This window comes from Catenovulum sediminis (genome assembly GCF_007289895.1).
GTDB classification, from domain to species: domain Bacteria; phylum Pseudomonadota; class Gammaproteobacteria; order Enterobacterales; family Alteromonadaceae; genus Catenovulum; species Catenovulum sediminis.
In genome coordinates this window covers 461370-576712 of sequence record NZ_CP041661.1, presented here as the reverse complement: position 1 = coordinate 576712, position 115343 = coordinate 461370, and the positions used below count along the sequence as shown (strand labels likewise).

General features: G+C 40.9%; 51 protein-coding genes and 2 pseudogenes (1 of these 53 only partly in view). 31 read left to right on the top strand and 22 right to left on the bottom strand.

What is annotated here, in order from left to right:
- Positions 1-40 precede the first annotated feature (40 nt).
- Genes FNT16_RS19585 through FNT16_RS19575 form a run of 3 tightly spaced genes read right to left on the bottom strand, consistent with a single transcriptional unit; the run spans position 41 to position 2186 of the window.
- Complete coding sequence (locus FNT16_RS19585; RefSeq protein WP_143873692.1) at positions 41-472, bottom strand: nuclear transport factor 2 family protein; 432 nt, start codon at positions 470-472, stop codon at positions 41-43.
- A gap of 26 nt (positions 473-498) precedes the next feature.
- The gene (locus FNT16_RS19580) at positions 499-1542 is read right to left on the bottom strand and encodes a pyridoxamine 5'-phosphate oxidase family protein (protein ID WP_143873690.1); all 1044 of its coding nucleotides are present in this window, start codon (positions 1540-1542) and stop codon (positions 499-501) included.
- Positions 1543-1547: 5 nt separating this feature from the next.
- Entirely contained in the window at positions 1548-2186 is a 639-nt protein-coding gene (locus tag FNT16_RS19575; RefSeq protein WP_143873688.1) for a glutathione S-transferase, read from the bottom strand.
- A 193-nt stretch (positions 2187-2379) separates the two neighbouring features.
- Here FNT16_RS19575 and FNT16_RS19570 point away from each other — a divergent pair, with 193 nt between their 5' ends.
- Entirely contained in the window at positions 2380-3279 is a 900-nt protein-coding gene (locus FNT16_RS19570; protein ID WP_143873686.1) for a LysR family transcriptional regulator, read from the top strand.
- Here FNT16_RS19570 and FNT16_RS19565 read toward each other — a convergent pair.
- Positions 3276-3425, bottom strand: coding sequence for a helix-turn-helix domain-containing protein (locus tag FNT16_RS19565; protein WP_246072550.1), 150 nt, complete (start codon positions 3423-3425; stop codon positions 3276-3278). The two genes, FNT16_RS19570 and FNT16_RS19565, sit on opposite strands and share 4 nt — an antisense overlap.
- Before the next feature lie 25 nt (positions 3426-3450).
- Between FNT16_RS19565 and FNT16_RS19560 the strand changes: the two genes are divergently transcribed.
- The 4 genes from FNT16_RS19560 to FNT16_RS19545 all read left to right on the top strand — a co-directional run bounded on the left by FNT16_RS19560 (position 3451) and on the right by FNT16_RS19545 (position 5834).
- Positions 3451-3687, top strand: coding sequence for a carboxymuconolactone decarboxylase family protein (locus FNT16_RS19560; protein ID WP_143873685.1), 237 nt, complete (start codon positions 3451-3453; stop codon positions 3685-3687).
- 331 nt (positions 3688-4018) lie between these two features.
- A complete protein-coding gene (locus FNT16_RS19555; protein WP_143870009.1) occupies positions 4019-4312 on the top strand; it encodes a type II toxin-antitoxin system Phd/YefM family antitoxin in 294 nt (97 codons plus the stop codon).
- A complete protein-coding gene (locus tag FNT16_RS19550; RefSeq protein ID WP_246072548.1) occupies positions 4309-4719 on the top strand; it encodes a type II toxin-antitoxin system YafO family toxin in 411 nt (136 codons plus the stop codon). The genes FNT16_RS19555 and FNT16_RS19550 overlap by 4 nt, the downstream gene beginning before the upstream one ends.
- Positions 4720-5219: 500 nt before the next feature.
- Positions 5220-5834: an Abi family protein gene (locus tag FNT16_RS19545; protein WP_221935108.1), complete on the top strand. Its 615-nt coding sequence runs from the start codon at positions 5220-5222 to the stop codon at positions 5832-5834.
- Positions 5835-6303: 469 nt separating this feature from the next.
- Here the strand turns inward: FNT16_RS19545 and FNT16_RS19540 are convergent, their stop codons facing one another.
- Positions 6304-6885, bottom strand: coding sequence for a class I SAM-dependent methyltransferase (locus FNT16_RS19540; RefSeq protein ID WP_143873683.1), 582 nt, complete (start codon positions 6883-6885; stop codon positions 6304-6306).
- 143 nt (positions 6886-7028) lie between these two features.
- Complete coding sequence (locus tag FNT16_RS19535) at positions 7029-8708, bottom strand: sulfatase-like hydrolase/transferase (RefSeq protein WP_143873681.1); 1680 nt, start codon at positions 8706-8708, stop codon at positions 7029-7031.
- A gap of 365 nt (positions 8709-9073) precedes the next feature.
- On the opposite strand from FNT16_RS19535, the gene FNT16_RS19530 reads away from it, so the two are divergent.
- From FNT16_RS19530 to FNT16_RS19515, 4 genes are all read left to right on the top strand, one after another.
- Positions 9074-12289, top strand: a complete 3216-nt coding sequence (locus FNT16_RS19530; RefSeq protein ID WP_246072547.1) for an FG-GAP-like repeat-containing protein — start codon at positions 9074-9076, stop codon at positions 12287-12289.
- Positions 12290-12466: 177 nt separating this feature from the next.
- Positions 12467-13627 (top strand): cytochrome P450, encoded by a 1161-nt coding sequence (locus tag FNT16_RS19525; protein ID WP_143873679.1) that lies wholly within the window; start codon positions 12467-12469, stop codon positions 13625-13627.
- Between the two features lie 10 nt (positions 13628-13637).
- The gene (locus FNT16_RS19520; RefSeq protein WP_143873677.1) at positions 13638-13946 is read left to right on the top strand and encodes a 2Fe-2S iron-sulfur cluster-binding protein; all 309 of its coding nucleotides are present in this window, start codon (positions 13638-13640) and stop codon (positions 13944-13946) included.
- 64 nt (positions 13947-14010) lie between these two features.
- Complete coding sequence (locus FNT16_RS19515; RefSeq protein WP_143873675.1) at positions 14011-15270, top strand: NAD(P)/FAD-dependent oxidoreductase; 1260 nt, start codon at positions 14011-14013, stop codon at positions 15268-15270.
- A 116-nt stretch (positions 15271-15386) separates the two neighbouring features.
- On the opposite strand, the pseudogene FNT16_RS19510 reads toward FNT16_RS19515, so the two are convergent.
- Positions 15387-16231, bottom strand: a pseudogene (locus FNT16_RS19510) (bile acid:sodium symporter family protein).
- A gap of 543 nt (positions 16232-16774) precedes the next feature.
- Positions 16775-19207, bottom strand: a complete 2433-nt coding sequence (locus FNT16_RS19505; RefSeq protein ID WP_143873673.1) for a hypothetical protein — start codon at positions 19205-19207, stop codon at positions 16775-16777.
- A gap of 892 nt (positions 19208-20099) precedes the next feature.
- Between FNT16_RS19505 and FNT16_RS19500 the strand changes: the two genes are divergently transcribed.
- Positions 20100-22013 (top strand): methyl-accepting chemotaxis protein, encoded by a 1914-nt coding sequence (locus FNT16_RS19500; protein WP_185976773.1) that lies wholly within the window; start codon positions 20100-20102, stop codon positions 22011-22013.
- Positions 22014-22235: 222 nt separating this feature from the next.
- On the opposite strand, the gene FNT16_RS19495 is transcribed toward FNT16_RS19500, so the two are convergent.
- The 5 genes from FNT16_RS19495 to FNT16_RS19475 all read right to left on the bottom strand — a co-directional run bounded on the left by FNT16_RS19495 (position 22236) and on the right by FNT16_RS19475 (position 27409).
- Positions 22236-22997 carry a VIT1/CCC1 transporter family protein gene (locus FNT16_RS19495; RefSeq protein ID WP_143873669.1) on the bottom strand — a complete coding sequence of 254 codons (762 nt, stop codon included), beginning with the start codon at positions 22995-22997 and terminating at the stop codon, positions 22236-22238.
- A gap of 97 nt (positions 22998-23094) precedes the next feature.
- Positions 23095-24702 (bottom strand): hypothetical protein, encoded by a 1608-nt coding sequence (locus tag FNT16_RS19490; RefSeq protein ID WP_143873667.1) that lies wholly within the window; start codon positions 24700-24702, stop codon positions 23095-23097.
- A 2-nt stretch (positions 24703-24704) separates the two neighbouring features.
- Positions 24705-25355: an RNA polymerase sigma factor gene (locus tag FNT16_RS19485; RefSeq protein ID WP_143873665.1), complete on the bottom strand. Its 651-nt coding sequence runs from the start codon at positions 25353-25355 to the stop codon at positions 24705-24707.
- 114 nt (positions 25356-25469) lie between these two features.
- Positions 25470-26273, bottom strand: a complete 804-nt coding sequence (locus FNT16_RS19480; RefSeq protein ID WP_143873663.1) for an alpha/beta hydrolase — start codon at positions 26271-26273, stop codon at positions 25470-25472.
- The gene (locus FNT16_RS19475) at positions 26270-27409 is read right to left on the bottom strand and encodes a Zn-dependent alcohol dehydrogenase (RefSeq protein WP_143873661.1); all 1140 of its coding nucleotides are present in this window, start codon (positions 27407-27409) and stop codon (positions 26270-26272) included. The genes FNT16_RS19480 and FNT16_RS19475 overlap by 4 nt, the downstream gene beginning before the upstream one ends.
- A gap of 142 nt (positions 27410-27551) precedes the next feature.
- Between FNT16_RS19475 and FNT16_RS19470 the strand changes: the two genes are divergently transcribed.
- The gene (locus FNT16_RS19470; protein ID WP_143873659.1) at positions 27552-28415 is read left to right on the top strand and encodes an AraC family transcriptional regulator; all 864 of its coding nucleotides are present in this window, start codon (positions 27552-27554) and stop codon (positions 28413-28415) included.
- A gap of 76 nt (positions 28416-28491) precedes the next feature.
- Here the strand turns inward: FNT16_RS19470 and FNT16_RS19465 are convergent, their stop codons facing one another.
- Positions 28492-29232, bottom strand: a complete 741-nt coding sequence (locus FNT16_RS19465) for a FadR/GntR family transcriptional regulator (RefSeq protein WP_143873657.1) — start codon at positions 29230-29232, stop codon at positions 28492-28494.
- A gap of 257 nt (positions 29233-29489) precedes the next feature.
- Between FNT16_RS19465 and FNT16_RS19460 the strand changes: the two genes are divergently transcribed.
- The 7 genes from FNT16_RS19460 to FNT16_RS19430 all read left to right on the top strand — a co-directional run bounded on the left by FNT16_RS19460 (position 29490) and on the right by FNT16_RS19430 (position 35904).
- Positions 29490-29834, top strand: coding sequence for a cupin domain-containing protein (locus tag FNT16_RS19460; RefSeq protein WP_143873656.1), 345 nt, complete (start codon positions 29490-29492; stop codon positions 29832-29834).
- 57 nt (positions 29835-29891) lie between these two features.
- Positions 29892-30515 carry a bifunctional 4-hydroxy-2-oxoglutarate aldolase/2-dehydro-3-deoxy-phosphogluconate aldolase gene (gene eda, locus FNT16_RS19455; protein WP_143873654.1) on the top strand — a complete coding sequence of 208 codons (624 nt, stop codon included), beginning with the start codon at positions 29892-29894 and terminating at the stop codon, positions 30513-30515.
- A 123-nt stretch (positions 30516-30638) separates the two neighbouring features.
- Positions 30639-31412, top strand: a complete 774-nt coding sequence (tpiA, locus tag FNT16_RS19450) for a triose-phosphate isomerase (protein WP_143873653.1) — start codon at positions 30639-30641, stop codon at positions 31410-31412.
- 16 nt (positions 31413-31428) lie between these two features.
- Positions 31429-32532 (top strand): class II fructose-bisphosphate aldolase, encoded by a 1104-nt coding sequence (gene fbaA, locus FNT16_RS19445; RefSeq protein WP_143873651.1) that lies wholly within the window; start codon positions 31429-31431, stop codon positions 32530-32532.
- Positions 32532-33503 carry a class 1 fructose-bisphosphatase gene (locus FNT16_RS19440; protein WP_143873648.1) on the top strand — a complete coding sequence of 324 codons (972 nt, stop codon included), beginning with the start codon at positions 32532-32534 and terminating at the stop codon, positions 33501-33503. The genes fbaA and FNT16_RS19440 overlap by 1 nt, the downstream gene beginning before the upstream one ends.
- Before the next feature lie 57 nt (positions 33504-33560).
- Positions 33561-34667, top strand: coding sequence for an ABC transporter substrate-binding protein (locus FNT16_RS19435; RefSeq protein ID WP_143873645.1), 1107 nt, complete (start codon positions 33561-33563; stop codon positions 34665-34667).
- A gap of 31 nt (positions 34668-34698) precedes the next feature.
- Positions 34699-35904, top strand: coding sequence for an acetate/propionate family kinase (locus FNT16_RS19430; protein WP_185976772.1), 1206 nt, complete (start codon positions 34699-34701; stop codon positions 35902-35904).
- A gap of 158 nt (positions 35905-36062) precedes the next feature.
- Here FNT16_RS19430 and FNT16_RS19425 read toward each other — a convergent pair whose 3' ends face one another.
- The gene (locus tag FNT16_RS19425; RefSeq protein WP_143873639.1) at positions 36063-38606 is read right to left on the bottom strand and encodes a glycoside hydrolase family 2 TIM barrel-domain containing protein; all 2544 of its coding nucleotides are present in this window, start codon (positions 38604-38606) and stop codon (positions 36063-36065) included.
- A gap of 819 nt (positions 38607-39425) precedes the next feature.
- On the opposite strand from FNT16_RS19425, the gene FNT16_RS20925 reads away from it, so the two are divergent.
- Complete coding sequence (locus FNT16_RS20925; RefSeq protein ID WP_246072545.1) at positions 39426-39968, top strand: alcohol dehydrogenase catalytic domain-containing protein; 543 nt, start codon at positions 39426-39428, stop codon at positions 39966-39968.
- The gene (locus tag FNT16_RS20920) at positions 39914-40441 is read left to right on the top strand and encodes a zinc-binding dehydrogenase (protein WP_342779180.1); all 528 of its coding nucleotides are present in this window, start codon (positions 39914-39916) and stop codon (positions 40439-40441) included. The genes FNT16_RS20925 and FNT16_RS20920 overlap by 55 nt, the downstream gene beginning before the upstream one ends.
- 88 nt (positions 40442-40529) lie before the next feature.
- Here FNT16_RS20920 and FNT16_RS19415 read toward each other — a convergent pair whose 3' ends face one another.
- The 4 genes from FNT16_RS19415 to FNT16_RS19400 form a co-directional block, all read right to left on the bottom strand.
- Positions 40530-41303, bottom strand: coding sequence for an IclR family transcriptional regulator (locus tag FNT16_RS19415; protein WP_143873637.1), 774 nt, complete (start codon positions 41301-41303; stop codon positions 40530-40532).
- Between the two features lie 214 nt (positions 41304-41517).
- Positions 41518-42180: an HAD family hydrolase gene (locus FNT16_RS19410; RefSeq protein ID WP_143873633.1), complete on the bottom strand. Its 663-nt coding sequence runs from the start codon at positions 42178-42180 to the stop codon at positions 41518-41520.
- 127 nt (positions 42181-42307) lie between these two features.
- Complete coding sequence (locus FNT16_RS19405) at positions 42308-44362, bottom strand: methyl-accepting chemotaxis protein (RefSeq protein WP_143873630.1); 2055 nt, start codon at positions 44360-44362, stop codon at positions 42308-42310.
- A gap of 807 nt (positions 44363-45169) precedes the next feature.
- Positions 45170-45502 carry a calcium-binding protein gene (locus FNT16_RS19400; protein ID WP_143873628.1) on the bottom strand — a complete coding sequence of 111 codons (333 nt, stop codon included), beginning with the start codon at positions 45500-45502 and terminating at the stop codon, positions 45170-45172.
- Between the two features lie 5 nt (positions 45503-45507).
- Between FNT16_RS19400 and FNT16_RS19395 the strand changes: the two genes are divergently transcribed.
- The 3 genes and pseudogenes from FNT16_RS19395 (at position 45508) to FNT16_RS19380 (ending at position 47782) form a co-directional block, all read left to right on the top strand.
- Positions 45508-45786, top strand: a complete 279-nt coding sequence (locus tag FNT16_RS19395) for a hypothetical protein (RefSeq protein WP_143873626.1) — start codon at positions 45508-45510, stop codon at positions 45784-45786.
- A gap of 1 nt (position 45787) precedes the next feature.
- Entirely contained in the window at positions 45788-46165 is a 378-nt protein-coding gene (locus FNT16_RS19390) for a hypothetical protein (RefSeq protein WP_143873623.1), read from the top strand.
- Between the two features lie 480 nt (positions 46166-46645).
- Positions 46646-47782, top strand: a pseudogene (locus FNT16_RS19380) (ISAs1 family transposase).
- Between the two features lie 420 nt (positions 47783-48202).
- Here the strand turns inward: FNT16_RS19380 and FNT16_RS19375 are convergent.
- The 3 genes from FNT16_RS19375 to FNT16_RS19365 all read right to left on the bottom strand — a co-directional run bounded on the left by FNT16_RS19375 (position 48203) and on the right by FNT16_RS19365 (position 53539).
- On the bottom strand, positions 48203-49249 hold the full coding sequence (locus FNT16_RS19375) for a calcium-binding protein (RefSeq protein WP_425456714.1): 1047 nt from the start codon (positions 49247-49249) through the stop codon (positions 48203-48205).
- On the bottom strand, positions 49150-50046 hold the full coding sequence (locus tag FNT16_RS19370; protein ID WP_143873615.1) for a calcium-binding protein: 897 nt from the start codon (positions 50044-50046) through the stop codon (positions 49150-49152). The genes FNT16_RS19375 and FNT16_RS19370 overlap by 100 nt, the downstream gene beginning before the upstream one ends.
- 202 nt (positions 50047-50248) lie before the next feature.
- Positions 50249-53539 carry a calcium-binding protein gene (locus FNT16_RS19365; RefSeq protein WP_185976771.1) on the bottom strand — a complete coding sequence of 1097 codons (3291 nt, stop codon included), beginning with the start codon at positions 53537-53539 and terminating at the stop codon, positions 50249-50251.
- Positions 53540-53822: 283 nt separating this feature from the next.
- Here FNT16_RS19365 and FNT16_RS19360 point away from each other — a divergent pair, with 283 nt between their 5' ends.
- From FNT16_RS19360 to FNT16_RS19325, 8 genes are all read left to right on the top strand, one after another.
- Positions 53823-56177, top strand: coding sequence for an Ig-like domain-containing protein (locus FNT16_RS19360; RefSeq protein ID WP_143873611.1), 2355 nt, complete (start codon positions 53823-53825; stop codon positions 56175-56177).
- The gene (locus FNT16_RS19355; protein ID WP_342779179.1) at positions 56159-93322 is read left to right on the top strand and encodes an Ig-like domain-containing protein; all 37164 of its coding nucleotides are present in this window, start codon (positions 56159-56161) and stop codon (positions 93320-93322) included. Before FNT16_RS19360 ends, FNT16_RS19355 begins: the two co-directional genes overlap by 19 nt.
- A gap of 58 nt (positions 93323-93380) precedes the next feature.
- Positions 93381-94202, top strand: a complete 822-nt coding sequence (locus FNT16_RS19350; RefSeq protein ID WP_143873605.1) for a peptidylprolyl isomerase — start codon at positions 93381-93383, stop codon at positions 94200-94202.
- Positions 94202-95053, top strand: coding sequence for a peptidyl-prolyl cis-trans isomerase (locus tag FNT16_RS19345; protein WP_143873602.1), 852 nt, complete (start codon positions 94202-94204; stop codon positions 95051-95053). The genes FNT16_RS19350 and FNT16_RS19345 overlap by 1 nt, the downstream gene beginning before the upstream one ends.
- Positions 95054-95192: 139 nt before the next feature.
- On the top strand, positions 95193-105803 hold the full coding sequence (locus FNT16_RS20915; protein WP_185976770.1) for a thrombospondin type 3 repeat-containing protein: 10611 nt from the start codon (positions 95193-95195) through the stop codon (positions 105801-105803).
- Between the two features lie 6 nt (positions 105804-105809).
- The gene (locus tag FNT16_RS19335; protein ID WP_143873598.1) at positions 105810-112154 is read left to right on the top strand and encodes a hypothetical protein; all 6345 of its coding nucleotides are present in this window, start codon (positions 105810-105812) and stop codon (positions 112152-112154) included.
- A gap of 74 nt (positions 112155-112228) precedes the next feature.
- Entirely contained in the window at positions 112229-113560 is a 1332-nt protein-coding gene (locus tag FNT16_RS19330; RefSeq protein WP_143873596.1) for a YncE family protein, read from the top strand.
- 17 nt (positions 113561-113577) lie between these two features.
- Positions 113578-115343: the 5' end (the start) of a hypothetical protein gene (locus FNT16_RS19325; RefSeq protein WP_143873594.1), read on the top strand. It continues 3367 nt past the right edge of the window; 1766 of the gene's 5133 nt are visible here — the first part of the coding sequence; the start codon lies at positions 113578-113580; the stop codon falls past the right edge of the window.

Sequence of the window (115343 nt, the reverse complement as noted above, 5' to 3'; positions counted from 1 at the left end):
AATTTCATTAGATTGCTTTTAGGTTATAAAAGATCTTAGCTCAAGAAATTAATTCGCGCTCATTTTCTGCGATGGGTTGGTCGTTAATACTGGCGATCCGGGTTTGCATATAGCCGAGTTCGTCAAACTCCCACAATTCGTTACCGTGCGAGCGATACCAGTTACCGGCGTCATCATGCCATTCGTACGTAAAGGTTACTGCGATGCGGTTATCTGTGTAAGACCAGAGCGTTTTTTTAAGTTTGTAGTCGAGCTCTTTTTCCCATTTACGCGTTAAAAATGCTTGTATTTCTGCACGTCCTTTTAAAAATTCAGCCCGGTTGCGCCATACCGAATCAGGCGAATAGGCCATGCTGACTTTTTCAGGGTTTTTACCATTCCATGCATCTTCTGCAGCTTGCACTTTTTGCGCTGCCGTTTCTGCGGTAAAAGGTGGAAGGGGATGGCGTGGTTTGCGTATTTCAGTTGTCATCGTTTTGATTCCTATTGTTTTGATTACTATTGCTTTGATTCAGGTTGATTTAATTCTGATTGATTTAAATGAAAGGCTTGATCTGCTTGTTGCCAGGTTCCGGTGTTTTTTAAATTGGCTGAAAACTCAGCGTTTCCCCAGACAAAGGGTAAAAAATGAGCGGCCCACTCACCGTGCGTCATTTCAAAGTCTATAAATCTAAGGGCACCTTTGAAATATTTGAGTAGGGGATCATTTTCGATGATTTTGGCAAAACCGGTCAGCTGTAAAAGATGGCCGTGCTGATAATCAACAAAAGTTAAGCCGGCACATCCGTTTTGTTTGATATTGCCTAGCGTATTAAAAAACTGATTACCGGAAAAATCGGGAAAGCGAATTGTATTACCATCCACTTTTACAAAACCCGGTAAACCACCACGATGTGAGATATCAGCGCCATTGCTGACATGAGAGTTAGCGTTGTTGTGATAAAAACTCGCAATATAAAATGAATCAGCCTGCTCAATCAGGGCTCTATGCGATTCATCCAACTGTTTTATCTGTACTCTGCTTTTGTCATTTTGTGTTGTGCTGGCCGTAAACCCAAAGTGGCGCGCTCGAATATATTTAGGACAGTTGCCAAACGATTGTTTGACCGACAAGTGTATTGTATTGCCTGCCCACTGAGTAATTTGCGCGCTGAGCCTATTACGCCGTCTGCTTGCTGCTTCAATGCCCAGCAAACCGATTGTATCTTTGATAGATTCTTTAGATAACTTACTATCATTAAATGTGCTGTCAAGTTGAATGCTCAATTGCGTTTGGTTATGCACATCAATCAATTTGTTCTGTGTATTAAACACAATACTGGCCCAGGGCGCGTTTGTCTGATCGATAAAGCCTAACCAAACGAATGGAAGTTGGCTGAAAAAAATTTGGTGCTGCTCTGGCATAAAGGGGCGGATAAATTGATTGCCGACAGCTTCCATCTTTTCGCCAATATTTAGCTGTTGATGAAAGGCTTGTTCGCCAGAATGAAAAACAGAGCCCTTCGTGCTTCCGGCTAAATATTTATTTGATGCATGCGCCATGCTGATTACACCAAGGTTTGCGGTTGGTTTAAACCGACAGGCGTTGTAGGCATCGCAACAAAACCCGTTAATTGTTCAATCTGCGACAACCAGCGCAGTACATTGGGATACAGAGCTAAATCGATTCCACCTTCTGGTGCATGTGCGATATAACTATAATTGGCGATATCTGCAATGGTTGGGCAATCACCGACCAGCCAACTTTTGTTTATTAGATGTTTATCTAAGGTTGTCAGCACTGTTTGACTTATATTTTGCGCATCTGTGATGTTTACCGGCGCATTAAAAACGTTTTTGATTCTTGCTCTAGCCGGGCCATAGGCAACAGGACCTGCTGCGACCGATAAAAAACGTTGTATTTCGGCCATTAAAAATGGATCTTGTGGCAACCATTTGTGCGCTGGATCATAGGTGCTGGCTAAATACACTAAAATAGCATTAGAGTCTGCCACATAGCGACCTTGGTCTTCTAACACAGGTACCTGACCGAATATATTTTTGTTTATAAACTCAGGCTTTTTGTGCTCGCCGTTCGCTAAATCGAGCTGAATAAATTCGAATTTTAGTGACAACAAAGATAAAAATAACGAAACCCGATGTGAGTGACCGGACAATTCAAAACCATATAATTTTAGCTGACTCATTTTTGTACTCCGTAAAGTGTTAATGTGTTTATTGGCAAGGGCTATTGTTATTCTTGTTGAATAATTAATAAACACCGTTACTATTGAATTATTGTCAACGTACCGTGAACAATAGTGTGGCTTCTTATGGCTCTGATAATACAAGCCCCTGTTGTAGTGCTGGAATACGCAAAGTTAATGTGAGTACTAAAAAATGGATACTTTAGATGGCATGCGAGCGGTTATCGCTGTGGTTGAAACGGGCTCTTTTACCGCTGCCAGCGAGCGTTTAGCCATTTCAAAAGCTTTGGTTAGCAAATACATAGGTGAAATTGAAGCAAATTTAGGTGTGCGTTTGTTTAATCGTACAACCCGACGCATTTCATTAACTTCAACCGGGCAAAACTATTACGCGCACGCGCAGCAGATGTTAGAAATGTATGCCACCATGATGGATGATGTTAGTAAGGAGCAATCAAGCCCAAAAGGCGTTTTAAGAATTAGCGCCCCCGTCACCTTTGCTGACGTAAAACTATCACCGGTTATCGGCAAATTTTTATCGCAATATCCCGAATTGGCGGTAGAGCTAATCGCAACTAATCGCGCGATTGACATGGTAGAAGAGGGGATAGACGTTCGAATTCGCTTAGGGGCGGTAGAAGATTCAAATTTAATTGCCAAACGCATAAACCAATGTCCATTGATTGTTTGTGCTTCTGGAAATTACCTTAAAAAATTTGGCACACCCAAAACGCCAACTGAGTTAACACAGCACACCTGTTTGGTTGACCGTAATTTATCAATAGGTGATCAATGGCCGTTTACTGACAATAACGGGGTGCAACACAAAGTAAAAGTAAATTATCGATTTTCATCTAACAGCCCGCGCGCTTTAGCCGAAATGGCTGCGGCAGACGGTGGAATTGCTTTAATTACGCAAAATGTGACAGACGACTTTATAACATCGGGTAAATTAGTGCGATTGTTTGGCGACTATACCGTTGCCGAGTTTGGCTTGTATTTACTCTACCCACACCGAAAATATGTATCGCGAAAATTGCGCTGTTTTATTGAGTTTATGCAAACAGAATTTGGGGCAGGTTCATTTAGCTAAGGCTCATTTTTAATTTTGTTACGAAACTGGCCCGGTGTAATACCGATAACTTGTTTAAATTCATGTGTAAAATGCGACTGGTCGTAAAACCCGAGTTCACAGGCCAGATCTGCAATACTTATTGAGCTGTTGTTTGTTCTAAGCAATGCTCGGGCTTTAATGGTGCTTTAAATGCGGCAGAATTTTTTTAGCGCGCAAGAACGCGCAACATTAGCTTGGACAGAAGCCCTAACAAAGCTTACTCATGACGACAATATGGATAATTTAAGAACTCAAATGCAGCGCCATTTTAAAGACAAACAAATTGTCGATATTACGCTAGCTATTTGTAATATTGATAGCTGGAATCGTTTTGTCGCGGGTTTTGGAGCTGATGTGGGTAGTTACCAACCCGGACAATATAGCTAAGGTAAATGAAATGGCTCGCACTAAACGACAAGACTAGGGTCGTGAAACGAGCCAACTTTCTGGTGTTATTTAGTTACCAATCTACTGCAACCAGCCAAATGCTGACCCGTAGTGGTCTAATTTAAAATTATCCCTGCATATTTGTAAACCCGTGCCAGTTGTACTAGACCATCACAAACCGAGTTGGAAAAAAGTGCCAATTGCGGACATAGATACATAACTCATTTTTGCCCCATTTCGTGACAGCACACACTTTAATCAACTTGATTCTGTACAAATACGCAATGTTAATGTACAATATTAAGTACACAGAAAAGTACAAAGGTGTATTATGAAAACAAGTACAATCTATGCAGAAAAAGCAGTGTCATCAAGCGAAGCTAGAAAACATTTTAAAGATTGTTTATCAGGGGAGCCAGTTGTAGTTTTATCGAACAATGAGCCTGCTGGTTATATGATGAGCGCCACTTTTTTTGAAGGGCTAATGAAAGCTTTGGAGGGCAAAAATGCTGACTCTGTTTCATCATTTAGGCCAATGAGTGCTCGCTTAGAAGTCATTTCTCATCTGAATGCTCAAGCATTAACAGAGCTTGATGAAAGTATTTTGGATGAGTTTCAAGAGTGACTAAGTCATTAAATATTAGAGTTTTTAAGCATAAGATCTTAATTGATTCACTTACTGAAAGTGAGCTTCAATCTTTGACTAAAGACTTTAGACACTATAAAGAAACAGGTCAAAAACCAGATTTTTTTGGCCGAGATGAAGCTTATAATCATCCCGATACATTACCGATCTTGAAGTCAGAGGAAGTTAAGCACATTCACTTAGCTGCTAGTGATGCTCCGTTCTTAAGTTCTATCCAATTTTACCAAACGAGCGATAAGCACTTAGTGTATTGTCAAGGTTGGAATGACCTTAGTTGTTTTCTGTTAATCGCCATCCTTGCCCCTGACGCTCATGAGCAAGCTCGTAATCGAACTATCATGCATAACTTGGGTTTGATAGCTGAAAAATTTCGGCAGCAATTCTAAATCGCTTTTGTCCAGAAATGAGCTAGAGTGAACGTCTACTCCTCGCTCTGTGCGTTAATCCGCAAAGTGCCAATAGAGGGAGCTGACTTTTGAATTTTAAAAGCTGGCTGCCGGATCATAAGCACACACTTGGGTCACAGGGATACCATCTTTTCGTGTTAACCCAAGTCATGCCGAACTGGAAAGAAGTAAAAGCCAAGTTAGATGATATGGCGGAGATGTATTTGAATGGATGATTTTAATATTGTAATTGACGCCACTACCCAAATTAGCAATGTTAGTACTAACATAACCGCCACGCCTAGTACCCTTATGGGTGTCGCGCAACCTTGGCGGTTTTTCTTTATCTAAAGCATATGAAATGTGAGGCGTGAACGAGATTTATGCCACGAATACCTTACACAAAGCCACCGCTAACTTTCGCAGAACAAATCATCCGCCTTGAACAAAAAGGTATGTCTTTTCGCAATTAGGCTAAAGCTGAAACTCGTTTAGCCAGTATCAGTTATTATCGTTTAAGTGGTTATTGGTACCCTTTTCGCTTACGTGATGAGCAAAATCAGACAACCAATAAATTTGAGCCAGATACAAATTCTGTTGATGTAGTTTTTCTGTACGAAACAGATCGCAAACTTCGTTCTTTGATTTTGGATGCCATAGAAAGAGTTGAAATAGCAGTAAGAACACAATTTACTTACCATATCGGGCACAAATATTTAGCTTTCGGGCATACCGATAAAAATAATTTCCATCCAAAATTTAAGCACGCGGAATGGCTAAAAAAACTAGAAACGGAAGTGCTTAGATCGAGTGACGATTTCATTCGGCATTATAAATCAAAATATGCAGGGTTTCCGAAAATTCCAATTTGGATGCTAACTGAGGTTATGTCCTTGGGGGCTTTGTCTTTTGGATACAATGGACTGATAAATGATCAAAAATCAGGTATTGAAGACAAAAAAGCAGTCGCCCAACATTTTAACCTCCATCATAAGAAATTGGGGGACTGGCTACATACTTTAACGTATGTCAGAAATATTTGTGCTCACCATAGTCGGCTTTGGAACAGATTAAACCCGACAAAAATAAAGATAGCAATTGGTTACCGCCAATAACGCCTAGAAACGACAGAGTGTTTTATATTTTACTCATGCTTAGACATTTGTTGAACGCGACCGGTAATGGAAATGAGTGGGCACAACAAATAAATGAAGTACTAACACCAATATCTGAAGTTAAGAGATGGCGAGTTGCTATGGGGATGCCTGAAAATTGGAAAGCTCACCCTTTGTGGAAATAACAAATTTATTGGTTACATAAAGTATCTGTTAATTAAAGATCCACTTCTCGCTCAAAACCGCCACCTTAATGCCAGGCTCTGTTTCTATTAAATGACCACAAGAATTTAAGCCAATGTTGCTGCAAGTAAAAAGCGAACCCTATGAAAGTTGCAACTAGTGCTTTCGGCTAACCTGTTGCTGTACTAGATTAGAAAAAACTAATTGAACATCTAGAAAATCCGCATGTTCCAGCTTCAAAACTTTAACCCGTGCCAGTGTTAATAGACCATTTCATAGTCTTTTTTTATGAATATATTTCCCAAATTACAATGCCGTCGATGGCACTGGGAATAGTTCTATTTATCTTTAATCCAAGCTTACGTGCATACTCTGAAATTCCCCCGGCATTACGATATCGCCTAAACGCCCGGTAGTGGCCGGATATTATTTCATCGAACTCTATGCCGAGTTTAACTAGAAAAGATTTAGGTGTCGCGTAATCTGCTACCAATACCTTTTCGGACTTTTCAGCCATAATTCTCAAAACTGTGCAAGCTTCTTTTTCGTTCATTTCGTGCAGACATAAAGTGCTGGTAGCAATATTAAATTGAGGTAAATTTAGGCTTTTCGCATCATTGCTTTCAAAGGCTAAATTCGATATTTGGTTATCCTCACATTTACGATTAGCGAAGTTAATCATATCCGCATCTAGGTCTACACCAAATCCATAACTTAATTTATACGCTGCTTTAAATAGTAAGTCTCCGGTTCCACAACCAATATCTAGCACTGAAGACTCAGAGTCAATTAACTCGACCAGCTCGGCCCTAAGGCAGGACAATGCTTTATCAGCCAAATTGGCTTTGATCCAGACTTTAAGCTTCATACTGTTTTTGCAGCCATAGTAGAACGACACATTAGTGGGATGTCCCGCTAACTTTCGCAGAACAAATCACCCGCCTTGAACAAAAAGGTACGTCTTTTTATTCAAGGCTAGCATAAGCTACGTATTTGAAACACCCGTTAATATTAATACGGGTCTTTTGGTCTTATTTCTATGCGTTTTGCATATTCAACAATCTTGTTTTCGGCTTTCCATTTTTTGCACATTGCTTCTAGCTTTTTCACCAATTCAGTTTTTTTATCAACCAAGTTATTGGTTTCACCCGGATCGTTTTGTAAATCGTAAAGCTCGTGCACAATGCCAGGTTTAGCCAGTGTTTGCAGATACCAACCTGGCTCTATCAACAACTTCCAGCGGCCTTGGTAAATAACGCTCTGTTGGCCTTTGTCGTTAAAGAAAATCGCTTCAGGCGGTGCCATTTTTTTGCCTTTAAGGGTTTTTACAACACTTCTGCCATCTGGTTTTCTCGGGGTTTTATTTCTAAATTTTTCCGGAAATTGTATGTCTGTAATTTCTAATACAGTGGGCACTATATCACCCACCCAAACCACATCATCTGAAATGGTATTTGCCGGAATCACACCCGGCCAAGCTGCAATTGCGTGTGCGCGTGCTCCGCCTTCCCAAAGAAGCGCTTTTACCCCTTTATAGGGTGCGTTCATTAAATCGCCAATATGCGCGGCCGCGCCATTATCCGAAAAATACATTACCAGTGTATTTTCATACTCGCCACTGTCTTTTAGGCCTTGGATTAATTTGCCGACATTTTCATCTATTTTTTCCATCATTGCTGCGTGCAAAGCGGCTTGTAGGCGGAATTTTTCAATTTTTTCTTTCTCTTGTTTGGTCCACAAATAATTGTTATTCGCTCTTTCTACACCTTTTGGAAAAATTCCGGCGGCAACTAACCCTTTATGTCGGTCATCTGCAATTTTTTGTAAATCGCTGTAGCGTTTTAAATATTTCTGAACCAAATCTTCGGGCGCTTGTAATGGTTTATGCGGCGCGCGGTAGGCTGCATACATAAAGAATGGTTCGGTTTTTTTAGAAGCCTCGTGAATCATCTCTATTGCGCGATCGGTCATGCCGTCGGTTGCGTAAAATGTTTTACCTGATTTGCCGTGGCAGCCACCATAACGTTTTTTATTAAATGCATTGTTGGTGTAACAGTGCATTTTATAGTTGTAGTTATATTCTAGTTTTGCTTTTTGGTTGTCTTCAAAATAGTTGTGATTGTCACCGGGTGTAAAAAATAGATTGCCTTGCGCACCATGAAAAACAAAACTCTTCTGAAAACCACGTTGCGGTGGTAACGCTAAATAGTCTTGTTCCATTTCTTCTTCGGTCAGTTCCATGCCCGGGTGGGTTTTTTTCCAATAGTCGCTCATGCCTTTAGGGTTATTTTTGATATAACTGCCGCCTAAATGCCATTTACCTACCATTAACGTCTGATAGCCATTGCTGCCCAATATTTCAGATATTAGCGGTTGCTCGTAAGGCATGCGTCCGCGGTGTGCCGGAAACGGAAATTCCCGAACCCAGTCGCCTACAACACCACCACCAAAACCAACGTGCGCAGCATCCACACCCGTTAATAAACTGGCGCGTGTTGGGCTGCATCTTGCGTTGCTGTAAAAATGACTAAACCGCATACCTTGTTTAGCCAGTTGATCAAGATGAGGTGTGTCAATCTCACCGCCAAAACTACCTAAATCTGTATAACCGGCGTCATCTGATAAAATAATCAGTATGTTTGGTTTTGCATCGGCTGCGCTACTGCTAAATGAAATTAATGCAGTGAGCATTATAAATAATCTAATAATCAATTTTACACCCTCAATAATAATTATTGTCAAATGTCTACAATGTAAACAAAGTGTATATGAAAGATGGAAAAAAGTCATGGTTGATTTAAAAAGTTTTTGTGTTCGGCAGATGTAAATTGCTGACCAATTCTAGTGGTGAAAATACGTTAAGTTAGTTTAGAAAAAACATTCATTGTTAAGTGAATCTAATCTTTCTGGTTTAAAATTAGGTTTTCAATCTGTTACAGACTCACACTACAATTATTTTTGGTGGTTGTTTGTAAACAATTAATTGTACATTGAGTATTTATCTTAGTTTAGTAGACTGTCAAAAATTATAACGACTTATTATAACTACTAGGATAGTGACTTTGAACAGACTACAAAACGATATCAAAAGTGTAAAAACGCTTTGTTTGATGCTATTCGCATTAATCTCGCTCATCGCTTGTCAAAATGAAGCGTTGTTAAAACAACCGATAGAATTGAACATTAACGCGGCAACTAAAATACCCGTTATAGTGCAAGGATCGTTAACAAAAAAAGTCAGTGTTACGCTGGATAATCCAAAAAATTATGCCAATCTCAGCTTGTTTGCAGATGATACACTGTTATTAGACAGTCTGAATATCCCATCAAAAGGCGTACAAACGCTCAACTTTGTCATTGAGTTCCCACAATCAGGTGAAGTTGAACTTGCTTTATTAGCACAAAATGCAAACTTAACCATTCAGCAAATTAAATTTGAAGATATAAAAGATTTAACGCTTGCCAAGTTTACCGATGCTTCTACTCGTGTGGGTTTAGATAAAGTCAGTTCAATTAAATATGGTGGCCCAACCGTTGCGGATATTGATAATGACGGCGATTACGATTTTATCGTCAATAATCACAATCAGGAAAGCAGTAAACTATATTGGAACAATGGCGATGGAACGGTTAGCAAACATGATAAAAATTTAGCCAGATGGTTTATGCACGATTTGCATGGCACATCAGTGGCAGATTATGACAATGATGGTGATCTTGATTTAATTGTGACGCAAGGCGGTGGTAACGGTAAAAATCCATCTAAAGCTAATTTTTACCAAAATAATAATGGCACTTTTGTTTTAATGACAGGCGATGTTGGCATATTTAGAGGGGGGCGGGGCCGTGGTGCTAAATGGTCAGATATGGATCTGGATGGTGATTTAGACCTGTTATTATTTAACGAAACCAGCTTACATGGCGATAAACCACAGCACTTCTTTTATGAAAATTTAGGCAATGGCAAGTTTGAATTTAAAGAGGTGCAAGGTATTCAGGATGTTCACCCCTCACGCGTACTGCTAACTGATTTAAACAATGATTCAATCGATGATTTCATATTCTATAGCCCTTTGTCAGTCTGGTTGGGCAATGGCGATTTTACCTTTACTGAAGCGACAAATATGCTACCTAAAGAGATAGTGGCTGTGGGGCAAATTAAGGCGGTTGCGGATATAGATATTGATAATGATGGCGATCTCGATTTATACCTTGCTAGAAGTAAAGAGGTTGAAGATAAACGAAACGAATCCCCTTCTTTTGATTTTAACCCTTTAAAACAGCAGGTGTCGATTAAACCGAGTGGCATGAAGGGGGTGGATGAATTTGAATTTATAGCGGAAAAATCCATTCAGTTTTTTAATTTTGGTTATTTAGCGCGCGGCCCACAACGGGGTAAAGACTATCCAATATATTTAGGTAAAGATAAATTAAAACAAGATATTAAACCCGGCGAAAAACTCAATATACAAGCAAATAACGCGCAAGGTTGGCCGTCTGATATTTCAATAAATGGTGTTTATTTTGGTTATCTGGGGAGCGATAAATGGAAAGCCGCTTTAGTGCGAAACGGCGATATTTTCTGGCACTTCAAGTTCACGTTAGAAGGTGTTACCCAAGCAACACCGCACTTTGAACCCCAAAATCGCAATGGCTCAGATTATCTATTGCGCAACGACAGCGTTTCGCAACTCACGGCAGCACGTAAGCCTGCTAAAACAAGCCCATCTATTCATTTTACTGATGTATCCGCTAGCTGGAATATTCCTAAAGGGGCAAATTCTACGGGTGTAACAGTGGGCGATTTTAATAACGATAGTTATCAGGATTTATTTGTTTATCGTTGGGGCAATATACATGGCCGTTTATCAGACTATATGTTGTTAAATACCGGAAAAGGGCAGTTTGAAACTTTGACGCAGCATGGTGCAAATGATGTTGATGGGCCAGGATATGGTGATATGGGGCAGGCGTTCGATTTTGACGGCGATGGTGATATCGATTTATTAAATGGCAGTGAAGGTGGTGAATGGTACTTATATCTAAATGAAAATACGATTCAAGATTCACTTAAAAACTCATTTAAAAACAAGCGTAAGAGCATTGAAAATAACTTTGTGACAGTGCGGGTTGGTTATTCGCCGACTAAAAATATTGATCCAATTTCAGCCGTTGTAACGATAAAAGCGAAAGGCAAAACCTATCAAAAGAGAGTTGGATCAGCCGGCGCTATATTTTCGCAAAGCTTACTTAACATTGTACATTTTGGTTTAGGTCAAGCTGAGCATATTGATGAAATTAAAATTAGATGGCGAAATGGCGAAACCGTTACATTTAATGACAAAGCCGTTAATCAAAAGTACGACACGGATGCACTCGATCCTAAAACAATTAAATTGATACCTTCTAAACTTAATCTAAGAGAAGGCACGGATTATCAGTTGGATGTTGCAATGACACCGGCCAACTCAAAAAAAGTGTTGCAATGGCACTCAGATAATAACAATGTTGTCACTGTCGATTCACGGGGGCTCATAACCGCTGTTGGCAAAGCGGGTGAGTCGGCAAATATTAGCGTTACAAGCTCTGCTAACCAACTGGATGAAACAATGACAGTAACTTTGGAGCCTTGGTATCCGGTGGCTGCTAAATCAATTGATATAAAGACAGATAATTTGTCTTTAATTGTGGGTCAAAGTATTGATTTGCGTGCCAATGTTGAGCCTGTTTTGGCCGATAACAAAAATATTATCTGGCAAAGTCAAAATTCTGATATTGCGAGTGTTTCTAAAAGCGGTACTGTCACTGCGAACGCCGCTGGAAAAAGCCGTATTAAAGCGATTGTACAAGACAAACCAAATCTGACGGATGAAGTAGAAATAACCGTAGAGCCTTACATTGAGCCATACATAAAAATTCTTAACGAACAAGCCTTTGCCGATGCAAACTTAAAAGCAGGTGACAAGCTGACAATACAAGTGGCGTATCATGCAGGTTCTGGTAATAAGGTGATTTATTCAGATGAAGGGGGCGTTAGAGTTTGGTTACGGCATTTCAAATCTAAATGGATCCCGGTAAAAGATATCATAGTGGTAAATCAAAAAGCCTTAGGAACTGAATCCGGTGAGTTTGAAGCTGAAATATCCTTGGCGGATTTAAAACCGAATAAACGATTGCCAGATTCGCATATTTATCAAATTCGGGCTTCATTTACCGCAAGTGATGGAAAAATGCATGATGTAGTCATTTATCCACTTAATATTGTTGAATAAATTTATTCTAGACATTTCCCCGTAACGCCAAAAATATTTTGATAGAGCAAATATCTGATATTTTTGGCGGATCCTTCCGTATTTTTATTAGGCGTCTGGCAATATACTGTCAATATATTGTTAACAAATGGCAAGCATCATATATTTTGATTAAGCTGGCCTTAAGTGAGCAGAGTGATGAAAAGAAGCGAATTACCAGACCCGTTTGAACAAGCCCGTGTAGAAACTGGCTTCGGCGAGATGAACGACCAAAACGATCCTGTAACTATGTTGCTGCGCCTTAAAGACGTACGCAAAACTGCGCACAATTGGAAAACCTTCCAATCGGGTGCTGAGCCGGGCCGCATTGTTGTGCCATCAGAAGTGAATATTCGAGATACTCGGCAAATTCCTTTTGAGGTGGACCCGCCGATGCATGGTGAGTACCGTAAAGTGGTTGAGCCTTGGTTCAAACGCCCTCTAGAAGAAGCGTATCAAGCAAAACTTAAACAACAAATAAATGATATTGTTGATGAAGTATTAGCTAAAGATTCGGTTGAAGTGGTCAGCGATTTTTCATTGAAATTACAATCGCGGGCTTTAACCCTGTTATTAAATACGCCGTATGAAGAATCAGACGTGTGGATAGGTTGGGGCACGCATGTTTTTCGCAGCGAAGGTGTTGCGCTAGATGGTGACAAAGCCAATATTTTATACGATTACATAGACGCTGAAATTGACCGAGCAATTGAAAATCCGACAAATGATTTATATTCGGTCTTATTAAACAGTGAAGTAAATGGCAAAAAGCTGACAAAAGAAGAAGTAAAAGGTGTAATGATTCTAACTTTTGCGGGTGGTCGCGATACGGTGATTAACGCGGTAACGAATTCAATTGCTTATTTTGCAGATCATCCTGAATCGTTAAGCCGTTTGCAACAAGCGCCTGAAATTACCGGTAAAGCGGTTGAAGAGTTGATTCGTTATTTTTCACCATTAACCCACATGGGACGTGTTGTCACCGAAGATACTCAAGTATGTGAACATGCAGCGAAAGCCGATAGCCGCGTGTCTTTGTGTTGGGCGTCAGCTAACCGCGATGGTAATGTATTTGATAAACCAAACGAAGTTGTGTTGGATCGCAAAGTTAACCCTCACGTCGCGTTTGGCTTTAGCCACCACAATTGTTTAGGGGCAACTCATGCTCGTCAGATCATGCATATATTGCTGATGACATTGGCACAAAAAGTTAAATCAATTGAGATATTAGATGCTAAAGATAATGTCGAAGATTTAGATCAGTTTCAACGCAAAGTCGGTTTTGACAGTTTAACGGTTAAATTTAATCCAAGTATTTGAGAGGTTTAGCATGGCTAAAATTACATTTATTACAACAGACGAAGCGCAAATTACAGTAGAAGGCGATTCAGGTTCATTAATGGAACTGGCGGTTCAAAATAGTGTGCAGGGCATTGATGGCGATTGTGGTGGCGTATGTTCGTGCGCAACATGTCATGTTTACGTTGAGCCAGAGCATGTCGAGAAAACTGGTGAAGCCAGTGAGATTGAAAAAGATATGTTGGAACTGGATGACAACGCCAACGAATATAGCCGTTTATGCTGTCAGATAGAAATCAGTGATCAGCTTGATGGTGTCATTTTACGCGTAGCGCCTTAATTTGGCACCGGATAATCAAAGAACAAGCAAAAGACAATCAAATTAATAATGTATGGTGGTATTTATGTCTGATAGTTTAAACAATGATCAAACATGTGTCGTGATTGGTGCGAGCCATGCAGGGGTAAATTTTGCTTTTGCGCTTCGCAAAGCGGGTTGGCTCGGGCGGATCAAATTATATGATGTTGATCCCGTTTTACCTTATCACAGACCACCTTTATCAAAAGCCTATTTAACCAGCTCTGATGGTATCGAAAAAAATGCGCTTAAGCCGGCGCAAAGTTATGAAAAAGAGTCGATCGAACTTAACCTAGGTGTAGAAGTAGAATCTATTAACAGGGCAGACAAAAACATACTGTTAGCCGATGGCCAAACTCAGGCATATGACAAATTGGTAATTGCCAGCGGAGCGCGACCATTTATGCCGCCGGTTAAGGGCTTAGACACGGCCTCTCATTTATATCCGCTGAGAACGGCAGCCGATGTCAGTAATATTAAAGCGGCTTTTGAGCAAAGTGACAAGAAACGTGTTGTCGTGATCGGTGGCGGTTATATTGGTCTAGAAACAGCTGCATCGTTGAAAAAATTGGGAGCCAGTTGTGTCACTGTTTTAGAGCGGGAATCTCGCATATTAGCGCGCGTGACCGCACCTGAAATGTCTGCTTTTTTTGAAAAGCTGCATGCGAAAAACGGTGTAAATATACTGACCGGTAAAAATGTCAGCGAAATTATCACTGAACAATCAGTTAATCAGGTGGTTTGTGATGACGGTCAGATGTACGAAGCTGATTTAATTATTGTTGGTGTTGGTATTCGGGTAAATACCGAATTGGCGGCACAAGCTGGGCTTGAAATAGAGAATGGCATTAAAGTGGACCATTGTGCCCGCACGAACGATCCCGATATTTACGCAGTCGGGGATTGTAGTTTTCATCACAACCCGCATTACGAGCGTTTTATTCGTTTAGAGTCGGTACAAAATGCAGTTGATCAGGCAAAAGTGGCTGCAGCTTCTGTCTGTGGTAAAGAGATAACTTACGATACCATTCCATGGTTTTGGTCAGATCAGTACGACGTAAAATTACAAATGGTCGGTTTATCACAAGGTTATAATAATTTGGTTGTGCGGCAGGAAGGCGATGCGGATAACAAGTTTTCAGTCTGGTATTTTAACGATGACACTTTATTGTCAGTTGATGCAGTTAATAACGCTAAAGCATATGTGATTGGGACTAAATTTATCAAATCAGGTGACAAGTTAGATAAGCAAAAACTGGCTGATGCAAGCGTGGAGTTTAAACCTGCTAATTTGTTGAGTGTATAAAATTGCTTGTTTGTTGGTTTGTTGGTTTGTTGGTTTGTTTGATTGCTTGATTGTGCTGGGGTTGAATCATCAACCCCATTCACCTATAAATACGCCTTAAAGCGCAAACCCATCGATTAACGGTTTGGCACTTGTTTAAGTTGTTCTGCTTGCTCCTCAGATTGCTTGTCAGAATGCAGGCCAGCATCGGCACTTTTTCGCCAATGAGACGCTAAGATTGAACCGTTAATATTCATTACAGGGCCAAAGATTGCAGGAGCGATACCCATAGTGGCCACCCGGCCCATTTCAACTGCAATACCCGAAGCTAAACCGGAATTCTGCATACCGACTTCAAACGCAATAGCCCGCGCAGAAGCTTCATCCATCCGAATCAATTTAGCCACGCCATAACCCAATAAAAGGCCAAGCACATTCTGCAGAACAACTAATCCAATTAAAGTAAAACCTAATGTGATTAAATTATCTCGGCCTGCGGCTGTAATAACTGCGATAATCACAATAATGCCAATCATAGATAAACGTGGCATTAACTTATCAATTATCGGAAATTTACCATGTAAAAAATGGTTAAACAAAAGCCCAGCAACAACGGGTAAAATTACTATTTTTGTAATGCTCCAAAACATTGCAACCGCATCGATTGGAATATGTTGTCCGGCCAACCATGACATTAATAAGGGCGTCATAAAAGGTGCTAATAAAGTAGAAAAGGCCGTTAAGGATAAAGATAAAGCTAAATTTGCACCCGAGATGTAGGCCATAACATTAGATGCTAATCCGCCAGGTGAACAACCAACCAATATAATGCCAGCCGCAATTTCGGGGGTAAGCCCGACATCAGAGCTAACGACATACCTATAAAAGGCATAATGGTAAATTGGCAGATTAAACCAACCGCTATGTGTTTTGGCATTTTCGCAACACGAACAAAATCAGCAACGCCAACAGAGGTGCCCATGCCAAACATAATTATCATTAGTAGCGGAACAATTAACCCAGTTAATTTGTAATCACCAATTTGGCGAAATATATCCGGAAATATCAGCGCTAATGCAACTATCGCCAGTACCGACAGGGTAAATGCGGTATTTTTTAACATTGTTTTGCCCTCTTTATTTTTAAAAATGATGTCGGGCGTGTGTATTTTAATTATGTAACACGCCCTCATATTTTTTCGCCAGAGAGGTGGGATTTCCTATCGGTGTTCAACTAATTTTTAACGGGTTTTTAATTTTAAGGTAACTTTTTAGCCGGAATATTTCAAGCCAAGTGAAAAACACAAATGCTATTGTTTTGTTTATGGTGGGTATTAATATTGATGAGTTTCCAAGTTTTATATTTTATGGCTGGGATACGTCGTCTAACGAAAGCCCTAAAACTTGTTTGGCAATTTGATTAAGCTTGTTTTTCTCAGCGTGATTTAAGCAAAAAGTCAGTCGCATAAAATACGACTGACTGCTAATACTATTCTATTGCTATTTTAATGCTATTTTTGTTGGTCCTAATTTCTGTTTAATTCAACTGAAGTTGTAAACACTTGCATCACAGCTGAGCTGACATAACCACCGGCATCAGAGAATTCTACTGACACTGTGTTGTTTGCTTGTAGCAGATCATAAGAAACCGGAATTTCAATCACACCAAAAAAGTTCGGACGGCCGGTTTGGGTTTTACCTTGTTTTTGGTCATAACCTTTAACGTCGGTCGGTACGCTAACTGAAGTACCATTCACATTGACAACCGGAGTTAATGATTTTCCATGGTCGCGACCTATCCCTAATCTAAGCACCGCTTCACCATGATCATTAACTGTGACATCTTTAAATTCAAAGTTAATCGCTTGATTCGCATTAATCGCTTGATGGTAAGTCGTTGCATAATAGCGTTTTTCGGTGTTCGATTCTGCAATATTAATGTTGTCAGCATATTCAAGCGTCACTATCGTAGTTGCTTCAGCCGGCAAGGTTATTTTTTCAGGTATTTCAGTTAAGGTGTTTTCAATTAACTGAGTTTCAAATGCATCTGTATAGCTCAGCTCTTTATAGCTGATAGCATTTAACGTATTGCCTTCAACGCCTAATGTATTGAGTTTAACTTCAACATCTTCAAATTCTAGGTTGGTTAAAACGATATAAGCTTTATTACCTTCAACATAGCTATCGGTTAATACGTCAACTTCATTTGAATAACTATCAACTCGTGTTCCATTTACATCTGACCATAATTGATAAAACTTAACATGATCTGAATATACCCAAGTGTCATCATCTGATCCGTCGCGTTCTTTTTTCTGCACCATTAAGCGGCTTGAATAAGCGATGCTTTTTCCATTTACAGTGCGGCGGCCCCATTCAGCTTTCACCGGTATAAATGGAATCACTTTTAAAATATTATTCGGGCGTTCTAAAAACTGAGTATTCATGGTGGTGATAGACAAGACTTTTTCAGCGTCACGCTGAGGTGTCCAGTCTTCATTTAGCCGAGCGTGAACAGATGAGCCAACCTCTGATATTAAAATTGGTTTGACCTGACCAAATTTTAAGTACGTATAATGCTCTAGCATGTCCAAAGTCGCTTCTAAGTTGCTACCGCGACGATATCGTTCAGAGTTTTGGAAAGTTGGGAAATCGTATAAATGGATAGAGATAAAGTCCATATTTTCACCGGCCGTGTCGATAAATAATTTATCTCTTTCTTCCCAACGTTTAAAATTATCTTTATCAAAATCAGGAAAGGCAACCGTATATCCACCAATCATGATATCGTCATTTTTAGGATCTTTGCGTATTTCGGCGGCAACCGTATTGTGAAATTTAAATACTTTTAATGGCTCAACGTAATCTGCATCACCTTCACGATCTGTGGTTAAGTCATACAAAGGTTCGTTCATCACTTCAAAATAAACGGGTTTTTGTTGGCCCATATCGCTGTCATTTTGTGCAAAAAACTTAGATAAGTATTGCGACATATAGTGGCCAGTCGCCGTGCCGAAAGGCTCAGCGGCTGTATCGGATTGAGAAAAGGCCCAAGCTGGATCACCATTTACCGGATTTATTAACGTTCCTTCCGGCCAGTACGGGTGCTGCTGACCACCGACTATCATGTCCTGCATACGATCTTCGACTTTACGCGCATTTTCGTATTTAACACTGGTGTTATTATCGTAGATCCATTTTACATCGCCCGCGCGCTGACTGGCGGACGATTCATCAACAAATCCCGGTCGGGCCGCATCCTGAGAAACATTTCTTAAGTTCCAGCCGATTGAGCCAGTATCACGACCAAAATACACATCATAACCCTGCATAAAATCTAGCATTAAGTTATCACCTAATTCATTCGGCGCGTTTAAGCTATGTACATCATTTTGACCCCAGCCATTTTCTAAGTTGTACGCATGAATGTTAATGTATTTTTGACGATCAAGTGTGTCTATGCCATCAATCACATGTTTAGTATTTAAATTAACGTCAACTTGAACAACACCATCATCTACAATCGATTCTGCCAGCGTGGTTACCACAAATGTTTTGCTAACACCGCCGATTGAAACGGTTGCACTGCTTTGTGTTAAAAAATCAGCAGCGCTCTGTATCCTGATTTTTATCGTTTGACCATTTTCAATTTGGCCGGCCGCATTGGTATAATTACCATTGTTGATTGAATATTCACCGCCGGTTATTGTTACATTGGTCGGTGCGTCAATACCGCTAATCGTAATGGTGTCTGATTCTATTTGACTATTTAAAGTTACGTTTGTCTGTGCGGTAAAACTAAAAGTGTTTGGCGTTGTGTCTTTGACAGTTTCACCCGGTGAGTTTCCATCGTCTGTATTAACTGAACTACCACCGCCGCCACAGCCTGCCAGATTAAGCGTTGAAGCTATACATATTGAAGCTACACTCAGTATCAATTTATTATGAGATAAAAACATTTAACCGACCTTTTTTGTATCGTATATTAATAAAACCTTACGTTATGTTATATAATAATTTGTTAATTGTATACAATAGATTGAGCTTCGAGCTTCGAGCTTCGAGCTTCGAGCTTCGAGCTTCGAGCTTCGAGCTTCGAGCTTCGAGCTTCGAGCTTCGAGCTTCAAGTTATAAGTTTCAAGTTTCAAGTTATAAGAAAGTGTAGGTCGAGCCTTTAGGCCGACAACCCAGCAGCAATTCCATAATCTGCAGCTCTGAGCTACGAGCAGCAAGTTTCAAGTTATAAGTTATGCGTTATAAGTTTCAAGTTTCAAGTTTCAAGAAAGTGTAGGTCGAGCCTTTAGGCCGACAACCTAGCAGCAATTCAAGAATCGGCAGCTTTAAGCTACGAGCAGCAAGTTTCAAGTTATAAGTTATGCGTTATAAGTTTCAAGTTTCAAGTTTCAAGAAAGTGTAGGTCGAGCCTTTAGGCCGACAATCTAGCAGCATTCAATAATCGGCAGTTTTGAGTTACGAGCTTCGAGTTTCAAGTTTCAAGTTACAAGTTTTTGGTTTTAATGTAGGTCGAGCCTTTAGGCCGACAACCCAGCAGCAACTCAATAATTGGCAGCTCTAAACTCGATCATAAAACTGTCTTTCTGAAACTTGCTAGACAGGGTGGTTTGTACATTGAATCACCCTAATTTTAGACTACAATCATTAAATGGATTAAAAATAACCTGTTAGCACTGCGTTCGGTACTCAGCGTTGTTTTTGCACTTAGCTTCCAAGTTGTACTTGAAAATATAAGTGAAATTGAGCGAAGAGTGTTTCGTCTCTTAGCATGTTATTCATGGACAATATTTACCTACTGATAAATACATACCCTAAATAAAATTTGGAAATATGTGCATGATTCAACTTGGTTTTAGAAGAACTTTGGTACTGGTGGTTTCTATACTTGTACTTGCATCGCTATTAATCACGGTTTTGGTTTCTGATAGATTTTTTAGAACAAATACGTCAGCCGATCTCAAACGGACGATCTTAAATTCAGCCACCTATGAATCTATTCGGATTGCCGATCACGTTCAAAAAAGTGCTAAGAATGCTATTGGCGTTGCCAAACTTTATGAGCAATTTCAAGATAAGGTTAGGCTAAAGGAACTATTAAAAATAGCAGCAATTTCGGCATCAGTACACAAAGTCACTATCGGCTTTGCCGATGGCCGGTCGTATGCTTCAAAGCACGACGCTAATTTTCCAGGAGGGGTGGGCGATATCAAGCGTTATGATCCTCGCACTCGTTCGTGGTTTAAGTTTGGCCGCTCATTGACAGGGCTTGGTTTAAGCGATGTATTTTTTACCACCAAAAGTCAGGAACCGATGCTGGGTGCGCTTCATCCGATTGAAAATGGCGTTGTGTTGGTTGATGTACGATTAACACATATAAAAACGCTGCTTGAAGAAATGAAGGTGGTTGACGGTGCGGTAGGTGTTCTGATTGATGGGAAAGGGACCGTGCTTGAATCAACCGCAGACTTTATACCTGTGCGGGAAAACATCAACATCATAAATGTAACACAGCCGCTTGCTCCAACCATATTGGCAAGCGAAGACTCATTTAATTTAATTGATATTCAAGGCGAAGACTATGTACTTGTCTCTAAAAAGATTCATTTGGACGCTGGAGTCAGTTGGAACCTGCTAGTGGCTGTAGACAGTAAAACAGCTTTCGCACAGGTTAAATCTGCGGTCTGGAAGTTAAGACTGTTAGCCTTGGTGATTGGTTTAGTTTCTATCTTGGTACTGGTCATTGTATTAGCAAAACTCTATCGTCCAGTGCTTGATCTGAAAACTACCGTAGCGCAGTTAGCTGAGGGGGAAGGCGACCTTACAAGCCGCTTAAAAGTAAGATCGAATGATGATTTGGGTGATATTGCTCGGGGTATCAATCGGGTTATCGGCAACTTGCACTCGATGATAAGTGACGTTAAATCAGTGACCATTCAACTATCAAATGGGGTTAATGTGCTACGTGAACACGAAAAACAAACCTCAGATATATTGAAAAACCACTCTAAAGAAACAGAATTTGTAGTATCAGCTGTTGAACAACTTAGCTATACCGCTCAACAAGTATCTGAGCATGCTGATAATACTGTAAAGCATACGCGTGAGGCTGATACACTCGCAGATACATCTAAAAATAACATACAAAGTGCTCAGGATAACTTACAAAATCTCGTTCGAGAAGTAGAGCAGACAACCAATAATATCACCGCGATGAATAATGAAACGCAAGATATCGCATCGATATTGGGTGTAATTGGGGGAATTGCCGAACAAACCAATTTATTAGCATTAAATGCAGCCATTGAAGCTGCAAGAGCGGGTGAACAAGGGCGTGGATTTGCTGTCGTAGCGGACGAAGTGCGTGCTTTGGCCAGCAAAACACAGCACAGCACGAAAGAAATTGAAGAAGCCCTGCAGGCATTGAAAGATAGAGCCAGCTCTGTTGTTGTCGCCATTGAACGTACTGGCGACGCGAGCCAATATGCAGTGAGCGAAGCTCAATTAGTCGCAGATAACTTAAGTGATTTAATCAATTTTGTCAGCTTAATTAACGAGTTAAACGTACAGATTTCCAGCTCTGCTGGTGAACAAAACACGGTAATAAGTGAAATAAATAAGAATATGACACATATTCACCAAATGGTTGATGAACTTAATGAAAAAGGCGATCGTATGCGCAATGAAACGGCGAGTATCGAAACACTAAATACTAAATTGGTGAGTCTTGTGAGCAAGTTTAAACTGTCATAGGTTGTTCTTCTTTGAGTCCGGTCTGTTTGAACCAGATTTTATTTTCATTCTCTATTTTCTATTCTTAATAGAAAAACAAAAAAACAAAAAAACAAAAAAACAGAAAAACAGCAAAGAATGCTACCCTTCTTGGTCAAATAATTAATAGAAAGAAGAGCGAAATTTTGGACAACTTGTTGGTTTTACGAAAAGGCATAGTTTTAATGATTGTGAAGAATTGCGTTAACTGCCAGCGATATTAAACACCTCACGTAAAAAATAAGCGGTAAAATAGGCCAGTGCGGCAGCGGTTCCACCGGTGAGTAGTGTACGTAATCCAGACAGCAGTAACGGTTTGGCCAATGCTAGACTTTTTAGCATTCCAATGACAAAAAACATAATACCTGCTAAAAATGCGCTCATGATAAATTGTTGGTTCATTGTGAGAGAAGATCCTAAATAGGGCAGAAGTGGCACTGCACCTACGGCAATAAAGGATAAAAATGTGACACTGGCTGAAATTATGGGGCTTTTGCTGTTTTTGCAAAGTCCGTGTTCTTCCGCGAGCATAATCTCAAGCCATACTTCTTTATTTGTTGTAATTTTATCTACGACTTTTTCTAATAACTCGCCTTCAAACCCTTTAGCGCGATATATTTGTCTTATTTCTTCACGCTCACCGTCCGGCACTTCTTGTATGTGTTGCTCTTCTGATTTTATGACACTTTCTAAATATTCCGATTCAGCTTTGCTCGATTCATAGTTGCTGATAGCCATACTAAACCCATCGGCGAAAAGGTTTGCAAACCCGAGGATCACAGCGACAGATGAAGGAAAGCCAGCGCCGACAGAGCCAGAAACTACGGCAAACGTGGTGATACAACCATCGATACCGCCTAATACCGCATCTGAGATGTTTTCTCGTTTTGGGCCCTGAGATAATCTTTTGTGGATCATCTCAGGTTGGTGATCTTTAATCAGATCTTGTTGATGTGAGTCTTTCATCCTGATCTCATGAAAGCTTTTCACTTAATATTAGTATATGTTTACTACTCGGCGCCAGTTTTACTGAGGCTGCTTGTTTATGCGCAAAGCTTGTATTTTACTCGATTTCTGAAAACTCAAAGTTATCTACATGAAAGATAGCTTTCGTATTGACGTGAAAACCGATTTCAAAATAGCTTTTTTTGACAATTTCCGCGCCTGGGATTTCTACTCTGATTTTTATTAATCCACTTTCAGCAATTTCTTGATGAGTTGTCGAGTAACTGTGTGGCGCCCAGCCCGGAACTGCCGTTTGCCATCCACTGGGAATATTGTGTACGGCTGAATAGTCGCCGCGTTTTAGCCTTAGATCATAAGAAAATAAATAGCTTTTTGCTGCATCAAATTGAATACCTGCAAATGCATATTGATTCAATTTGATTGCTAGCGGGCCTAGGAAAGTATCTACATATAGGCCATATTCCCCAGTAATTGCAGCTTCTGAGGTGGTTTTTACTTGTGCGTAATTGTCGTAGCCAGTCGCAATTTTTTCAACGATAAACGAACCATATTGTCCGCTCTCAAGATCTGGGTTGCGCCCCGTTAATAAGTTTTTATTATTTACGACTGATTTTAGCTGTACATTGTCTATATAAAATTCTTCACCAGGTCGGTTAAATGCGATTTCTAATTGGGTGTTGCTTGCTGGCCAGTTTTCACCGTAAATATATTTTTCAAAGTGGATCCAGCGACCGGCGGAATGGTCGTTTAACCATGGCCCGTAAGCTGTTGTTAAATATCCTTTTTTATGATTTGCTAGGCGAGCATATACACCAGCTGGATTCGTATTTTCGTTTAGTCTAAAAATATCAAAGCTTAATTTAAACAGCTTTGAGTTTTGCATAAAGCCTTGAGGTAAATTTAGCGGAGACATTATCAAGTAAGCTGGCCCAGCTTGGGTGTTTATATATAAACCATTTTGTCCGCTGTTTGCTGCTTCGGGTCTGACTTCAATAAAACCTACTGAATTGTGATTAAGTTTCCAAGGTGCAACTTCTCCAGTTTCAAAATCTGCATTTAATCCGGCCAGTAAATCAATTTCTTTTGGCGGTTCTGCTTGTGTGATAGATGCGGTTAAGGGGATTGAACTAGGATTATCCTTAGATAATTTTTTATCGCTGTTTTTGTCGGTGTGGGTAGGAAAGAGATTTGAGGTGTCTGCAGTTGCTTGTTTATCAGCCTGTTTGAATTTATCTACTGAATGACCAAATTCGGAATTATTGTTGTTTAAGTTGTTACCGATAGTTGCAAGCTCGATAGGATTCTGGACATCATAACCACTGTTGCGCTGCGTTAAAAAGAGCCCAAAAAATGTAACAATCAGTATTACTGCAGTTGCCAGTAACGCGTTTCTCACATAATGTTTATCGTTTGCGGCTTCGTTAGTGTGTTTTATTTGCTGGATGGTTTTTAGTTTTTTTTCTACCTTTTTCGCAAAATCATCCTGCTCAGTATGTGTTAGGCGTAATTCGATCTCTTTTTGAAATACTTTCGCATCCGTCATTTGATATTTGGCGATCAATAACCGCTCAATTATTTTATGCTGCGCGAGGTGAGTTAGCACATCGCCATTATTCTCTGTGCGTTTGTTCAAACCCTCTACATCGGTTTTCTCGGATAGATAATCAGCCAGTAATTTTTCGTCGTGTTTGTTGAGCTTGCTCACCTTTATACCTCTTCGGATAGTTTTTGGTTGATGCATTCGCGCAACTTGTCCCGCATACGATGCAGACGCATGGTGATAGTAGAATGTCTGGTTTGATATATTTGTGTTAAATCAGCCACGCTGTAACCTTCACTATAATATTGTTTAATCAGTTTTTTCGCGTTTTCATTCAAAGCTTCAGTACAACTATTTAAAGCATTTACCAAAATATTTTCATCTTGTCTTTCGAGTTGTTCGTCTATTTGGCGTTCAATTTTAGTTGCAATGAGTTGTTCAATATCATTCGCATCACCGGCAGCGATGTGCGAAACCTTTCGTCTGTGATTTTTGAGCAAATTAAGCGCGATAGCTTTGAACCAATATTTAATTGGACGTTCGGGGCTAAATTCCTCAATTCGGCGAAATGCGACAATAAAAGTTTCTTGTGCTAAGTCTTCGGCCTCGTGGATTTCATCTAAGCGTGCCGCTAAACAAATTCTTATTTCCCGTTCGTGATTTTTAACCAGCTGAGTAAAAGCTGAGATATCCTTTTGCTGTGCTTTTTTAATTAGTTTTAGCTCTTGAATATCCAAAAATTCGACTCCGATGATTAACTTTGTGATGATTAATTGTGTAATGGTGAATTTTATTCGGCTAAACAAGCCTTTATTCATTCTAGTATGTCGCAGGATTGACGAAATGACACATCGCAAATTAATATTTTATCAATCTTTACAAAATGAATGCCCACTTCCCTAAAAAGTAAAGTTAAGCGGGCATTAAACAGGCTAATATCGGCTTTCTATTTCATTAAAAAAGCGAAAGGTTTTTTGTACGTGCACGTGCCAATATTCCCAGCTGTGACCACCTTCAAATACTTCAAATTGGTGGGGTATTTTTGCCGCGTTCATTTTATCGATTAACTTAAGGTTACTTTGATACAACTCATCATCTAGGCCACAATCTAGTCGCAGTGGCGGTAATTTAGTTTGCTGCTTTTCCATCCAGTACAACAGATTAGATTCATCGTTATTGGTACACTGATACGCGGTTAAATCGGTGTCGACAAAATATTTTAAATCCGCCAATTCGGTAATAGACGAGTGAGCTGAAATTGCACTGAATTTATCTGGGTATTTTGCGCCTAATCTCAGTGCTCCGTAACCACCCATTGACAATCCGCTAATATAAACTCGGCTTTGTTCAGTCACTTGTTCTAGTGTTTGGATGCTGGCCTCGATTACATCGTCAACAATCCAGCTTTCATAGTCACCATGATTATGAGTGGGTAAATAACCACTGCCATCGAATAAACCGCCATCTGACGGCATGACCAGAATAAAATCTTGGATGCCAAATTCAGCTTTGACTTTTTTGTAAGCTAGATCTACCCCTCCTAAATTCAACCATACCCAATGGTTACCATAAACGCCATGCAATAACACTATTATGGGTAAATCGTTTCCCCTTGCATGGGTGTTGTAATAACTTACGTCGTGTCTGCGGTTTAGGTGTGACGAATGTATCGTCACAATTTGCGTATTGTCGGGCGTGAATTTTGGGTTGGAAACTTCAAGCCTTAAGATACTCATGCATTTTCTCCGTTGTTTTGCGCATCTTCGCTATCAATAATAACAACGCCTTTGGCAATACGCCCATTTAACATATCGTCAAAACCTTGAGCCAGCGTTTCTAATGTGTATGTTTTGGTCACTAATTCATTTAGTTTAAGTTTTCCTGATTCAAACAAAGACAAAATGCGTGGAAAGTCTCGCTCTGGGTTGCATTGTCCGTAGAGTGGGTTGATATAGATTTTATCCCATTCAAATAATTCACAATCAAAATCGATTCGTTGTTCAATGCCACTTGCCTGCACGGCAACACCCGCACTGCGAATTAATTTAAGGGGAGCCGAGCCCAGTGCAGGTATCGCTGTACATTCAAAAGCATAATCTGCGGCACGTCCACCATTTAACGCTTTAACATCTTCTAATACTTGAACAAAGTCGATATCTTCTTTAGCTGCTATTACACCGTGGGTTGCGCCAAATTGTTTTGCTTGTTGAATGCGACTTTCACTGATATCAATGGCAATTACTTTAGCGGCGCCTGATATCGCGGCGCCTTGAATCACGTTTAAACCAACGCCACCACAGCCAATGACACAAACAGTCGAGCCGGCTTTTACATTGGCAGCATTAACGGCTGAACCCCAACCTGTCATTACACCACAACCTACAATTGACGCGGCTGGGAATGAAATATCTACATCTGTTTTTACAACAGCTGCTTCTTTAACAACCGTATATTCAGACATAGTTCCTAGGTGAAACGAACGTTCTAAAGGTGCATTTTCATGTGTGCAAGCTGCTGGGTGGGCATGACCGGATAAATCGCAGCCACAGACAGGTGAATGATTTTCGCAGATATGTACATTGCCTTCTAAACACTGAAAGCATTTTCCGCAGGGTATCGCCCAATTTAAGATGACTTTGTCGCCCACTTGAACTTTTGTTACGCCTTCGCCGATTGCTGTTACGATACCTGCACCTTCATGCCCGACGATAAATGATTTATTCCAGTTTTGAATAGAGTCCCAATCGGTGTGGCAGATACCAGAGGCTTTAATTTTTACTTGTACTTCGCCGGCGTGTGGTTGGCCCACTTCGACTGTGGTCAATTCAAATTGACCTTGGCCGTTAGATATAATTGCACGTGATTGCAACATGGTTATCCCCAAATATAAACTTACAAAAATAACATTTAACCATGTTGAATGATTGTAATCTGACATTTTGTCAGCGATAAATATCAAAATATTGTCATTCTACTCACTTAATTGTAATCTGATAAAAAGCAGTGAGGGCGATATGAGTAAGAGCAAAGTTTATTGTGAACCGTTTTGTATTCAGAAGGGGTATAGTTTTGAGATCCATCACGTCAGTTATCAGGCTGATGATCCTTACTCTTGTTTTATGCATTTTCATCAAGTGCATGAAATCATCGTGTTTGAAAAAATTGACGGAACCTATTTTTATAGTCAGGGTCAGTCTCAGTTAAAAGACCAAGATATTGTTTTTATACCTAGTTTAGAAACACATGATTTTGAACTGACAGCAGATGCTAAATCTTGGTATATTATTCAGTTTTTGCCCGAATTTTTAAGCCAACAAGCTCTACCAGAGTTGGACTCTTTTTTCCAACAAGGTATGCATTTAAGAATGGATACGAGTCAATTGGAGTCTTTTTCAATTCAGGTTAAGTGGTTGTTAGATAGTTACCAGCAAGATCCGTACAGCGAAAAAAGTTTAACGATTCTGAAGCTTATATTAATTTGGTTGGCTGAACATGCAGATCCGGTAAAACCGCCCCAACTTACCACGGTACAAAAAAGTGCAAATTATCAACGACTACAACCGGTTATGAATTTGTTTCGACATCAAGCTGCGGTTGAATTGCCGTTAGATGAAGCAGCAAGCTTGTGCCATTTATCGCCTTCTTATTTTTCACGTTTGTTTAAAAGTGTCTTTAGGTGCAATTTTTCTGAATATGCAAATCAGCACAAGTTGTACAGTGCTGCTCGGTTACTCAGCCAATCTAATATGTCGATTACAGATATTGCGTTTGAGTTAAACTTTTCGAGCCCCTCACACTTTATTTCGCTGTTTAAAAAGCAATTTGGCTTAACACCTAAAAAGTATAAAACTGAAATGGAATCACGTATTCGGGCGTAACAAAGTTGCCATGTGAAAACATGGCAAAATGTAGCTTATGCGGTGGGATTGTCTAATAATTTTAACGGTTTAATGCTTAGTTGGCTCTGCTGACCACATGGTCTAAAGAATACAAACCGCGTGTTTGTGAAGTTTGCTTTTTAATCTGTTCTAAAGCCTTTTCTTCACTTTTGTCAAACAAAGCATTTATTAAGCGTTGGAAATGTTTATGCATTGCGGTGCGCGCAGCTGCAGTATCTCGCTTTTTCAACGCGTTTAATATTTCTCTATGCTCTTGTAGCCTTTTAGTATGGCTTTGACTACATATATCTTTGTATGCTTCCGCTACATCAGAGTTTGTTGTTCGAACTTTCCATAGTCCTTGAATTGCAGAAAGCACCGCATTATTTTTAGTCGCTTTGGCAATGATTAAATGAAAATCGCGGTCAGCTTTTTCAACATCCTGACCCATTTCCATTTGTGACATGGTTTTTTCTAAAGCGGCTATTTGTTCATCCGTAATTGCAAACGCTGCCAATGCTGCGGCTTCACCTTCAAACAGAGCGCGTGCTTGTGTTAATTCAAATGCACTGATTTTGTGTTCTGTCGCTGAGTCTTCTTTTTGCTCTAAGACATAAACACCTGAACCTGTTTTAACTTCTACTCTGCCTCTAACTTCCAATGCGATAATCGCTTCGCGAATGGTTGGCCGACTTACATTATAAGTCTCAACAAACTCTCGCTCTGGTGGCAAACGCGCACCCGCTGTAAATTCACCAGAATTAATTCGAGCTTCTATTTTCTCGACAATACTCCAAAACATTCGTTTATTTTTCATACTGAACTACCTAGACATCTTAAAAAGTTAAAACGTTAAACCCACCGTTAAACCTGATTCTACCCTTTATTTTGCAAGACATAAAGCAAGTTGTCTTACAAATTGGTAATAAATTTATTGTTAACAAAACCTGTATTACAATAAGTGTTTTGTGTGTGTTATTTGTAAGTCACTAGTTGCAATTAGTGTTTGACAATTAATTGGCTTATTGGTTAGACTTGGTTGTCAGTCAGTTTTAGCCAGCAAAAGAGGTTTAAGTGAACGAGAGTAATAACTTTGTGTTTTCGGAAGATGTCTCTATAGAAGACTTAGGCCAAGGGGTTACACGCCAAATTTTGGGTTACAACGAAGAATTAATGGTTGTAAAAGTTTGGTTTGACACAGGTGCGGAAGGTTATGTACATAGTCACCCCCATTCACAGGTCACTTACGTTGAATCTGGTGAGTTTGATGTCAACGTGGGTGGTGAAATTAAACAACTTAAAGCTGGGGATAGTTTTTATATTCCACCTTATGTTGAGCATGGCGCAGTGTGCAAGCGTGCTGGTATTTTACTCGATACTTTTAGCCCGGTAAGGGAAGATTTTCTTAAGCAGTCATAAGCGAAAGTATTATAGATAAAAAATGAGGCGCATGCCTCTTATATAGGTTGATCACAAATGCCAAGATTTTCAGATTTAATGGGAAAACAAAAAGTTTTACCAATTATTCAAACAGACAGTGAAGAGCAGGGTGTACAAATAGCTAAGGCTATGGTGGCCGGTGGCGTACGCGTTGTTGAAGTGGTTTTACGTACTCCAGCTTCGCTGGCGGCATTAAGCGCAATTAAACAACAAGTACCTGAGTTGATTGTTGGTGCGGGCACAATATTAGATGCTGAAACTTTAGATAAAGCACTCGCCGCGGGGGCAGATTTTATTATTACCCCAGCTATAACCCCTAAGTTATTGGTGGCCTTAGAAAGTTGCCCTGTCCCTGTGATCCCTGGTGTGTCAAACACTGCAGATATCGCTTTAGCTTATGAAGCAGGGTATCGTGAAATGAAATTATTTCCAGCTGTGTTGTGCGGCGGGTTAGCATTTTTAAAAGCCGTTAGTAGCGTTTTTCAGGATGTTAAATTCTGTCCGACTGGGGGCGTTAAAGCGGATAATTTACAAGATTTTCTTGCGCTTGATAATGTTGCTGCAGTTGGTGGTACTTGGCTTGCGGATAAAAACTGGGTTTCTAATGGTTCTTGGGAGCAGATTACTCAAGCTTGTCTGGCTGCAAATCAGGCTGCATAAAATCATAAGTTTGATTTAACCCGTTTGGAAGGTTCCAGAAGTGCCTAAAGTGACAAGGATGTCACTTTATGTTCACTACATAAATGCTTTAAACACGATACTAAAAAAATATAGGTAAAACATATGCACGCTAGAAGACCTATCATAATTGCCAATTGGAAATTGAACGGTGGCATAGACTTGATGTGTAGCTCAGTCGCTTCGTTTATCCGCAAACATTATGAAGCTGAAATTGTTGTTTGCCCGCCTTATATCTATATCCGTGACATGCTTAATTTTTTACAGCACTCGGAAATTCGGATTGGTAGTCAAAATGTCAGTAAATTTGAATCAGGTGCTTATACCGGAGAAACTTCAGCGCAAATGCTTAAAGAAGCCGGCTGTAAGTTCTGCTTGATAGGTCATTCAGAAAGACGAGCTATGTTTAGGGAAAACAATGCCAGTTGTCAGATTAAGGTGGAACGCGCGTTGGCGCATAATCTTACGCCTGTTTTATGTATCGGGGAAAATCAGGAAGAACGCGAAAATCAAATCACTAAAGATGTTTTGACCCGTCAATTAACTGAAGGCTTAGAAGGAATCGACCTTACCGATAAAAATATCTGTATTGCCTACGAGCCGGTTTGGGCTATTGGTACGGGTAAAGCGGCATCTCCGGAAATTGCGCAAGAAGTGCATCAGTTTATTCGTCACGAGCTAGCGGCTTTATACGGTGAAGAATGCGCTCAAGGTATTCGTCTTTTATATGGTGGCAGTGTAAATAAAACCAATGCCAAACAATTGCTTACTCAAGAAGATATAGATGGCTTGTTAGTCGGCGGTGCAAGCTTAGACCCAGAACATTTTCTAGACATCTGCCAACAAGCAACAATTCAAGCGGAAGCTCAATTAGCATAAAACAGGAGTGCTACACATGAAGACATACAATGATGCTGCAATTAAACAAAAAATAGCCTCAGGTGGCGTGATGACAGGCGATGCTGTCAGTGCATTATTTGAACATGCTAAAGAAAATGAATTTGCCTATCCTGCGGTAAATGTAGTTGGTACGAATTCAGTAAATGCGACATTGGAAGCAGCTAAAAAAGCAAATTCACCGGTTATTATTCAGTTTTCTAATGGTGGTGCTGGCTTTTTTATTGGTAAAGGTGCGGGTTTAAGTTCAATAGATGCGGCGATAGCCGGTGGCGTAGCGGGTGCTCATTATGTTCGTCAGGCCGCTACAACCTATGGTGTACCTGTTATATTGCATACTGATCATGCTGCGAAAAAATTGTTGCCTTGGATTGATGGATTGTTAGATGCTGGCGAAGCCTATTTTGAGCAGACGGGAGAGCCGCTGTTCAGCTCACACATGCTTGATCTTTCAGAAGAACCGTTGCAAGAGAATATCGAAATTTGTGCTGAGTATTTAAAACGTATGAGCAAAATGGGTATGACACTTGAAATTGAATTAGGTTGTACTGGCGGTGAAGAAGACGGTGTCGACAATACTGATATTGATAGTTCTGCGCTTTATACTCAACCTGAAGATGTAGCTTATGCATATGAAGTTTTAAGTAAAATCAGCGATAAATTCACGATTGCAGCTTCTTTTGGTAACGTCCACGGTGTTTATAAGCCCGGTAATGTCAAACTAACGCCTGAAATTTTGAAAAATTCACAGAAATTTGTAAGTGAAAAATTTGAGTTACCCCACAACAGTTTAGATTTTGTATTTCACGGTGGATCAGGCTCTGACTTAAAAGATATTCGTGATGCTATTTCATATGGCGTTATCAAAATGAATATAGACACAGATACGCAATGGGCAAGCTGGGACGGTGTGAAAGAATATTATCAAGCCAACGAAGGGTATTTACAAACTCAAATTGGTAATCCAGACGGTGATGATAAACCTAATAAAAAATTCTACGACCCTCGTGTTTGGTTACGCAAAGCAGAGGAGAGCATGTCAAGCCGATTAGCAACTACGTTTGCTGATTTAAACTGTGTTAATAGAATCGAGAAAAGCTAATGCAAAGATTAATTCCAACCTTAAGAAGTGATCAGGTGGATCTGGAATTACTCATGTTGATCCGCACTGTGTTAGCTGGCTGTAAAGAAATTTCTTTTCGCGTGAGTCAAGGCGCTCTAGGTGGTGTTTTAGGCTCAACGTTGGATGAGAACATTCAGGGCGAGCAGCAAAAAAAGTTAGATGTTATCGCCAATCAGTTACTTAAAAGTATGTTGCTCAATGATACCAATGTACGTGCGATTGCATCAGAGGAAGAAGATTCAATTGTCGCAGCACATGAAGATGGTAAATATCTGGTTGCATTTGATCCGCTAGATGGCTCATCCAATATCGATATTAACGGCCAAATTGGGACTATTTTTACGATATTGCCCGCTATCAAAGAATTGTCTGCGGATGATCCTAAGCAGTTCGAACAAAGTGGGCGCAATCAGTTGGCTGCAGGCTATGTTTTGTATGGCCCGTCAACCATGTTGGTGCTGACGACCGGCTCAAAAACCCGATGCTTCACGTTAGATAGAACTCATGGTGGGTTCTTGTTAACGAACGATGAAGTCCGTGTTCCGTTACAGACGCAAGAATTTTCTATTAATATGGCCAATTCTCGTTTCTGGTTTGAACCTACAAAATTTTATATTAACGATTTGTTGCAAGGTGAGTCTGGTATACGTAAAAAGCGTTTTAACATGCGCTGGAATGCTGCAATGGTGGGTGATATTCACCGTGTTCTTACCCGTGGTGGTATTTTCCTCTACCCTGAAGATAAACGTGACCCTGCAAAACCGGCCAAATTACGCCTGTTGTATGAAGCAATGCCCATGGCGATGTTAGTTGAAAATGCCGGTGGTAAAGCGTCAACTGGGCTACAAGATATATTGGACATTACACCAGACGGATTACATCAACGTGTACCTGTCATTATGGGAAGCTCAGATGAGGTAGAACGCTGCTGTTACTACTATACTGACTAAATCAATTTCGCTTGTAGAGTGTGTATGCTCAGGGATGAGCCTTTTTTGAGGTGAATTATGGTTAGTCGACTTTTATTGCTGGTTTTACTTGTTTTTAGTGAAAGTGTGTTAGCCAAACGTATCGCTTGGTTGGCACCAATGAAGCTCTCAGCTTCTGGACAAGTCGACTATTCTGAAGGAAACCAGTTTTGGCGATTAACCCATGCATTTATTGAAGATGCCGCGCAAGACTTAGAAATTGATTTAGATATTTATATGTATAACCGCAATCGTTTCGAAATGTTACGGTTGGCTGAAGAAATCGCTAAACACCCGCAACCATACGATGCAGTTTTATTTTATAATTTTCAAAATAAAGGGGTAGAAATACTCGATATTTTTGAAGCAGCGAAAATACCCGTGTTCACCTTTATAACCAATTTTGAAATTTCAGATTCGAATTTAGCCCCTAGGCGTTCACACAAATATTGGATTGGGCAAATGGTGACCGATGATATTGCTGCCGGAAGCTTATTAGCTGATGCATTAATCCAAGAAGCAGACGAACGCTACAACAAAGATAAATTCGCTGTTGTCGCAATCGGTGGAGAATATGGCCATTCAGCAAATGTTGATAGACAAAAAGGCTTAACAGATCAGATTAATATAAAGCAATCTAAGGCTTACTTACAACAGTATTTATCTGGTTCGTGGAAACGCAGTCGCGCAGAACGCTTATATCCTGCGCTAAAAAATAGATACCGTGAAATGGATATCGTCTGGTGTGCGAATGATGAACTGGCGTTAGGTGTCATGGATGCCTTGAAAGCAAACGAAACAGCTTTAATTGGTGGTATTGATTGGGATTTGGAGGCGTTAAAACAAATTCAACAAGGCCGCTTATACGCCAGTGTTGGTGGTCACTTTTTACATGGTGGCTTTTCGTTGGTATTAATTCACGATTATTTAGCGGGTCGGGATTTTAACAGCTTTGGAAATTACACGTTTAAAGAGTCATTGATACTACTGACGCAAAACGACAGTGAAACGATTGGCAAGTTACTTGAGCAATTTGCAAACAAGACGATTTATCAGGCGGTTGACTTTAAAAACTATTCACTTTTACAGGCGACTGCCAACAGTGATTATAACTTTTCCATTAAACACGCTTTAAAACTTAAATAACCGTTAGACGTAATTAATTAGGAGGCGGTCGGTGCCTAACCAGAATGTGCTTGTTATTAATTGTGGAAGTGCTTCACTTCGATTTTCAGTTTTTGCAAATGGCTGTGGCGAACCGCTTATTTGTGGAAATGCTGAAAATCTCGAGAAAGAAAAAGCATATATAAAATGGAAGGTTACGTTGCAAAATGAACCAGTCATTGTGCATAAAGAGCAAATGGCCGGAGCAGATCATAAAAAAATTCTAAACACGATTTTCGCGCTATTAAATAGCTATGGTTTTTTAGAAAAGTTATCCCTGATTGGGCACAAAGTCACTCATGGCGGAGAGCATTTCTCAAAACCTGTAGTATTAAACGACAAAATTATAAAAACGCTGAATCAAATTAGTAATCTTGCGCCATTACACAATCCGGCAAATATTACTGGTATTAAATTAGCTCGTAAAAATTTGCCTAATGTGATGCAAGTAGCCGTATTTGATACAGGCTTTCACCAAAGCATGCCAGCGCACGCGTATTTATATGGTTTGCCGGTTAAATATCACACTGAATATGGTGTGAGACGTTATGGGTTTCATGGTATTAGCCATCAATATGCGAGTGAAAAAGCAGCAGAATTTTTAGGTCTACAAAATGAACACGGCATAATCTCGGTGCATTTAGACCATGGGTCTAGTGTTTGCGCGATAAACAACGGGCGCTCTGTTGATACTTCAATGGGGTTTACGCCACTTGAAGGTTTGGTTATGGGGACGCGATGTGGGGATATTGATGCCAGTATCGTCGATTATTTAAACTTAAAAATAGGCATGCCTGTTGCGGATATTACGCGCTTACTAAACAAAGGATGCGGACTGCTTGGCTTATCCGGTATCAGTGATGATATTCGAGTTTTAGTCGATCATGCACACAAAGGTAATGCAGACGCCCAATTGGCAATTGAAATTTTTTGTTATCGGGTTGCTAAATACATCACTTCTTATATTGCTAGCATAGAGCGATTAGATGCGATTGTTTTTACAGGGAAAATTGGCGAAAGTGAAAATCTAATACGCGACAAAATTATATCTCGATTGGCAGTACTTGGAATCAAAGTAAATACACAAGAAAACACCAAGCGAGGCGACAAAATTAGACTTTTGTCTAGTGATTCTCAAGCGAGCCGTTGTCAGCTAGTACTCGTCCCGGTTGCTGAAGAGCTACAGATAGCAAAACAATGCAAAATGCTGGTTAGTTAAACGCATTGTGTTTCAAGAATAGTGCAGCCAGTAGAAACAGAAGTTGCCTGCTTCAACTTTCAACTGGCGTAACAACTTAGGTTGTTACAGCGCTTGGACCCAACCTGACTGGGTTGGGTCCACCTTTCAAATTACACCTTGCAATTTGAAAGGTATAATTAGTTTTCTACTAAAATGTTGATTTGTTTCAATAGCTGACCATTTGATTTTATCTGTACCACTCCATTACCTGCTTTTATTCCCTTAACAATAGCCAATGCCCTACCGTTTCGGGTGGGTAAGCTATTTGTTTTGAAGCTGGCAAAATTATTTGGACGACCATTGTCCATTCCCACTAACTGTAAATGAGGTGAAACTTCCAGCGTGATTTTAGCTTCCTGATGTTTTACGGCAATATCGTTGCTGTCATACAGTTGTATATCAAGATGGCTAACTTGATTAGACTTTGCTATCAGTTTTTTCCTGTCGGTGTTTACTTTTGCATGACTATAAGTTTGTGCTGTTGTTATTTCGTCTGAAGCTCGGCAATCGCCTAAACCCTTGGCTGTAAGCTGACCTGTTTTATACGGTACTAACCATTTATAAATTCTATCTGGATGATGAGTTAATTGCTGCCGGCCATATGAATGGCCATTTAAAAATAGCTCAACAGATTTACAATTGCTATATACTTCTACCGCTATCTGCTGGCCTGGTTGGTAGTTCCAATGGTCGTTTACATCATGCCAAAACCATACTCTTGTTTGCCAGCCATTTGGTTTTTTTTCTACTAACTGACCATCTTTAGACTCTTTGTACAATGAATTTTCAAGCGTTTGCGTTGTTAGGTGTATATGTGGCGCTTGATTCCATAATGACTTAAACATATGAAAGCTTGGGTTTGCAAAGCCGGCTAGATCTAATAAACCACTATTAACTGCTTTTCTGGGCCATTGGTTATGTGACTCACCTAAATAGTCGATACCTGTCCATAAAAATGTACCCGCTACAAACTCTCGCTCTATCACTGCTTTCCATTCATGCCATTGAGGTACATTTTCGTGTCCCATCAACATTTTTCCGGGGAATAAAGTATGGCCATAATCATAAATTACTCGGCGGTAACTGTAACCAATGACGTCTAAAGCATCGGTATAACCAGAAATATGGCTAACGGAGGGTAAGATTAAGTTTGCTGTTACGGGTCTGGTGGTATCCATTTCTTTGACCCATTTTGATAACTTGTTAGCTGTTTTTGCTAACACATATTTACCTTCCTTACTTTCATGAAATCTCTGATAGATTTCCTCCGGCGAAATGAAAGGCGGATTATAAAAATAGTTACCCGCTGCATTCATATCAAAATAGCCGGTTGCCGCTTTGTATCTTGGATATGTCCATTCAATTTCGTTACCGATGCTCCACATGATAATAGACGGATGATTTCTGTCGCGTAGTATCGACGTTTTCAAATCTTGTTCGGCATGAGTTTGGAAGTAATCTGCATAACCTCGGCTGATATAGTCATCGTGTCTTTCTTCTTGATTCAGTCTTTTATCTTTAGGATTATCCCACTCATCGAAAATCTCAGCCTGCACTAAAAAACCCATTTTGTCACACAGATCGAGAAATGCCTTTGAGGCAGGGTTGTGCGCTGTACGAATTGCGTTTACGCCAGCTTGTTTTAGCTTTGTTAAACGTCGTATCCAGACATCGTCTGGCACCGCTGCGCCAACTAAACCTGCGTCATGATGCAGGTTTACACCCTTTATTAATGTATGTTGACCATTTAAGAAAAAACCTTTTTCTGGATCAAATTGAAGCGTGCGAAAGCCGACGGAATTGCTGTTTTTAGAAATTTCTACACCATCTTGTACTATCGAAACTTCTAGTTTGTACAGATAGGGCGTATTAGGCGACCACAACTTTGTGTTTTGTAGAGACAAAAGCTGATTTTGGGTATCAGTGGTTGCCGCATTGGTTGATGAATGGGTTTGCTCCACTGCGACTAGAGTTCCATCTTTATCTAATAATCTTGCGATGAGCTGATAATTTTGTTTTTTGTTTGATGTGTTTTTAATTGTAGTTTGAATGCTAACGGTTGAATTTTTATCTGTTACTGTCGGTGTTGTGATATACGTACCCCAAACCGGAATGTGTAACTTTCGCACTTGATGTAAAGTGACATCTCTATAAATACCAGAACCTGTATACCAACGACTATCAATGTATCGGCTACGATCCACTTTGATTGCGATATTATTATTTTGCCCTTTGGGCTTTAAGTAGGGCGTTAAATCTATATTAAATGGCTTGTATCCATTTATTTCTGAATGTAGTTGTACACCATTTACCCAGATAACTGAATGATTATAAATTCCGTCGAAATTCAGTATGTAATTAAACTGATTTAAACTGTTTGGCGTTTTGAAATTTTTGCGATACCAACCGATACCACCCGGTAAATAAGCGGTTGCTCCATCTAGAGCCTTATCAAATGGTAATTCAATTGACCAGTCGTGAGGTAAATCAACATCTTCCCATGTGGTTGTTAGGATGGAAGGTTTGTATAATTCGTCGCTATCAGACAACGCGAATTTCCAACCTTGATTAAAGTTTCCATCTTTGGCTTCAATCTGTACTTGTTGAGCGTATCGATTTTCTTGTGGTAGCTGAGCGCAACTCGCTAACAACAAGATTGATACGAAAGTAATAAACTTCATAATATAGACTGTATATTGTTGACAATGTGTTAAGGCTACTTAATTTTTTTTAACAGGTCAATTATATTTATTTGTCTTTATAAGCAGCTAAATTCAATCCTCTAAATTTGTCAGCCATTGATCGCATTTTAATGTTTATGTATTTCATTAATTATTAAGTAATAATTGCATGCGATTGAATAAATTTATATATAAATATTGAAAAGGTGGCTTTATGTGTGTATGTTTAACCTGTAGTAAGTGTTGTGTTACTCGAATTATCAACCGGACGTTGATTCTAATCGAGTGTATATCTTCATATATAAGATATACTTTGCGTACAGGCATTGGTTTATACAGTTTGGCATCTGCTGTAGGCTAATGTTTGTATGCTTTTTTATTTTTTACACTAATATTTTATGATTGTGGTATTTGCGCTAATCTTTTTGAGTTTTTTGGAAGGTTATCGATTAGGTTAATTTACAAAGACAAGTATCTGTGTGTATATAAAATTAACTTATCTATTCTCAAATTTGAATTCTGATGTTTAGTGTTGTTTGAGTACTTTGTTTTTCTTTCTGTCGGGAAAGAGAAAACGAACGAAAACGAATGAAAAAGAATTAGTAATAGAAACTTAAATTTCTTATCTATATTAATTTATCTGTTTCAATAATTTTTCCTTATTGAGTGTTTGAAATTCACTCATTAATGGCACGAAAGGGAAAACGATTAACCCTCTCTGTGGTGACGTAGATTTTTATAAGGACGTTTACTTAAGGGAAATCATCACGAGTTTTTTGTTGTAAATAATTGGAAGGATCCTTTTTAAGGTAGTCTGATATGATGAAATCAATTGTATGTACGGAGCCAGGAAAGCTAGTTTCTCAGTCCGTTGATATGCCAACGCGCAAAAAAGGAGAGGTGTTGGTTAAAATAAAAGCGATAGGGATATGTGGCACCGATATTCACGCCTATGGCGGTAATCAACCTTATTTTAATTATCCACGCGTATTGGGTCATGAACTTTCTGGGACAGTAGTAGAGGGTGATGAAAACTGTGATTTAAAGCTGGGCCAGTCAGTTTATATTATTCCTTATATTAGCTGTTCAGAATGCTACGCGTGCCGAATCGGTAAACCTAATTGTTGTAGTAACATAGAAGTTATTGGGGTGCATCGTGATGGTGGCATGTGCGAATATATATCCGTTCCTGAATCAGCGGTGGTTGCAACTGATGGTTTAGCGTTTCATGAGATGGCGCTTATAGAATGTTTTGCGATTGGCGCACATGCTGTAAAAAGAGCTCGTGTGAGTTCAGCTGATACCGTATTGGTACTCGGGCAGGGCCAATCGGAATTGGCGCTCTTCAGTTTGCTAAGGTAGCCGGTGCTAAAGTAATTGTTTCAGAGTTATGTGAAGAAAAACTTCATTTTTGCCAGCGTGAGTTAAATTTAGATGGTGCGGTGAATGCGAAAGGCGACATACAGGCTGAGTTGGCGCATTTGACAAACAATGAGTTTCCATCCGTTATAATTGATTGCACGGGGAATGTTAAAGCAATGGAATCGTCATTTTATAATTTGGCACATGGCGGGACAATTGTGTTTGTTAGTATCGTCAAATCGGATATTCAATTCAATGATCCAGAGTTTCATAAGAGAGAAACTACATTAATGGGCAGCCGTAACGCAACCAAAGATGATTTTGAGCAGGTTGTAGATTGTTTAAAAAATGGACTAGTGAAAGGGGAGGCAATTGTCACCCACAGAGCTAAATTTGACGATATGGTTGAAGTGTTCCCCAACTGGGCTAAAGCCGATAGTGGCGTCATCAAAGCGGTGGTCGAGTTCGACTAACCCGTAAGTCAATTACCAAGCTAAATAATAAAAAACCACTTTGAATAAAGTGGTTTTTTATAGATATTTAAAACATTAAAAATCAGAACTAAAGAGGCTTCGCAATTCCATAAGTGATTGCATCTGAGATATTCTTCGCTGCTTCTTTTAACATTGCTAAAGTATCATTGATACTCACTTCTTCAGGTTTGCGTTGTATGTAAGGCACACTTAATGTTGCTATCGCTCTATCGCCATCCATTATCGGCATTGATAAGTCTGTTACGCCGGTAACGAAGGGGCTAGGGGACATTACATGTCCTTGTTTTAAGACCTTCTTGCAATCAGCAACAAACTCTTTGATCTCTGCGTCGCTATGATGCTTTTGCAGCATTTTTATCGTTCGCTCTTTGGCAGAGTCTGGTTGAAATGTATATAGGACTCGGCCTGATGCTGTTTCAATTATCGGTTTTCGGTAGCCTACACGCACTGAGTAAGAAATAGTGCTAGGGGCTTCAATTCGACTGATAACGACAATTTGTTCGTTTGATTCCACCGCTATATGACAAGACATAGTCGTTTTGTCGGCCAGTGCTCTCATGATTGGTATAGCGTATTCCAACAAATCTTTAATCGGTTCTTGTTCACTGCCTAGCTGAAGTAATTTTCGTGTTACGCGATAGCCTTCATGTTCTTCATCTTTACTGATAAAACCGCGCTGCTCTAATACCAATAACATTCGATAGATTTCAGCACTTGAACGACCAAGTCGGTCGGCAATTGTTGCTGTGTTTAACGGGAATGAATCTTTAGATAATAACTCTAAGATATCAATACCTTTTTCTAGCGCGGGCGCTGAATATTTTTTAGTTTTTTCTTCCATTGATCAATCACCGTTTTTAAATCACATATAATATAGATATTCGTATATTTGAATATTACATCTTTTTGTATTACTTGAAAATTAAAAAATTCGACAATCTAATGCTTATCTAATTCAAATAATTGCCTAGCTCACTAGGCTTTTATGTTTTTGTATTTATCGCATGTTTTCGCAGTTAATATTGATCAAAAATATTGATCACTCATATTGGCAACTAATTGATATGGTTTAATGTGAAATCTGCCTCATTAAAACTGTCTAAAAGGTGCCAACATTTTTTTTGGAGTTTTTTATTGATTTCAAGGTAATCGGGTATTGCTATCACGTTGCAACCAGCTTCAAGAGCTGCTTGCACCCCCGCATTAGAGTCTTCAAACACTAATATATTATCGGGCGAAATATTTAACCGTTGTGCCGCCAGAAAATAGCATTCGGGGCTCGGTTTAGCATTTTCGACATCATCTCCAGTAACAAAAACTTCGAAGTGTCTTAAAAAATCTGTGCCTGTAAAACTCAATATTGCAGCGTCGCGAGCACTTGAGGTAACAAGACCTAATGGGACGCCGGTTTGTCTGGCTTTATCAAAAAATGAGATGAAGCCAGGTTTAACAGGTATGCCACGCCGTTTTTGCTCATCTATAAAAGCACGGTTGTGGCGCATGAAATCGTCAAGCGGAAAATCAGTACCAAATTCCTTTTGTGCTAAGCGATAACACTCATTGGCTCTGATACCGACGTATTTATCGTAATCCTTCGCGCTGAATGGCACATTAAAGGCCTTGGCGCTCTCAATCCAAGATTCGCAGTATATTTTTTCACTATCAAAGATTGTGCCGTCTTTATCAAATAATATGGCTTGAATGCGAGGGGTGTTCATGACTTATATACCTCTGTTAGAACCGCGCTGTCCTTATGTGTATGCAGCTTAACGCTTATGCTTCTACAAAGTAAATAGCCAGTCAAAAATCATATGTGACTGGCTTGTTTAAATTTAAAAGCGGGTACTAATGTTTAAGTACAAATTCACTGATATGGTGATTGAGTCTTTGTCCGGTTTCTTCTAATTGGTTAGAGGTTTGAGTGGTATCTACAGTAATGGTTGTAATTTTGTCTGCATCGTCTTTTATAGCGATGATACGCTCGTTTATTTCATTTGATACGCTGGTTTGTTCTTCTGCTGCCGTTGCAATTTGAACTGCCATTTGCATTATTTTATCCAGTTCAGATTTCATAACATTAAATGCTTCTGCATTTTCAACGACTAATTCAACCGCTTTGCTCCCTTCTTCTTGCAATTGCGCCATATTGTTTGTGGCGGCCTGAGCGCCTTTTTGCAAAGCTTCAATCTGTTGTCTGATTTGTTCGGTGGACTCTTGTGTTCTGCTGGCTAGGCTTCTAACTTCGTCAGCCACAACAGCAAAACCGCGTCCTAATTCACCAGCTCTTGCTGCTTCAATTGCTGCATTCAGTGCCAGTAGGTTAGTTTGTTCAGCAATACCTTGAATAACATTTAGAACATTGCCAATTAAAGTACTTTCTTCGTTGAGCTGGTTGACAACATTGCTGGTGTTACCAAGCTCTATTGTTAAATTTTCCATTGTTTTTTGGCTAATGGCTGCATTTTTGGCACTGTTTACTGAAATTTCATGTGCGGTTTGTACAGCGTCCGAGGTCGAGGTCGCCATATTTGCAACTTCTGAAATGGTAGCAGTCATTTCATTTATAGCGACAGAAATACTGTCGGTCGCTCTTAATTGGCTATCAGATAAAGTGCTAGATTGAGACATGGATTGTGCAACTTGTTTAGTGCGCTGCCCAATAATTTTAGCTTCGTTGTCTACTCCTCGTAAAGTTGTATTAAAGCTATCTAACAGACTATTGAAAGCATAACTTAACTCTGCGAGTTCATCTTTTCCTGCTTCATCAAGGCGAACAGACATATCTTTATTTGTCGCAAGATCTTTACATGAACGAACCACGGTTTTTAGGGGGTTAGTGATACTTGACGCAATGACAAATGAAACCATAGATAACAGAACAAGTACGGCAATAAGTAAGCCGATAGTTTGGTAGACCAAAAATTGAGCGTCCTCAACCAGTTGATTTTTTGTTTCAACCAGTTCTTCTAGAACTATGTGAGTTGTAGAGTGAAATACTTCGAATACTTTACTGGTTATCTGATCCCAATCTAAATTTTGATCTATAACAACTTGCTTGTTCACTGTTTTGTAAATATCACTTCTTGCCTGCAAGGCAATCTTTTCAGCTGTTTTATAGTGTTCGTTGTTTAACATTTTCTGATATGCGGTTTGCGCTTTAGGTGATGCAAAATTTGAAAATAACTGCAAGTCATTCTGCGTTTTAGTCGCACTTCGAAATATTTCGCCAAAGATATAAACATCTAATACGCCGTTCATCGCCGCCGATACAAAGCTGTTATGAAAGGAGTACTCAACGTTTGCCGATACGAGGTTGTAATATGCGTTAGACATTTTCCCTAGTTCTTCGTTTTGGGTTGCGATAACAACAATTTCAGAAAGCGATAAAACTAAACGGCGAATTAAAAACGTCATCTCATACATAGTGTGTAAGTCGCGGCCTAATTCATTGTTAGATGCTTTTAAAATATGAACTTTTTGATCAACAGCTTCACGAATATATTTGGTTGTCTCAATGACATTTTTTAGTTGTTTTATCTGGCCATATAACACTGGGAACTGAGTTAAATTGTCGTCCTGTTGTTGTACAAACGTTAAGTACTCTTGTTGGTTTTTAACGGCGTTTTTGCGAACCGCTTGTACTTTTTTACGGTAAAAATTTGATTTATCCGGAGCGCTGTCAATGTATAGCCGGCTATAAAATGCTTCTTGTAGGGTTAAAGAGATATAAGGATAAGCTACATTTGCGTAATCTAATACGACATTTAATTCCTGTATTTTGTCTTTTTGTTCAAATGCTTTACTCAGCCTTTCAACAGACAAAGCTAATATTACAATAAGTGGAATAAGCACCAGTGCAATAATGCGCGTTTTAATTTTCACTTGGTTTAGCAACTGCATATATAGTTAACCTACTGAAATAACTAAACTTCTGTTGGATAAACTATAGTACAGAAGCGGTTTTTATGAAGTTTTTGTTAAAAATTATTCGCAGAATATACTGTATCTGGTTATATTTCTCAATATAATGTTTACATTGTACAATGTGTGGTGTGTTGAAAATCGTTAAAGTTGAGTTGTGGTTTTAAGTCGGCATTTAAAAGGTAAAAACGAAATAGGATATATCAATAGTTTGTTAATATCCGATAATGATGATTATGTTAAATATGGTGTTTTGAGATGCACCTGGGTTTTTATCATGGACGTGCGAGGAAGTAAATTTGTCAATTATCGGGAAACAAATTAGTCCACTATTTTTAACTGGAATAGATCTGCAAGAAAATAAATCAATTACGGATATTTTTCGGTAATGGGTGAACCCCTCTCGATTTGCCACTTTCAGAGCGTTTTTCGTGCTGCTTTGTATATAGTGCGAATCGTTAGTTACCTTAGCTCTTATCATTTATACATCAAGGCGAGTAAAACAGTAATTTCAGGCGCTACAAACACTGTGTACTCAAGAAAAAATGGGAGCGGACGCGAGATAAAGTAACCAATAACGGTTTTTTAGCCGTTATTGGTGAAATTCATCGAACCAAGCGAGTTCCAATCTAATTGACGATAATTCAACCACATATTTAGAAAGGGGATTTAGGTTTAGTTTGAAGACGGTCTAAAATGATCGCTTACTTTTATAGTATGGCTAAATCCTCAGCTTGTTCAGCCAATTGGCGTTTTAATATAGCAACTTCGCTGCAATGGATCAGATCACTTGTGCCCTGTGTTTAATTGCTTGGTTATGTCAGCGTAAGTCCAAGTAAGATTTTCTGATTCGAATACAAGCCACTCAAAACGATAAGTTACTGACTCATTTAGGAAATATCGTTCGAATAATATTTGGTCATCAGTGTTGTTTATTTTTAGGATAAGGTCATTGCCGATATGCTCAAACGAGATGTCATCCGGTGAAATGGGGCTTAGTAGAGTAACCTTATGCGTATCATAGAGGTAATGGTTCCGTTGGATATTAATGGTATCTTGACCATCACCTAAGCCGAATAGGATATTATCTTGTCCGAAACGGTATTTATGGTTATGCATTAGATGTGTATGCGAACTACACAAAACAAGAAGGCGGTGGTTTTCTCGGCGTTGATGGTTTAGCTAGAAAAGCAGCGTACGCAATATCTGGCACACCAGAAGAATGGGCAGAAAAGACTGTTTTAGATGTGGTGCGCAAAATTAAATTAGAATTAGGTGGCTCTGTCCAATTTGTCGAGGGTTATCCAAAAATCAACTCAACACCATGGCAGGATTCTGGCGAAATTTTTAACGCTGACGGCCTATTAGCACCAGCGCCGCTTGCGGCAAACTCAGGGAATTAGCATGATTAAAAAATTAACTATCATAGCATTATCTACAATGGCTGTTGCATGCGGTGGGCCGAGTGAATCTTATATTGAATCCGCGTTAAATAAACAATTGGCCAGCGTTAGAACTATGCTAATTGCGACAGGTACAAAAATTGATTCGTGTCCAGACACTAAAGATGGACTCGCGGCGCTAAATATTAGCAAACGGGAGACGTGCTTCGTTTTAAATTCTAGTTTTGCAGATGTTGATATTGAAAAATGCATCGAAAAAGGCACAGCCTATTCGTGCAAAATTTCTATGACCATAGCCTCAAAATTTTACGGTGACACAGTGTCAACTCTAGAGGGGATGTTTGAAGAAACGGCCGGTGGCTGGAAAGAGGTTAAGTAATCGTAGTTTTACCTGATATAGACCCGTGTTATCGGGTCTAATTTTTATTAATTATTCCAGTTTATCAAGCAGTGATACTATTTAGCTACCTACTTTGTAGGCGGAACCTCTCTTAGCTCCCATCTACTTCAATAACAAGTGGTCTTACTTAGCACAAAAATAAAACACTCTAGCGTGTTTTATCCCAGGTAACTGTGTATATCATGTTGTGACGTCACGACATGTGAAGCTGAGTGAGTAATGTTATTTTGCCTTTGTAGGTGAATCCCTGTGATACCTAACTGTTATGGGCCATTTACATACGCAGTAAACTTATCTCCAACCATGATGGTCTCTTCTGGGTTAGACGCAGCCGCCAGCAAAGCTGACAGATATATTTGTTGCTGCGGTTTATAAAAACACGGCAAGATCATTATAAATTGAACTTAATGAACAAGTAGCGATCAGATCAAGGCATAATAACAACCTTGGGATCCAAAAATGAGCGCAACTTTTCTGACACACTTTGATTCAATCACAGATCCTCGCATCGACCGCTGTAAAAAACATAACCTACTCGATATTCTATTGCTATCAATCAGCGCAGTCCTTTCAGGCGCTGAGGGTTGGGAAGATATTGAAGACTTTGGTCACTTAAAACTTGAATGGCTTAAAAAGTACGGTTCATTCAAAGCAGGCATACCAAAACATGACACCATTGCGCGTGTCATTTGCCGATTAAAAGCCAATGAAATAGAAAACGCATTCCAATCGTGGATATCATCCCTCATTAAAGTAACAGGAGCGGATATCATTGCTGTAGATGGAAAAACAGCACGACGCTCATTTACCACAAATGACCGAAAAACTGCGCTACATACGGTTAGCGCTTGGAGTTGCCAACATCAGTTAGTGTTAGGTCAAACAGCAGTTGATACAAAAACGAATGAAATCACCGCCATTCCAGATTTATTAACGATGTTAGATATTGAAAACAGCATTGTCACGCTTGATGCTATGGGATGCCAAGCAGAGATAGCCCAGCAAATTATCCATCAAAAAGCGGACTATATTTTAGCCTTAAAGGGGAACCATTCGGGTATGCAGCGCGAGCTAGAAGCCTGGTGGCATAAAAGCGTTCGTGAAGGGTTGAGTGTAGAAAAACATAGTACATACACAGAAGTTGACACTGGACATGGACGCATTGAAACCAGAGTATGCCAACAGCTACTGATTGATAAAAAGTGGTTAGATAAAGAATACCAATGGTCAGGGCTGAGTAGCATCATCCAAGTGACGGCAACAATACATGAAAAATCGACCGGAAAAGAAACGAGTGAAACGCGTTGGTACATAAGCTCTTTAGGATTAGATGCAGAGTAAGCTCTCAATGCCGTTCGAAGTCATTGGCAAGTTGACAGTATGCACTGGATGCTTGATATGACGTTTAGGGAAGATGAATCAAGGATACGTAAAAAACAAGGGCCACTGGTATTTAACGTAATGCGAAAAATAGCGATGGCGTTATTCAAGCAAGACACAACGAAGTCAGCGAGCATGGCAAGGAAAAAGAAAATGGCTGGGCTAGACGATAATTATCGCTCAACCCTGTTAGAGTCAGGGATTAAAATGCGCTAGCCGTGTTTATAAAAACCACAATCACATGAAAAAACTACTGAATCAAATAAATCTGCTATACTGGTAACGTGTCGTTATATAGCTCAACGCTATCAATATCAGTATGTAATTCTTTTTCAATTTCCAAACTATCGTGTCGGTTGTGAAGACCAATGGATTCTGCGTATTCCGCGAGTGAAGAGAAGTTTTGAGTCAAAGATAAGCTCAGCGTCTGGCGTCAATTTATAGCTTTTCCGCTTCGTATTCACTTGGAGAAGGGTTTTGAATCGTTGGTTAACTGCACTAACGTACCGAAAAGATCGAATATAACTGTTTTAACCATTTTCCATTAATTGGCGATTCAAGAAATAGTGATATTGATATACCAAGTTTTGAGTTGCGAGTGGACCCTCAAAAAAACAGCATTGTTTTTGTTACTAATTATTCTGCGATTTTTAAGTTGAGAGTGGTTTCATTCCACTGCGTTCCGTCAAAAAAAGATATACGTTGGAATCTATGGTAACTACTCTCATCTTTGAAAAAGTTGGGAAGGGTTATGGTATCGGAATAGCCATGAAATTTAATAGTAAGTTGATCACCAGTTCGCTCGAAATCGATACTGGATGGCGTGATCCCCTCTTTAAGTTTTAATGTGTTGTATCGATTGGTGTTTGAATATTCAACATACCAAGTGTCATGTCCGTCACCAATTCCAAAAGTATATGTATCACGACCGTCATTAGTGTAAATAATATCATTGCCAGCGCCACCATCAATATAGTCGTTGCCGCTTAACCCGTGAATAATATCGTCACCATCAAGGCCATATATGGTGTCACCACGGTTGTTAAAACCTTGTATTACATCATCGTCGTTTGAGCCCGTGAAGACATGCATGAGAATGTCATTTTCATCCCATTCAGTTCCGTCAAAAAAAGATATGCGTTGGAATCTATGGTAACTACTCTCATCTTTGAAAAAGTTGGGAAGGGTTATGGTATCGGAATAGCCATGAAATTTAATAGTAAGTTGATCACCAGTTCGCTCGAAATCGATACTGGATGGCGTGATCCCCTCTTTAAGTTTTAATGTGTTGTATCGATTGGTGTTTGAATATTCAACATACCAAGTGTCATGTCCGTCACCAATTCCAAAAGTATATGTATCACGACCGTCATTAGTGTAAATAATATCATTGCCAGCGCCACCGTCCAGTGTATCGTCGCCATCGCCACCGAATAAAGTGTCGTTGCCATCCCCTCCATGTAGAGCATCACTACCACTTAACCCTTCTAAGGTGTCATTACCACCTAAGCCTAGCATGGTATCACCGCGAGAAGATATTCCGACGAAGTGATTGTCAGCACTATCGCCAGTGAACAGAGCCCCTAAAATAGCGTCGTCATCCCACGTTGTGCCATTTTCAAATTCAAAACGACGAATACGATAGCGCCAATCTGAATCTTTAAAGAAATCGACGACGGTAATGGAGTCAGTACTGTTAGCAAATGTGATAATAAAATTATTGCTAATGCTATATCTTGCTCAGTGATACCAGCTTTAAAACGTAATGTTTTCGAGTAGTGCTGAGGCCAGTATGTATAGACATGCCAAGTATCTTGACCATCACCGATCCCGAATAGGAAAGTATCGGAATGCTCACCTGAATGGATAGTGTCGTTACCGGCACCACCGTCTAGGGTATCATTCCCGTCGCCACCATATACCAGATCATGACCTTGAGTCCCAGTTAAAACATTATTGGAACTATCACCGTTTATAATTTCGCCTATATTTCCTTCATCTATTTGGAGATCATAAAAGGCATCAAATCGATCCGGATCATATTCTTCAACAGCGATATAATAATCGCCGGGGTGAAGGATTTGCTGAATTGAAAAGTGATCTTGGTTTTCACTAAAACTTGAATAGATAAGTTGGCAACTAGTGTTATAGAGTTTTCCTATTGTGTTAGCTTCGCCCGTTGTGGCTAATTCTACAAATTGAGTTTGGTTAAGAGTAAACTTGAAGAAGTCTTTATCACCTGCAAATCGGATATCTTCGTTAGCAAAAATATAGTTTAGAGGGATCTCTCTAGCGCTATTACAGTCATTCCCTATATCGCATTGAGGGTGCTGCACGCTTGTTAAACCAGTTGATTGGCCTCCGGTGTTGAGGTGAATAACCGGAATACCATTTATTTTTCCTTCGTAAAACAACTCCGCTTTCGGGTGTTCAATAAACCATTCGTGCTTGGCAATAGCGATAAATATATCGTCAGGCACGACAGCCAGGCTTTTTGATTTTGTTACTGGGTACCAAAGGTAATCTAAAGTGTCTTCGCAGTTTGATTGTTCAAGACTTGCGATTTGAAGTCCAGAACCATTGGTATGCCAGCTTTTGGCTAACCAAACTTCTCTTGCTACTAAGCTTTAAGTAAATAGCAAGACCAAAGTTAAGGCTATAAATAAATTTTTTTTCATTATTTTACAACATGCTTTTTATTGTTTCGTAAGTCCATTGCGTGCTATCAATTGCAAATTCAATCCATTCGAGTCGGTGGTACCAAGCTTCATACAAGAAATAGTCGGTGATGATGACTTGGTCAGTAGTGTTATTGATAGTTAGATATAAATCTTCACCATTTTTAGATAAAGACACCATATCGGGTGTGATGTTGTTCCCGAATAATAATTTAGGCTTGTATGAAGAGCTATTATTACGGCGAACAGAAAGGGTGTCTTGTCCATCACCTAGGTCGAAATGAACAACTGAGCTTCCGTTAATTAGAGAGATGGTATCATTGCCCAAGCCACCATATATTTGGTCATTGCCATTAGTTTGATTAATGATATCGTCACTTGCACCTGCATATACAGTATCATTACCACCACCCGGATAAATGGTGTCATTTCCGTTACCCGCATCAATGAAATCGTTGGCACCTTTAGTATTAATGACGTCATTGCCATCAAGTGCGATAAAGTTATCCGCGATAGAATCAAAGCCAGTGAGAGTATCGTCGCCATTCGATGCAGGGTTCAACAAGGCAGACATATTTTGCCAATCCCACAGAGTTCCATCAGAAGCAAATTCAATCCATTCGAGTCGGTGGTACCAAGCTTCATACAAGAAATAGTCGGTGATGATGACTTGGTCAGTAGTGTTATTGATAGTTAGATATAAATCTTCACCATTTTTAGATAAAGACACCATATCGGGTGTGATGTTGTTCCCGAATAATAATTTAGGCTTGTATGAAGAGCTATTATTACGGCGAACAGAAAGGGTATCTTGTCCATCACCTAGGTCGAAATGAACAACTGAGCTTCCGTTAATTAGAGAGATGGTATCATTGCCCAAGCCACCATATATTTGGTCATTGCCATTAGTTTGATTAATGATATCGTCACCTGCACCTGCGTATATGACGTCATTGCCAGTTTTAGGCGAAATGGTGTCATTACCCTCACCAGCATAGATAGTTTCAGATAAAGAATTGAAACCAGTGAGAATGTCATCACCATTAGTTCCAGTATTTAAGATGCTGGCAACACGAGGCCAATCCCACAGAGTTCCGTCAGAAGCAAATTCAATCCATTCGAGTCGGTGGTACCAAGCTTCATACAAGAAATAGTCGGTGATGATGACTTGGTCAGTAGTGTTATTGATAGTTAGATATAAATCTTCACCATTTTTAGATAAAGACACCATATCGGGTGTGATGTTGTTCCCGAATAATAATTTAGGCTTGTATGAAGAGCTATTATTACGGCGAACAGAAAGGGTGTCTTGTCCATCACCTAGGTCGAAATGAACAACTGAGCTTCCGTTAATTAGAGAGATGGTATCATTGCCCAAGCCACCATATATTTGGTCATTGCCATTAGTTTGATTAATGATATCGTCACTTGCACCTGCATATACAGTATCATTACCACCACCCGGATAAATGGTGTCATTTCCGTTACCCGCATCAATGAAATCGTTGGCACCTTTAGTATTAATGACGTCATTGCCATCAAGTGCGATAAAGTTATCCGCGATAGAATCAAAGCCAGTGAGAGTATCGTCGCCATTCGATGCAGGGTTCAACAAGGCAGACATATTTTGCCAATCCCACAGAGTTCCATCAGAAGCAAATTCAATCCATTCGAGTCGGTGGTACCAAGCTTCATACAAGAAATAGTCGGTGATGATGACTTGGTCAGTAGTGTTATTGATAGTTAGATATAAATCTTCACCATTTTTAGATAAAGACACCATATCGGGTGTGATGTTGTTCCCGAATAATAATTTAGGCTTGTATGAAGAGCTATTATTACGGCGAACAGAAAGGGTGTCTTGTCCATCACCTAGGTCGAAATGAACAACTGAGCTTCCGTTAATTAGAGAGATGGTATCATTGCCCAAGCCACCATATATTTGGTCATTGCCATTAGTTTGATTAATGATATCGTCACTTGCACCTGCATATACAGTATCATTACCACCACCCGGATAAATGGTGTCATTTCCGTTACCCGCATCAATGAAATCGTTGGCACCTTTAGTATTAATGACGTCATTGCCATCAAGTGCGATAAAGTTATCCGCGATAGAATCAAAGCCAGTGAGAGTATCGTCGCCATTCGATGCAGGGTTCAACAAGGCAGACATATTTTGCCAATCCCACAGAGTTCCATCAGAAGCAAATTCAATCCATTCGAGTCGGTGGTACCAAGCTTCATACAAGAAATAGTCGGTGATGATGACTTGGTCAGTAGTGTTATTGATAGTTAGATATAAATCTTCACCATTTTTAGATAAAGACACCATATCGGGTGTGATGTTGTTCCCGAATAATAATTTAGGCTTGTATGAAGAGCTATTATTACGGCGAACAGAAAGGGTGTCTTGTCCATCACCTAGGTCGAAATGAACAACTGAGCTTCCGTTAATTAGAGAGATGGTATCATTGCCCAAGCCACCATATATTTGGTCATTGCCCGAAGTTTGATTAATCACATCACCAAAATCCGTCCCAACAATGGTTTGATTTCCAGAAGTATCATTGAAAACCTTGGCATTTGCACCCGATACAAAATGCAAATCATAGTAATCACCAAAATGCTTATTATCTTGATCTTGCAATTGAATATAGTAATTACCGGGTTGCAGAATACGTTCAATATTAAAGTTATTGGTTTGGTCAAAACCTTGGCTGACTTGAATAGATTGGCAACTGGAGTTTAAAAGGGTACCAATTACATTTGCTTCACCTGTTGAGTAGAGCTCGATAGTTTTAAGCTCTTCAACGGTAAATTTAAATACGTCTTTATCACCAGCGTAGCGGATGTCTTCGTTGGTAAAAACGTAATCAAGTGGTACTTGCCTTGCGGTGTTGCATGAGTCACCAATATCACATTGAGGATGTTGAACACTTGTCAAACCGTTTGTATGACCGCCAATGTCTAACTGAATTACAGGAATGCCGTTTTTTTTACCCTCGTAATATAATTTTGCGTTAGGGTGGTCAACAAACCATTCGTGGCTGGCTATGGCAACAAATATGTCTGGTGGTATATCAGAATGGCTTAAACTTTTTGATACCGTGACCTGATACCAGAGGTAATCTACAGTATCTTCACAACTGGATAGACTTAATTTTGCCGTTTGAATATTTGTTGAATTTGCTTTGTTTTGCCATTGCTCTGCTAACCATACTTCCCTTGCTTGAGTTAGCGGCGCAAAAAACATAAGTAAAATAAATATTGACGCTTTTATGTTTAAAAACATATTTCTATATCTTCCCTGAACCCACAAGTAATAACTGGTGAATATTCTTAAATTAAATTTAGGTACATAATTTTTATTCAAGGATTTTACCATTAGTAAATAAACTACTTATATTTTTTAGTTATACACCATGTGAAAATAATTAACGTCATTAGTGAGGGTTTTTCAATAATCCATAATAATGCCCTTGTTTTTGGCGTTATAAAATAGTTTAATTACTCGCGTAACTCACGCCTTAGATACAACGGATGTATTATCCCCCAAATAAATAGACTTATTTAGAATGAAATTTACCTTTTTAAAAGCAGCTGTCGTTGCCTGTGGTGCTTTGCCCTTAGCTTTTGCTTGGAGCGTTAATAAAGATATTCGTGTTAATGGAAGCTTAGTAACGGCGTCACAGCAGCAAAGTTACTATTTAGTTATCGACCAATGCTCGCAAATTACACAAATTGCAACGCAAAAAAATTTGGGCTTCAGCGACGCAGAGTTGTCTGACTTAGTTCACATCGATAAAGATACTTGTCAATTTAAGTTTACTCAAGAAGATGAGTACAAATGGCAGCCAGCTGTTAAGTTGACTTACGCGGATGGTATTGTTGAGCAGGTGACTGAATCTTTTAGTTGGGAGCAAACAGCACCAGAGATCAGTATTCAGTCAATAGACTTAGTTGAAGTAGCAGGGGAGCAAGGGGTTGTTATTTCAATTACTGCGTCAGATAACACTGATTTAACCCGTCTGTCAGCTAATGTGTTAGGGCTTAAAGCATCTGATTTAAAATCTGTTGGTGGTGTTATTGATGACGCCAAGCAAACTGCATTTATTCAAGAGCAAGAATTGTCTCAATATCCGCAATACGATGGGCAACCTGAGTACTCTTTCTTTTTTCCATTCAGTCAAAATTTAAGTCAGGCGGAGTTTGCAGCTAATGGGCTGCTGGTTTTAACTGTTAGCGCGGAAGATGCAAGCGGCAATATTAATAGTTATTCAGATGTAAGGTTAGCTGGCGATAACATTTCTGAAAAGGTTCTTGGCTTTTCAGTGTCACCACAAAACATCACGATTACTGATCTTCTACAGTCGGTTAGTATTTTACCTGAAGTGGAATTTGAATTTAGAGGTGCAACTTTATTACCCGGTGCTGGAAATGGAGTTACTTACTCATCAAGCCAACCTGATTTGGTAGATGTAACCACTGCTGGTGTGGTTTATGCCAAACGGGATGCACAAGGCGAAACGGCTGAAATTTACGTGGATTATCCAGGCCAAGTCCAACAAGTAATCTCGATTCAAGTCAATTCCGCAAGGCAGTTAACTGGGTTTGCATTTAGTAGCGACAACAGTTTATCTAACCTTAGTTTATCGCAACTAAATCAAGATTTTACGTTACCTGAAATTTACGCTGTTTTTGATGATGGCAGTATTAATCAAATCTCCAATCAGTTTGATATTTCAATTAGTTTACCTTCACAAGCCAATGGTTTACTCAGTTTATCGCAGGATGGCGCCAGTATTCGTGCGCTTCAACCAGTAGCTGAAAATTTAGCTCAACCGCTGATAGTGACTTGGTTAGATAACCCAGCCATCAATGGTCAATTGATGATCAGTGCGAAGGATGCATTGCCCAATGTGACTTTGTCAGCCGCTAATCAAGTGGTTATTAATAATGACTTGTTGGTTAGTGCACAAGTATCTGATGATGTTGATATTGAGTATGTAGAGTTCTATCTTCACGGACAGTTGGTAAACAAGGATAGCAAAGCACCTTATCAGTTGAGTTTACCTGTCGCGCCAGAATGGCTAGGTACCGAGTTAGCTATAACAGCCATTGCTTACGACAGTCGTTATCAACAAGGATTTTCTAATACTATTAAAGCTGTTGTACAGAATAAAAAATCGATTAATGTGCCCGAATATTTGTTTGAAAAGCCTGTTAATAGCCAACGCATAGTGGAACAAAGTGCCAGTGCGTTGCAAATAAGTGTATTGCTCGGTGATAAAAAAAGTGTCAAAAATTTGAAGTCGGGTGTATCGGCAGTTGAATTTTTTATTGATGACGCATCAGTAGGTAAAGTTCGTGTTCCTTTAGTGGACATTCGTAAAGAACAAACTTTACAAGGTGAACAAGAACTTGTTTACGAGACTTGGATGCTGGACTGGGTTGCACCAGATATCAGTTTAAGGGAAACCAGTGCAACTATCTACGCTCATGTTTATGTTGGCAACGAGTTTCAAAAATCGGAAACAAGGTTGATTAAACTCGTTGAGAACCAATCACCAGTTGCGACGATATTATCGCCAGTGCAAGGTAACGATGTGGTTGCGGGCCAAACCTTGAGTGTTAAAGCGACAATTGCGGATGATACTTTGTTTCTTGGTACCAATGTGCAGTTGTTAGTTAATGGCAGCAAACTGCAAGAACAAGATATTTTAGACCCCAGCAAACATACATCTGATTTGTTTGCACAAAGCGAGCACATAGAATTCGAATTGCCTGTATTAGCTGAATCGGTGGGTAGTAGTTTAGATATTCAATTAATCGTTACTGATATTAATAACCAGCGGGTTAATTCTGAACCTATTAAAGTTGTGGTTGCCAATGACCAACCCCAACAGCGGCCATCTCACATCCGACTGTAGGATCGCAATTTATTGGTGGTCAAGCGGTCGAAATTAGAGCTTCTGCAACAGACGACGTTTTAGTTTCTAAAGTCGAGTTTTATTTGAACGGCGCATTGCTAAGTAGCGATAGTTCGGTTCCGTATCGCGCAGTTTTTGAAGCGCCTACTGTGACTAGCGTTACGCAACAATACGAAGTATCTGCTGTTGTTTACGATAACCAAAACCAATCAGCTACCTCACAAGTAGTTACCTTTACAGTTGGTAAAGATGCTCAACCACCCGTTGTTAATTTAGTTTCACCAGTTATCAATGGAAATTTTGGTGAATCCGCAGTTGCAAAGGTGACTGAAGGTAGCAGTCAGCTATTAAAAATTGCTGGCTATGACAATGTCAAAGCGAAAAGTTATATTGTTTCTGGCGTTCGTTATAACGGTGGTCAAGTTGAAATTACTGGAGATAGCAATGACCAAGTCACTGAACAAGTGTTTGCCTTACAGCAAGTTCCCAACGGGCTTAACGCGTACTCTGCGTATATGCGTTTTGTTGCACCAATTTTTGAAGGTAAAAATGGTGAGTCACTCGATCTTTACCCTATTACTATCGAAGTAAAAGATGCGGTTGGTAATGCTAGCGTTCAATCCGTTTACATAGGTGTTACAGCAGACGCTATTCCCGAAATAAAAGATGTTCAGCTTGACAAAACAAGCTACTTTATTACTGACACGGCTAATTTAGATGTTTTCGCTAGCGATGATGTTGAAATTAATGCATTTGAAATTGAAGTCCTGCAAGGTGAGCAATCACTGTGGCAAGCAAGACAAGATGAGTCAACAGGGTTAATCCCTGGGATCAATGGCAAAGCAAGTTTTGCGATTAATCTATCTGATTTTAACTTAGCTAATGCTAGTACTGTGTTGGCGATAAAAGCCACTGCCTTTGATAGCTCTAATCGTGCCTCTAAAGTCTATGAGTTGGTGCTACCTTTAATTGCCGATCAAACAGCGCCAATTGTTTCAATTAACTCGCCACAATTGGGAACAACACTATACCGCAATCTTACTCAATCTTTCGATTTCGTGGCAAAAGACAATAGTGCTATTGCCAATATTCAATTTACCGTTGGCGAACAGAAATTCGATTTTGATCCTCAGGGTGCTAACCAATATACAGGGCAGTTTAGCTACTTGCTGCCTGATAATGCATCTAATTTAACAGTATCAGCTGTTATCACCGACAGCCACGGCAATCAGTCTTCACCTAGTTGGCGATTTGACGTTGCTCAAAATACACCGCCGCAAGTTGATTTCGTGTTACCTGCTGCTGGTAGTCGCTACTTCGAAGGTGAGCAATTTTACGTGGCGATTAAAGTGCTTGACGATGAGCAAGCCATTGATGGAATTACGTTGGATTTTGTCGACGGCGACAGTCAAACTTTCGCAGCCAATATATCGTCAAGTCAAGTGCAACAGGCGTTAGATGCAGGTAAACCTGTGTCAGTTGCCTTAACCATGCCAAGTTCTAGCAGTGAAACAATCCAGTTAAGCGCTAAAGCCAATGACAACTTAGGCCAAGAAGGCCAAGCCCTATTAAATCTGCAAGTATTACAAGATACTAAAGCTCCTAAACTCAGTGTGACTGAACCGATAGCACCTATTCAGGTTAGTGTAAATCAGGACTTTACTGTTTCTGGGACTGCTATTGATGATGTTGTTGTTGATGAGATCCTTGTGCAGATCTTGTTAGAAAATGATTCAGTCGTTGATTTACCTTGGAAGACAATCACGCGTGATGATAGGCAAGAAGAAATTGAAGTTGCTAACCCACTTAGCCTTGGTGGCATTGCTGTCTCGCGGCAGTTTGTATCAGACTTTAATGGGACACTTGATTTAGATTTTGCCAGTTGGCAGCAATATATCGGCCAATCGCTTACTTTACGTATTTTAGCAAATGACGAAGGGGTTAATTCTAGTACACCAATTTTTATTAAACTTGAATTATTAGCCGATGAACAAGCGCCTGTCATCGATCTAGTTTCGCCTAGTGTAACGAAACTGACGGAACGTCAAGAAATAGCTTTTGTCGCAGTAGTTAAAGATAACTTATCCTTAGCGACTGCTAGCATTCGTTTGCTAGATGGTGAACAAGAACTTATGTCTTGGCAACAAGACAATATAGACAGTGCCAGTATTCAGCCCGCAAAAGAACAAGTCACATTTGATTTATCTGCACTCGGCACGATAGATAGTAACGGCCATGAGTTAACCTTAAAGGTTTTAGCAAGTGACATTTTTGGTAATCAATCCAGCCTTGAACAAACATATACTGTTTTACCAGACCAAACTCCAAATATAGCAATATTTAACACAGAACCTGCGGCCCCAATTATTGGCCAGCCACTGCTGGTTCAAGCACAAATATCAGACGATTATGCGCCAAGTAAAGAGCCAGTATTAGTTTGGCCCTTTGTTTCGACTTTTTCAGATGAAGTATTAGCCACTAAGGTTGATAGCCGTATTTCTGACAACCAGGTTGCCACATCATTAACGCTTAAAAACCCAGTTAATGCGGATTTAAGCGTGACGTTAGGAACCAATCCATTGTTTTCGGCGTCTAGCGATACATTGGCGTTACATTCTATCAAAGCTTCTAAGCAACTTGAGTTATTACAACTGTTGGTAGCGCCAGGGGTGACTTTTGAATACGAGATCACCAAAGCGACGGATAATGTCTGTCCAACACAAGTCACTACTTGGAGAGAAAGTTCTGCTGAATTAGATCTTAATACGGTATCTGCTGATGCTTCTTGGCTTGAGATCCAACCTATTTGGTTAAGCGCGACTGGCAACGAACCCATTTATTTATCCAAGATCCGCATAGATAAAAACAAACAAAATGTTGCTGAATATATAGGTGAACAAAACCGCCAGAGTGTTAATAAGCACAGTTGGTTAATTAGCGTTGAGTTTGATTTTGTTGATAGCAGGAGTAATACAGGCAATAAAACTTCGTGGATTGCATATCCAACCTATACCTTTGTTTCTTCAAATACCAAGGACACTCGGGTTAACGAGCAGTTTAATCTGTTAATTCCAACCCAACATATTGCTAAGCCGAGTAGCTTAAATATTAGTTTATTGGGCTACGATAGGAATGTTGCTGTTCAAGACGCAGCCAATGGCATGGATTCTTATTCGTTTAATCTAATAAATGACACCGAGCTTCCGCAAATAAGCTGGCTGCAACCTGTTGCTGATGCCATTTTGCGTCCCGGTCAAAAAATAGCGTTAAAAACCAATGTTGAGGATAATTCCAACAATATCAAACAAGTAGATTTCTTGTTTGAAGGGGAGTTGATTGCACAATATTCGCCTGCTCTGAATCAAGCTCATGCTGAAATTTTATATGAAACACCTGATGATTTAGTTGTTGGGCACGTTGCCGAATTTAGTGTTATTGCGGTTGATACCCAAGGTAACTCAAATAGCCAGACATTACGATTGGCGACCGATGTTAATCAAGCACCGATACTTGAACTCAACCAGTTTAAGTCACATCGCGAAATTACAGACAAAGCCAGATTAGAATATGGCGAGTTTTGGGTAAGAAACGGTGGCGAGATCTCTCTTAACTTAACGGCTATCGATGATACAGGAATTGACCAATATGCGTTTTACAGGATTGAAACAGATGGCTCTAAGACGCTAATCACTAGCAATAGTTGGTCAAGAGCGTGTCATCAGAAATATGTGTTAAACCAACCCTTCGTTTTAAACACTGTATTTGAACAAAATGAGCCGACAGAATATTTAATTGAATTAACTGACAACATAGGTCAAAAAACGGTTAGGCAAATACTCGTTAATCCACTGCAAAATGTTTCGCCAAGTATAAAAATAACCAGTCCGACTGAGCAACAAATGGTTGTTGCTGGTACTTTCAATATGGTAGCGACTGCCGTTATGGTTGACGACTTAACATTGGATTTAGACAAAATCCAAATCTTGGTTGATGGTATTCCAGCCGATTTAAAATCAGCAGGTGTCACACCGTCAACAAGCGCTAAAAAACAAGCTTTAGATAAAATATATGATGATCTGAAAAAGCGTTACGGACTACATATCGCAGAAGATCTTGTAGTTGCAAAGCAAGGTGATATCCGGACGAAATCTTGGTTACTGTCCATCCCTGATACGGTCATACGAGCGAATCAAGACGTTGAACTGGTTGTAAAAATAGAGGATGAAGACCAAGCGATAGGCTCTGACACCATTTCCTTCATAGGTGCTGCCGATATAATAGTCCCTGAAATTGAGATTGTTAATCCCGAAATTGGTTACTTAACAACTGAAGGTTCAAATTTACAATTCGCGGTTCGCGGTTTAGATAATGTTAAAGTCAGTCAGATTGATGCTAAATATACCTTTGTCGCTCGTGACAACGGTCAATACTATGTCGCTGATTTAACGCCTGAAGTGACTTTCTCTTACACAAGTATTCCGGCTCAAGATACCAATCCTGTCACGACACAAAGTATTGAATCTCCGTTGTTTAAACAATTAGTGTCGATTCCTAAGCTGCAAGAGCTTAAAGAGCAGTATTTCTCGCAAACCTTAAGCGAAAATGCCGAATTATTTTTAAGGTTAGAGGCAAAAGCACTAGATGCAGCAGGTAACCAATCGCTAAAAGATCCGACGCATGGGGTGATTGGTTTTACCCAACGTGACATCAAGCTGAAATTAGACGAGCGACCAGTTATTGACGTAAAAGAACCTGTTGCCGGGGCAAGTATTGTTGAACAAAGCAAATTGGCAGTTAATGTCACCGCATTTGATGACATAGGGATTAGCTATGTTGAACTGAATGTCACCAATGATGTTGGACAATCTGTTTACCAGTTCAAGCAATATGCTGCACCGTTTAGTTTCCTATTTGATGTGCCTGCAATTGATGAAGATACGCAAAACTTAACCCTTACCGTGACTGCTTTAGATACCTATGGTGAAGAAACTGGTATCTTGGATGGTCATCAGGTATCAGAATCATTTACACTTAATTTGGTGCGAGACGAGCCGCCTATTGTCGAAATCGCTTCTCCAAACAACCATGATGCCTTCTTAGAAGGTGAAAACATCTTAGTACAGTTAAATGCCATTGATGATATCGGTATTAGCAGCACAACTTTGTATGTTGAAGGCTTGGTAACTGGTGATGTGCAATTGGTTGATCAACGTGCACCTTTTGAATTCTTACTGCCTATTCCTTATGGGCAAAGTGGCACACCGATCCGTTTATCGGCTGACACGGTCGAAACACGTTTTGTTGGCGTGGCTCAGACTGCACAGAGTGCAGTTATCGAAATAAATATTGATAAAGATATTGAACCACCAACGTTGACAGTAAGGCAACCAGTTGCGGCTGCACAAATTGCTGAACAATCCAGCTTGGGTTACCAACTTGAAGTTTTAGACAATGTTGATGTTGCTAGCGTTCAGGTTCGATTGTTCGTGGATAAAGACAATAACAACGATTTTGTAGAATCAGAGGTTTTTCACAGCCGAAATTTAACGAGCGCGCCTTGGTATGGTTCGATAGATCTGCAAACAATTGATAGTTATGTATCTAATCTTTCTGAAACTGAACTCTCTGCAATTGAGAACGGTTTAAATTTACGCTTTGAGGCCACAGCATTTGATGGTGCAGGCAATAAAACCGTGGCCTATGTATCAGCAACGTTAATCGCTAACCAACCACCAGAAATAAGTGGCATCTCAGTATTAGATAAACGTGGCTTTAGTATTGGAAGCGACCAAGTTACCGTTGGTAGAGATATTACCTTGGCAATTAATGCAGTCGACCCTGAAAAGGGAGTACGACAAGTTAATCTTTACCGAGCCATTAATCCTGCATCAGATCAAGACTTTAAGCTGATTGGTTCAAGCAGTAATGCGCCATTCCAGTTCGCACAATCGACAACTGAATTTACTGTTGGTGAAAAGCTAGTTTACAAACCCGTTGCTATTGATATTGATGGTTACGAATCGACACTGCAAGATTCTATTAGCCAAGAAATCACACTGGTCGCTGATATGGCACCGAGTGTAGATATCATTAAGCCATTCAATGATGAGTCATTTATTATCGCAGGGCAAAGTTTTGAAGTATTGGCTGAAACCCAAGACGACTTAGGATACGAAGGTATAGACAGAGTAGAGTTTTGGGTAAACGATGTATTGTACACCAGTGTTAATCAGTCACTATCTGATTTAACAGGTAGCGCAGCGCAGTTTAATGTATTCCGTGCTGAAATTCTGCCGCCAGAAAACGTCGATGGTTTAGTCATAGTTGCCGTAGCCTATGATGTTTTGGGGCAGTCTGCATCTAGCCAACCTATTCGAATCGGTCAATTACAAGATACTGTCCAGCCAGAAATAGTGGCGGTAGAGCCTATTGATGGAGAAATATTAACCGCAGGCGAAGCTGTGTCTCCTTTGGTCGTGGTACGTGATATTGGCTCTGAACAAGATAGGCAAGTATTTCAAACCTACCGTCGTGAATATCAAGATTCAAACGAGCATTGGGTTACGTTAGCCGAGCTTGAAATCGAGCTATTAAAGCAAAGCCAATTGCCAACTTTGTATCAAACTGAACAGCAAACCTATCGTCATGCCTATTTGGGCAGTATGGCCGACGGCAATATCTTGCAACGCAGTTTTAAACGTAATGAAAGGGTTAAGGTGATTACTCGTGTCGTTACCGCGCAGCACACGGTCGAACATGAAACTTACTATGAAGTTGGATTAACGTTAGCGGAGCAGGTTTACTTGCAGCCAACGGCTGCAGATACCGGTACAAATAAAGCGGTTTATCAAACAACGTTGCAGCAGTTTAGCCAAATTGATAACCAGCAAAGTTTGGTAGCGGCTTGGTCTACGGCTCCTGTTTTACAAAGTGCGGGTATCTTGCCAAATCCAAGCAATCCGAATGAAGTGCTAAATGCGCCAGAATATACAGGGCTTTGGCTTGCCGATTATTTTGATTCTAGCTTACCTCCTCAAAATGCAGAGCGAGCTGTTTATTCAACACTGGTCAATGGTGCCGCTGAGATCTTCCGCGGAACGATTGTCGATTTAGATAGCGATGCCCAATTTGTATTAGCGGCTAAGTCGGGCGTGACATGCTTTGCCAGGTGTGATGACAATCCAACAGCAATCGATTTTGTTGCAGAGCTTGAAAGTGAAATCGCAGAGTTTAGCGAAACAGGTGCAACCTACTATGACGAACTCGGTGCTGAATTACTTATTTTTGGCAGACAAAATGGTGATGAGCAATTCGGTATTCCATATTTGTTGCAAGGTCGGATTAACTTGCCTTATGACGAAGTCTACGCAGTTGAAAAAGTTGGACACCTTGCCCTAGTTGCTAACGGTAGTGGCGGCGTTCAGGTTATCAATATCGAAGATCCGCAGATCCCATATCATGTTGATTTTATTAAACCGGATGGTTACGTACGCGACGTTAAAGTTTATCAAGGTTTTGCGATTATCGCTTCATCATGGGATGGCGTTGCAATTGCTGATTTACAACTACCAGGTTTCCCTATTATTGCCAAAGTGGACACGGCAGGGATAGCGAATCGTTTAGTCGTTGATGGTAACATGGTATACGTGACAGATACCCTTGTAGATGGCAATAGCAATGTATTTCACGTTATTAATATTGCAGACCCGTATCAACCTAAGCTGATTAGAACCATAGAAACGGATGTAGACAGGCAAGATCTGCAATCGATTGGTGGTTATGCAATCAAAGCGCTAGGGCAGCAAGTTTGGGTCAGCGCTTGGCGTCATGACCAAGAAGCGAACAAGGCCGAAAATGTTGTTAGCTTGTATAATCTAGCAGCGGATACCACTCAAGATATCAGTGTGCCACTTGTCGTTAATAGACCTATTGCTGCAAATGACGTTGTGGTTAATCAAATCGATTTTGCTGCGGGTAAAATTCAATTGGCAGCGGGTAAAAAAGGTATTGCGTCTGTCAACTTACCGCAATTGAGTGTTCTTGGTCATCAACCTCAGCAATCACAAACCCAAGTATCAACTCAATTATCAACAATAGAAATCGAGCTTTCCGGTTACCTTGATAGCAGTATCGATTTAAGTTCATATGTTCGGGTTAATTTAGGTCATGCTGCGCTAGGACAAGATATTACCGAAGATTTTACCCTGACTGTGATACCGCTTGAGGGTGATGTTGTTGGTCGAAAATTACAGTTAACCCCAAGCACTGAGTTATTCGAAAACCAGTCGTACCATGTCACGCTTGAACAAGGTTTGCCGCAATTTTCTGGTTATCCGTTAGCGGCTGACTATACCCTAAGCTTTTATACGCAATCTGTTGCTGGGGAAATAGAGCCAAAAATCATCGGAGTTCAGCCCAGTAAAGGCGATGTTAAAGGTGGTACTGAGTTAATTATTCAAGGTAAAAACTTGTCTGCGGATTCTAAGGTTTGGTTAGCAGGACAAGAGCTCACCGTCTTAAACTTTATTGCCGCACAAGATTCTGATGATTTTGATCGCTTGTTTGTCGAAACATTACCTAGTTACGCGGGCTCTGCTTCATTGATTGTTAAGGAACCTAGTGGCTTGCAAGATGAGTTAGTCGGTGCTTTTACCTATGTTGATGAATTGCGCATTAGTTTTGTTACACCTGCCGTGGTTAACGTCAATCAAACCGGTGTGGATGATAGGGTCGATGTTATCGGCTATGGGTTTAGCCCAGATATGCAAATTACTCTGTTGCAAGCTAATAAACCTGAAACCGCTATAACGTTAAGCGCAGATAATGATTCGGTTGATTTATATTCTTCTGAACGTTTTAGTCTATCCTTACCCGATTTCGGAGAACAGTACAGAGGGTTTGCTGATCTACAAGTATCAGATTCACGCGGTCGAGTTGCCTGGTTACCAAATGCTATTTTCTACGGTCAGTTATCAAACGATAAAACTATTGATACCCGCAGCCCGCTAGAACAAGCAGATATTAGCCGCATGTTAGATGGTGACGGCTCTTTGTACGCAGAATTAGACAAACTTCCACCGGGAAAAATTACCGATTTACAAGTCGACCATGAGCTGAATCTTATCTATGTTCTTGGTCAAGGGATCTTAAAGTTAAAGTCTGAGCTGCAGCCGTCTTCTATCACCGAAGTGACGGATTTTGAAAATTATTATGCACCTGGCTGGCTTGCGGTTGTTCGTTATCAAGATGAGTTAGTCGATCAAGCCGCGACTATGCATGGCTTAGGTTATTATGACTTGCCGCAAGACGTCGATCCAATTGCCATAACAATGAGTGATGAACACATATACGTTAGTGCACAAGGTAAGCATTTCTCATTTATCGATACTCAATATGAAGACGCTGCACATCTATTTGTATTTGAACGAATTCAGTCGTTACCCAGTCAAGAAAATGAGCAAGAAACCAGAAGCTTGGTTTATTCAACTACCTTGGCGCAACCGCAAGCCCCAAGCAAGTTATTAGTCACTGATAAGTTATTGATTGCGTCTAGTGAAGATTCAGGGATCAATCTATATATTCGAGATGGTAATCGCGTATCTGCGCTTAAAACCATTGCAACCTTAGCCACGGCTGATCAGCAAGTTAAGTTTAACGTTATTGATATGGCCGTTGTGGATCAGCGTTTAATTTTTACCGCGGATTCTAGTGAAGGCGCTCAGCTGGGTCGATTTAGTTTAGACCTTAGACTACCGCATTTACCTATTACTAAAATTGACAATATAAGTGGCCAATTTGCGGTTAATGACAATTTAAATATTAGTCATCATTCGGCTTCGATTTTAACAAAGGATATTTGGTCTCACAACCAGCCGAACGAGGCTGGAGTTATTGATACATTCGGTTTTTCTGTTCCGGGGCGTTTAGTCACTATAAACAGTCTAGCCAATACCGCGACACAAACTAGATTAGTGCTAGGTAATGAAACTCAACCGCAAGTGGCATACATCTCAGTATTTGATACTGAAAACCATGATGTTCTGCGCATGGCTGATATGTATGAATTGTTTGAGTGCCAGAGCCGGGATTGCCTAGTTGCTCAGTCTCGATTGAGTCAAGATGGCCTGATTGTTTCTGCTTGGAATAGCGATAAGAACCACTCTCATTTATCCATAACAGATACTTTGCTTAATGACTTAGTGGCAGTACAACCTGCGATTGACTCTAAGTTCGACCCAGCGACTAATATTGTCTTACAGTTTGCTCAAGCTGTTAAAGTTCCTGAAGGTCAAACTGTGCAAGAGTTTGTCGAGACTTATATCCAGTTTGTGCACTTAGATGGTTCTGAAACAGGTGTCCCTGTTACTTTTGATTTCAACCTGCTAGACAACAAAATCGAATTAATACCTGATACCGGGTTATTGGCGAACACTCAGTACCAAATACGTTTAAGTTCAGAGCCGTTAAGCCGTCGTACTCTTGGTTTAGTTAATCAAACGATAAACTTTATTACCGCGAATGCATCAGGTACTCCACCAGAAATTATTGAAGTACAAACCAAGGGGATTTCGATTTATGGTGGCGAATTAAAAGTATTGGTTAAAAATGGTGAGCAAGCAAGGTTTGAGGTGGCTACAGGTAACGCCACGGTAACGGCTGAAGAAAGAGTTAGCGATGGCACTCTTTATACAATACAGATTCCTGCTAGCTTGGCGGGTGCTTCATATATCAAAGTTGTAAACAGCAACGGTATGTCTGATTCATTACTTGGGGCTTTTGTTTATATCGAACCTCTGGTGTTATTGGATATTGATGTTACTTCGGGCAGTTTAGCTGGAGGTCAAAAAATACGGATCAACGGCCGTGGTTTCACCCCAGGTGCACAAAATATAGAAGTAAGATTTGGTGACGTTCTAGCAACCGATTACAAAGTTATCGATAACCAAACACTAGAAGTCACTGCGCCTGCCAATCGTATTGGTCAAGTTGATATATCGGTTAACTACATAGGTGGCAACCGCCTGACACTCAATAACGCATTTACTTATCAACAACCGAGTCAAGCCAACATAAGTGGGCAAGGGATAGTACGAGATACTTGGCTTGATCCTACTGGTAGCTACTTATTCGTCGCGGCAAGTGAGTTTGGGGTTTATGTTTATAATATCGATGGTTCGAGCTTCGTTAATAATGCACAAAATCCTCTAACACCAGCTGACTTATTAGAAACCATTGATATAGATGGTGACGGTGTTGAAGATCGTCTTGTTTCACATATTGAATTGCCACAAGGGTGGCAGGCAACTTCGATCCAAGGCTATTTTGAACGTAGTGCTGATAAAGTCTTTATTACCGCCAATCAAATCGATTCGGCAGGTAGCTCGCAAGCCAGTAAGCTATTTATATACGCTTTTGATGAGTTGCAACCGTCTCGAACTCACTTGGTGGCAGATTATCCTCTAATCGGTACATCAGCAACCTCTGTTATTGCTGATAACCATAAAGTGCTAGTCGCAAACGGAGAGCAAGGTATTGTCGTCGTAGATGGTTACTTGCACAGTAAACTATACCAAGTTGACCAATTGACCTTACCTAACCAGCATTTCGCTCTAGACATTGTTGAACATGAATTGCCTCACACCAGTTCAGTTTATTATGTTGCATCTGGTGATTACGATTTTGTGCAACAACTCGTTTCAACAGACGATGTTAATTCGGGTGGTATTTATGTTGTATCAAACAATGCTGTGGATGGCTTTAATACCATAGCTAGCATACCTTATCCAGCGTCAAAACTTGCCATTGAGGGGAATTATTTATTCGCGGCGGCTGGCGAGTTAGGTTTACTGATTATTGATGTCAGCCAGCCTCATGAGCCTCGATTACTCACTCGAATCGACACTTTAGGCGCAATCCATGATGTTGCCATACAAGGTAATTTGCTTTACGTCGCATTGGGTGACAAAGGTGTGGCAGCAATAGATGTTACCAGACCTAGTCAACCATTAGTTTTAGAGAGCTTGCAAGCGCAACAAGGCTACGCAACAACGCAAATTATCAGTACACCATACTCAATTATTGGTTCTGGTTATACCGTTCTAGAAGGTAAATCGTTAAATCGCGTTTCGACATACAATGATGTTGCGCTTAAAGTGCATGCGGTAGAACCGAGTTCAAATGTTGTGTTTGCTGATGATGATGCTGGCGCTATTAGAGTTAGATTTAATAAAGACATCGCCCAATACAGTGATAACCAAGACAAGTTTGTTTTAACCCACAATGGTCAACTTGTTAACTCACGAGTTGAATTGGTTGGTAACGATGCCATCGTGTATCCACTGCCTAGCCAGTCAATCGATGATGGATCATCATTGCAGCTGGATATCCTACAAGGTGTTAAATCAGTTAAACCTGTTACCGACGGTTATATTACTTTATATGAATTACAACAAGGGCAAGCACATAGTTTTACTTGGTTAAATACGCAGGTTGAGCAATCCGAGTTGCAAATTGGTCAAGTGTTACCACGACGTATGTTAGTCGCTAGCTCGCAGCAATTTACCGTCGGTGTTGTGGGTTTACCGGCGCAATATGATAGTTTGAAAGTATATGTAGGAGGAGTACAGGCTTCTATTATCGAAGTCCGTCAAGATCAAGATAACGAACGAGTCGCCTTGATGGATGCTGAGGTTAACCATATTAGTCAGCCGGGTTTATACAAAGTCACCGTTGAAGTAGAGTTTTCTGGAGCTAGTAAACTTGCGGAACTCAATGGTGCCTTTATCGTCGATGAGGCTCTTGCCATTGAACGGTTGCAGCCGAGCTGGACGCAAGCGAATGGCGGTGAGTGGATCACCTTGTCAGGTACAGGGTTTGAGCCAGGTAACACGGTCATGCCGGGTATCAACATTTCTGTTGGCTCAACGCCAGTAACGGATATCAAAGTAGAGTCGAACAATACATTACGCTTTGTTGCTCCAAGATCATTACCGGGGAAATACAGTTTAGTTGTCGGTAATCGCTACGGTGATGAAGTAACCAGCAATGTCATCCAACTTGGCTATGGCTTGCGTAAGTTTAGTCATGTCAAAGGCGAAAATGTTAACCCAGTCGATATATGGGTTGATCAAGACTCGGGGGTAGCTATTTCCTCGTCTGGTTATTTTGTAGATGGTCATAATACGCAGTTAATAGACTCGGTTAACTTCGTTGAAAAACTCTTGGCCGTTAGTTACAACCTACAGGATATTACTCGCCCTGTGATGGTTGGTGGCGCTAGTTCTTTACCTTCTGACCCTGCAAAAATCTCCGAAGTTGTTGAAACCAATAGAGTAAGACAAATAACGGCTAAACAAATATTGGGTGATCCGTTAACGGATCAAGAACAGAGTCATTTAACCTCCAGTAATGACTATTCTTATACTTTTGCGGTTGATTCTATTCAATTGCAAGCAACAACTGAGCTAGAAGAAGATGTGCTTCGCAAACGTTTGTATGTCAGTTCAGGCGCAGGTGGTATTGCAAAACTTAACTTGGACGAGCAGCGCGGACTGCAAGTGATTAATCAAGAAAATGTCGGAGGTTTAGTATCAGGCTTTGTTGTTGAAGATGACTTGTTGCTGACGGCTACCTATGGCTCTTCAGCGGTAATACCCAAGTTGCCATGTGAATTTAATATTGATTCTGGCAGTTTAGGTAATACGGTTGCAATAAATTACTCTTATCCGACGGATCCGGTTCAATTACCTTCGAGCTATAAAACGAATGGCTCAGCGGTTAGCTTTATCAATGCTAATGGGCAATTAGTCTCTGGTGGTGTTGCTGGCGGTGTTACGTGGAAAAAAGGGACTCTCTGCCCGGAACGTAATACTGCAGAACAAGTTCAAGGGACAGTAGATACACAACACAATTTAGTTATTCAATCTTTAACAGATCCAAGCTTGCTACGTGAGATCCCATTTGCAGCCAATATTTATGATGCTGTGCAGTATGGTCAACATCTAATCACAGCTCATGGCGAAGCAGGCGTGGCTATATTCCCTGTCGAGCAGGCTGATAGCAAAACTTGGTTGCAAATTAATTCTGATATTCAGTCAGCGCCATTTAGCGCGGTCAAATTGAGCTTATACGCAAATTTATTAATTGTTTCAGGTGACCACGGCGGTTTTGCGGTATACGACTTAATTAATTTAAGTGAACCAGAACTTGTAAGTGCAGGCAACACTGAAAAAACGCTAGCAACGGATATATTTAAGCAAGGTTTGCTATTGGCTAGCCGCAAACAAGGTGTGACGAGCATGGAGCTGCCAGGGGCTGTCGTGCTTGATTTTAATGTTAGCCAGTTAGGAACATTAAGCCAAAGCCAACCATTGAAATTCCGCTTCAATCAATTTGTCGAATTGGATTCAGTGCAACTGACATTGCTTGATACTGCTGGTAATGCGGTTGACTTTACTTTGTCACCACTTGATAGCAATGGCACAAGTGCTAGTCAGTTTACGTTAACCGTTAATTCAGCTCTCGAACAAAGTGCTGAACAATTATTGTCACTACGAATTGCCGATGTCAGAACAGTAGCTGGCACGGGTTTATGGCGAGCGGTACAACATGAATTTTATTTAAGTCAGGAAATTCAACCGCAAATTGCGCAAGTTGACAATGGAATTGTCCACCATGGCCATGAACATAATATTGATATTTTGGGTAGCGGGTTTACCTCAGATAGCGAAGTTTATTTTGGGCCATATTTAGTTGAGAGTATTTTTGTTGATGAAACGCACTTACAAGTGAATTCTAAGACGCTTGAGTTATTACCTTTGGCGCTTGGTCATCAAGTAAGCATTTCGGTTTACAATGGTTCTCTGCAGGATATCTATCTTGGCGGTGTGGTTTATTTAGCAAATAGTCTTAATGCTAAGTTAAGTCTCTCGCGTACTTCAGGCAATATGCAAGGTGGCTATAAAATCACTATTAATGCCGATTCTCCAGTTATTGCACCGGGTAGCAAAATAATGTTGCGCGATGCTTTAGGCAACGAACTGGTTACGCAATTAGCCGATGCTGGTAGTAGCAACCGAGACCTAAAGGATGACGTAGTTACTCCGCAGTTATTTGAATTTATTGCGCCAGCGGTCGAAGTTCCGGGTATTTACCAAGTCGCGTTATTAATGGCTGGGCAAGAGGTTTCAGTTGGTGAATTCAGCTATACCCTTCCAGCTGGCGAAAGCATTGATTTACCGAACTATCCACCCATGCAAATTGGCGCATTAGCTAATGTTGATGATTTACTTTATGTTGGCGTAAAAGGTGGAAAAGTCTCAGACTCTAACCCTTATCTTATGGAATCTGGGATTGAAGTTTACGATCTTTCTATTCAAGAGCAACCTATTCGTTTAGCTCAACTCAGCCTATCAGAGCCAGTATATCAATTAGCCGTTGTTGACTCATTAGCCTTCGTCGCTAATGGTGCTAATGGCTTAACTGTGGTTGATGTTGGTCAAACTGAGCAGCCATTTATTGTTAAGTATTTACCAATCGCTGGCTACAAAACTGTAGACTTGACGCTGGATCAATCTAAAGGCGTTTTGGCCTCGTTATCAATTAGTGATCTTGGTGACGGCTTCATTCGTTTCTTTGACATTGGCGATCCAGAATTTGATCAGCCACTCGGTTATCAAACAATACAATTTAGCCAAGGTACATTAGCGGGTCAACCTCAATCAATGTCTTGGTTTGAAGGTGCGTTATACGTTGTGTTTGCACAAGAGGGTAAGCAAAAACTCGCCGTATTTGAGCAACTGGAACAGTCAAATTTCGAACCAACAATATTTGATTTAGGTGAAGATAGCGCAAGTGGCTTAACGCGTTTACAAGTTGTTGCAGGACAAATTACAGTAGGTGATAACGACGGCCTAACTATGTACCAATATGTTGAAGGTCAAGGCTATAATAGATATTACTGGCAACAAGCGGAGGATGCTTCGGTATTAGCAGATGTTCAAGGTAATATTTTAACTTCGGATGGCGATGGCGTGGTATTCTTGCCAGCTAGCCAGTTAGCCATAACTCACGTAACGCCAGCAACTGGCGAAAATTTAGCGCAGCAAGAAGTCATATCGATTCGATTGAATAGCAGAATTAATACTCAGCCAGAGCATTTGCAACGAGTTATTGAATTATCGACCAATGGTCAACCACTGCAACCGGATGACTATACTATCGCAGCGACTAATTTTATTTCTGGTGCCGAATTATTGATTGAAATTCACCAAGGTGTTGATATCTCAAATGGTGTTTCGTTAAGTGTTGATGGCGACTTACAAAGTGTAAATGGCAACACATTAGCGCTAACTTACAATCGACATTTCAACTATATCGATGAAACGCGTCCGCAAATTACTCGGGTTGCGCGTCAAGTAAGTGGTCAAGGCACTCTTACGGACTCTGGACATTATTTCCATGCAGATGGAACTGAGCTTGCCAAATTATATGGGCTTGGATTTGGCACTGATGCGCAAGCTATTCAAATTACCGTAGGGGACATACAGGTTGATGGCAGTGATATCGCTCAGGTTACTGATAGCGAGATAACGTTCAAATTCCCACAATGGGTTTCGGCTAATGTAGTTGCCCCATTAACTGTTGAAATCAATAAAGCTGGTTTGTCTGCCAAAAAAGTTGGCGCTGCGCTAATTATGCCGCAACTGGCGTTACAAGATATGAATCCACCAACTGGTCCTCCACAAGGCGGTAATCAAATTACGCTCAACGGTTATGGATTTACCCCTAACACGCAAATTTTCATCAATAACAAACCCGTAAACCACTATCAGTCGGAATCTAGTTGGTTAGCGAACATTACCGCTCCATCTGGTCAATTTGGTTATGGGGATATCACAGCCGTTAATCCGCAATTCCCTGATGAAGTCGCGACGCTAAAAGATTACTTCTATGCAGGTAGAGAGTTAGCAAGTGTCGATGTAGCAGGTGAAGAGCAATCACCGCTATCTAATATTGTTGCCGATGACCAATTACTTTATTTGCTAAGTGGTGGTGGTTATCAGGTATTTGATAACCAGGGAGAGGTAGTCTCAGAATTAACCTCTAACAATGCTATGTTAATGGTGGCGGATGTAAGTAACCCTGTTGCGCCAATCGTTATAAATAAAGAAACTGCAGCTGAAACTAAACCTTACCATTTCAAAACTAGTTTAGCGCCGAGTGGATTTACTCATTCGGTTAAGACTGAGCAGTTCTTATACGCGGCAGGTAGTAATACGTTAACTCAATTTGATTTGACCTTGTCAGCCGAGCCAAGCCTGCATCGTACCTATCAAATGACTGCGCCTATTACCGGGTTGGCAAGTGATGGTAGGCTTATTTTTGTAGCGACCGAAGATGACGTATCTGTTTTCCGTTTAGATGAAAAGTTAGAACTTGAGCGTATTAAACAGCTAACTAGCCAAGAACTGGGTGCGGCGATTGATCTAATCAAAATAGCTGAAGATAAATTGTGGTTAGTACAAAACCAAATTAATCAACTACAAGCCATTGAATTGGTGACAGGTTTATACCAGATTGAGAGTAGTATTAAGTTGACAGATCAATTTGGCTTTAGCTACACGGCTGATGATTTAATTATTCACGGTGATTTAGCTCTTATCTCAACTGGCTCGCAGGCGACTGTTGAATTGTTCGATAGTGCGGCGCAATCTGAAAATGCGCATCTAGCCAGTTTGAACTTGTCTTATCTTATTCGACAAGGCGATATTTACGCAGGCAAGATGCTCCGCAGCGGGCAAACACTGTATGTCGCCGCTGGGCATGGCGACTTACAACTGTTTGATATATCTGGTTGGTTAAACCAGAACTATCGAAGCAGACCAAAGTTAGTTCATTATTTTTCGGTGACTGGTGCGGTTAATGATGTTGCAATTGGCCCAGGTGTTATCTATGCGGCAACGTCTTACGCTCAAAATAGCCGTGGTGAAGCGATAGAAAGCCCTGTGCAGCAAGGTCAAAGTTATGCGCGTTTGGGTGGTGGTTTAAATACAATTGAAAATGACAGATTAGATATCATTGAGCAAACGCCAGATGTTGGCGGGGTATTATCCCAAGGTCAATATATCGCCCTAAGCTTTAACCGCATCTTAAATCAAAATCAGTTCCAACAATCGGCACACCAGCTATTTAAACTGACCTTGGATGACCTTCCTGTGGCTGGTACATGGCAGCATAAGCTAAGCCAGTGGGGCAGCGAAGTATACTTCGTACCAGCGCAACCACTAGAAGATAAAAAGCGCTACTTACTAATCGTTAGCCAATTAGTGGCAGATTTAAACGGAGTGAAGCTGGGCGCTGATTACCGCAGTTATATAATCAACCAAAACAGCCAAGCGCTGTCGATTGATAGAGTAGAACCGCAGCAAGCCAGTTGGCGCGGTGGCGAAACCATCAGTCTATTTGGTCAAGGATTCAGCGCAGATACTCGTGTGCAATTAGGTCAGCAAGTATTTGCGAATGACCAATTTACCTTGGTCAGTGACAGTGAAATTCAGCTAACCATTCCAGCATTAGATACCTCGCCAACTGAGAATTTATTAGTTGGCCTACGAATCAGTCAAGATTGGTTATCTGCGCAATTACCTGCTTCTTTTACTTATATTGCTGATCCAAGTATTGAACAGATTGGTGAATATACAGATAACCGATTAGTTGATGCTGATAAGTCATTACACCTAGGGCAGTACAACCGTATTGGGATTCGCGGTGCTGGGTTAAGCAATATCACTCAGGTTTGGATCAATGATGTTTTAGCAAGTGACGTCAAATTAGTTGATGAGCAAACCTTGAGTGTTGCCATCCCTGATAACATGGTTGGTTCACTGCGAATTTCAGTGTCTAATAATGCCAATCGATTAGATCAAGTGATCGATGAAACACTGTTTGTTTATTTGCCAGTTAACGAATATAGCCGTTCTGGTGTAACTGATATGGCGCGAGTAGGGGACATTGTCGTGAGTGCAATTGGCGCTGATATCTACTTACAATCGACTCTAGCCGATAGCTCACCAGTGTTATTAAGTCGTACAACACTTCCGTCTACTATCAAAAATATAGCGCTTGATAAGCGTTATATTGCAGCTCAACTACAAAATGGTAACGTCGTTTTACTGGACTATATAAATCCTTATGCCCTAGAAACGATTCATCAAATTTACAACCAAGCGCAACTGGATTTCAGCAATTTAGCGATAGACAGCGGCGTGTTGTTTGCACAAGTTAATTCCAGTTTATATCAGGCTAATACCAACAGCCCTAACTGGCAGTTAGCTTTAGACAATGTCGAACAATGGCAACTTTTCGATGGTGAGTTAGTTTTGGTGTCTGGTACTGAAATCGTAGTGTTAGATGCTGGGATCATTACCAACGAAAAAGCGCGTTTTGACAGTCAGCAAAATATAGAACAGCTGGTTGTAAATGCCGACAATCTATTATTGGTGGGCGATGATAGCTTGGCGTTATGGCAACGCAATGGCAGCTACTTTGCCCCTAGCTACGAATTACAAGGTCAAACGAGTTTTGTTAAAGAAGGCATTTGGCAGCTAAGCGGAGAATTAGCCGCACTATTTAGTGAAGGTCAGATCCAGCTATTCGATTTAGATGCGTCTGCAGGCCAATTAGATATTAATGAGCTACTGACTTTGGATGCCGATGCTGTTCGTATAGATCAGTTGGCAAAAACCAGTTTACGAGGCAGTTATCTAGATTGGTTGCAATCGGGCAAGCTCTATCATCAAGCATTACCATTGCCTAATATGTGGCGCGATAAACGTCGTGATATCTATACCGAATATGTTTCGTTAGCTTTCAATATTGCTGGACAGAATCTAGCTTGGCGCAATGTTGAACTAAACGTCGAGAGTAATGGGATAGAGCATCAGGGCTTTAGCCAAATTAATGGTCGCCAACTAGCCTTTACTCCACTTGAAAGCTGGGTATTAGATAGCCGTGTAACGAATCACTTATTTAATCAGCCAGTCCAGAGTATAGATGGCGCACAAGTGCAATTTGACCAAAGCGTTAGTCAGCAAGTCGCCAATATTCTGCCAACAGAAGATGCGTATTTAGAAAAGTTGACACCTAACTACACTATCACTGGGCGGGCAACTGACTTTAGTTTAGCTGGTGTTAACCTGCACTTACTCGAATCTATTCAAATTGGTAATCAGACCTTTAACCAAGCAGATTTTGAAGTAGACAGTAGCGGCCAAGTGATACGTTTCAGTCATGCGTTTAGCGATGCCGCGTTACTGAGTGTTGAAGCTAGCTACGTAAATAAACAAGTAGCTTTACCAGCAGCATTACAGGTTGATCAGGCATTAGCCATTAGTGCTATTCATTCTGATAACAGTGTTGCCGATGACAGATTAAGCGATAGTGGTGGTAATAGAATTACAGTAGCCGGTGAAGGACTTAAAGGACAACTGGGTGTTCATCTAGTGTTGGCTGATGGCAGCCAGCCTTTATCTAATACTAATAAAGTTAATTATGAATTAAGCGCTGGCCAGCTTAGTTTTATGGCACCAGCCGCCATACCTGGATTTGAATATCGCGTTGTTATCACCAAACCATCAACGCAAGAACAACAGTCATCTTCTACGACACTGCTTGGAGTTGATGATACTAAGCCAAGATTCGTTTCATCGCAGGCGCTTAGCTACTTTAAACCGCTAACTTTAACCTTTAACGAAAATGTATCTGTTAGTGATTTTGCGGTTATCAAATCCAAGCAGGATTATTCGGTTGCGCCAGAGGAGGATATTTCTGCACGCTTTACACTTAACGTTATAGATAACCAAGTTAGCTTGGCGCTTAAACCAAACCAAGTACTTGAGCATAACGCAGTTTACACCGCGCATTTGCAGGGCATTGCCGATTTAGCTGGCAATCAAGTTTTAAACCATAGTCAGGCTTTGGTTGATGGCAATTGGCAAAGTGCGTTTATAGCAGAAGATAGGTTAGCACCAAGAAATACACAACTGACCAGCCAAGGTGAAGCTCTATCGCTATCGGTGTCACTAACAAGAGGTCGTAGCTATAGCTTTGAGTTAAGTGCTGAAGACAACTATCAGGCACAACTGATTCATAAATATAGAGTGTCTACCGATGGCGGCGTTAGTTTTGGTAACGAGCTATCAGCAACACAAGGCCGTTTTGAATTAAGAATTCTAGAAGCGTTTGCACCGCAATTAGTGGTAAGAAGTAAAACCATCGATGGCAACGGTAATTTCTCCGAAGCAAGCTTTAACGCCAGTATTGTCGATCCTAACATTGAAATTTCAGCAGTGAGCACAACGCCACTCGAAGTCGAAGAGTTAACGGCTTCTCAAGTGAAGTTTGAATTTACCGGAGACACTGACTTAATTAATAGCGCCGATATCAGAATCAACCAAAGTTGGTATCACGCAGATTTGCATCATCAAGGTCTAGGAAATGCTTATGCTCAAGTTCAGCATTTAAACGGCAGTATCCCGCTTGATGGTCAAGGTAATAAGCCCGATACCTATCAACAACCTGTCGAAATCCAAGCTTTCTTTGGCTATACCGGGGTTAAAGTTATTGAAGATAGCTTTACTTTATACAAAGACAAAACGCCACCAACGATTAGTCTAATCTCGCCGCAGGATGGTGATAGGATCCCGCTTAATGAAGAAACTGAACTACTATTCCAAACTTTTGATAAGTACGGCATAGATAAAGTCGAAGTCTCATTCGATGCAGGAGCTACCTATATTGAAAGTGACTTTGTTAATTCACATTCTCTTGAGCCGACTTCTACTGATCCTGTTTCGGTATTTGCCCGAGCTATTGATACCAACGGCAATATTAGTTCAGTTGAGCAGGTTACATTACAGCCATTTGATGCTGCCCTCGGCGAGCCAGAAGTAAGGCTAATTCATCCAGCTAATGGCTCTGTATGGCGTGAAAAACAGCCATTAGAAATCGAAGTGCTGTTGCGTAATCTCGACAATGCCCAGCTTAATATTTTGGTAGGCGGCGATCCGGATCACGTCAACAATCAAACCATTAACCTCGAACGCACTGCAGATTTACCGGAGCGCTTTAAGCAAGGCATCCAATTACCAGCGACTGGGCAAGATCTTGTCTTGTTGCTAGAGCTTTCGCATCAAGGCCTAATCGACCGCAAGTTTATTAATGTTCTGGCCGATGACAGCGTTGAGCAACAAGTTGAGTTAGTCACTTCACCTTCAAGTCAGGTTTTACAAGGCACTAGTGTTTTAGTTGCAGCCAAGTTGCCTGAGGATATGCCAGACTTTGCAGAAGATTCAGAGCTTAAGGTTATAGATGGTGAAAACAGTGTTGAATCCACTCGAAAACTGGATGGCAAGTCATGGGTTTACAGCACAAATTACGATAGTGGTAGTCTGACGATTGAAAGCCGCTTGCGTGATGTGTCTGGTAACGAAAAACTGCAATCTACATCAATCGAGAAATTAGCGTTCTTAGACGAACAACAGCATATCGAACTGCAAATAGACGATAAGTTGCAAGTAATTGATTTCCTTGCAGCAATACCGGGTCAGCAACAATTTGTGGCTGGTATCAATCAATTGCAGGGCGGATTGCAAATTCGCTTAGGTGCAACCAGCTTAATTGAGCAAAACCAAGGTTCTGTTCTGCAATTGGCGGTTAATGGTCAAGGCATATGGGCGGTTATCGACGAAAACGGTAATCAAGATTTATTACGTTGGGATCTAAACGGTTCTGCGATAAGCCAGCAACGTTTATTCGGCGATGTTAAGTTAATCTCGGACAACTATGTAGTTGTGCAATTGGCCGACAAACTACAAGTTTGGATGGTCGATAGCAATGCGTTAGTTCCGCTTAAGCTGATGACTTTAGATAGTCAGTTAGTTGACTTAGTCGAACTAGCTGATGATCTTTGGTTACTCACTGAATTCAGCTTACAACGAATTGGTACTGATTTAAGTTCACTGGAAGCCCAAGTCGTAGCAACTTGGGAAGCCAAGCCGGGTGCGTATAAGCTAGCCATTAATGAAACGCAAATAGAGCAGTGGACTAAGTCAGCTGTTTATCCATTTGTAGTCAGCAGCGCTGATTTAATTGAGCTTGATGTAATAGCGACAGACCATGAATTATTATCCGTCGACCGTTTAGCTGATGTTGAAGCTAAGCAAATCGTCTCCGCTGACTATGGCGCTTTATGGCGTTTATCAAATAGCAATCAAACACTTGGTTACTTGCAAGGTATTGAAAAACTCAGTGCCAATAGTCAGTTTGCTTGGTTTACCGATGGTCAAAGCATTTGGCGTCAACAATGGTCGGCTCGTTCATTGGATGTCCCAGTTATCACAACTGAGGAATTACCTCATTATCTGCAGATAGAGGTGTCTGATCCGCAAGCGCAAGTTTGGTTTGAAGATAATAATGGCCAATTACTACCAAGCAAAAAGCAAAGAGTGGCAGACAAAGTTGTTTATCTGGTTGCTCGTAGCCATTTTGCCCATGGTGTGATCGTAAAAGTGCAACAGCGAGGCGGCGCTATCGTTGAACAGACGTTGAGCTTAAATGACAGCCCATATGCTAATGTACTAACGCAACAGCCAACCGATAAACATTATGCTAGCGACGCCTTGTTACCTAGCAAAGTTGAGTTATCGAATGATGCTCGAATCAATAGTTATCAGGTAAGTCATTCTGGATTAAACCAAGCTTTTGTCAGCCAAGGTGGTGATCTGGCCGGTTGGATTAGGTTGTCAAATCAGGCCAATCAAACCACAGAAATCGAGCTAAACGGAGGAGATTATAGCGCGGCAATAACAACTGCGGCAATCGAACCCGAGCAAGGTCAGATCAAGTTACTTGCACCAGCCAATAACAGTCGCTTTACAGAAGGTGATTGGCTCGATGCGCAATTCCAAGTTAACGGCTATGACACAAATGAATTCGCCTTTGTTGAAGTCGCGTTATTAGATTTCAATCGCAATGTTGTGAGTAATTGGGTGGTAAACCAACAACTAGGTAGCGTTTCATTCCGTCTTTCGGCTGTGTCAGAAAGCGATGCTTATTATTTGCGCACTCGCGCATACCGATTAGATGATTATGCCTTTGTTGAAGATGAAGTGGGTATTCGCGTATTACCACAGCAAAGCAAAATTGCTTATCAAGTGAATGGAATTCCAGGCAGTATATTTGTTGATTCAAATCTTAATATTGAAGTCCAAGAGATAGGTTCTCAACAAATTAAGAGCGCCGATATTCAAGTATTTGCTGCCGATGGAACCCTAATCGCTAGCGACTTATTCCGTTTGAAAATGCAAGTGCCGAGTACTGACAAACTTACGGTTGAGATAAACTTAGATGACGGTCTAGGCAACGTTGAGCAATATCGTGCAGATATTTTGGTGTTGTCGCCATGGACGTTACAAGAAGCGAAGAGTAACACCGATTTCAGCGTGCTGCTAGATGCTAGTGATGACGTCTACTTCTTTAGAGAAGCAGAGCTAGTTAATCAAGATGGTGATGTTCTGCATAGCTTTGATGCGGATGTTACTGCGGTTACCTTCTTGCATGACAGATTATTGGTTGCCCTACAGGGGATTGGTCTGCGCTTTTTTGAGATTGTTGCCAATCAAAACACTAACCGCAAAGGGTTAAGGTTCTTGGGTGAACACAAGGTTGATGAGCAAATCAATCAGATCGCCCATTATGGTGAAACCGTTTTAGCCTACACCCAAGGTGGCTCGATACTGAATTACAAAGTTTCGGGTAATGCTTTGGTGTTTGATAGTGTTAAAGCATACAGCGCTTTGATTGCTTTAAGCGCTATTGAAGATGGCTTTAACTTGGTATTACAAAATCAAGTTGTCAAATTGAATAGCCAAGGCCAAAGAGTTTCTTCACACAATCTCAATAATTTAGCAGCTAGCATAGAGCTTGATACTGGTTTATGGTTAATAGACAAACGTGGTCATTTGCTCAATTTAAACAATGGCCGTCTGAGCTCACACGATCTCAATGTTAATGCACATGGCTTGTTAAGTTACAGCCATTACTTAATTGCATTAGATAAAATTAATAACCAATTAACCGTTATTGATATTGATAATCCGCGTAACCCACGCGTGGTATCTGTGAATGAAGCGGTACTAGGTGACCGGTTAACTCAAGGAAAAATTATCGCTGGTCGCTTGTACTTGCCTACAGCAACAGATCTGGATTTAGATATATCTGCTCGCTTACCAAATAGTCTGTATCGTACAGCTCAAGTTAAAGGCAATGCGGTGGATGTCGCCATGCATCAAGGCCGCGTGCTAACCGCGTTTGAAGCTTATGGCGCGGTATTGCAAACTGAGTTGCCATTTAGCAGTAGTCAAACTGTATTACCGGGTGAATATGCTGGCATAGTGAGTAAAACCTCGGTGCAGCCAACACAATACTTGTCTTACTACAATCAAGCAAATGATACGTTAACCTTACTTGCTGAAAATCAGTCGCTAGATAAGCAAGTGCTAAACCATTATCAAGCAAGGTTTTATAACGATATCGATCTTTATTGGTTGGATAACAAGATCAAGTTTAAGCAAGCTAGTGTCCAAAGTGAAATTGAACTAGACGCAGGTGAACAACTGGCGCAAGTTTATCAATGGCGTGACAAATATGTAGCAGTTAGTCGCCACAAGGTTTATCTGATCTCAACGGGTGAATTGCCGATAGATGAGTTCAATTTACAGATTAATTTGCTGTTTGCATCTGATGAACCAATAGAGCAATTAACCCTAGCCAATGATTATTTAGTGATGGCTGTTGCCAACAATTTAATTCGCTACGACTTAAATCAAAATACCAGCTCATCAATAGCTTACACAGATCAGCTAATTGATCTTCAGTACGCTCAGGGCAGTATTTGGTTTAGCACACTTAATGACCTTAACCGGGTAGAGTTAGACAGCTGGGCGGTTTCAGAAAAGCTATACACTGCAACCGCTCCGATCAAAGGTTTGTCGGTTGATAATAGTCATGTTGCTTTAGCCCTTGGTTTGCAAGGTACTGAAATGGTCTCTATTCCACACGCTAGCTTAAGCGCAAGTTCCGCACTAGCTGTGCCAGTTGATGTGCAAAATTTACAACCGGGTGAATGGATTAAACTGGGTGTGGCATCACCAGAAAATATTCAATCGGTTAGTTATTTTATTAACGAACAGCTGGTGGCGAGATCAAATAGCTATCCGTTTACAGTGAATGTGCAACTGCCTGCCGAGTTAAAGAATGGTAGATGGTTTGACATTAAAGCGCAGTTTAGCAATTTACATGGCGAAGCCAATCAAACGTCTGTTGTGCGAGGCTATCTACGAGGTGATGCATTGCCAGCCAACGACTTTAGCGTTGACTTACAAATGGCAGCACTAAGTTACATGCCAAAGCCGCATCATATGCAGGCGTTTGTTTACAACAGCGCAGAAGCGATTAAACAAGTCGAGTTCTATATTGCCAGCGATGCTAATGGCCCTTATGAACTGATGCGCAAGCACTATGGCCCTGAATATATAGTGACTAAAGCAGTTGAACCGAATGATCCTAATACTTGGGTTAAAGTGCGAGCTGTTGATATTTATGGTAATTATGCTGAATCATCACCGCAGAAATTTACCCGCGTTAATGACTTATTCCCGCCGCAATTGTCTATACAGCCACAAAATCAAGTGCTGTTGGGCTCCACTGCGACAATGTCTGTCTTGCCAGAGAGTGGTGAGTTGAGTTTGCAATTCAGTGTGCAAGACGACCGCAGTGATATCGAACTCGCCTTATTAAAACGCGATGGTGTATTGGTATGGGCAGGGTTTACTTCTGGGGTTTATCAATATTCAGATACAGATCTCGTTGCAGGCCAAGACTATTTGTATGAGCTAACTGCCGTGGATAATGCCACTCAGAAACAAGCACTTAGCCACACAGTAAGAGTTGTGGAAGACAAAGCACCGACAATTAGTGATGTGCAAATACCAAGTGAAATTTTGGAAAGCTCGGGCTTTAACTTAGAGTTTAATGCAACCGATGATGTTGCACTGAAACAAGTTAAAGTTAGTTGGCCAAATTACGAAGTTGTTCGAGACATTCAAGGAGCTCAACAGCAAAGCGTTAGTATAGCTTTGGCTGATATTCGTGGTCCGCAGCAGCGACTAAAAATTGCTATGCCTCGTACCGCGGTAATTGAAGTTACTGACAGCTTTGGTCAGGTTACTCGCAGTGAACACGTTGTTACTGTTAAACCTGATTTGGCGCCTGACGCTTCTTTAGTCACCGTAATTATGGAACCTTATGCCGTATACAAAAGTAATATTAGCTATCAACTTATTGGCCTTGAATCGGCTGATGACGGTGGTTTAGAGCAATTAAGGGTTGATTTAGTTAATCTAGATACTGAGCAACGATTGTCTGTCTGTACTAATAGTGTGCTGCAAAACTGTCAGCAAATTAAATATCATAAAGGGGCTATTTCATCTCCTGATAAACCAGTTGCTCACAATAGTCATCGCTATCAGTTTGAACTAACCGATGGTTTGCAACAATCAGATAGGACCTCAGAGCAGATCGTTAATTTTACCCATAGACCAAACCTATTGCGCTTTGTGAGCACTGAACAACCAGGCGTTAATTTATCGGCGCTTTTAGCTGGTATTGGTGGGGCATTCCAAGTTGAAGTATTAGACTCAGCTTCTTCTGCGATACCACTTCAAAATATCGAATGGAAATTAATAGGCGGACAAGATGAGTTGAATTTAGGCTCCTCGACAACTGACGGGACTGGTATTGCCTCATTGCATTGGGATGCCAATGGTTTAAGCGCGGGCACATATCAAATTGAAGCATCTTTGCAAGATTGGCCTGCAATCCCAACCACATTATTTAGTATCGATGTGTTACCGGGCGCGCCACAAAAAGTCAGAATAGAGCACATTGCTGATACTGTAGCAGGAGAATCTTTCTCTATTAGAGCTAGCTTATTAGATGCTGCGAACAACTTGGTCTACACCGAGAATGATTTGAGATTGACGTTTGCTACCAATCACGGTGATTTTGTTATTCCGTTTGCTGAGCACGTTAACTTTGTCATGATTGGTGATTATCCAGCAGCAGACTTGGCATTTACCGCAGGTTTAGGTGAGTTACAAGTGCAAGCAACGACGTTGGCGGGTAATTACCAATTAACGGTTGTTGACCAGCAGGGACAACTCTTCCCGGTTGAGTATTTTATTGGATCTCAAGATACTCAAGCGACAGACGTGTCATACCTGCCTATTAATGTTCAAGCTTCGTCGGCCAATGGCTTTACTATAAAGCAAATAGCCCAAACCAACTCAGCACAAGGTCGAGAAAACGTGTTAGAAGTAGGTGAAAGTGCTCAAGTTGAAATTCAACTAGTTGATGAATTTGGCAACGCTGTTTCAAAAATCAGAGATGACAGTTTGCAAGGTGATACGTGGCAAGATGCAAACTTTAATCTTGAGATTGCAGCCAGTGAGTTTGGTCTAATTGATGGCTCTGCCGACAGTGCATCGATATCGCTGCAATCCGGCCAAGCATTAGTCAATATTGAAGCGCAGCAGCCGGCCGAGATAGAGATTGGTATAAATAGTCAGGATAGTGATTTAACTCTTGATTTAAATGCGACGCAAGTTTTAGCTTTCTCGAAAACTCTGCCAGCGATTTATACAGCAAGTTTTGTGGAACAGCTTGATAGTTTGGCGTTGCCATTAGACATTGAGTTTAACGAAGCTATTGAGCTAGCTTTTGGTGACGAATACTTAATGGTGTTGGATGAAGCCTCACAGCTAGTTTCTGGCAGTATAGAGCAAGTTTCTGATACCGTATTAAGATTTATTCCAGAGCAAGACTTGCAGCTTAATCAGTGTTTCACGGTTGATACGCAATCAAGTGTGCTTATCGGTGTTGCTGAGCGAGATCCAGTTTTACCGCAAGTATTTAGTGCCTGTACACCGCAAATCGGGTTATCAACACCACAAACTCGTTATGTGTTGGAGAACAACCAAGTTAGCTTGCCAGTCGTTTACGGCACTGGTATTCAGGCATCAGAGCTAGTGAACGGTCAAATATCAATTAACTCTGACATTCAGCCGTTGTATTTTGAAACGCCGCAATTTACAGTTCCAGATGCAACCAGCTTGGGTTGGCAAGATGGCCAAACGATCGAAATCAGTATTAGCGCTAATCGTTTTGAGCAAAGTGTCAGTGTTGCAAATCGTTTAAGTTATCAAATCTTAACGGCAACGGGTGACTATGATAACGACGGTCTAAACAATGCGTTAGAACTTACTTTAGGTTTACAACCTTACTCTGGTGATAGTGATGGCAACGACATTACTGATGGCCAACAAGATAGTGATAACGATGGTTTATCAAATATTGACGAAGTTAACTATGGCACTCAGCTAAATGTTGCCGACACCGATGGTGATGGAATCAGTGATGGTGACGAAGTTAATCGAGATGGCACAGATCCACTAAGCCAAGATACTGACAATGACGGCCTGTCCGATTTGGCGGAGATTGAATTTGGCTCAAATCCGTTAGATGAAAACAGCCGAGCATTAGATATCAGCGCCATCACGGAAATCAGCTTAGCTCAAACTCAGTTTGATTATGATAAGAGCGCGGACACCGGCAATATTGTCTTAACAGTACATGCCACTATTAGCATTAATGGTCAGGAATTCATCATTGATGTTAGCGATGTTGGTTTTTATCCATTAGCTTTCAACAGTGCAGACCACACCGTAGCAGAGCCAGTGATTGGTGGTTTTAATCCTGTTGGTGAAGGTAGTACCACTTTAACAGTGTCGTTGGGTGAGCATCAGGCAAACGCATCTTTAAATGTATTGGATGCGGTTTATCTGGGTGAAAACGCAGTATGGGAAAACTTACAACAAGATTACTTGCGTAAAGTTCGCGTTGGCAACTTAACGGTTCGTGGCACAAACCAAGTATCAATAACTGGTAACTTGTTGGTCGAAGGTGATCTAATTGTTGAAGAAGGCGCTAGCCTCGCGCTTATCGTTGACGATGTAACAGTGCAAGGTGATGTGAGCCTAGCTAATGCCAGCTCGGTTCAATTCTTATCTAGTGCGTTACCGCAAAACTCAGCAAGTGAAACGAAGTTACCGTTTGACTTGGTATACAGTGGAACAGATATTGAAGTGACAGGCTCGCTGCAATTAGCGGGTTCAATCCGTGCTGCTGCATTAAATGTAATTGGCGATATTGATGTAACTGGCGAAGGAGCATTGGAAGCTTACAGCATTGTCGCCAACGCAATGGCACTTAACAATGCCTCTCTGGCTGTTAAGGTAAGAGATGAAATTTCCATTACCAACAACTTGTCGTTATCCACCAGTACCATCACGCACCATAACGATAGTGATGTTAAGCCATATGCAACACAGTGGCGAATAGCTGGCGATTTAATTGCTACGGATAGTTCCATTTCTGCCAAGCATGATGCTGAGATAGATATTGCCGCAATGGCAAATTGCTTTGGCGCTAGCGCAGGCTTGGGCTCACTAGGTGAAGATAAGTGTGTAATCAGCCATTATTTAGATACGCAGAGTTTAGGTTTAGGTGCGTCACGCAATGGCAATACCGTAGTAACCGGTGGTGCTATTCAAATTGAAGCTGCCAATGTTCAAGTTTCAGGTACGCAGACGTTTATAGATGTTTCGCCAGTTGGCGGTGCAGCTGGAGCATTTGGTTTAAATACCCAGTCTATAGATGTATCTGGCTTTAGTGGTGTTCTGGTTAATGCTAGTGGCGCTGAGCGTCATATTATTCAAGCGAGCGAGCTGGCTTATGCTAATTCAGGTGGTCGAGTTGTCATAAATACTGGCAGTGTAATTGGTGATATTGATTGGACACACCAGATTAATACCCAGGCTGGGTCGTTGACCATTCCAGCGCAATTGCTCTCATTATTCGCCGATTGTGAAGATCAAGATTGCTATCAAACACAAGGATTCGTAGAGCTTAGTCCAGCGGCTAGTGGAACGTTAGCGTTGACGATAAATAATGATTCCTCTCTGATTGCACGAGGCAATGAAAGCTTTGTAGCACAAGGTTTAAGTTTAGCTAATCACACAGTATTGCCAACTCAAATGCAGACAGTCGGTTATCATTTGGTTGATGATACAACAGTAGATGAAAGCAGCTTAGTTATTGACGTAAGTGGAACACCTTGGTTAAACAGCTTAGGTGACGTGTTATCTCTAACGGGAGTAGAAGTAGAGTTAAATACTGGTACTAGTACAGAGGTAGTCGCCGTCCAACACAATACTGAGTCGCAGCTGATAACTAATATCCCTGCTTCTATCAATATCACAGACATCGTCAGTATTCGTGGTATTCATCGCTTTACTCAAATCGAGCTTGGCCATAGTTATTGGCATTTCGGTCAAGACAAACTGCAAGTGTTAGATGTTGTTGGTAGTCAACTACATAGCTCACAAAATGGTAGTTTAGATTATAAGTCTAGAATTCAAGTCGCTAATGTTTCTGAAGCACTGGCTTTACGCGTCTTGACCCATGGTGGCCGAATTAAAGTGGAGCAGGAACTTAACTTTATCGGGCGTGAATACCTTCGTCCTAAAGAAGTTGACAGCGAAACAGATGAAGTCAGAGTGATCGACATTCCGCCTGTTGAAATCGTTGCAAGTCAGATTAATTTTGATGGTGACTTGTTACTCAATGATATTTTATCTTGGGGCTTAGCGGCAAATAGGATTAACGTTAATGGTAATTTAGCTTTACAAAACCAAGCTACTTTCACCTTGCCCAGAACTGAGGTTCAGGGCAACGTCCCGTATGCTTTGAACCTTAACGTAACAGGTGATATTACTATCGCCGGTCCTGAATTAGCGGATGGTCATTTGAGCTTGGTTGCGCGTGGTTACTTACCGCAAGCAGATGAGTTTACTCAGTCGGTGTTTGGCTTAACGCAAGCTAATGAGGCTGGCGCAGGTGCTATTATTGGCTCGGATTTTGGTTCTGATTTGAATTCTGGTTACGGCAATTTAGTTCAAGGCTTGTTGCCTATAGTTGCGCCTGACAATATGCTTGGTGCTGGTCAAGCAACCATCACGGCTAACCGAGCGTTAGTTAATCAAGATATTAATTTAAGCGGCCAGTCTCACGATTACGCAGTGAAACAATCACCAAGTGCCGGTAGTTTGGTCTTAAACCTTCAGCAAGTTGACATTTTTGCCTTAATTGATGCTCGTGCCGGTACAGCCAATAAAACGAACGCAAAAGTAGGTTTACCTGGCAAGGTGATTATCAATTCCGCAAACACGAACATTACTGGCTACCAACTTAACCAAGCCATCAATGACAGTGCTGCTGTATCAAGCTTAATTAAGCTTAATAGCAATTCAGAATCAGGAATAGAAGCTTATTTTGGTAATCCACAGACAGCCATGAGCTGTAGCCAATCTCAAGGTTGTCAGGTGAATACTATTAAGCTACCAAGCTTTGGTCAGCTTGTCGCTAACAACGTAGTGTATCTAGGTGGTCAACGATGGCAAATAGAGGTTAATGCAGATTGGTCGGTTTCACCTAGTGTGTTTGCTCAACACCAAATTGCTTTTGATTTAAACAATGTTGCCAATAGCCTTGCGCGTATATCAGAGGTAGAGGCGTTAGGCAATAACCAATATAGAGTTACGTTAGACACCGAAATTGATTTAACTGCTATTGATCAACAACCTGTTATTGGTGTTTATCAATTTAGTAGCCTTAATTTGGCGGCAAATGTTGAATTGGATTTTGGTGATGACTACCTATTATTGACTGAAAACAGTACATTGAATCTGGCTAACAACAGCCTAGTAAAAGTGAAAGAAACCTCTGTTGACGCAATTGAGAAATTAGCAGCGAGCGATGCTGGTATATATCAACCACAAATTAATTTAGACAGTTTACCTGACATAGCGGGTGAAGACAGTTATCGCTTTAGTGCTGAAGATATAACTTTATCGGTAGGCAGCTTAGCCGCAGAAAATAAAGGTTATCAGTTTAATGCGAGCAACAATATTGATTTGGCCGACTTAAGTGTACAAAACAATGCCAATGTTAATTTAATCGCGCAAAATAAAGTCAGTTTCTCTGGTGATTTAACACTAGGGTCGGGTTCTTGGACTTATCTATATTCAGAACAGCCATTGGTTATTCAAGGCGATTTAACGCTTGATAGCGGTTCATTTCTTCGAATTGAATCTCATGGCGGAATTCAAGTTCTCGGTGATATCAACATCGCTTCCGAAGCCAAGTTAAGCCTAGCTGGTGGTGTACCGGGTTTGGTATTAAATGTTGCTGGTAATGTTGTTATTGATGGTGAGATAAAAGCCATTAGTCATCAGTTTGATTTTTCACCGGGTGAGAACTGTCACGCAGGTCAAGCAAGTGAAATAACTGATGCTAATAACCAAAATGAGGACGCAAACATTGATTGCCAATTCGGTTATTTCCGTAAACCAGCTTATCCAGCGCAAGGGCATGGCGATGGCGGTTACCTGAAACTAATCGCTAATCAAGTTATATTGAACGGTGTTATCAATGCCGCTAATCAAGGCGATGCGAGTTACGTTGGCGGCAGTGTTGTTATTGAAGCTGACAGTTTTGCAGGCAGCTACCAAGGTATTATTAATGTTTCAGGCTCAGATGGTGTTGGTGCGGGACGAATTGCAATTCAAGCTTCCATCAATACTTTCCTCGGGGAATATCAAACTTATCGTAATGGTAATTGGAATGGCGCTGGTGTCGGCACATTGTTCTTACAAACATCGGAAGAGGACAAAGGTCATTTAATTATAAATGGCGGTGTTACTGAGGTGAGTTATATTGGCTCAGCCAAGCGGTACTCAACCTCTATACGCAATGTTGGTGATGGGCAAATTGGCTGTGTTAGGGCGTTAGGTCAAGGTCTGTATCAAATCACTCCTGAAGGCTATTGTGCCGAGAGTTGGCCTACAGTGACAGGTAGTTCAATTGCTGGGCAGTTGCATTATCAAACCATAGAGTTGGCTAATGACGCGACTAATATTAGTATCAATTCTGTACCGCTGGGAGGAGCAACACCTAAGGTTGCGATTTATTCAGGTGTGATCACAGATATCACTGGCTTAACTCCTGAATATGAAAATACCACCATGACTCATAGGCATTGTGGACATGATACGACGGAAAATTTTTCTGAAGTTTACCTACCAGCGGGTCAGTATACTGTGGTTGTGTCGGATATTGACGACTGTGCTTTGCCACAAGTCGACTATCACATTGCTTTTAACCAACCAAATACGCTTTGGCATGACTCAGAGTTAAACCCTATGCAAAGTTTGCTTGGGCGTTTTGTTGATATAGCTGAAGATAATCAAGCTGAGTTAGAAATTGTTGCTAATGATAACTTTAGCTTTACCGTTGCCAGCAGTGAAGATTTAACGGCTATTTCTGGGCAGTACCAAGGTGTGATCCCACTGAGAGCCTTGTCAGTGGTTGGCGGTGCTGCTGTCGATTTTGGTACAGATAAACTGATAGTTGAAGATGTTAGCGCTTCAGATTTTGGTTCATATTACGACGGTAGGTCAGCCATAAGGGCTGCCTTAAGTGGTCAAACATTGTTTGATAAGCTCAACGATGCTCAAATAGATTTTGAGATTACTGGGCCACTTATTCTTAGCGATCAAAGCTTTATGGAAGATTGGCGAACCATTAATGCAAAAAGCATCGTGATTAACGGCAGCTTGACGCTAGACGGTTCTTCTAATGTAACGTTGAAAGCTGAATCATTAGAGGTAACAGGTAACTTGGCGGTGGAAAATAATTCGACGCTTAGGTTGGACATTCTAGGTTCAATTTCAGTTTCAGGTGATCTTCAGTTAGTCAATGGTGGTAAAATTACTGGTATTAAACCAGCTCGCTATTTCGATGAAACCCAGAACCAACTTATCGAAGTTATACCACAAAGCCCCTATCTTAATCTGAATGTTAACGGCGATGTTTTCATTAGTGAAGACTCGACAATTGATATGAGCGGTGTTTCGACGTACAGAAGAATCGATGCTTGTCATGCAAGTTATGATGATGGCGGTGAGCCAAGTTGTACATATGGTGATTATCGACTAGCAAATACACCGGGTTCTATCGATGTAACTACCAATAGAACAGATTATTATGGTGGTGGTGTTATAAGCATTAATGCCAATACAGTTACGCATAATGGGGTAATGCGAACAGAAGGTGAAGGCGATAGTAACGATGTTTCAAGCGGGTCTATCAATATAAACTCGCCTTCAATAACCTTGGGAGAAAATAGTGATTTCGTTATCGGTAGCTGGAGTCGTGGAGGAAGGCTTGCGCTACTAGGTGAGGTTGATGGGCTAAATTCTGATCACATAAATAGCGCCGTTACCGTATATATTGAGGAACCATCCAAGTTGAATGGTCAACTCTATGTTTCACACGGACATGTGGCTTTAGTTGAGCCAGGTAAACATCCAATCAAGTGTGTTACATCTTTAGAACTCAATAAATGGCGTTTGAGTGTTAACGATTGTGGAAGCTATGGTAACCAGCCTTGGCTATCTAATTCTGATTTCGGCAATGGCTATAAAGATTTAAGAGGTTACTCAATTAAAATTGATAATATGCAATCGAGCTACGAAATTTTGGACAACGATGCGAATAGTCTGGTCATTGAAACAACAGATGATATTCTCCAATACGAAGGGAACAGTATGGTGGGTGTACTATCATATGATAGCCTAATTCTAAAAAGTGCTAATGTTGACTTTGGCGACAATGTTGTAAACACAGGTTTACTTGACACAGGTAACAGCACATTAACGGCAAGCTCCATTCATGTTGCGACAGATGTTGTACTTAGAGATGATTCGGAACTATCTTTATCTGATTCATTAAATGTAGCTAATAATTTAACTATTAATGGTGAGGTTTATGCTGTTAACGAGTTAGATGTCAATGTTGTAGGTGCGTTCACAATCACTCAGGGCGCCTCTTTGGTCGTTAGTACGAGAACTGACCAGCCCCATAACATATGTCACGCTTCCGCACCTTATGGTAGCTCTGAAGCACAAATCAATGAGTGTACATATGGAAGCTATTTAAACCCTAATACTATGGGCGAAGGATGGAGCGGAGGCGGTGTGGTAAATATTTCTGCTGGAGTTGTTTCGTTGCAGGGTGATATTTATGCGGGCTCAGATTGGGAGGGTTATTATGGCCCTGGTACAGGAGGGTCAATAAATATAAGTGCTAACGATTTGAGTATGGGCGGATCTGCTTGGATTGATGTCGATGGGTCTAGCGAATTCGGTGAAGTTGAATTCGGTGAAGTTGAATTCGATGAAGTTGATTCCGGTGAAGCTGATTTAGGTTTGTATTCTAGTGGCCGCATAAAAATTAACGCTAATTTTGATCCGATAATATTAAGCAACGGTTCACTTTTCGCCACATATGGCACCATTCTAGCTTATAATCCAATTAGTGGTAATCAATCGCTAATTGTTGAAGGCGAGGATGGTGATACTCCGTCAATAACGTATATAAGAAGCCCAGGAAAGCACCAAATAAAATGCATAGAACAATTATCTACTAATTTATGGTCGTTAGGTATAAATGACTGTGGTTTCAATACGCAAGTTCTATGGTATGCTAGCGATCAAGACCCAAATCGTGATTTATCAGGTCGATTTGTGGCTTTGGATAATACTGATGTAGATAACAGTGTCTATCAAATTCATTCAAACAGGCAAGATTCTATTCTAATTGAAACTAACCAAGATTTATCTATATATCAGGGTAAAACTTTACAAGGTTATGTTGAATTAGATGATTTAGTTATTCGGGCTGCTGGCTTTGTTCACTTTGGTGAAAACATAGTAGAGGTTAAAAACTCAGTATCCTGTAGCAATGGTAGCCACCTAATAGTTTCGGATGAATCAGTGGAACTAATCACTGCTTTACAGGCGTTGAACCCAGCATGTCGGGTAACTGAATTACCTGCGGCTGCACCTTAACAGCGCTGAATCAATACATTAAAAGTAATGGAACAAATAGAAAGTTCAGAGGAAAATAATGAAAATTAAAGGAATTATACTGCTAGCGTGTACTATGGTGTTAGCGTCGTGCACAAAAACAGATAACATTATCGCACATGTGGGTAAAACCCCCATTACTCAGCAGGAATTTGATGCGTATCTACATTTAAAAAAATTACGCAACCTGTCGCCACAAGATAAAGCTAAGCATTTGCAAATTTTCGCGGAACGCAAGGCCTTAGTACAAGCAATAGAAGCCAGCAATAAAGTCGATATCCGCCAGATTGATGCCGAGATTTCTGATGTAAAGCGTAATCTGGTTGTTTCTCATTACTTGGATAGTTACCTAACTCAGCAAGTAAGTGATCAAGCTGTTCGCAATTACTATGCGCAAAATCAGCAAGAGTTCGCCACTAGAAAAGCTAAGGTTTCACATATTTTGATCCGCACTAACTCACAAATAAGTGAAGAAGAGCGTTCACAAAAACTTAAATTGATTCAAGAAGCTCATGCAAAGGCCAAAAATGGTGCTGACTTTGCTGCTTTGGTTAATGAATATTCGGAAGATAGAGTGTCAGCGAAAAAAGGTGGTTCATTAGGCTGGATCAGTGACCAAGCCATAGCGCCCAACTTTGCCCATCAAGCTTTTACAGTACTGCAAGAAGGCGAAGTATCAGACCCTTTTATCACCAGTTTTGGTTACCACATAATTAAACTTGATGCTGCACCAAGTGTCGTGCAAAAGCCATTCGAACAGGTCCGAGGAGATATTCGCCGCAAGTTGCGACAGATGGCTAAAGAAGCAGAATTAAGTCGCTTAAAACAAAGTGTAGATGTTAAGTTAACGGAAAATAGCTAATGTCTTGCCCCACTGTCTCCAGATTATTAGCTACCTGTTTAGCCTGTGTTTTGATTTTGTCCTGCCAAAAACAAAAGGTTGAAGACAAACAGGTAGACCCAGCTATAGCTGAAATCAACGGTAAGCCAATATTGCAAAGCCAGTTGGATTTTGAATTAGAACGCACGTTGAGTAATGTACCAGATATTTTTGTTGATCAGCGTGTACAAAAACGTGTGTTAGATTCCATGATTTTGTCACATCTGATGGCTGATATTCAAAGCCAACAGATGGATGCTGACGAAATGTCGCAATTAGACAAAGAAGTCGCAGCTTACAAGCAAAAAAAATTGGTAGAGCGCTATATTCGCCAGCATGTTGAAGCGCAGCCTGTTACTAAGCAACAAGTAAAAGATTACTACCAGAAGCACCAGCAAGAATTTGGCCAAAAAGAGATTAAGTTTTGGCGCAGAATAAGGGTGGAAAACGTTACTCAACATCCACACGCTCAAGCTATTGCTGCTAGATTATCGGCTCTAGATTCTATTGATGATTTGGTTAATACAAATATTGAAGGGTTAGCTGCAGTCGTTAGCGAAGGCACCAATGACCAAGACAATCTGCAAGCGCAGTTTCAGCATTTGCTAGCAGGTATTGCTGCTGGTGAAATCAGTGATCTGCAAATCGACGGTCAGGCTATGTATAGGATTGCAGTGACTAAAGCCTATATACAGCCAGCCAAACCTTTGGATCAAGTGCAACGAGATATTCAAAAACGTTTATCTCAACAAGCTTGGAAGCAGGCAATTAAAGCCCATGGAGAAAAGCTACGCGCGCAAGCTGAAATAAAAATTAATGCTGTAGACAGCTAATTTTGTTTCAAGAAAAATGCTCGATTGGAATTGTCACGCCATTGTGAGTAATTTAGATTAAACAAGGTACTAGACGAGTGTTTATCTCTAGTACCCAAAATATGCAACACTGGAATAAAATCAGGAAATAATGTACCTCATGTTAAAAAGGACGATTCAACAACGCCACTGTGTTGCGCGGATATTTAAGGCTAGCCTTGCTGGATTACTCTTGGTTTGCAGTACTGACGCTTTGCACGCCAACCAAGCGGTTACCTCAGAAGTTCCAGGCTGGAGTATTCGTGGCTATAATTTAACTGCTGCCGAGCAACAATTGTCGTTGCCGCTTCAATTAAAAACGCTGCCTGACAACCGCCAAAATATCCCCCAATTATCCTCGTTGGCCACTCAAGACGAGTTGTTAGTGATTAGAGGCTATTTTCAAGCGTTTGAGCAATCAACTAACCTAGTTATAAATTCCAATTTATCAGGGAAAATTAGAATCAATCGCGATAGTTTTGAGCTAAGATCAGAACAAGCATTGTCTGTTAACTTACCGGCAAGCCAAAGCAAAGGGCAACGTTTTCACATCCAAATTATTTTATTTAACCCAAAAAAGCTTACACCAATTGTAAGTGCCTCAGTAGATAGCCAAACTCAGTCTCAGTTTTTAGATTCGTCCCTAGTTAGCTCTATACGCGATGTAAGTACGTTAGATAGTGATAACGACGGTTATCACAACGCAATTGATGATTTTCCGTTAAATCCGAGTGAATGGTCAGATTTGGACAATGATGGTATTGGCGATAATGCAGATGAAGATATTGATGGTGACGGAGTGGTTAATCAATTGGATGCTATGCCATTTAACGCCGCCGAGCAAAAAGACACAGACCAAGATGGCATAGGTGACAATACTGATCCCGATATTGATGGTGATGGTATCGACAACCAACAAGATACCTTTGTTAATGATAACAAAGCTGCAATTGATACTGACCAAGATGGGATTGCCGACTATCTTGATGAGGATATAGATAATGATGGTGTACTGAATCAAGCCGACGTTTTCCCTTACCAAGCCAATTATAAAAAAGATACAGATGGCGATAGTATTCCCGACAGTATTGATGTTGACATCGACGGTGACGGCGTTGCTAACGCCAAAGATGCTTTCCCTAACAACCCTAGCGTTTGGTCGGATCTTGATAAAGACGGTATCGCTGATCAACTAGATAACGATATAGACGGTGACGGCGTAGACAATGCCTTGGACAGTTTTCCTGCTGACGCGTTAGCCTATAAAGATTCAGATCAAGACGGGATTGCAGATAACCAAGACGATGATAGAGATGGCGACGGAATTCGCAATGACCTAGATGCGTTTGCATCAGAATCCAGGTTTTGGGCTGATACCGACCAAGACGGGATAGCCGACCAAATTGACCCTGATATTGATGGTGACGGCGTCGACAATAACCAAGATGCTTTTATTTATAACCCGCAATACCAAAAAGACAGCGACCAAGATGGCATACCCGATCAACTTGATACAGATAAAGACGGCGACGGCATAACTGATACGGACGATGCATTTCCTCTTGATGGTTCAGAATGGTTAGATACTGATGGCGACGGCATTGGCGATAATCGAGATAATGATATAGACGGTGATGGTGTCGTTAACGCCAATGATGCTTTTATTTATAACGTCAATGAGCAAGCCGATTTAGACCAAGATGGTATCGGTGATAATGCCGATACTGATCGTGACGGCGATAGCATTGCTAATCAGCAAGATGTATTTCCAGCAAACAGATCTGAATGGCAAGACTGGGATCAAGATGGTATTGGTAGTCAATCTGATAACGATTGGGACAATGATGGTATTAGCAACGACCAAGATAAATTTCCTTACGATGCAAGCGAATCTCAGGACTTAGATCAAGACGGAGTTGGTGATAATAGCGATCTCGATATTGATGGCGATGGCATAGCAAACGGCCAAGATGCGTTTCCTTTAAACGTCAATGAACATACTGACTGGGACAGCGATGGTATAGGAGCCAAAGCAGATGAAGACTGGGATAATGACGGTGTCGTTAATAGCCTAGATAGATTTAAATTTAATAGCAGCGAGTTTTCCGATTTTGATGGTGACGGCCTAGGTGATAACACCGATCCCGATATTGATAATGATGGCATTATCAATAGCCAAGATGCCTTTCCAAATAATGCCTTAGCTTGGTCAGATATAGATGGCGATGGTCAACCCGACCAAACGGATGAAGACCGAGACGGTGATGGCGTCGACAATGCTGCAGATGCTTTTCCCAATGACCCTCAAGAAAGCGCCGATATGGATGGCGATGGTATCGGCGATAATGCCGACCGAGATCGTGATGGTGATGGCTTCACCGCGCTGTACGATAAGTTTCCTAATGATGTTCTTGAATGGGCTGACCTAGATTTTGACGGTATTGGTGATAACTCAGACCCAGATAGAGATGGCGATGGTTATCCAAACGCTCAAGATGCTTACCCAAATAACCCAAATAAGCATGAACACGAAATTGGACCTGATCAAGATAATGATGGTTTAGCGGATAACGTAGACCCAGATATCGACGGTGACCATATTATAAATGAGCTGGATGCTTGGCCGTTTGACGCCAGCAAAGGGCTTGATACCGATGGCGATGGTAAGCCTGATAATAAAGACAATGATATTGACGGTGATAACAAGCGTAACCGTAAAGATAAATTTCCGAACCTTGCTAGTGAATGGGCAGATTCAGATCGTGATGGCTTAGGTGATAACTTAGATCCAGACCGTGATGGCGACGGTATCGCTAATACACTAGATGCGTTTCCCGATGATAAACGCGAGTGGCAAGATTTCGATAACGATGGCCAAGGTGACAATAGAGATAAAGATGACGACAACGACGGCATCAACGACAGACGCGACAAATTTCCTTACAACGCCCAATTACAAAATGATACCGATGGAGATGGTATCGATGATAGTCAAGACCCTGATATAGACAACGACGGCGTGCCTAACGAGTTTGACGCTTTTCCAAATAATCGAGCGGAATGGTCAGACTTTGATGGAGATAGGCTCGGTGACAACTCAGATAAAGATTGGGATAATGATGGCGTTGCCAACCACCTTGATGCCTTTCCGTTTAACTCACGCGAACGAGCCGACATCGACGGTGACGGCCTAGGTGATTATGCCGATGATGATAAAGACGGTGATAGTTTCCCTGACTATCGTGATCCTTTTCCTAATGACGGCAGTGAATGGATAGATAGCGATTGGGACGGCATCGGCAATAACTCAGATCTAGATATTGACGGTGATGGTGTTGAAAATAGTCTAGATGCTTTCCCATATAATCCCCAAGAAAGCCAAGATTTAGATGGTGATCATATAGGTGATAATCGTGATTACGACAGAGACGGTGACACCTACGCCAATTGGCAAGATGCTTTCCCAAATGATCCAAGCGAATGGTTAGATATAGACAGAGATGGCATTGGCGATAATACTGATCCTGATCGAGATAACGACGGTATTCCTAATAACCAAGATGAAGTGCCAAATGGTATTTGGTTTAAATGGAAGAAAAAGCGTGAGCACCCTGATTTAGATGGAGATGGCATACCAGACTGGTGGGATTGGGATAGAGATGGTGACGGTATAGGTAATTGGGCCGATGCGTTCCCAACCGATAATACTCGTCATAGGGATACAGATAGTGATGGCATTGCCGATCAGGATGATCCTGATATTGATGGTGACGGTATATTAAACAGCCTTGATTATTTTCCAGAAAATAACAAATGGCATAAAGATACCGATGGTGATGGCATCGCTGATGCTAGAGATTGGGATATTGATGGCGATCAGATTGAAAATTATAGTGATGAGTTCCCGCTCAACCCTGCCGAAGTGCGTGACAACGATAAAGACGGCATTGGTGATCACTTCGACTGGGATTTAGATAACGATAATGTTATCAACGACATTGACGCCTTTGATTTTGACCCTAACGAAACCACAGATACCGATAAAGATGGTATAGGTGATAACGCCGATCAAGATCTTGATGGGGACTTAATGCCAGATAATTGGGATGCTTTTCCTAGTAATGGTTTAGCTTATCTTGATTCAGATAATGATGGCATTGATAACAAGCTAGACAGCGATAGAGATGGCGACGGGGTATTAAATCAAGACGACGCCATGCCTGATAACCCTAATGAGAATGCCGATTTTGATGGTGATGGCATAGGTGATAATACCGACCAAGATATCGACAATGATAACCGCCTGAATACGTTGGATGCCTTCCAATTCGATAAAAACGAGTGGACAGATACAGACGGTGATGGTGTTGGTGATAATGCCGATAGTGATCTAGACGGCGATGGGGTTATTAACCAGCAAGATAAATTTCCGACTTCAGCTCTAGAATGGAACGACTTAGATGGAGACGGTGTAGGGGATAATTCTGATTTGGATATTGATGGCGATGGTACGCCAAACGATAAAGACGATTTACCATTAGATAGCCGCGATTTTTCTGATATAGACAATGACGGTATCGGTGATAGCCAAGACCCAGATAAAGATGGCGACGGCATACCCAATGAAGATGATTTGTTACCAGCTGGTTTGGGTAAAGACTTAGACAACGATGGTATTCCAGATGATACTGACCACGATAGAGATGGCGATGGTGTCATCAATGTTAATGATGCTTTCCCAGACGATAGTGCCGACTATTTAGATACAGATAAAGATGGCATAGGCGATAAAACAGATGCCGACAAAGATGGCGATGGTGTTAATAATATCGAGGATCCCTTCCCAGCGGTGGCCTTATGGTTTACAGATAGCGATCAAGATGGTATCGATGATAGTCGTGATAGCGATATTGATGGCGACTTTGTTAAAAACGAGCAAGATGCTTTCCCTAATGACGCGAGTGAATGGCGTGATTTTGACAGTGACCAAATTGGAGACTTAACCGATGCGGATATCGACGGCGACAATATTCCAAATGAATCAGATGCCTTTGTTTACAACCCTCTAGAGTGGGCTGACAGCGACTTTGATGGCATAGGTGATAATCAAGATACGGATTGGGACAACGATGGTGTAGCAAATACCATTGACGCTTTCGCTAGCAATGCTAATGAATGGCTTGATACGGATGGCGATGGCATTGGCGATAATTCTGATCCTGATATCGATGGTGATGGGGTACCTAATACAAATGATAAGTTTAGATTTAATGCCGAATACGCTCTCGATTTAGATGGCGACAATATCCCTGATGCACTTGATACAGATAAAGACGGTGATCAAGTACTAGATATTTTAGATGCCTTTCCAACCGATCCTCTGGCTAAGTTTGATTTAGACTTAGATGGCAACCCAGATATTAACGACACAGATATTGATGGTGACGGTGTAGCAAACAACCTAGATGCGTTTCCTACTAACGCCAAAGCGACAGTAGATACGGATAGTGATGGTGTGGCTGACAAGGATGATCTAGATAAAGACAACGATGGTTATGTCGATTCACTTGATAGTTTTGTTTTAGATCCAACCGAATGGCGCGATACCGATGGCGATGGTATTGGCGATAATAGTGATCCTGATATCGACAACGATGGTGTCGACAACGCCAATGATGCCTTTGTTACTAACTCGGCAGCAAGCAAAGATTTAGACAAGGATGGCGTTAGTGATGCATTGGATACAGATATAGATGGTGATGGCATCGCCAATGCATTAGACTCATTTGCTGAAAACGCCGACTACTGGCGTGATACCGATCAAGATGGTATTGCCGACCAAAATGATCCCGATATTGACAATGACGGTGTTGCAAACGAGCAAGACCTTTACCCAACCAATGCCGCTGATTGGTTAGATAGTGATGGAGATGGCATTGCCGACAGTGTTGATATCGATCGCGATGGAGATGGCATTAACAACTCGCTGGATGCCTTTGCGGACGACGCAACAGAGTGGTTAGACACCGATGCTGACTTAATTGGCGACAACAGTGACGATGACATTGATGGCGATGGTGTACTTAATGCTCAAGATAGTTTTCCAACCAATCCTAACGAAAGCAGTGACTTTGATGCGGATGGTTTAGGTAACGCAATTGACCAAGACGATGACGGCGATAAATGGTTAGATTATCTTGATGCATTACCGTTAAACGCCCTTGAATGGTTAGATACTGATCAGGATGGTCACGGTAACAATTATGATCCTGATATTGACAATGATGGCGTAGCTAACGCGTTAGATGCGTTCCCAACTAATCCACTTGAAAGCAAAGACAGCGATAATGATGGCGAAGGCGACAACACAGATATCGAACGTGATGGCGACTCGGTGCTCAATACACTTGACGCTTTTCCAGACTTGGCAATTGAATGGACGGATATAGACTCTGATGGTCTAGGAGATAACCAAGATACTGATCGTGATAACGATGGCATTCTTAATACTGATGATGCATTTGCGTGGGACAGCCGTTATCAAGCCGATTTGGATGGCGATTTAATACCTGATGTTATCGACAGTGATCGTGATGGCGACCAATTCGCCAACGAGTCTGATGTATTTCCTGATGACGCTAGTGAGTGGGCTGACTTAGACAACGACGGTATAGGTAACAATAGCGATCCCGATCGTGATGGTGACCAAATAGCCAACGAGTCTGATGTATTCCCTGATGACCCTAGCGAGTGGACTGACCTGGATAGCGATGGCATTGGTGATAATAGTGATACCGACCGAGATGGTGATCAGGTCGCTAACGATGCAGATGCATTTCCTAATGACGGTAGCGAGTGGGCTGACTTAGACGGTGATGGTATAGGCGATAATAGTGATCCTGATCGAGATGGTGATCAGGTCGCTAACGAGTCTGATGCTTTTCCTAATGACGCTTCTGAATGGGTTGATTTAGATGGAGACGGCATAGGTGACAACAGTGATACCGATCGCGATGGCGACCAAATTGCCAACGAGCAAGATGTATATCCAAATGATGCATCACGCCACACCCTAGAAGGTATAGCTAGCCTCTCAGCTGTTCAGCAACATAATCTTGTTGAGCTTAACTGGCCTAATTTCGCCGAGCAGCATGTTGGCGTTACCAGTATTGCTAATCAATTTATTGTGCAACGCGCTGACTGGAAGGCGGATAATAGTAACGCCGATTATCAAACCCTAACCACGCTAGATATTAGTGAACAAACTTATACCGATAGCTCAATTGAAAATGGTAAGGCATACAAGTATCGCCTATTAACTATTGCTAATGGCTGGCAAAGCCCGACCCAAGGTTTAGCGGAGCAGTTTATTAGCTACAATGATATTCAAATCGCGCAACCGCAAGTAGTACAAGAGTTTGACTCAATTGATATCGCTTGGCAGGCATCTAGCAACTTGGGCGACATTGCTGATGAATACGTAATTTGGCGCCAACTTGGTCAAGACACGGGTTGGCAACAAGTAGCGACCCTTAGCACTAACAATCAAGCACAAGGCCAGTGGCAAGACTTAGCACCAGTTGCTGATACTTTGCATCAATATCGCGTGCAAGCGCGGTTAAATCATTTTAATCCAATCACTAATACAGCGGTGACAAATGATGGCAGTTACTCAGCCGTGCGTCAGCATATTCAACCTAAATTAATCCAAGCCGAACTATTGCAGGCTGCGAACGTTAATGTTTGGGGAGCAGCACCAAATTACATTCGTTATATAGCCGTTGATAGCCGCCGAAACATTCAAATTGTTGGGCAGGTAGCCAATGCCATCGCTGATATTGAATTGAGTTTAGAATCAAGCTTAGGGCAAAGCGCTAATTTGATAGCCGTTAATGACGAACAGTTTGAACTAGAGTTACCGGTTACTAACAGTAATGAAATTTGGACTATGACAGTTACATCCGTTTCTGCCAGTCAAAAACAACGAGCAACCATACAGCTAAATGTTGTGGAAGACCCCGTACGGCCAACTCTACAACTCAACGGTAATCAAACCACGACCGAGCAAAGCACTATCACCTTGTCTGGGCAAGTAAGCGACAACTTGGGTATTAGCCAAGTACGCTTAATTAACTTAAATAACAACAGTCGCTACGCTGCGCACCTGAATTCGCCAACTGATACTAATCAGCAGGAACCACTCAATTTCAGTGGTCAAGTCTTATTAGATTGGGGTAACAATGCTATTGCGGTAGAAGTAACAGATATCGTGGGCAATGTTCATAGCCAGCAGCTTACAGTAGATCGCTTAAATGTCAGCTTACCTGTATTAACCTTATCTACGCCTGTCGCCAACAGTCAAGTTGCTCAGGCTGAGCTAACAGTAAGCGGTACGGTGCAAACTGATTTAGCACCGGAGCAATTCACTGTGTCATTTGCTGGGCAACAAGCTAGCTTGCAACGCCTAAGTGAACGCTTGTACCAGTTTAGCTTTTTGGCAGTGACGCTAGCTGAAGGTGAAAACCAAATTAGTGTTACCTCAGAGTCTGTTGCTGGTAACGACCAAGTTAGCACTAAGGTTACGTTTGTGCCACCTATAGTGGCCGAACCACCACAAATTCATATCGTATCACCGCAGCCAAATAGCCAATTGAATAATAGTAACTTCTTATTAGCTGGCAATATTATCTCGACCATACCGCCAGTACTGACTATTGATGGTGCGGTTGTCGATTTACAACAAGTCGCTGCGAATAAGTACGAGTTTAAATTTGGTGCTAGTTTCACCCCTAGCAACAACCAGCAAAGCTGGCAATTACATGCAAGCCATGCCGTTGGCCAGTCCAGTCAAAATGTTACGTATAGCCAAGACAGTCTAGCGCCAAAGTTATTGGTTGATAATGCCTTACACGCTCCACCATTAGTGAATACTTTGTTTGATAACCCATATACCATTAGTGGCACCGTGGTAGAGGCCAATCAGCCGCGTTTATTACTCAATGGCTCAGCCATAACCCTAACACCAGGCGCACAGGGTAACGAATGGCAATTTACTATGGATGTGCAGTTAACCGACAGTGCACCAAGTGATATTAATTTAGTGGCCTTAGATGGTGCCGGTAACCGAGCGGAATTAAGCTGGATTGCCCAGTCGAGCTTGCGCGCCAACATAGATATAATTACGCCGCAAGCACAGCAAAATTTTGTTGCACAAGCTAGCGATAGCCAATTGCCATTGCGCGTTGCGGCCGAACTAACCGCCAATCACGCCGACATTCAACATTTGCAATTGTTAGTGAATAACGCAGCAGGTGACAATGCATTTAGCCAGCAACAAGTATGGCAAGATGGCTTAATTAACCTTGAAGTGGACTGCCCAACACAAACGGGTGACTACACCTTATGGCTACAAGCGCTAGATAGCAGTGGCCAAATACTGGCTCAACAAAGTGTGCAATACCAAGTCACCAATGAGCAAGATATTAGCCTTGCGGTTGTGCTACATAACCCACAAGTAGCCGCCACTAAAGTAACCTATAATCAACCTGTGCAGCTTACTTTTAATAAAGTGATTGATCCGCAACAGCTAACCATTAGTGTAAAACAAACATTAAATGGTAAAGCTTGGGTAACCCAAGATGCATCTGGCACCAGTCCGTTAATGTCGCAAGGCGCGAGCTTACAAACTGTTAATAAAAACCAACAAGCCGTCACTGGGCAAATAGCCTTATCGCCAGATGGCAAATTAGTGAGTTATTACCCTAACACACCTTTTGATTATGGCGCCAAAGTGTTTGTTGAAGTTAACTATGATGGCCAAGAAGTGCTTAGATACACCTATAGCATTCAACCTTTACCTACCTTTATCGATGGCGCGATTGTTGATGTGCAACGTAATCCACTCGTTAACTACCGAGTGGCCATTAGTGATGCCTTTGCTAACGAGCAAGCTGAGTTGCCATATCGTACTGCAACCAATGGTGATGGCGTATATGGTTTTGGCTATACTAATAACAATAATGATGATGAGCCACTGGCCTCTGGTGATTACCTATTGCAGGTAAGCCCTGATATTGATGGCAGTTTAGTATCGGTTCAACACTTTGTGTCGATAACTTCCAATCAGCGCAACGCTTTGTCACAGATTACCGTACCAACCCTAAATAACCCTATTGCCAACCTACTGGTAAGTGGCAATTCGCAACATAGTTTGGCACAAGGTGACCTCGTTTTAGAATTGAGCCAAGCACAGCTTAGCTATCAAGGCCAAGAGCAAATGACAGTGATTGCCTATGGCCTAGACCTAATGCAATCCAATATGAAAATGGCACAACGCTTAGCACCGCTATATTTGTATGGAGTACAACCGCAAGGCATCCAAGTGCAAGGTCAGGTGGGTATTGATATGCAAGCACCTTGGTTAAATGGCTCGACAGATTACCTGCCAAAAGACGGCCAGTTTGTATTGGTATTTGGTCGTGCCACTGGCACTAATAACTTAACGGTAGTCGGGGTTGCTGAAGTTAACGGTAGTCGCTTGGTTAGCCAACAGCTTGAGTCTTTAACAACTTTAGATTTTATCGGCTTTGGTTTGCTAACCGCACAGCAGCAAGAGTTTGCGCTGCAATATCAACAACAAGAAATAAGCCTTGCCCAATTAATCAGTGCTGTTAGCAGTGATGCATCAACACAACTTAGCCAAACGCAAACAAACGGACTTGCAGGAGAATAATAAAACATGGCGTTGTTTAACTTAAAATTTACCGACCACAAATCCTGCGTTAAACACAGCAGTTTATGGTTACTTGGCTTTCTACTGCTATCGAGTTTATTCGCATCTAAAATAAGTGTGGCTGCTGGCGGTTTCGATATCTGGCATGCACAACATGGTTTTGTGGTGGGGCGCTCACTGATTTTGTCTGAGTCAGGCAGCTTAATTTGGGCAGAATATGATGAAAACGGAGGCGTGGTTAATCGCAGTTTTGCGCTGCAGGAAGGGAATTTATCTAAAGGTTATGTGCTGCCCGCTAATGAGGTTTTAGCGCTTGTCCAAGTTTACCAACAACTTAAACAAGCTAACCCAGGAGCGAAGCTACTGGATGCTAGCGAATACCAAGCACTAGAGTACACCGCGCGCAATGGTCATAAAGTGATAAAACCAGCCACCAATGGCTACCGCTATTTTTTAGTTAAACCAGAAGCAGCCATTTTGACGGGGTTAGAATCGCCATTTTTAATGGGTTTTAAGTTTGATGTTCAAAGCGCAGTGGGGGCGGTTAGTAGCGCAGATAAAGCAGTATTATTTGATAATCAACATCAAGTCGCCTTAACCAGCCCTTATACCGTATCGCCACTGAGCGGTTTCTACCGTGGTGAAGAGGAAGGTGCATTACTCAACAATGTGAGTCAACCCTATATGCCAATCTCTGGCGCGGCTGTTGAAATTATAGCGCCTTATGACGGTTTTGGCGTGACAGGTGAAAATGGTTTTTATCAAGCGCATTATGGGGTATTACCGTGTCCGGGTTTTGATTTTAGTTATACCACCCCCGCAGTAACCGAGGTTTGGTATAGCGCGTGGACACCCACAGGGCGTAAGCCGTTAATGTTCCCACAATTTCATCCGGGTTACACTTTATGCCAAGGGTCATTAGATAACCTGCAATACAGTAATACCTCGCTAACCGGCATAATGATGAATGTGCACTTAGAGAGCATTAAAGCTTCTCTGCCTAGCGCGTTAACTTACCCCAGCAATTTTTATATTGATGCCCAGCTCATCAGCGGTGAACTGTTCTTAGCGAATCCAGGCAGTTCAATTGAGCTAGCAGCCACCACAGAATACAAGTATCAAACGCCAAGCTTTACCGAACGTAAATTTGGTATGAATGACTTTGACCAAGACGGCAGTGCAGATGTGCGCGTCCAAGGTGATAGTATTATTGAATATGCAGGTGTAATGGTTGATGGTGAGTTTTTGTGTGAAACTGAAGCGGACAAACAAACTCACTATGCAGTGTATTTATCAAGCAATAGCAGTGACGAAACACCTGCTTGTGATAGCGAAACGAACCTATTAACCCCAGCACCAGATTTAGTCCGTTTAATTGACTACAGTGCCGATTTAAGCCACCAAGGCCTGTTATCCACCATCAGTAAAGAAGACCTTAAAGATACAGACATTTACGTATTTCGCAGTGGCAACGGCCAATTATTAATGGAACAAAAAGGCCTAGCTGAAGACGTGGTATCACCATTTAACTCTGGAACGCTTTTTGGTGTAAACGAAAACGGCTTAAGCTTTAGCAGCCTTATTCGAGGTTTTGAGAGCTATGTACAAACCTTGTGGGTGTCTAACCCATATAGTGAATACCTTAGCCACAGTAATATTAATCTGAATATTGCCAATGGTAGTTATGAATCATTATCACCGGGTGAGCCGATAGAAATTATCGCCATTAATCGTAAAACCGGTTATATGGGCAGCACGCGCAGTACCTTAGGCCAAATTAACTCAGGTGGGGTGGGCTATAGCGAAAACGTTATCGTGATGACACCACCCAACCTCACGGTTAAAGCTACGCGCAAATATAATACCGAACACAACCTTGGCAATAGTGATAGACCTAATCAACACACCATAGCTTTTGAAGGCTCGGCATCTAATAGCGATACCATGGTGTTGATTGAAATAGAATGGCTAAATCAAGATGGTACACCGCTACCACCAGCCATGGCGGATTATGGATTCACTGGGCGTTTAGTAAAAGTGACAGACAGCGGCATGGCGTTAACCGAAGTTGGGCATTTTGATATCACCCCGGGTAAGCGCATAGAAAATATACAAATCCCCACCGACCATGAATACAGCGAAACCTTCTACCTACAAATATCGGCCAAACCGCAACACGAGAATCCAACATTTGGTGATTTAGGCGCCAGTGCAGATGGGCCATTACAATATCGCCCAAAACACTATGTACCCTTTAAAGTACCTGTTTATGATGAAATACTAGATACGTACCGTAAAACCCAATACAACGCCCTAGTTGCAGCGGGTGAACAAAACCTCACACCACCTGAAACCCAATACCAATATCGCTACCGCCCAGAGTATCAATTTAGCTTATTGGACTTTGAGCTAAAAAACTTCAAGCGCCAAACGCAAGACCAACAAGTGGTCGAAATCAATAGCGATAAAGGTTATATGGTATCGAGCGACGATGTTGCGTTAGATATCCTATTTAGCATTAGCGATTATCAAAATCAAAATATAGAGCCTTTACCTTTTTTAGGTGTTGGCCAACAACTGGTGTTAGAAATGGGCGGACGCGAAGTAGAACTCACTCTAGGTGAAAACCAACAACTGACCTTTAACAACCCAGCGGATTTGCACCAACTAGAAGGCGAAGACTTCTTATTCCTGCAGTTGTACGACAACCAAGACCCAGACAATATTTTATGGGAGTATGCGTTTCAGCGATTAGATATTTACCCCAGCAGGGCTCAGACTGACAATATCATCGAAGTGTCGGCTGATGATGTACTTGATAACCCCCAGTTAGTGTCTGCATTTTTTACTGCAGCACCAGAAGGCCAGCTAAACAAAATTCAATGGAGTAACAGCCAAAACTTTGCAATGACGCCAGCTAATCAACAAAACGATACTGGTGTTTTTTCAACTCAATTTTACCTACCGACTACAGCAGGCACTAAAGTCACCGTTACTGCTTCTGGGGATAATGCCGATAACGGCGCAACTTCGGTTGCTTATGAAGTGATCCCAGGCAAACCATTTCGCATTAATTCCACAACAGATGGCGAAACTGTAATTGGAGGACTGGGGCAAGTACAACATACTTTAATAGTGAGTGACCAATTTGGTAACCCTGTAGCAGATGGCACACCAGTTGATGTTTCTACAGAAAATCTAGAATCGATTAGCAATTTAACTACACAAGGTGGGCAGGTTGTTCTCAAAGCTACAGGAGACACATTTTCAGGTGAGCAGCCCATTAGTGTTAAAGTTGGTAATGTCACCGAACAATTGACAGTAAATGTACATGATATTGAACTCAGTGTGTCAATACCTGAAGAAATTGAAGTTGGTCAAACGGCGACAGTGACAATTCAAGCAACCAGTGCTTATGGAGATTTAACAGCTCTACCCGTTCAAGTATCTAATTATCGTGGACGGCTCAGTGAAAACGGAGTTTTACTGAGCAGTGCAGGGCAAGGCAGCGTTTTGTTGGAAGCGGGGGAATTTCCTGGCCTAGGCGAAATTTTGGTAAGAGTCGGCGAGCGTTTTGCTCGTAAGCAATTCAAGGTTGTTACCCCGCCAGATACACCCACTTTGTCAAATAATGTCATTATTGCTGGCGCACCTGATACAACAGGTATTGATTTAGGTGGATATACTGTACCCCTCAAAACATCAGTCATGGTTGATATTCCGGGGCAGGAAGGTGACTCAGCGGAACTAGGTGTAGGAACGTTGGATAAACCTGCAATACCCGCCTTGCTGCATTACCCGATGTCGTATATCAGCGATAACAAAGTTCAAGATATTGTCGCTAAGCTAGATGGTGATGCGCAAAATATCATAGCAGAGCAAAATCATACCAAAGCAGGGCACTATAGCTTCAAGTTTGCTGGCGATAGCAAGGTTGAACTTTTCCAATACGCCAAATTACGCAAGCAAGACAATATTGGCTTAACGATGCACATAAGCCCTGAGCAAAACCAAGGTACATTGCTAGATTACTCGGCCTCTGGACTGAAAATAGAGCTAAGTGAACAAGGTAATATAAATGTTACAGCAACTTCACTTGATTCTAAGGGGGATGATGTTAAAACACTATTATCTAGTCAGACCCTTGCACTTAATCAATGGGCAAGTGTCGCCGTCCATGTAATAGACCAAGAGCTACATATTAAAATTGGAGATGAAGAGAAAAGTACCCCTTTGCCAGGTAAACTAAAAAACACATTTTCTGGTAAAAGCTTTATTGTAGGTGAAAACTATCACGGCAATATTGCCGATCTGAAACTGTATGATTGGGACGAAGAACCTCTAATTCAGTTAGCCGATGGCTCAAGCAAAGGAGAGCAAGTCATCGACGCTACGGGGCTCAGTCAATTTGAAGTCATATTTAATCAAAATCAACTGGCACGCTTTCAGAAACAGCGCATGCGTGAGTGGGAATTCAATTTCATTAACAAGGCGTACGCGAATGACTTAGTTTTTAGTTGCGATACCCCCTTTTTTCGAGCTGATGAATATGGTGAACTTACCCGAGGTGAGACGTTTGTTAAATTTATCTCGGAGTGTAACCCATTAAAAACCATCCAAGAAGTCCACCTTAAAATTACCAGAACGACGCTTCAAACAGCAGTTGTTATCAACGACTCGCTGCCAATAAACATTATTAGTCGAGAATCTGCTAAAAAGTTATATGGATTAGCATTTGGTAGTGAAGATGAAAAAGCGCTTGCACTTAAAACACTAAAAGAGTGCAAAGATGGCTTCATCACAGGTGATGGGGAAGGGGTAGAAGGATTTACATGCGATGTAATATCAGGGATTGTGGGGATAGCAGATGTAAGAGACTTTGCTGTGCATTCTTGGTACTACTACGTCACAGACGACGATAGATTCGACAGTTCCGTTCAGGCTTTAGCCGGTTTAGGTATTATCACATCACTAGCGGGCTATTTCTCTGCTGGCGTCGGTTTTGCCCCAGATGCTGTAATAAGCATGGCGCGTGCTATAGCTAAGTTATTACCCAAAGACAGTAAAATTATAGACCTGATTTCAGATTTGGCTTGGCAAGAGGCAAAAAAAGCCAACTACAACCCTCGACAAATGGGTAAGTTTTTTGCGGATATTATGCCGTTTATCGAGGTCACCGCATTTGTTGCCATTGAATATAAAACCTTAGCGCAAGCGGGTGAGATACTGGTTTACGGTATTAGAGATTTAGCTGATTTACAAGCTTGGAGTCGGTATGTAAAAGGCTATTTTGAACAAATTTCATCTAGTCAGGTTTTTGTTAATACAACCACTTTCAGCTTGTTCGCTGTCGCTTATGCAGTTGACCGAAACGTTATTAGCAAAACCGCTCAGGAATTCGTTGATATTCTAAAAGCTGTCAATGTTGAGCAATTTCTACGGTCACCCACTCAAAAAGCACAAGTATCTCGTATGATTACAAATGCTATCAAAGAGCTAGAAGTTGCCGTAGAACGTGGTAACGAGCAATTAGACAAGTTAATCTATAAATCGCAATTTATTGATGCGGCAGTCTTTGTTCAAGTCGTTGGCGGAAGGAAATACGGACTTGAAAACTTAGTTGACCTCAGAAATATAGCGAAAGTTGAACTTGGTAACGGAATGAATATAGAGCAGTTCGTCAAAGAAGTGTCGAGCTGGGATATTTTAAAACACATTGATGACGGGAAAATTGATTCAGATGTCGTTACTAATAAATTGAGTAAAGTTTTTCGAGGATTGAACCCCCTTGATAAGGACGGAAACTTTTCTAAAACTCCTCAGGCGCTAAACACTTCGCAAGGTGCAGCGTTTCAGCTATTAACAATAAAGTCTTTCTTGAACAAACCTGGCTTTAAATTATTAGACATTGAAGAGCTGGATAAAATTGCCGGGTTTACACGGCGTTATGATGTTAAAGTGGAAAAACCTGATGGCACTATAGTACGATATGAACTAAAAGCTTGGGCACCAGAGAATATTGATAAATTCTTGGGCTGTGCGTTTAAAAAGCGAGACAAAGTATGTAAGGATACCAATGAAGTTGGCGATGTATTTTATGGTCAGATGTTTAGGGATTTGGTGAAGTTACTAAAAAAATCTGATTCTGATCCAGAGATCATTTGGATGTTTGATAGTAGAAGTCAGGAACGAGTACAACAAATAAAAGAGCTTGCACTGTCGCATTTGGATGAAAATTTGGAAGATATATTTAGTTCTGCTGACATATTGGATATTGATTTTGATACTGATCCACGTGTAATAGGTTTATATGAGACAGTCGAAAATATGTTTGAAATTGGAGAGTTTTAATGTTTTTGACTAGGTTAAGTGAGCAACCTTTAGGCTATGTTTCTAAGCACAATAACATTGTATTGCCTAATTGTTTGTTAGAAGAGTCTGGAAAATTTAGATTCTACTCAGTTGAGCGAATTAGAGTTTTTAATAGAGCAAATGACACTTATATAGTCGTTGGAAAAGATAAAATTATGAAGCTTATATTGTCTTCCAAAAGACTTGAAGTAAGCTCTGCATACATACCTAATAATATGGGAGAACGAAACTATATTAATCAAAAATACACGTTTTACCCATATCCAAGCCGCCGAAAAAAAGAAGGTTGGATTATCACTTGTATAGAATCGGGTAAAGAATGGGATTTTCAGAGTAAAGACAGTATTGTTGTAGCTGGTAAGGAACAGATTTTATTTGAAGTTAATTGGAAAAAATCTATATCGTTGCTTAATTATTCTGTTGGAAAAAAATGGACATATAGTTATTTAAAAAATTGGATTGCGACAAGCAGAAATGTAATTGAAATTGAAAGCGACCAAAATTCAATTTTTTTATCTTTGGGTTCAGACCGCAACCCCCAAGGTTGTCCACCAGATAAAATTCAATTAAATGGAGCCATAGCTTCGATAAATCTAGAAAACGGCTCTGAAAATTGGTACTACGAATTTTTCCATTCAATTCAAGATTTCTTTGTTTATAAAAATATCGTCTATGTAGCGCACCGAAATGAAATTGCAGCCCTTAATGCCAAAACTGGCGAGCTAATCCGAGAAATTTCTGCTGGTGAAAACTATGGCAACAATATAGTGTGGTGTGATGGCAATTATGCTTACTTATTTAATTATGGTGATGAAAAAGCATACCTTTTTGACTTGGAGTTAAAACAAAAATTAGGTGAACTAGCCTTTCCTGATAACTTCATACTAAACAATCAACACCATCCATACTTAATTGAAGATGAAATATATATTCCTGTCTGCCCTAAACGTTTAAATATGCTACATGCTAGCCAAGGCATAGTACGTATTAAAAAAGACCGTATTTTACAAAACGACCCTATAGAATATATTAATGAGCCGGCATTTACATCAACGCTAATTGATAACGCCGATGGTACGCAAAGCTACACATTACGAGTAAAAGGCGATTGTGCTGATTCTGTTATTCGCATAGGTGAAGTTGAATTACGCAAGCTATTCGCAGACTTTGGTCATCACTGGTACCAAGATGATTTAAACCTCAATAAAAAATTTAACGGTATCGTTTGCGCTGAGTTGGAGGTAGCTAAATCGGATTCTGAACGCTTTAATGAGTTATTCGATACGCTACAAAAACGCATGGAAGATTGGCTTGATTTTATGCGCGCAACTGATAATACAGGAAAATTACCGGCTAAAGTGAACTACTCAGTTAAAACCTTTTAAGGTTAAACTAATTAAAAGTGAGCTGTAAAGAAGACCTGCAAGATACAGACATTTACGTATTTCGCAGTGGCAACGGCCAATTATTAATGGAGCAAAAAGGCCTAGCTGAATACGTAGTATCACCATTTAACCCTGGAACGCTTTTTGGTGTAAACGACAACGCCTTAACCTTTAGCAGCCTAGTGCGTGGTTTTGATAGTTATGTGCAAACCTTATGGGTATCCAACCCTTATAGCGAATACCTAAGCCACAGTAATATTAATCTTAACAGTGCCAATGGCAACCACGAAACATTAACACCAGGCGAGCCAATAGAGATTATCGCCATTAACCGTAAAACTGGCTATATGGGCAGTACGCGCAGCACCTTAGGCCAAATTAACTCAGGTGGGGTGGGTTATAGCGAAAACGTAATAGTAATGACGCCACCCAATCTCACGGTTAAAGCCACACGTAAATACAATACAGAGCACAACCTTGGCAAGAGTGACAGACCTAACGAACACACCATAGCTTTTGAGGGCTCAGCATCCAATAGCGATACCATGGTGTTGATTGAAATAGAATGGCTTAATCAAGACGGCACCCCCCTACCGGCAGCCATGGCAGATTATGGATTCACTGGGCGTTTAGTAAAAGTGACAGACAGCGGTATGGCGTTAACCGAAGTCGGGCATTTTAATATTACACCAGGCAAGCGTATTGAAAATGTGCAAATACCCACAGACCATGAATACAGCGAAACCTTTTATCTACAAATATCAGCCAAACCGCAACATGAAAACCCAACCTTTGGTGATTTAGGTGCCAGTGCAGATGGGCCATTACAATACCGCCCTAAACACTATGTACCCTTTAAAGTGCCGGTTTACGATGAAATACTCGACACCTACCGTAAAACCGAATACAACGCACTGGTTGCAGCGGGTGAACAAAACCTTACACCACCTGAAACCCAATACCAATATCGCTACCGCCCAGAGTATCAATTTAGCTTATTGGACTTTGAGCTAAAAAACTTCAAGCGACAAACGCAAGACCAACAAGTGGTCGAAATTAATAACGATAAAAGCAACATGATATCCAGCGATGATGTTGCATTAGATATCCTATTTAGCATTAGTGATTATCAAAATCAAAATATAGAGCCTTTACCCTTTTTAGGCGTTGGCCAACAATTAGTCATGGAAGTTGGCGGCAAAGAGGTTGAACTTACCTTAGGCCAAAACCAACAACTAACCTTTAACAACCCAGCCAATTTACACCAACTAGAAGGCGAAGACTTTCTATTTCTGCAGCTATACGACAACCAAGACCCAGATAATATTTTATGGGAATATGCGTTTCAAATGCTCACCGCCGATACGCGTTGGGCAGGCTATGACAATATAGGGGAAGATGGCACTATATATGTGAGTGCGGATGATACTAAAGTGCCACTACAAGGCATGATAATAGGGTATCAAGAAGGTTCAGATATTCCATCAGTCACATGGCGCGCCAAAGAAGGCGTGGTTAACCAAGTTGAAGACTTTCAGCATGAATACAAACACCAAGGCGTGTTCCCAGCTGATATATCCTTGTTACCGCAAGTCGGTAATCGCGTCACCATGGAGCTGGAATTAAATGGCTCAGATTTAAAAGTCACCCTGCCAACCATTGAAGTAGAGCCAGGTGCGCCAGCGACCCTATGGGCAGAAGCCGTTACGAGTGAAATGTACGTTGAAGGCCATCAGTTTATTGATGTTCACATTGCTGTAAACGACCAATTTGGAAACCCAGT

What these genes read in the sequence shown, in the direction of transcription:
- FNT16_RS19585 (WP_143873692.1), bottom strand. Translation starts at nt 472, where the DNA reads ATGACAACTGAAATACGCAAACCACGCCATCCCCTTCCACCTTTTACC.
- FNT16_RS19580 (WP_143873690.1), bottom strand. Translation starts at nt 1,542, where the DNA reads ATGGCGCATGCATCAAATAAATATTTAGCCGGAAGCACGAAGGGCTCT.
- FNT16_RS19575 (WP_143873688.1), bottom strand. Translation starts at nt 2,186, where the DNA reads ATGAGTCAGCTAAAATTATATGGTTTTGAATTGTCCGGTCACTCACAT.
- FNT16_RS19570 (WP_143873686.1), top strand. Translation starts at nt 2,380, where the DNA reads ATGGATACTTTAGATGGCATGCGAGCGGTTATCGCTGTGGTTGAAACG.
- FNT16_RS19560 (WP_143873685.1), top strand. Translation starts at nt 3,451, where the DNA reads ATGCGGCAGAATTTTTTTAGCGCGCAAGAACGCGCAACATTAGCTTGG.
- FNT16_RS19555 (WP_143870009.1), top strand. Translation starts at nt 4,019, where the DNA reads ATGAAAACAAGTACAATCTATGCAGAAAAAGCAGTGTCATCAAGCGAA.
- FNT16_RS19540 (WP_143873683.1), bottom strand. Translation starts at nt 6,885, where the DNA reads ATGAAGCTTAAAGTCTGGATCAAAGCCAATTTGGCTGATAAAGCATTG.
- FNT16_RS19535 (WP_143873681.1), bottom strand. Translation starts at nt 8,708, where the DNA reads ATGCTCACTGCATTAATTTCATTTAGCAGTAGCGCAGCCGATGCAAAA.
- FNT16_RS19525 (WP_143873679.1), top strand. Translation starts at nt 12,467, where the DNA reads ATGAAAAGAAGCGAATTACCAGACCCGTTTGAACAAGCCCGTGTAGAA.
- FNT16_RS19520 (WP_143873677.1), top strand. Translation starts at nt 13,638, where the DNA reads ATGGCTAAAATTACATTTATTACAACAGACGAAGCGCAAATTACAGTA.
- FNT16_RS19515 (WP_143873675.1), top strand. Translation starts at nt 14,011, where the DNA reads ATGTCTGATAGTTTAAACAATGATCAAACATGTGTCGTGATTGGTGCG.
- FNT16_RS19505 (WP_143873673.1), bottom strand. Translation starts at nt 19,207, where the DNA reads ATGTTTTTATCTCATAATAAATTGATACTGAGTGTAGCTTCAATATGT.
- FNT16_RS19500 (WP_185976773.1), top strand. Translation starts at nt 20,100, where the DNA reads ATGATTCAACTTGGTTTTAGAAGAACTTTGGTACTGGTGGTTTCTATA.
- FNT16_RS19495 (WP_143873669.1), bottom strand. Translation starts at nt 22,997, where the DNA reads ATGAAAGACTCACATCAACAAGATCTGATTAAAGATCACCAACCTGAG.
- FNT16_RS19485 (WP_143873665.1), bottom strand. Translation starts at nt 25,355, where the DNA reads ATGAATAAAGGCTTGTTTAGCCGAATAAAATTCACCATTACACAATTA.
- FNT16_RS19480 (WP_143873663.1), bottom strand. Translation starts at nt 26,273, where the DNA reads ATGAGTATCTTAAGGCTTGAAGTTTCCAACCCAAAATTCACGCCCGAC.
- FNT16_RS19475 (WP_143873661.1), bottom strand. Translation starts at nt 27,409, where the DNA reads ATGTTGCAATCACGTGCAATTATATCTAACGGCCAAGGTCAATTTGAA.
- FNT16_RS19470 (WP_143873659.1), top strand. Translation starts at nt 27,552, where the DNA reads ATGAGTAAGAGCAAAGTTTATTGTGAACCGTTTTGTATTCAGAAGGGG.
- FNT16_RS19465 (WP_143873657.1), bottom strand. Translation starts at nt 29,232, where the DNA reads ATGAAAAATAAACGAATGTTTTGGAGTATTGTCGAGAAAATAGAAGCT.
- eda (WP_143873654.1), top strand. Translation starts at nt 29,892, where the DNA reads ATGCCAAGATTTTCAGATTTAATGGGAAAACAAAAAGTTTTACCAATT.
- tpiA (WP_143873653.1), top strand. Translation starts at nt 30,639, where the DNA reads ATGCACGCTAGAAGACCTATCATAATTGCCAATTGGAAATTGAACGGT.
- fbaA (WP_143873651.1), top strand. Translation starts at nt 31,429, where the DNA reads ATGAAGACATACAATGATGCTGCAATTAAACAAAAAATAGCCTCAGGT.
- FNT16_RS19440 (WP_143873648.1), top strand. Translation starts at nt 32,532, where the DNA reads ATGCAAAGATTAATTCCAACCTTAAGAAGTGATCAGGTGGATCTGGAA.
- FNT16_RS19435 (WP_143873645.1), top strand. Translation starts at nt 33,561, where the DNA reads ATGGTTAGTCGACTTTTATTGCTGGTTTTACTTGTTTTTAGTGAAAGT.
- FNT16_RS19425 (WP_143873639.1), bottom strand. Translation starts at nt 38,606, where the DNA reads ATGAAGTTTATTACTTTCGTATCAATCTTGTTGTTAGCGAGTTGCGCT.
- FNT16_RS20925 (WP_246072545.1), top strand. Translation starts at nt 39,426, where the DNA reads ATGATGAAATCAATTGTATGTACGGAGCCAGGAAAGCTAGTTTCTCAG.
- FNT16_RS19415 (WP_143873637.1), bottom strand. Translation starts at nt 41,303, where the DNA reads ATGGAAGAAAAAACTAAAAAATATTCAGCGCCCGCGCTAGAAAAAGGT.
- FNT16_RS19410 (WP_143873633.1), bottom strand. Translation starts at nt 42,180, where the DNA reads ATGAACACCCCTCGCATTCAAGCCATATTATTTGATAAAGACGGCACA.
- FNT16_RS19405 (WP_143873630.1), bottom strand. Translation starts at nt 44,362, where the DNA reads ATGCAGTTGCTAAACCAAGTGAAAATTAAAACGCGCATTATTGCACTG.
- FNT16_RS19400 (WP_143873628.1), bottom strand. Translation starts at nt 45,502, where the DNA reads ATGCATAACCATAAATACCGTTTCGGACAAGATAATATCCTATTCGGC.
- FNT16_RS19390 (WP_143873623.1), top strand. Translation starts at nt 45,788, where the DNA reads ATGATTAAAAAATTAACTATCATAGCATTATCTACAATGGCTGTTGCA.
- FNT16_RS19365 (WP_185976771.1), bottom strand. Translation starts at nt 53,539, where the DNA reads ATGTTTTTAAACATAAAAGCGTCAATATTTATTTTACTTATGTTTTTT.
- FNT16_RS19360 (WP_143873611.1), top strand. Translation starts at nt 53,823, where the DNA reads ATGAAATTTACCTTTTTAAAAGCAGCTGTCGTTGCCTGTGGTGCTTTG.
- FNT16_RS19350 (WP_143873605.1), top strand. Translation starts at nt 93,381, where the DNA reads ATGAAAATTAAAGGAATTATACTGCTAGCGTGTACTATGGTGTTAGCG.
- FNT16_RS19345 (WP_143873602.1), top strand. Translation starts at nt 94,202, where the DNA reads ATGTCTTGCCCCACTGTCTCCAGATTATTAGCTACCTGTTTAGCCTGT.
- FNT16_RS20915 (WP_185976770.1), top strand. Translation starts at nt 95,193, where the DNA reads ATGTTAAAAAGGACGATTCAACAACGCCACTGTGTTGCGCGGATATTT.
- FNT16_RS19335 (WP_143873598.1), top strand. Translation starts at nt 105,810, where the DNA reads ATGGCGTTGTTTAACTTAAAATTTACCGACCACAAATCCTGCGTTAAA.